The organism is Streptomyces sp. NPDC044704 (genome assembly GCF_056433525.1).
In genome coordinates this window covers 337,051-447,236 of sequence record NZ_JBWKGY010000004.1, presented here as the reverse complement: position 1 = coordinate 447,236, position 110,186 = coordinate 337,051, and the positions used below count along the sequence as shown (strand labels likewise).

Sequence of the window (110,186 nt, the reverse complement as noted above, 5' to 3'; positions counted from 1 at the left end):
CGGTCCGCGAGCTGCTCGTGCACGCCCGCCGGGCGTTCACCGGCCCCTGAGCCGGCCCCTGAGCCGCTCCCCTGAGCCGGTCCTGAGCCGGCCCCCTGAGCCGCTCCCCCGAGCCGGGCCGTCCCGCCCCCCGATTCCGGCGATCCGACACGGGTGGGCAGAACGGCCGTCGGAGCGCTACTAGGCTGACGGCATGACTGTGCTCGTGTATGAAGACTTCGGTACCGGACGCCACCGCGAGGCCTCCCTCATCCGCCATGCCCTGGGGAGCGCCCACCCGGAGGAGCTGGTCGCCGGACTGGCCGGCGGCATCGGCTTCATGTACTTCGTCTTCGAGTACGCGGGCCGGACACCCCTCCCGACCATCGTGGCCCAGGCCCACCCCGAGCCCTGGGTCCAGGTCGCGCTCGGCCGCCTGGGAGTCCCGTACGACGCCACCCGCGCGATGAAGCCCCGCTGGGGCCGTGTCCGGGCCGCCCTCGACGAGGGACAGCCCGCCTTCTGCGTCGTCGACCGCTCCTCCCTGCCCTGGCACGAGGCCGACCCGGACGCCGAGATGACCGGCGCCGACCCCTACACCGTCGTCATCGCCGGGTACGACGGCGACGACCTGCTGATCGAGGACGGCGCCCGGACCCCGCACCGGATCGACCGCGAGGAGTTCGGCGCCGCCTGGACCGCCCACCGCAAGGGCCGCCACCAGCTGATCGTGCCGACCGGGCCGCCCGAGGGGGAGCCGGACGTCGAAGGGGCCCTCGCCTCCACCGTCACCCACCTCACCGGGCCCGTCCTGGGCAACCAGTTCGACGTCAACTTCGGCTTCACCGGCATGGAGAAGTTCGCCGCGCAACTGCGCGACCGGACCACGAAGACGGGCTGGGAGCACCGCTTCGGCAGCTCCCCGGAGGCCTTCCGCGAAGGCACCGCGCGACTGTACGCCTGCCTGGAGGAGGAGTGGACGGCGCCGGGCGCCACCCGCCCGCTCTACGCCGACTTCCTGGACCTCGTCGGCCGCCCGGAGGCCGCGGAACTCTTCCGGGAATCCGCCCGGCACTGGTCGGAGCTGGCCGGCCGCGCCCTCGCCGCCGACCCGCAGGCCGGCGCCGAGGAGCGGCGCGTGCTCTTCGACGCCTGCGCCGAGCACGTGGACCGCTGCCTGGAACTGGAGGGGCGGGCGGTCGAAGCCCTCCGGAAGTAGCGCCCCGGCCGGCCCGCCCCCGCGGGGGCGTCAGCCGCGGCGGGCCCACTCCTCGGCGAGCAGCCGGTAGGAGCGGACGCGGTCCGCGTGGCCGTGCGTGATCGTGGTGATCAGCAGTTCGTCGGCGCCCGTGGCCCCCTGGAGCCGCTCCAGGTGGTCGGCGACGGTCTGCGGCGACCCCACGAACTGCGTGTCCACCCGGTCCGCGACCAGCGCGCGGTCGGCGTCCGTCCACGGCAGCCGCCGGGCCTCGTCGGGCGTCGGATAGGGGATGGCGCCCTCGGCGGTACGGATGCTGCGCACCCAGGGTCCGTAACCGGCGGCCAGCTCCCGCGCCTGCGCGTCGTCCGGAGCGACCACCACGTCGGCGGACACGGTCAGGTACGGCCGGTCCAGCTCGTCCGAGGGCTTGAACGCGGCCCGGTAGCCCTCCGCCGCCTCCAGCACCGAAGCCGGACTGACGTGGTAGTTCGCCGCGAAGCGCAGCCCGTTGCGGCCCGCGGTCTCCGCGCTGACCCCGCCGCTGCTGCCCAGGATCCACACCTGTACGTCGGCCCCCTCACCGGGCACCGCGTGCGCCTCCACGCCCTCGGGGGAGCGGTACGCGCCGCGCAGCAGCGCCAGTACGTCGGCCACCTGCTCGGCGTACTCCTGCGGGCGGGCCCCCGGCAGGTTCAGCAGCCGCTGGTGGAGGGCCACCCGCGGATGCCCGAGGAGGTGCGCGAAGGAGAAGCGGGCCGGTATCAGCAGGCCGTTCGAGGTCAGGCCCTCGAAGGGCGGCGGCGCGTCCGGGGCGGGCTGCGGCGGCCGGCCGGCCGAACGGCCCAGCCCCAGGTCGAGGCGGCCCGGGTGCAGCGCGTCGATCAGGCCGAACTCCTCCACCGTGGACAGCGCGGTGCGGTGCCCCAGCTGGACGGCCCCGGAGCCGATGCGGATCTTCGTGGTCGCCGAGGCGGTCAGGGCGAGGACGACCGCGGGTGAGGTCCCGGCGACGCCCGGGTTGAGGTGGTGCTCGGCGAACCAGTAGCGGGAGTAGCCGAAGCGTTCCGTCTGCCGGGCCAGGTCGATGCTGCGGTGCAGGGCCTCGGCGGCGGTGGAACCGGAGGTGATCGGGACGAGGTCGAGGACCCCGAGGGGGATGCCGGGCATGGCCGTGCTCCTTACAGGTCGGGGGAGGAGGGGACTGCGGGGGAGGCGGGGACCGGGCCGGGGAAGACCGGGTCGGGGATCGAGCGGCGCAGCACCGGCGCGACCTGCGACTGGAACAGTTCGAGGGAGGCCCGGTGCTCACGGTCCGTGAGCCCGCCCGGCTCCGCCTGGAGGTGCAGCACCGTGTGCCCGAACTCCTCGTGGTAGCGGTGCACCTTCTCGATCACCTGCTGCGGGCTGCCGATCAGGGCCGAACTCCGCTCGACGAAGTCCTCCAGGGTCGCGAAGACCGGCTCCACGCCCTGCGCCCGGTGGGCGGCGAGGTACCGCGCGAACGCCGGCCGGTAGGCGGCGACCGCCCCCTGCGAGGTGGGCGCCGTGTGGAAGCCGGCCGTGCCCGCGCCCACGACCGCGTGCGCCGGATCGTGCCCGTAGTGCACCCACCGCTCGCGGTAGTGCCGGATCAGTTCGGCGTACGGACCGATCGGGTGGGTGACGTTCGCCGAGAACAGGGGGTCGCCGTGACGTGCCGCCAGGTCGACGGAGTCCCGGCTCGTGGCGCTGCCGTGCCAGACCCGAAGGTTCCGCTGGTACGGCCGGGGCAGCACCTCGGCGCCGTCCAGCGCGGGCCGGAACCGCGGCCGCGCGCTCACCTTGTCCTCCCGCCAGATCCGCCGGAACAGCTCGTAACCCTCGGAGTTGCGTTCCCACTGGTCCTCGGGGCTCACGTCGAACAGCTCGCGCTGCGCGGTGCCGTTCCCCTTGCCGATCATCAGCTCCAGGCGGCCGTCGCTGAGGTGGTCGAGCGTCGCATAGTCCTCGTAGGCCCGCACCGGGTCCAGCAGGCTGAGCGTGGTCACCGCCGTGTACAGGCGGATGTCGCGGGTCAGCGCGGCGATGTGCGCGAGCACCACGGGCGGCGAAGAGGACAGGAACGGCCGCTCGTGGCGCTCGCCGACCGCGAACCCGTCGAAGCCGAGCCGTTCCGCCAGCAGTGCCGCGGAGACGACCTGGCGGAACCGTTCGCGCGTCGGGATCGGTGCCCCCGTCTCCGGGTCGGCGGAGTCGGTGATGAGGGTGATGGCCAGGAACTTCACGAGGCGGCTGCCGCCCGCCCGGCTTCCCGCTCCGCGGCGGGCACGGCGATGCCCAGGTGGTCGCGCAGGGTGGTGCCCTCGTACTCCGAGCGGAAGACCCCGCGCTCCTGGAGCAGCGGTACGACCGTGTCGGCGAAGACGTCGAGGCCGCCGGGGGTGATGTGCGGGACCAGGATGAAGCCGTCGGCCGCGTCCTGCTGCACCAGCGAGTCGATGGACTCGGCGACCGTGGCGGGTGAGCCGACGAAGGTCTGGCGGGAGGTGGTGGCGATCACCAGCTCGCGGATCGACAGATTCTTCGCCTCGGCCAGCTCGCGCCACTGACGCGCGGTGGCGCGCGGATCGCGGAACTGCCGTACGCTCGCGCGTCCCAGGGCGATGGTGTTCTCGCCCACCTCGGGATCGACGTCGGGCAGCGGGCCGTCGGGGTCGTAGCCGGACAGGTCCCGGTTCCACACGTGTTCCAGGTACTTGATCGCGGTCTGTCCGCTGACCTGGAGGCGGCGCACCTCGTGGGCGTGCTCGTGGGCCTCGGCATCGGTGTCGCCGAGTACGAAGGTGGCCGCGGGCAGGATCTTCAACTGGTCGGGCGTGCGGCCGTACTTGGGGAGGCGCCCCTTGACGTCGGCGTAGAACGCCCGGCCCTCGTCCAGGGTCCCGTACCGGCCGAAGATCGCGTCGGCGCCGGACGCCGCGAACTCCCGGCCCTCGTCGGAGTCACCGGCCTGGAAGATCACCGGACGGCCCTGCGGGCTGCGCGGCACGTTGAACCGGCCCTCGATGTCGAAGTGCCGGCCCCGGTGGGCGAAGGCCCCGGCGCGGGCGTCCCGCAGGAAGGTGCCCGTGGCGGGGTCCGCGGCGATCTCGGAGCCGTCCCAGGAGTCGAACAGCTCGATGGCGGTGGACAGGAACTCCCGGGCCCGCGAGTAGCGTTCCTCGCGCGGCAGGAAGCCGCCGCGGCGGAAGTTCTCCCCGGTGAAGGCGTCCCACGAGGTCACCACGTTCCAGGCGGCGCGGCCCTCGGAGAGGTGGTCGAGGGAGGCGAACTGGCGGGCCACCTCGTAGGGCTCGTTGAAGGTCGAGTTGATGGTTCCGGTCAGGCCCAGCCGCTCGGTGACGGCCGCGAGGGCGGCGAGCACCGTGAAGGTGTCGGGACGGCCCACGACGTCCAAGTCGTATATCTCCCCGCCCTGTTCGCGCAGGCGCAGTCCCTCGGCGAGGAACAGGAAGTCGAACTTGGCGCGCTCGGCGGTGCGGGCGAAGTGGACGAACGAGTCGAAGTCGATGTGGCTGCCCGCCGCCGGGTCGCTCCACACGGTGGTGTTGTTGACGCCCGGGAAGTGGGCCGCGAGGTGGATCTGCTTGAGCGGCTTGGTGCTCATGGTTCGTCCTTCCGGATCGTCCGGGTCAGGCGGCGGGGGTCGCGGAGGGCGGCGTGGCGTAGCGGCCGGCCGGGTGCCGGTCCAGGCCGAGCAGCCCGCGCAGGGTGTCCGCCCCGTAGGCGGTGCGGAAGAGGCCGCGCCGCTGGAGCTCGGGCACCAGCCCCCGGGTCACGGCGGGCAGGTCGTGCGCGATGACCCCCGGGTGCAGCCGGAAGCCGGACAGGCCCGCCGCCCGCCGCTCCTCCAGCAGGTCGGCCAGCCCGGCGGGGGTTCCCGTGAAGACCTCGAAGTCCTCCGCCCGCGGGTGGTCTGCCAGGGCGTCGAGCCGGTCCTTGCGGGCGGCCGCCGCCGGGCCGTCCTCGTCCAGGAACACGGTCAGCTCCCCGAACAGGTGCAGGGCCTCCGTCCCCGTCCCGGCCGCCTCCCGGAGCCGGCGGATGGCCTCGACGGCCGCGCGGGCCTCTCCGGTCCCGCCGGCGCGCACGTATCCGACGTCCGCGGACCGGGCGACGAGGCGGTACGCGTGCTCGCCGTCCCCGGGGGCCGCGACCGCGCTCACCAGGGGCTGTCCCTGCGGGGGCCGTGGGGTGATCGAGGGGCCCCGGACCTTGAAGTGGCGGCCCTCGAAGTCGATGTAGTGCAGCTTGGCGCGGTCCACGAACCGGCCGGTGGCCACGTCGCGGATCTCCGCGTCGTCCTCCCAGCTGTCCCACAGCCGCCGGATCACCTCGACGTGGTCGCCGGCCTCCTCGTACAGCTCCGCCGTGGAGAGCGGCGCCGGGCGGCGGCCGAAGTGCCGTTCCTCGTGGGGCTGTCCGGAAACCTGGACGTGCACGCCGGCCCGGCCCCGGCTGACGTGGTCGAGGGTGGCGACGGCCTTCGAGATGTGGAACGGCTCGGTGTGGGTGGTGGTGACGCCCGGCACCAGCCCGATGTGCCGGGTCAGCGGCGCGACGCGGGCGGCGGTCAGTACGGCGTCCAGCCGGCCGCGGACGCGGTCCGTACGCCCGTCCGGGCCGTCCGGCGAGGAGGACTGGAGCGCGAAACCGTCCTCGAAGGTGACGAAGTCCAGCAGCCCGGCCTCCGCCTCGGCGACGGCCCCGGCCCAGTACCGGGCGGTGAACAGTGCCTCCGGCCGGGCCCCGGGCTCGCGCCACGCGGCGGGATGCCGGCCGGCGCCGTCGAGGGCCACGGCGAGGTGCAGCGGTGCGGAGGAGGGAGGAACAGCAGGTGACGGGGATTCGGACACGTCGGAATGCGCCTTCCTGATCGGCGGACGGAAAAATGGCCGGTGCGGGCTCTCGAATTCATCCCGTCAGCAATTGCTTAGAAAACGCTACGCCCGATGTGTGGGCCATGCAATGACCCGAATATTAAGAGAACTTGGCGGCAGTGTTGCCCGGACCGCCCGGTGGGCGGAGCGCCATGAAGAAGGGCCTGCGGCGCACGGTGAACCCGATCGACTCGTAGAGCCGTACCGCGTCCCGGTTGCTCGCCGCCGTGTGCAGGAACGGCACGTCGCCGCGTTCCCGGATGCCCGCGGCGACCGCGCGCACCAGGCGCGTGGCCAGGCCCCTGCCGCGGTAGCCGGGGCGGGTGCACACCGCGCTGATCTCCGTCCAGCCGGGCGGACGCAGCCGCTCCCCGGCCATCGCGACCAGCCGGCCCCGGTCGCGGATGCCGAGGTACGTGCCCAGTTCGACGGTCCGGGGCAGGAAGGGCCCCGGTTTCGTCAGGGCGATCAGCTCCAGTACTTCGGGAACGTCGTCCGGCCCGAGCCGTACCGCCTCGGGGGCGGGCTCCGCGCGCAGCGAGGTGTCGACCAGCTGGACCCCTTCGACCGACCCGACGGTCTCCCAGCCGTCGGGCGGCGTGAGCACCCCGGCGAGGGCGACGACCCCGTCCGCTCCGGTCAGGGAGCGCAGCCCCGCCCAGGACCGCGGGTCGGCCGGATCGGCGAGCGCGGAGAACGGCGCGACGTCCGGGGCGTATCGGGCGGCGTGCGCGCCGGCCCGCTCGGCGAACACCGCGTGCGCGCCGGACAGCGCGGCCCAGGCCGGGTTGTCGAGGACGTGCGGGGTGACCGGGGCGGGGGTGCCGGTGTTCGTGCCGGTGCTCATGGGAAGCCCTCCTTCCGTGGGGGCGCCCGGGCCGTGGACGGCCCGCGGGCTCAGGAGTTGGTGACCGGCAGGCCGGGCGGGTTGACCTCGGAGGTGGTCACGGCCTCGTCGGACAGGTTCCAGGCGCCGAGGAGCTTCGCGTACTGGCCGTTCTTGATCAGGTGGTTGATCGCCTCCGCCACCGGCGCGGCCAGCCCGCTGTCCTTCTTCGACGTCGCGGCGATCAGCCCCTGGAGGGACTCGCCGGCCCCGGAGAACGAACCGGCGTTGCGCGTGGGGGCGTTGCCGCCCGCGGTCTGGGTGACGTGGTAGGCGATCGAGGGGCTCGGCCCGAAGTTGAGGTCGATCTTCTTGCCGCTCAGCGCCAGGTTGACGCTGTTGGCGTCCGGGAAGTACTTGACCGTCAGGTCCTTGCCCTCGGAGCGCAGCTTGTTCTGCCACTCCAGGAGGATCTTCTCCTGGTTAGTGCCCGAACTGACCGCGACGGTCTTGCCCGCGAGGTTGCGGTGGTCGCCGCCGAAGGTCCAGGTGTCCTCCTTCAGCGCCTCGAAGGCCAGGTTGTCCTGCCGGTAGGAGGCGAAGTCGTACTTCTTCTTGCGTTCCTCGGTGACCGTGACGTTGGTGAAGGCCACGTCGACCTTGCCGCTGTCGATGCCGACGAAGAGGTTCTCCCAAGTGGAGTTCTTGACCACCGGCTTCAGCCCCAGGGTCGAGGCGACCAGACGGCCGAGGTCCGGCTCCGCGCCCGTGAAGGTCTTCTGGTCGGTGCCGACGAAGGCGAGCGGCGGGTAGCCGGCGGGCAGGGCCCCGACGCCGATGACGAGCTCCCCGCGCTCGCGCACGGCCTCCGGGAGCCGGGCGCGCAGGGATTCGACGACCGGGGCGGACAGTTCGGCGGGCTGGGCGGCCCCGTTGGAGACGGCGCCGACGGTGACCTTGCCCGGCGCGCCGCCGGTGGCCTCCGCTTCGCCGCCGCACGCGGTGAGTCCGGAGGCGAGGGCGGTGGTCGCGGCCGCCGCGCCGAGGCCTCGGACGAGTCTGGTGCGCAGGGTGGAATGGCGTCGCATGGTGTTCCTTTTCGAGTGTTCGGTGAGCCGGGTGAGATGAGCGGGGGCGGGCGGGGGCAGGGGCAGGGTCCAGGGGCAGAGGTCAGAGCACCTTGCTGAGGAACTCCCTGGTCCGCGGATGTTCCGGACGGTCCAGGACCCGTGCGGGCGGGCCCTGTTCGACGATGCGCCCCTCGTGCAGGAAGACGACCTCGTCGGCCACCTCGCGGGCGAAGCCGATCTCGTGCGTCACGATCACGAGGGTGGTGCCCCCGGTCGCGAGGTCCTTGATGACGGACAGCACCTCGCCCACGAGCTCGGGATCGAGGGCGGAGGTGGGTTCGTCGAAGAGGATGACCCCCGGCCGCAGCGCCAGGGCCCGCGCGATCGCCACCCGTTGCTGCTGCCCGCCGGACAGCTGCCGGGGGTAGGCGCCGGGGCGGTCCCCCAGCCCGACGCGCTCCAGCAGCTCGCGCGCCAGCGCCTGGGCCTGTGGCCGGCTCAGCCTGCCGGTCGCGACCGGGGCGGCGGCGACGTTGTCCAGGACGGTCAGGTGCGGGAAGAGGTTGAAGTTCTGGAAGACGAAGCCGATCCGGCTGCGCTGGGCCAGGATCGCCCGCTTCTTCAGCTCCCTGAGCCGGCCGCCGTGCCGCTCGACGCCGATCAGCTCGCCGCCGACGCTGACATGCCCGGCCTCGGGCTTCTCCAGGTGGTTCAGGACCCGCAGCAGGGTGGACTTGCCGGAACCCGAACGGCCCAGGACCACGGTGACCGTGCCCGGCGCGACGGTCAGGTCCACTCCGTCCAGGACGGGCCTGCCGCCGAACGACTTGCGCACGCCGCGCACCTCGATGGCCGGGGGCCGTGCGGTCGCGGCGGTGCCGGTCGCGGTCATCGGGCCGTCTCCTTCGCGAAGCGGGTCCGCAGGTCCGCCAGGCCCGCCCGGGCCCGCTGGAGGGGGGTGGGCGGCACGGTGCGCAGCGCGCCGCGGGCGTAGTACCGCTCGACGTAGAACTGCACGACGGAGACCACGCTGGTGAGGATCACGTACCAGACGGTCGCCACGAGCAGCAGCGGCACCACGTCGCCGGGATAGGTGCTGGCCAGGCTCTGCACCGAGCCGAACAGGTCGAGCAGCGAGACGTAGAAGACCAGTGAGGTGGCCTTGAGCAGGCCGATCAGCTGGTTGACGTACGAGGGCACGATCGAGCGCAGCGCCTGCGGGAACACGATCCGGGCGAACTGGTACCGCCCGGGCAGCCCCAGCGCCGCCGCCGCCTCGTGCTGGCCCTGGTCGACCGAGAGCACCCCAGCCCGGACGATTTCGGCCGCGTACGCCGCCTCGCACAGGCTCAGGCCGACCACCGCGACGACCAGGTCGGTGGCGAGCCGGGACTCGTCGAAGGTGAAGAAGGCGGGGCCGAACGGCACCCCGACACTGAGGGTGGGGTAGAGGGCGCTGAGGTTGTAGAGGAAGAGCAGGACGACGATCAGCGGCACGGAGCGGAACAGCCAGATGTACGTCCAGCTCACCGACCGCAGCACCGGGTTGCCCGAGAGCCGGCCGAGGGCGAGCAGGACGCCGCCGGCGAGGCCGAGGACCGCGCTGTACGCGGCCACCTGGAGCGTGATGAGCAGCCCGTCCAGGACGACCGGGCGCAGGAACCAGTAGGCGAAACGGTCCCATTGGTAGAAGGGGTTGGTGATCAGACCGTGCCCGGCCTGGGACAGGAGCACCAGGACGACGGCGGCGGTGATCCACCGCCCGGGGCGGCGGAGCGGGAGGACCCGTTCGGCCGCCGCCGGGGGCCCGGAGGACCCGGCGGGCGGCGCGGAGAGGAGCAGAGATTCGGTCAAGGACACTCCAGCAGCATTCGACGGAAGAAGAATCGAAAAGCAGCCGTCATGCCGGACGGGAGAGGCCGCTGATGTCGTCATCTGCGGCGTAAGCTAGGCAGCACCGAGAAGGGGTGTCAATGGCAATGGATATTGCGACACGAGGAAACGTGTCTCGATTTCATCCGCCGTACACATAACGCCTCTTGGTGAAATAAAGCCGGTCCGGCACGGCCCTCCCGGGCCGGGTCCGCGCGACCGGTCCGGCCGACGGCACGCGCGCATCAGCGGGCCGTCCGCGGGCACACGCGGGTCATGAGGACAAGGAAGCGGATCTCGTTAGAGGAAATCAGCGCACGGCTGGGGCCGCAGCTGCCGGCCTTCCAGGAAGCGGTGCTCGCCTCGGTCCTGCGCCGGCGCGGGCGGGTTCCCGGGACCGGGACCGAGAGGAGGACGAGGTGATTCCGGCATGGGTGCACCTCGCGGTGATGGCCGTGGCCCTGCTCATCCTCGGCTACGACCGGGCCAAGGGCAGGCGCTGAGGTCCTCTCCCACGTCCAAGTGGCCTCGGGCGCGGGCGACTTGGTGACCCCGGAGAGCCTGGTGGGCCGCTCGGCCGGACCGCACGTCCGCCGCGACGACTTCTTCGCCCCGGAACCCGCCGGCCCGGCCCCGCTGAACGGCCCGTCCTGCGGGGCCGTACGGCCCGGCCGCACGCGGAAGCGCGGAGCCCGTCGGTAGGGTCGGCGGTGTCACGTGATCACCACCGGTCGGGAGACGCAGCATGCCGGGCAGCATCCCCGAGGGCAACGGCCAGGGCGGCACCGGGGGCCTCGCGGCCCGGCTGCGGTCCCGGGCGGTGGACGGCTTCGGCGACGGGGTCACCATCCTCAAGACCGTCGTCGCCTCGGCCCTGTCCTGGTGGATCGCCGCCGACCTGCTCGGCCTGCCCGATCCGGTACTGGCCCCGGTGGGGGCGATCCTCGTCGTCCAGGCCACCCCGTACGCCACCGCCCGCAAGGCGTTCCAGCGGGCGGCCGGCGTCGTCGTCGGCGTCCTCCTCGGAGCCGGCGCCGCGGCCGTAACGGGGACCGGACTGCTGACGATCACCCTGGTCACCGCGGTCGGGATGGTCGCGGGACGCCTGCTGCGCCTGGGTCCGCAGATGCACCAGATCGGCCTCACGGCCGTACTCGTCGTCGGGAGCAGCCAGCGGCTGGGCTACGGCACGGCCCGGATCGAGGAGAACATCCTGGGCATCCTCGTGGGCACCGCCGTGGCCCTGCTCGTGCCGTCCGCCGGGTTCGCCCGGCAGGCGCGGTACCGGACGACCCGGCTCACCCGTGACATGGCGGACCTGCTCCGGGCCATGGGGGAGGGCCTGGCCGACGGAACCTGGGGAGCCGCGTCGGGCGGCTGGGTCGTCCGCGCCCGCGCCCTCAGCGGCCGCCTGGACGAGGTGCGGTCCGCGGTGCGGCAGGCGCACGAGGCCGCCCGGTGGCGCACCCGGGCCGGCGCGGAGGAGGTCGCCCAGCTGGCGGAGGCGTCGGCCGCGCTGGAGCACGTCAGCCACCAGCTGCGCGGCATCGCCCGGGGCCTGCACAACCTGTCCTACCGCGGGGGACGGCCCCCGGCGCTCCACTGGGACCAGCGCGACGCGGCCCTGCGTCCCGAGCCGGGGCGGGCACCGGAGGGCCTGGACGGCCTGCTGACCGAGCTCGCGGACCTGGTCACCGAAGTCGCCGACCACCACATGGGCGCCCGGCGGGGCACCGGAGCGCAGTGGGTCCGGCTGCGCCGCCTCCAGGGCGCCGCCGAGACGCGGTTCCTGACGACCGCCCTCGGCCAGTCACCCGCGTACGGCCAGTGGCGGGTCCTGTGCACCGCCGGGATCCTGGAGGACGCCCGCAAGGTCCTGCACGAACTCGATCCCGAACACGGGCCGCACCAGGCGGCCTTCCGGTAGCGCAGTGGCGGCCTTCAGTGGGCGCCGCTGAAGTGCCACGACTCGATGTCGCGGTAGTGGATCGGACCCGGGCCCCGGCCGATGTTGCTGCCGACCAAGTGCAGGCGCTCGGCGGGCCAGCCGCGGCCGGTGAAGCCGGCGAGGCCGTCGGCGGCCCCGACCGCGCAGGACGGCTCGCCGCGGCGGGACCGGGCCAGCGTCAGGTGCGGGCGCAGCGGCCGGTCCTCGAAGGGGATCCCGCACTCCTTGACCACCGCCCGGACCTCGCCCGCGAGCAGGTGCAGCCCTTCGAGGTCCCCGTCGATCCCGCTCCACAGCACCCGGTCGTCGAAGTGGCCGCCGCCGCGCAGGGACAGCCGTACGGGCCGGCGGTTCGCGGCGAGCTCCGCGAGCGGGGGCCGCAGCAGGGGGACGGCCGTGACCGGGAGCTCACCGAGGAACGCGAGGGTGACGTGCCAGTCCTCGATGCGGTTCCACCGCATGCGCGGGTACGCCTCGTAGGCGGGGCGCAGTTCGCGCGCGAGCTCCTCCTTGGCGTCGTCGGGCGGCGCGAGGGCGATGAATATCCGAACGGTGGCGGGCGGGATCTGTTCGTTCACAGGGGACTTCGTACAGTGCGCAGGGCGGTCCCGTCACATCCGGCCCCGCACGGCCGGCGCCGCCGGCGCGGTTCCCCGCTCACCCGGCGTCCTTGCGGGCGCGGAAGGCCGCGGCCTTGGTGCGGTTCTGGCAGGCGGTGGAGCAGAACTGGCGGGCGCCGTTGCGGGAGGTGTCGACGTACACGCGGTCGCAGCGGTCGGCCCGGCACACGCCCAGCCGGCCGGCGAGACCGCCTCCCACGGCCAGCGCGAGCGCGGTGGCGCAGCTGGCACTGGTCCCGGCCGCGAACGAGTCGTCCGGGCCGTGGAAGTGCATCTGCCAGGGCCCGTCCGCGCCCCGGTCCAGCCGGGGCCGGGCACCGGTGTCGTGCAGGAGGCCGTTCACGGCCGCGGCGGCGTCGTCCAGCCTGCCGTCCTGCATGGCCCGGAAGACCTCCCGCATGCGCCGCGCCGTACCGACCAGGTACGCGGCCTGCGCCTCGTCGATGTCGCGCGGCAGGGACGCGGCGGTGTGCGACACCGCGGCGTCGACCGCGCGGGGCAGCTCCGCCCCGCGCGGAGCGGCGTAGGGGCGGCCGCGGGCCTCTCCGTCGGTCAACGCGTTCACGAGCGACACCGCATGGTCCAGCAGCACCACTACGTGACTGTCGAACATCACTTGACCAGTCACTCCCTCGATGGCTAGCGTAGGTGACTGACGATACTCGATTCGCCGGTTACGTGAGGGGTGGCGTGCATGCCGCGGACCGTATGGCTGCTGGTGGCGGCCCGGGCGATCAACCGGCTCGGCGCCTTCTCCCTGCCCTTCCTGACCGTCCTGATCAGCACCGACTTCGGCGCGAGCGGCACGACGGCCGGCATCCTCTCGGCCGCCTTCGGCCTCGCCACGATCCCCTCCCGGCTCGCCGGAGGCCGCCTCGCGGCCCGCATCGGGCGCCGGCGCACGATGGTGCTCGGGCTCACCGGGTGCGCACTCGCGCAGCTGGGCATCGCCGCCGCCGGCTCACTGGCCACGGTTGCCGTCTTCGCGATCCTGCTCGGACTCGCCTTCGAGCTGTACGAACCGCCGAGCCAGGGGATGATCGCCGATGCCGTCGCCCCCGCCGACCGGGTGCGCGCGTACGGCCTGCTCAACACCGCGCTCGCCGTCGGCGGCACCGGAGCCGGCCTGATCGCGGCGGGGCTCGGCCGGTGGGACCTGCGCTGGCTGTTCGTCGTCGACGCGCTGACCTGCCTCGTCTGCGCGCTGGTCCTCCACCTCGTGCTGCCCGCCGACCACGAGCGCCGTCCGCCGGCCCGCCCCGCCGCCCGCCCCGCCGCCCGCCGCGCGGAGGCGGGCCCCTGGCGCGACGGCGCCCTCGTGGCCATGTTCACCGCCGGTACCGTCTTCGCCCTGGTCTCCATGCAGATCCTCATCGCGCTGCCGCTCAGCCTCGACCACCGGGGCCTCGAACCAGCCGATGCCGGGCTGCTGTTCACCACCTCCGCCGTGACCGTCGTGGCCGCGCAGCCCGCCCTGCGCCTGCGCCGCCTCGCCGAGCTCCCCGCCTCCGCGGCCCTCGCCCTGGGCTACGTCCTCATGGCGGCCGGCCTCGCCGGATACGCCGTCGCACACGCCCTGCCCGCCTTCGTCGCCGCCACGGTGGTGTGGAGCCTGGGCGACGTCATCATCCTGGGCCGCGCCCTGAGCGTGGTCGCCGAGCTGGCGCCGCCCGGAGCCACCGACCGCTACCTGGCCGCGTACGGCATCAGCTGGGGCATCGCCACCGTCGTGGCCCCGGTCACGGCCACCCAGACCCTCGAACACGCCGGCGTGACCGCCCTGTGGGCCGGCACCGCCGGCGTCTGCCTCGCCCTCGCGGCCGCGCAGCTCCTCGTGGTCGACGCCCTCCTCGGCCGGCCGAGGCACCCCCGCCCGAAGCACACCCCGACGCCGCGGCCGGACCACCCCGAGGCCATCACTTCCTAGGTCAGTCCGCGAGGAACAGGCCCGCCCGTACGCCGTCCAGGACGAAGCCGTTGTCGAAGCGCACCCGGACCGTGACGAGGGGGCCGCGCTCCTGGTGGGCGATCCACTCGGGCTCCAGCGCGGCCACCTGCTCTTCGAGCCGCTTCTTGCTCTCCGCGGGCATGTCACGGCCGAAGGAGTCCAGGAGCGAGGCGAGGCGCTGGTACTCACGGACCCCCTCGCTCTCGTGCCGGTCCTCGACCACCCGCTCGACGGTGCCCTCTGTCCCCGCCGCGAGGGACAGGGACCCGGCCGGGGCTCCCTGCGGAGCCGGGGAGCCGTCCGGCTCCGCCAGCGAGTCGATCAGCCGCAGGTCCGCCGCCAGCCGTACCCGCCGGCCTTCTGTCAGGGTCATCGCTTCCTCGTCCCTCGGATCGGAGCGGGCCGCCCACCCGGCCCGGCTGCCAGTATCCACGCAGGTCACGGCATCCACACAGGTCACGGCGGACCCGTAACCGCGTCGGCCCCGGTGGCCGGCCCTTTCGGCGGGGCCGGAGCCGCCTGCCGGGGGAGTGCGGCCCCCTCGCGCGGCCGGTTACTCGCGAGGAAACCGGGCCATTGGCTATGGTGAGCGCCCTCCGGTCGAGATCCCTTCGAATCCGCTCATCAAAGACGGATCCGCTGCGCCGATCGAAGGAAGTCCTGCCACTCCAGGACGTGTATGCAAGCAGAGCGACGCACTGCCGGAACACCGCCCGGCGTCGGCCCACTGCGAGCCGGCCTGCCCTCGCCCCGTCACCCGGGGCTGGAGGGCGGCGGTCTTCTCATTCACCTACCTCGCGAAGGCAAGGCAGAGATGGCAACAGCGCCCAGAAACACCTCCCGGAAGTCCGCCCGAAGGTCCGCCACGGGCCCGACGCACCCCGTCGACGAACTGCTCCCGATACCGAAACTGGCCCTCTACGGCTTCCAGCACGTGCTCGCGTTCTACGCCGCGGCCGTCATCGTCCCGGTCCTGCTCGGCAACGCCCTCGGCCTCAGCCGCCAGGAACTCGTCCACCTCATCAACGCCGACCTCCTGACCTGCGGGGTGGCCTCGATCGTCCAGGCCCTCGGCGTCGGCAAGATCGGCGCCCGCCTGCCCCTGGTCCAGGGCGTCACCTTCACCGCCGTGTCACCCATGATCGCCATCGGCGTCGGCGCGGGCGGCGGCACCGCGGGGCTCCTGGTCGTCTACGGGGCCGTGATCACGGCGGGCCTGGCCACGTTCGCGTTCGCGCCGCTGTTCAGCAAGCTGGTGAAGTACTTCCCGCCGGTCGTCATCGGCACCATCCTCACCATCATCGGCATCACCCTCATACCGGTGGCCCTCCAGGACGCGGCCGGCGGCGCCCACCTCATCGGCACCCCCGCCTACGGATCCCCGAAGAACCTCGCCTACGCCGCGGGCACCCTGCTCTTCGTCCTCCTCCTCGCCCGGGTCGGCAAGCCGCTGCTCAGCAGCCTCGCCGTCCTGCTCGGGCTCGTGGCCGGCACGACGGTCGCCTGGATGTGCGGGGACGTCGACCTCGCAGCCGTGGGCCGGGCCGACTGGTTCGGGGTCACCACGCCCTTCCACTACGGCATGCCGCGCTTCGAACTGCTCCCGATCACCGCGATGCTCGTCGTCATGCTGATCACCATGGTGGAGACCACCGGCGACGTCTACGCGATCGGGGAGATCACCCGCAAGAAGGTCGACGCCGACACCGTCGCGCGGGCCCTGCGCGCCGACGGCGCGGCCACCGTGCTCGGCGGCGTCCTCAACTCGTTCCCGTACGTGGCGTTCGCGGAGAACATCGGCCTCGTCCGCATGTCCAGGGTCATGAGCCGCTACGTGGTCGTCGCGGCAGGCCTGTTCATGGTCGTACTCGGACTGCTGCCGAAGGCCGGCAGCCTCGTCGCCTCGGTACCCCACCCGGTGCTGGGCGGGGCGGCGGTGTCCATGTTCGGCATCGTCGCCGCGGTCGGCGTCCAGATCCTGGGGAAGGCCGACCTGCGGGAGGAGCGCAACACCCTGATCCTGGCCGTCAGTCTCGGCGCGGCCCTGCTCCCGAGCACGGTGACGCCGTTCTTCGACCGGATGCCGGAAGACGTACGGGCCGTACTCGACAGCGGCATCACGCTCGGGGCGCTGACGGCCATCTCGCTGAACCTGCTCTTCAACGTCTTCACCAGCCGCAGCACCATGGAGATCGACTGGGACGACATCGAGGACGGCGACAGCGGCCCACCCGCCCCGGGCCTCGGCGCGACCGCCCACTGAACGCCGTGACGCCCCGTCGGTGACGGGCCGGGGAGGGCTGCGGCAGCCCTCCCCGGCCCGCGCGGGCGCCGCGCCCCCCACCCCCGTCAGACCCCCGCCGCGGGGTACGGGGGCGCCTCGCCCTGCTTGCCCACCAACTCCCAGAAGTGGTCGACGAGACGGCGGAGGTAGGCGGCGCGCTCGGCCGCTATCTCCTTGAGGCGCGCGTCGTCGTTGCGGGCGACCAGGTGTCCCATGTACCGCTCGGAGAAACCGGAGAACTCCGCGTGCATCGTGCGCAGCGCGTCCCCCACGCTCGTCGCGTCCACCGCCGCGATGTCCACCACCGCGTCGACGTGCGCCTTCCACCGGCCCGCGATGGCCGTGCGCAGGTGCTCCTCCAGCTCGTCGACGCGCCCCATGATGCCGATCAGCTTCCGGAGGGACAGTCCGAGGGCCTCCACCAGCACCCTGGTCTGCCGGGCATCCCCGTGCCACTCCCGCGCCGACTCCGCCGCACGGTAGTCGTCCGGGTCCATGCCCAGACGGTACGAGAGCCGCTCCACGCCGAGCCGGCGGGCCAGCCGGAACTCGGCGAGGGTGCGCGGCTCGGTGCCCATGAGGGTCACCGGGTCGCACCACAGGACGTCGGCGAGCGCGAACAGGTGCTCGTCGGAGGGCACGTGGGAGCCCTGCTCCCAGGCCATGACCCACTCGGGATGGACCGGGGTCCCGCAGACCGCCATGGCGTCGGCCACCTGAGACACGGTCAGGCCCATGCGGGCGCGGGCGGACCTGGCCTCTGTGGGGGAGAACGGAGTGCTGTACACGTACGAGACACCTCGCAAAACCCTTCGGACGCACCGCGCCGGAAGGTAAACGGAATGATGGATGAACACCAAGCGCGGGCACACTAACAGATGTTCCCCAGGGTGTATCCGGCAAGTGGCCTTGATTTTAAAGGCTCTATCTGGGTTGCAGCCGGGAGTTTGCCATTACCGAAAGCTCGCCTCGTCGGGCGGTGTGAACAAGCGGAATGTCGGCGGCGAGGGTGTGCGGCTCCGGTGCTCCGGCCCCACCGGGTGCGTGCGCAAGCGGGCTGTTCTAGCGTCGTAAGGAGGGAGGGGAGGCCCTGCCGAGCCGGCCCGGAGCGCGAGCCCGGGGCCCGTGGCCACAGTCGGCCGCGTGCGCTCGGCGCCGTTCCTTCGCGGATCCGGCACGACCAGGTTCCGGGCCGCGCGACGATCCCGGAGAGCAGGTGCGTTCCATGCGCACGTCGACCCGTATCGCAAGTGTCCTCAGCGGCCTGACCCTGGCCCTGGGCGGTGTGGCCTTCATCGCCCCGGCCGCCCACGCGGACGTCACGGCCTGCATCAACCAGGTCGAGCGGGAGCTACAGGGCGGAGAGGCCCCGGACTCCATCCGGATGGCGTGTTACGTCGGGCTGACCGGCGACCACGCGCAGTGCGTGTCCGGCCTGACCGCGGGCGGCGTGACCAACGGCACCGCGGTGAGCGCCTGCCGGGTCGCCCCCAACTAGCCGTCCCCGACCGGGAGAGCAGGTGCGTCCCATGCGCACGTCGATCCGTGCCGCCGGTGTCCTCGCCGGTCTCACGCTCACGCTCGGCGGCGCCGCCCTCGTCGCGCCCGCCGCGCACGCCGACATCCCCGCCTGCGTGAACATGGCCCGGCAGGCGGGTGTCGAAGTCACCGAAGCCGTCAGCGCGGCCTGCCAGCGCGGAGTGTCGGCGGACCTCCGGGGCTGTGTGGACGGACTGACCCAGGCCGGCGTGCCGGGCGGCGCCGCGAACGGCGCCTGCCGGGCCGCGGCCCACGAGCCGCGTTAGGCCGTCTCAGCGGCCCATCGCGGTGCGCAGGGTGATCCCGTGCAGGGTGCGCAGGCGGCGCACCTCCCACACCGACAGGGCGGTCACCGACAGCGGGCCGCCCAGGAGGAAGGTGTAGAGCACCTCCGGAGGCGCGGCGATGTCGGGGCCGCTGAACAGCTGGAACGCGAACAGCGACCACACCAGCAGCGGCGAGAGCAGCGCCGGGAGCAGTGGGTGGACGGTCGAGGCGCGGAAGCAGGTGGTGACGCAGACGTACGCCGCGACGAGCGTGTACGGGATCGAGACGATCACCAGGGCGACCGACAGGAGCCAGCCGATCACCAGGAACAGCAGGCTGAGGATGTGGGCAATGATGCCGCGGCCGAAGATCGAGGCGAAGAACGACAACAGGTCGTCACCGGTGATCAGTTCGCCCTTGAGGCTGGTGACGGACAGCCAGACCGCTGTGGGACCGGCGGCGAGGGCGAGGAACGCCAGGGCCGGCTCGCCGAGTCGCCGGGTGTAGGCGCGGCGCCGGTAGGGGGTGCTCGCGATCAGGAACGCGGCGATGCCGATGACGGTCCCGGTCATGAGGACGGCGCAGGAGAGGCCGAGTTCGGCGAGCTTGCCGAGTACGAAATCCTGCCGGCCGCTGCTCAGCGGGTAGGCCACGATCAGCCAGAGCGCCGCGATCGTGCCGATCACCGTACGCCCGACCCGCATCCGGGTGATCACCCGGTCGTCCACGCGGTCGTCGAGGTCGCCGCGGCCCTCTCCCATGGCGGCCTGGAAGGCGCCGTTCACCGAGCCGATGTGCGTGGTGCCGTCGCCGAACGGCGTGCTGAGCCTGCTCACTTGCTTCCCCCGAGTGTGGTGCGCGTGCTTCGTGTGACATGTGTGCGTCACGACGAACGTCGAACACCCTAACGGTTTCGGCCGGGTTCCCAGCCCTCCCTCCGTGCCTCCCACCAGCCCGGATCCGGCCCGCCGGCCTCGCCGTACCCTGATCCCCGGTTCCTCCGGCCGCGGCCACCGACTCTCGAAAGGGCAGCACACATGACCTGGTCCGAACGCGTGGTGGTGCGCGAAGGCGTCCGTCTCTCCTGCCGGGACTGGGGTGGGCCCGGGCCGGCCGTCGTCCTGTTGCACGGTCTTGCCGGGCACGCGGGCGAATGGGACGCCACGGCAAGCCGGTTGAGCCCTGATTTCCGCGTCGTCGCCCTCGACCAGCGTGGTCACGGTGCCAGCGAACGACGCCCGCGCGACCTCTCGCGCGCCGCGTACGTCGCCGACGTCGTCACCGTACTCGAAGAGCTCGGGCTGTCCCGGCCCGTGCTGGTCGGCCAGTCCATGGGCGGCAACACCGCCATGCTCACCGCGGCCGCGCACCCCGGGCTGATCCGCGGCCTCGTCCTCGTCGAGGCCGGACCGGGAGGATCGGGTCCGGACGTCCCCGCGATGATCGGTGGTTGGCTCGATTCCTGGCCCCTGCCGTTCCCCTCGCGCGAGGCGGCCGTCCTGTTCCTCGGCGGCGGCCGGGTCGGCGAGGGCTGGGCGTCCGGACTGGAGGAACGGGACGGCGGGTGGTGGCCCCGTTTCGACCGCGACGTCATGGTCGACTCGCTGGCCGAGAACGCCAGGGGCCCGTTCTGGAACGAGTGGGCGACCGTCGGGTGCCCGACCCTGGCCGTCCTGGGGCAGAGCGGCATCATCCCTCCCCGGGAAGCCGACGACATGCTCCGCCGGCGGCCGGACACGCTGGCCGTGAGCGTCCCCGGGACGGGACACGACGTACACCTGGAACAGCCCGACGTCCTGCACCGCTTGCTGACGGAGTTCCTGGAAGCGCTGACCTGACGCCCCGCCGGTCACCGGCAGCGGCGGGGAACCCGGGCCGGCGGTGTGCCCGTGGGCCCGGACGGGGGAACGGGCGGCGCCGGGCGCGTCCCGTGCGGTGTCGCTGCGGGGAGCCGGGGCGGGGGCGGTGAGGATCGGGGGATGGGCTTCGTACTGCCGGTCCTCTTCGCGTTGTTCGCGGCGCTCAGCAACGCCCTCGCGACGGTGCTCCAGCGGCGGGCGGCGCTCACCGTGCCGCAGAGCGACGGTTTCCGCTTCGGGCTCGTCCTGGACCTGCTGCGGCGGCCGCTGTGGATCGGCGGGATCCTGGCGGTGATCGCGGCCGGCGTCGGTCAGGCCGTGGCGCTGGCAACGGGCGCGCTGGCCCTCGTACAGCCCCTGTTCGTACTGGAACTGCCGCTCGCGCTGCTGATCGCCTCGCTCGTGGCGCGCAGCCGGCTGCCGGGCGCGACGTGGCTCGCCGTGGCGGCGGTGGTGGCCGGCCTCGGGATCGTCCTGGTGGCCGCCTCGCCGGCGGGCAACCGCACGCACGTCCCGACCGACCGCTGGGTACTGGCCCTGGCCGCGTGCGCGGTGGCCGTCACCCTGCTGGCCGTGGCGGGACTGAGGCGGACACCCGGCCGGATGCGGGCCGGCTGCCTCGGCGCGGCCACCGCCGTCTCGTACGCGCTCACCGCCGCCCTGATGAAGTCGGCCATGCACGTACTCGACGAGGGCGGGCTCGGCGCGTTCCTGACGGCCTGGGAGACGTACGCCTTCGCCGCGACCGGGGTCTGCGCCCTGCTGCTCCTCGAACACGCCATGCAGGGCGGCCCGCTCGTCGCCTCGCAGCCCGCGCTGACCCTCGGAGACGCGGGCGTGAGCGTCGCACTGGGCGTGCTGCTGTACGAGGAACACCTGCGGGGGCACTGGTGGCTGGTCCCCCAGGCGCTGGGCCTCGCCCTGATCTGCGCCGGGGTGTTCACCCTGGCCCGGGCCGAAGCGGGGGCCGAGCCGGGGGCGACGTGAGCGGCGCGGGACGGGCTTCATCGGCAACTCCGCCGACGGCGGCCCCTGTTACGTACTGCCCCCGCACTCTGCCCCTCTCGCCGGCCGCCTGTTATCTTGAACGCGTTCAATGACGTGACCGCAGAGCTCCGATGGGAGAGGAACGCGCCCATGACCACAGGCCGTTGGCTGATCGTCAGCCTGCTGCGCCACCTCGCGACCGCCGCGGTGGGCTGGACGGCCGCGGCCTCCGTGCTGCCCGTCCTGGGGGACGGACCGTCAGCGCGGCAGCTGGGGGAGGGGATGCTGGTGGGTCTCTTGGCGGTTCCCCTGCTCACGCTCGCCACCTTCCTCGTCCTCGTACTGCTGTGTGAACGGCGGTTCGAGCCGCCCACGGGCGGCGCGGCACGGATCCGCGGCGGCTGGCTGGTGCTCCTCCCGCTGGCCCCGCTGCTGCCGCTGGGCCTGATGGCCCCGCTCCAGTACCTGATCGTGCTGTGCGCGCAGGTGGTGTTCGTCATGGCGGTCCTGCCCCGAGCGGACTCCCTCGCCACCGCCGAGGCCGTCCGCTCGGTCGGTGACCCGGACGTCCCCCTGGAGGAGAGGATCAGGGTGGTCCACGAGCTGGCCCGCTTCTCCACCCGCCCGGTGACCGTGGCGTTGGTGGACGCCGCGACGGGGGAGGAGCCGCGCCTCGCCGGAGCGGCCCTGGACGCCCTGTGCCGCGTCTGGCGGCGCGACGGCGTCGTGGGCGAAGACCTGCTCGCGCGGCTGCGGCCCGTGGAGCGGCAACGCGTGCGCGGACTCCCGGTCAAGGTCCGCAGCCCCTGGTGACCGGAGCCTCGCCCAGCCGGCGACCCCTCGGGATTCCCCGGCTCCGGGGCCTCTGCCATCCTGGTGGCGTGCAGACACCTGCCTCCGTCACGCCCGACGCCCCGGCCGCCCTGCGCAGGCCCCTGTTCACCCAGCAGTGGCTCGACCTCACCTTCATCCACTGGGCCGTGGAACCGGACGTCGTCGCGGGGCTCCTGCCGCGGGGGACCGCCCCCGACGTCCACGACGGCGTCAGCCACGTGGGGCTGGTCGCCTTCCGGATGCACGACGTGGGGCTGCTCCGGCTGCCCGGGATCCCGTACCTCGGATCCTTCCCGGAAACCAACGTACGGCTGTACTCGGTCGACGAACAGGGACGGCGCGGGGTCGTCTTCCGCTCCATGGACGCGGCCCGGCTCGTCCCGGTGCTGGCGGGACGCCTCGGGTTCCGGCTGCCGTACCTGTGGTCGCGGATGGCCGTGCGGACCGAGGGGAACACCGTCGCCTACGCGAGCCGCCGGCGCTGGCCCGGCCCGCGCGGGGCGCACAGCCGGATCGTCGTGCGCACCGGTGAACGCATCGAGGAGCCGACCGCCCTGGAGCACTTCCTCACCGCCCGGTGGGGCATGCACAACGCGTTCCCGGGCGGAGTCGGATACCTGGCGAACGACCACCCGCGCTGGCCCCTGTACCGGGCCGAGCTGATCACCTGTGAGCAGGACCTGCTCGCCGCGGCGGGCCTCCCCGCCCCCGAGGACGCCCCGGTCAGCGTCCTGTACTCACCCGGCGTCCCGGTCCGCCTCGGCCACCCGTCCCGCGCCCCCCACCACCCGGACCCGCTCCGCGCCGCACCGTGACGCGGACCTGCTCCCCGCGGGGCCCCGGGATGCCCGATCACATGGCGCGTGGTCATGTGAGGGTCACGGAACCGGTTCAAGTGGGCCCGGCCGTGCGGGAGACGGTGATCGGCGGGTGCGGCCCGGGTACCTTGCGGGGTGTCACTGGGGGAAGGGCCGGTCCGGTGCGGACCGGCGAGGGGAGCGGGGTCCGCTGATCTGACCGTGCTTCCCTGGCTCCTCTCCTACGGTCTCACCCGGCTGTGGGCCGCGCGGAAGAAGCGCTGAGCCCCCGGTCTCCGCACCCCGCTACGGGCGCACCTGCTCCCCGCTCCAGATCTTCCGGTACGCCTCGCGGTAGCCCGCCGGGTCCCACGACGTGGCGCCGCCGCTGTTCCCGGCCGTGGCGATGTGGACGGGGGCGACGTAGCCGCTGGTGGGCCGGCCGGCGAAGGCGCGGTTGAAGTCGTCGACGATCTGCCAGCCCTGCTGGGACAGCGGCTCGGGGACGGTGGCGGCCTGGTACTGCCCGCTGTTGATGCGCTGGAACGCGGAGGGGTCGCCGTCGCCCGCACCGATGTTGAGCGGCGGGCCGGAGCCCGGCTTGCCCGCCGCGCGCAGGGCGGGGGCGGCGTCCGCGAAGTAGAGGTCGTTGATGGCGACGGAGTGGGTCCACCTGCCCTGGAAGCGGGACAGGAGGGAAGAGACCTCCTGGGGCGTGCGGCTGCTCGCGTCCGGGATGGGGATGTTCTCGTACGCCAGGAGCGCGACGCCCGGGCAGGTCGCGAGCTCCTTCTTGATCAGGTCGGCCTTGTTCCTGGCGAACGGGATGGAGTCGTCGGTGAAGAGGACCGCTCCGGCGTCCCCGCCCGACTGGGCGATGATCCAGTCCGCGCTGATCCTCGCCACGTCCTCCACCTTCGTGGTGATGTTGGTGAGGAGACCGGCGTCCTCGCTCGGGCCGGGGGTGCCCACCGCGTGCCAGCCGATGAGCGGGATGCCCGCCGCCCGGGCCCGCACCACCTGCTGGGAGGTCAGCTTGGGATCGAAGCCGCCGATGACGATGCCCGAGGGCTTGAGGGTGACGGCCTGGCTGAGCGCGGCCTGGATGCCCGCCGGGGTGCCGTCCCCGTCGATCACCCTCGCCTTCCAGCCGATGGCCTTCGCGGCCTCCTCGAACCCCTTCGCGACGCCCGCGACCCCGGGGTTGGTCATGGTCTGCGCGACGTAGACGAGGGTCTTGTCCGGAACGGCGGCCGGGCCGCTGGTGGGGCCGCTCCAGGCGGCGTCGGTGTTCTCGGCCTGCCGGACGGCCGCCTGCGCCCGCGCGAGGGCGGCGGGGCAGCCGGCTCCCGACGGCTCGCCGCCCGCCGACGGGCCGTCCCCGCCGCAGCCGGCCACGAGGACGGCTGCCGCCGTCAGCAGGGCTGCGGTCGCGACGCTGGTCTTGGGGTTCGGGTACACGGTGCTCCTGACGCGGGTGCGCGTACGAAAGGGGTCAGGGACGGCGGTTCTCCGCCGGTCCGGCGGGTGACGGGCGGGGCGCGGCGGCCGTGGTGCGCAGCCGGCGGCGGGCGGAGTAGCCGGCCAGGCCCACGGCGATGAGCAGGGTCGCGCCGTTGAACAGCGGCGTCGCCCAGAACTGGGCGCCGAGCTGGCCGATCCCGGCGAGGCCGATGGCGAGGACGGCCACGGCGACGAGGGTGCCGAGGGCGTTGGCCCGGCCCGGTTTGATCGTCGTCGACCCGAGCAGGGCGCCGACGAACGCGGGCAGGAGGTAGTCCAGCCCGACACTCGGGTTGCCGGTCTGCTGCTGGGCGGCGAGCAGCACCCCGGCGAAGCCGACGACCAGGCCCGATCCGGCGAAGGCGTACACGCAGTACCGGTGGGTGGGGATGCCGACCATGTCCGCGGCGCGCGGGTTGGAGCCGATGACGTACAGGTACCGGCCGGCCGGCAGCCGGTCCAGCACCAGCCACAGGACGCCCGCGACGGCCAGGACGTAGAACGCGGGGAGCGGCAGCCCGAGGAACCGGGAGTCGTAGAGGGCGGTGAACGGGGCGGGCAGGCCGTCCGGGCCGGGGACGATCCGCGCCCCGTCGGTGATCCAGCCGGTGAAGGCGTACATGATGCTGCCGGTGCCCAGGGTGGCGATGAACGAGTTGATCCGCCCGAATTCGACGATGACCCCGTTGAGGGCGCCGGCCACCGCCCCTCCGCACACCACCACCCCGCAGGCGAGGGGCCAGGGCCAGCCCCCGTTGACGACGAGCTGCATCACCAGGACGTGGGCGAGGCCGAGACCGTAGCCGATGGACAGGTCGAACTTGCCCGTGGCGATGGGGATCGTCGCGCCGAGCGCGAGGAGCGCGGGGATCGACTGGTTCGAGAGGATCGAGGCGACGTTGTCCCGGGTGGGGAAGGTGCCCGGCAGGGCCAGGGAGAACACCGCGAAGAGCAGCACGGCGAGGGCCAGGAGGCCGTATCCGCCGATGAGGTGCCCGCGGAGGCGCGCCCGCACGGATCTGAGCGAGGGGAAGGTGGTCATCGGCTCGTCGCAGCTCCGGTGATGGGGGGCATGGCGGAGGCGGTCCGGGTGAGTTCGGCGACGGTGAGGGCCGTACCCGTCAGCTCGGCGCGCACGGTTCCGCGGACGAAGACCAGGGCGCGGTGGCACACGCCCGCGACCTCTTCGAAATCGGTGGAGATGAGCAGCACCGCGAGGCCGCCGGCCAGTGCGTCGTCGAGCAGGCGGTAGAGGGTGGCCTTGGCGCCGACGTCCACGCTCGCGGTCGGCTCTTCGAGGACGAGCACGCGCAGACCGCCCCGGAGCCACCGGCCGACCATGACCTTCTGCTGGTTGCCGCCGGAGAGCGCGGCGATCGGCACCTCGCTGTCGCGGGGCTGCACCGAGAACCGGTCGATCAGGGCGGTGGCCTCGGCGCGCTCGCGCCGCGGGCCGAGCCAGTGGAGGGCCGGCGCGCCGGCCGCCCGCGGGTTGGCGAGGAAGTTCTCCCGTACGGTCAGTTCGGCGGCGCAGCCCTCTTCCTGACGGTTGCCCGCGACGAAGCCGACGCCGGAGGCGAGCGCGGCCGCGACCGTGGCGGGGTGGTAGGGACGGCCGTCGAGCAGGGCCCGCCCGCCGAGGACCGGGTGGGCGCCGGCCAGGGCGCGGCCCAGGTCCGTGTGGCCGGCGCCGGTCAGGCCCACCATGCCGAGGATCTCGCCGGACCGCAGCTCCAGGTCGACCCCGTCGGCGTACCGGGTCGTCAGCCCGTGGAGGCGCAGGAGCGGCGGGCCGGGGGCGGGCCGGGTGGCGGGCCGGTGCGGGGGCGTGGCCCGGCCCACGATGGCGTGCACCAGCCGGGCGTGGCTGTGGCCGGCCAGTGCGCCCCGGTCGACCAGGCGCCCGTCCCGCAGGACGGCGAACGCGTCGGCGACCTCGTACACCTCGTCGAGCCGGTGGCTGACGTAGAGGATGCCGTGTCCCCGGTCGCGCAGGGCGTGCAGGACGCCGAACAGCCGGGCGCAGTCCGCGGCGGGGAGGGTGGCGGTCGGTTCGTCGAGGACGATCAGCTCGGCCCGGGCCGCCAGCGCGCGGGCGATGGCGACCAGCGACCGCTCGGCGGGGGCGAGGTCGGCGATGCGGGCGTCGGCGTCGAGGTGGCCGGCGACGAGCCCCAGCGCGTACGCGCAGCGCTCGCGGGTGCGCCGCCAGGAGATCAGGCCGTAGCGGCGCGGGTAGCCGGTGCCCAGGGCGATGTTCTCGGCCACCGTCATCCATTCGACGAGGCCGAGGTCCTGGTGGATGAAGGACATGCTCCGGGTCGCGGCGTGCGACCCGAGGGGGTGGCCGGCCACGGTCACCTCGCCCTCGTCGGAGTGATGGACTCCGGCGAGGACCTTGATGAGGGTGGACTTCCCGGCTCCGTTGGGGCCGAGCAGGGCGAGGACGCTGCCCCGGCGGACGTCGAGGTCGACGGAGCCCAGGGCGACCGTGCCGCCGAACCGCTTGCCGAGCCCGCGGATCCGGACGAGGGGCTCGCCGCCGGAGGGGGAGCGCGGGGTGATCGAGGTGTCGGGAGCGTCATGCACAGACTTCTCCGGGGGTCGGCCTCCGAGTTCTTCCCGACTGCATGCGGGATTCTACGGGGAACCCGCAGGGCATTCCCGGCATATCGCCTCGTTTTGGCAGGCGGGTCATGTCGCTCGTGACGGCGGTCATCCCGCGTCCAGGGCGCACTCCGCCCAGATGACCTTGCCGGAGGGGGTGTAGCGGGTCCCCCAGGCCTGGGCGAGCTGGGCGACGAGGAACAGCCCGCGGCCGCCCTCGTCGGTGATGGCCGCGTGGCGCATCCGGGGGGCGCTGCTGCTGCCGTCGTGGACCTCGCAGATCAGGGTGCGGTCGCGGATCAGGCGGACCCGGATGGGGGCGCGGCCGTAGCGGACGGCGTTCGTGACGAGCTCGCTCAGGAGCAGTTCGACGGCGAAGGCGGACTCCTCCATGCCCCATTCGCCCAGCCGGTCCGTGGCGGCGGCGCGGACGCGGGAGACGAGGGCCGGGTCGGCGGACAGGTCCCAGGAGGCGATCCGGTCGCCGGGCAGGGCGTGGGTGCGGGCGACGAGCAGGGCGATGTCGTCGCCGGGGTGTTCGGGAGCCATGGCGTCGATGACGGCCCGGCAGGTTTCCTCGGGGCTGCGGTCCGGGTGGGCCAGTACCCGCATCAGGTCGTCGAGGGCCGCGTCGATGTCGCGGTGCCGGCCGTCCACCAGGCCGTCGGTGTAGAGGACCAGCCGGCTGTCCTCCGGGAGGTGGATCTCGACCGATTCGAACGGCAGACCGCCGAGGCCGAGCGGGGGACCGGCCGGCACGTCGACGAGCGACACCGTGCCGTCGGGGCGGACCAGCGCGGGCGGCGGGTGCCCGGCACGGGCCAGCGTGCACTGCTGCGAGGTCGGATCGTAGACCGCGTACAGGAATGTGGCGCCGACGATGCCGGTGCTGGTCTCGCCGGGATGGTCACCGCCCTCCTCGCGGTCGAGACGCACCATCAGGTTGTCCAGGTGCGTGAGGAGCTCGTCGGGCGCGAGTTCCAGTTCGGCGAAGTTGCGCGCCGCCGTCCGCAGCCGGCCCATGGTGGCCGCGGCGTGCAGTCCGTGGCCGACGACGTCGCCGACGAGGAGGGCCACGCGGGTGCCGGAGAGGGGGATGACGTCGAACCAGTCGCCGCCCACTCCGGACTCGGCGGGCAGGTAGCGGTGGGCGACCTCGACGGCGCTCTGTTCGGGCAGCCCGCGCGGGAGCAGACTGCGTTGCAGCGCGAGCGCCAGGGTGTGTTCGCGGGTGTAGCGGCGGGCGTTGTCGATGCACAGGGCGGCGCGGGCGGCGAGCTCCTGGGCCAGCGAGCGGTCGTCGTCACCGAAGGGCGCCGGGTCCTGCGAACGGTAGAAGCTGGCGATGCCGAGGAGGACGCCACGGGCGAGCAGCGGCACCGTGATGAGGGAGTGGACGTTGTGCGCGAGGAGCCGCTCGGCGTGCTCGGGATCCTGGGCGATCCAGCCGAAGGCCGCCTTCAGGTCCGGCTCCAGCACCGGCTGGCCGGTCGCCAGGCAGCGCATGTGCGGGGTGGTCGGGCGGAGGGCGACCTGCTCGCCCACCGGGTAGAAGGGGCAGTCGGCACGGATGCCGTGGACCACCGTGCGGTGCATCTCGGTGGTGGGGCGGGCGGACTCCTCGCCCCGCAGCACGGCTTCGGGCAGGTCGATGGTGACGAAGTCGGCCAGGCGCGGGACCGCCGTCTCGGCGAGTTCCCAGGCGGTGCGGCTCACGTCCAGGGTGGTACCGATGCGGTTGCTGGCCTCGGCCAGCAGTTCCAGACGGCGGCGTGCGGCGACGGCGTACTTGCCCACTTCCGGCTCGCCGACCAGTACGAGCCCCCTGACGGGGCCCGCGGCGGTGTCCTCGGTGCCGGCCGCCCCGGGGGCCGCCTCGCGCACGACCCGCAGGTGCGGCGCGGGGGGCGGGGCGCCGGGGGCCGGGGCGTGCCGGTCCGTGTCCTCGGGGAGGAGCGCTTCGATGACGAGGCCCTCGACGCCGGAGGCGCTCGTCACCGGACGGCTCACGAGGGTGATCAGCCGGCCGCGGGACAGCGGCACCCCGAGGGCGGCCAGCTGGGCCGAGGACATCAGCTCGGTCGCCTTCTCCTTGAGGACCAGCTGGTCGGCCTGGTCCAGATCGCTCTGGAGCAGCTCGGCCATCGCCAGCGGATGCCCGTCCAGGCCGCCCGCACCGGCTCCGACGTGGTCTCCGGCGTCGAAGTACGCCTGCAACAGGCCGCGCTCGCGCGCCGAGCTCTGCTCCATCAGCCGTCGCTCGACGGCTTCGGCCGCCCTGCGCACCAGCGGGACCAGCGCCGGGTCGGCGTCGGTGTAGGGGTAGCCGAGGCACAGCACGCCCTCGATGCGCCCGCTGAGCTGGTCGCGTACGGGTATCGCGGTGCAGGCGCTCGACTGGGACCGCTCCGCGAAGTGCTCGGCACCGTAGACCTGGACGAGGCGCCGCTCCGCGAGGGTGAGGCCGATGCCGTTCGTCCCCGCGACCCGCTCGGAGAAGACGAACCCGGGAACGGTCTGGATCGGGGCGAGGTGCCGGAGCAAGGACTTGTCGCCGAAACGGCGTTCGAGCACCGTGCCGTGGCCGTCGGCGAGGCAGATGTTCATCTGGCTCCCCGCGAAGATCGACTCCAGCCGGTCGAGGACCGGCCCCGCGGCGCGGACGAGGGGGCCGTCCCGGTCGAAGTCCTCGGTGAAGGGGAGCTCGGACTGGTCCGGCGACAGCCCCAGCAGCCGGCAGCGCTGCCACGAGCTCAGGATCGGACTGCGCACGCCGTCTTCGACCGCCTCGCCCTGAAGGAACCGGTCACGGGAATGAGCGGGGCCGATGCGGTCCCCGGCGACCCCCATCTGCACCACTCCCCTCACCGGAGCACGCTCGATCACCGGATTTGAGTATATTCCTCATGTTCTGGGGTGTGCGGGAGTCGCCTGCTCGGTGGCCATCCGGTGGCCCGTCCGTGGTCAGGGCGTCACAGGACGGCGACCGGAGCGACGGGCGAGCCCGTCCCGCCGGGGACGTTCAGCGGCGACACGACGAGCATGAACGCGTAGCGGCCCGCCCCGGCACAGGCCTCGGACAGCGCTTCGAGGTCGAGGTTGTCCAGCAGCGGCACCCCCATCGCCGCGATCGCGAGCGTGTGGACGGGGGAGTGCACACCCTCGACCGGCGACGGCCGTACGTCGCTGTCCCCGTCCGCGCCGAGCAGGGCCACGGCCCGCTCGGCCAGCAGCGGCACGGCGTCCACGTGCCAGCCCGCGCTCGCGGCGTCGCTGTCCCACGGGCCCGTCTCCCGGCTCCTGCGGAACCGGCCGGAGCGCAACAGCACCGCGTCCCCGTCCCCGATCGTCACCCCCAGCGCCCTCTCCGCGGCGAGGACGTCCCGCCCGTGCACCGCGTGCCCCGGCTCCAGCCAGTCGACCCCGAGGGCGGCGGGCAGATCGAGGAGCACGCCCCTGGTCACGAGGGGCCCGAGGGCCGCCACCGAGCCGAACCGGGCGCCCCCGGCACCGACGGCCTCGCGCGCCACCCGGCCGTCGTACAGTTGCCCCCGGTAGGCGATGTGTGACAGGGCGTCGAGGTGGCTCACGCCCTTGCCGTGGTAGTCCGCGCCCAGGAAGTCCTTGTACGTGGTCGGCTCGGGGGCCTCCACGTCACCGAGATCGGCCATGTAGTGCAGCGGGGGTTTCGGGTTGTCCGGCCCGGGCCGGGTGTCCCAGGGCCGGCCCAGGGGGACGACCGTCCCCGACCGGACCAGGGCGGCCGCCCCGGTCACGTGGGCCGCCGTCACCCCGTTCCAGGCGCCCCGGTCGGCCGCCGCCCAGCGGCCCCACGTACGCACCGAGGCGAAGAGCGCGTCGAACTCCGCGCGGGAGACGCAGGCGCCGGACCCGGGACCGGGACCGGCCGGCGGGGGCGCGGGGACACCATCGGGGTGGCTGCTCATACGTGGTCAGCGCTCCAAGGCTCGTACGGACGTCGCCGGGGCAGGCCGCCGGGTGCCCACGCACCCGCAGCCCCCGCTCCAGCATTCCCGCCCGCGCCCAGCACGCCGACGACGGCGCGCGGAGACCGCCGATTCCGCCCCGCGCAGGGGTGCGGGTACGGCGCACCCACCCCGGCCCCGGATGCCGCCGCGCCCCGGCGAACCCTCCCGGCGACGGCACTAGCCTGACGGGGTGACCAGCAACGATCTCGGGGACTTTCTGCGCGCGCACCGCGCCCGTCTGCGGCCCGACGACGTGGGCCTCGCCTCCTACGGCCGCCGCCGCGTGGCGGGACTGCGGCGGGACGAAGTCGCCGTCCTGGCCGGCATGAACGGCGACTACTACGCCCGCCTCGAACAGGGGCGCGAGCGCGGCCCGTCCCCGCAGGTCCTCGACGCGATCAGCCGCGCCCTGAGGATGGACGACGCGGCCCGGACCCACCTGCACCGGCTGGCGGCCGTACTCCCCGACGGCCGCCGCACGCGGCCGGACGAAACGGCGAGCGCGGAGCTCCGCCACCTGCTCGACGGCTACCCGCACACCCCGGCGTTCGTCCTGAACCCGGCGACCGACCTCCTCGCCTCCAACGCCGTGGCGGACGCGCTGTTCTCCCCGTTCGAAACGGCGGACAACCTGGCCCGCATGACCTTCCTCGACGTGACCGCGCGTACGTTCTTCGCCCGCTGGGACCGCGCCGCCGAGGCGGTGGCGGCCGGCCTGCGCGAGGCCACGGGCCTCGACCCGCACTACCCGCGCCTGCGCGAGGTCGTGTCCTCCCTCACCGCGGCGAGCGGGGAATTCGCGGCGCTCTGGTCCTCGCACACGGTCTACGGGAAGACCCGGGACGCCAAGGAAATCCACCACCCCGACGTCGGACCGCTGGACCTGAGCTACCAGTCCTTCGACGTCCGCGGAGCGCCCGGGCAGCAGCTCGTGATCTACCACGCCGCACCCGGAAGCCCCAGCGCCCGGGCGCTGTCCCTGCTCGCCGCGTGACCGGTGGTGTGCGGCCGGCTCCGCGAGGTGACGTCCGTCCCGTCCGGGTCGATCAGGGGCCCGGCCACCGGCGCCGTCGTGCGGCGACACCCGGGGAGACGTCCGCCGGCCGTCATGCCGGAGCCGTATTCCCTGCGTGTCGATCGCGCGATGGGTAGCCTGCCCCTTGTCGGACCGTGCGACCAGCCACTCACGTACGCGTTCACCAGCGGACGCGGCACAAGTATTGGACGTGGAACCCTTCATGACCACACCGCGGGACTTGTTGATCGTCGCCATGGACACCGTGTCCGATCGCCCGGCGGAGCAGGGGGACCTGTCGCTCGCGCTCGCCGGCGCCGAGGCGATCGACCTCCTCGGAGCCCGAACCGTCACCCTGGACGGCGACCTGATCGTGCCGGGTCACCAACCGGCACCCGCCGACCGGCTTCTGGAGGAGGCCGCCGCCTCGCTCCTGCGGGAGGCGCCCTATGAATCGGTCACCGACTGGCTGTGGAGGCGCGGCCGCGGGCTGTCCCTGGCCTATCAGGCCGAGCTGGAGGCCGAAGGGCTGCTCGTGCGGCAACGCCGCCGCGGGCTCACCCTCCGGGCCGGTCAGACGGTGCTCGTCGACTCGCCCGCCCGCCGCAGGGCCGCCGACCGCTGGGCGTCGGACGACCCCGTACTCGCCGCCCTCACCGAAGCCGTCGGCGTGCGGGGGCAACGGACCGCAGACTCACCGGACGTGACCGATGACGCGGTGGCGACCGTACTGGCCGCCGTCCACCACGCGGTGGTGGAACTCGCGGCCGAACGGCAACGACGCTCCGTCGACGAGGCGGCCTTCGACAACATCTGGCGCGGCGGCGTGTGACCGCCCCGGGGCGGCCGGCCACGATCGGCTCGTGCGGTCACGGCACTGGGCCCCCCGGGACCGGGAACGAGCGTGCCGTTCTACGGTGTTCCCCGTGACAGCCCTGAACACGAGCGTCGACGCGCTCCTCGCCGACGTGCCCGACCTGGTCCCCTACGCCCGCAAGGCCACCCTGCTCCGCCCGAAGGCGGGCCGGCCCGCACCCGCCGACAGCCACGTCGGCGGACCGCTGCTGTGGCCAGCCGACGAGGCCTGGCCCGTGTGCGAGGGACCGCACCAGGTCGAAGTACGCGAGAAGCTCTCCGACGAGGACCGGGAAACCTGGCAGCGCATCGACCGCGCCATGCGGGACCGGCGCGCCGGCAGGCCGAACGCCGCGTACGAACTCACCCACGAGGAAGCCGACGTCCAGGCCCGCATCATGGACGGCGCCGGCGCGCTCGACCTGAAGAGGTGGGAGCGGATCCGCCGGGTACCGGTCGCCGCGGTGCCCGGAGTACCGCTGGTCGCGGTCCTGCAACTGCGCGCGCAGGACGTGCCGACGATCGAATGGCCGGCGGGTACGGACCTGCTCCAGGTCCTGTGGTGCCCGAGGGAGCACTCCGGCCTGCCGGGCCAGTCGTACTACTGGGGGCCCGCCGTCCAACTGCGCCACCGCGCGGCGGACTCCGTCACCACCCGCGCGGAACCCCCGGAGCCGGTCGACGCGGTCGACTCGTACCTGCCCCGGCCCTGCGTCCTCGATCCGGTCGGGGTGACCGACCTCCCCGACGGTGACGAGATCCCGGAGGAACTCCTGGCCCGGGCCGAGGCCTGGGCGGAGAGCCGGGGCACCGAGTACCACCGCGGCGAACTCTCCTGCCGGGAGGGATGGAAGGCGGGAGGCTGGCCGAGCTGGCACCTGACGGACCTCGTCCCCCTCGACTGCCCGGCCTGCGGCGCACGGACCCGGCTGCTCCTCACGATGGACAGCGGCGACGACCCGGACCTGAGGGTCGGCCGCTTCGGCGAACTCCGCGTCTTCACCTGCCCCGCGGACCCCTCCCACCCGATCCGCCTGAACATCCAGTAGCCGGGCAGACAGGACTTCGACGGCACTCCCTAGGATCGTGTCATGGCCAACGACCTCGGTTTCTCCTGTTCACGCTGCGGCGACCACCACGCGGAACTGCCCACGAGCTACTCGACCATGGCCCCCGACGCATGGGAACCGGCCTTCGAGAGCGACCCGGGGAGCATGCTGTCGTCCGACCAGTGCGTCATCAAGGGCCGGCACTTCTTCGTCAGAGGGCTGATCGAGATACCCGTGATCGGCGGCGGCGACGTGTTCACCTGGGGCGTCTGGGTCTCCCTGAGCAAGGACAACTTCAGCCGGGCGCTCGAACTGTGGAACACGCCGGGCCGTGAAGCCGAGCAGCCGTACTTCGGGTGGCTGAGCACCGAGCTCGCGCTCTACACCCGACCGACCACCAACCTGAAGACGACCGCCCACACCCGGCCGGTCGGCCGGCGCCCCTCGATCGAACTGGAACCCACCGATCACCCGCTCGCCGTCGAACAGCGCACCGGCATCACGTGGGAACGCATGCGGGACATCGCCATGGCCGTGCTGCATCCGGCCTGACGACACCCGGCTACATGGCGGCGCGCAGCATGCCCGCCGTCCTGGCCATGGCCGCTTTCGTCGCCTCGTCGGTGGCGGTCCGTGCGGCTTCCTCCAGCAGGAGGGTCGCCGCCTGGAGGAGCCCGACGTGCACGGGTACGGTTTCCAGTCCCGTGAGCGCGGCCATGGCCTGATCGGTGGCGCTCTGCGGGATGAGGGTGCTGACGCCGCGTCCTACGCTGCGCTGGGACTGCGTTGGTGTGCTCACCCGGTGATTCTCGCGCTTCCGGAGCCCGAACCGGGCCCGATCGTGAGTGGTTTCACCGGCTCGGCCCGATCGGTGCCCGAGGTGCCCGGTCACCGGTCCGCCCGGAACGCGTACGACCCGGGCGGGCCGCCTCATGTCAGGCCGGATCGGGCCGGTCAGGCCGGGTCGGGTCGGGTCGGGTCATCGGAGAGGACGTTGCCGTCCTCGTCGAGCGCGAGGTGGATGCGGGTGGGGTCCTGGCTGTTGACGTCGGAAGGACGCGGGCCCTCGGGCCCGTCGGGGCCCCAGCGCAGCAGACGGCGGGTGCGGACGATCTGGTACACGGTGTCCTGGAATTCCAGCTGGTTCACGCGCCCGGCCCGGAGCGCGTCGGCGGCACCGGCGTACGCGGCCAGCTTCGCGGCCCGCACGTCGTCGGCGGCCCCGCTCGCGGCCGCACCGTCCGCCGCACCGCCCGCACCGCCCGTACCGCCGCCCGCCGTCCACGTACGGGCGTCGACGTGCGGATCGGACCCGTGGGAGATGAGGCCGCGCATGCGCGGCCACATCCAGGTCAGGGCGAAGTCCAGTGACTTGCGGGCGTCGTGCGCGGTCGCGTGCGGGCCGCTGACCGGGCTCCAGCCGCTCGCGGTCCGCTCCACGACCGTGAACGTCGCCGGCAGCAGCAGCACGTCGGGATGCGTGTCCAGGGCCCGCCGCGCGTCGGCGCGCACGTCCGCGGGGAACCGTTCCCCGGTGTAGCACAGATCGCGCAGCACCAGCTGCTCCAGCGCCTGGGCGGGGGTGACCGGTGCGTCCGGGTCGACGAGCAGGCCGTCGTCGATCCCCGGACCCCTGGAGGCACGCTCCCAGTCCGGAACGGGCGGCTCGGGATCCGTCGGGCGGGGCTGTTCGATGCCGCCCGGGCCCGCGCCCGCGTACTCCTCGGCACGGACGATCCGGTACCTGCTCCCGGCGACGTCGAGATCGTCCACCCGCTCGGTCTCCAGCCGGGCCACGGCTGCCAGCAACGCCCGCCGCTCCGACCTGTCCCGCGCATGGTCCTTCGCACGGAACCACAGCATCGAGTTCAGCCCGTCACGCGCCTGCTGCGGGCAGCCGGACGTCACCTCGACCACCACCCGCCACCGCGGCCCGTCCTCGGCACGCTGCTCCGCGACACCGAACAGGGGCCCGCGCACCACCAGATCGCCCGCACGGGCCGCGGCGTCGACCGCGTCGGCCTCCATCGCCGCCTCCACCGGTTCCACCGGCACCCGCACCCGCATCGGCCGTGATCCGCCCGGCCCCGCATTCCCATGGTCCATGCATCCCATCCTGTCGGCCACGGACGCGCCCCCGCTCCGGATTCGCCGATTCCGCCGGGCCTCCGCGCCCGCGTGCGACACATTCCGAACACCGGCGCGATCGCTCGAACGCGCTCCCGGGCGGGATGCCGTCAGGAGTCCTCTGCCGGGCGGCCTTCGCCCGCCATGAAGCGCCAGACCAGGGCGTGGCCGAGGACGATCAGGCAGATGAGCATGATGGCCTCGGCCTGGATGGGGCGCAGGCCGGTGTGGCGGCCGAGTTCGGGAAAGGCACCGACGACGGCGATGAGGGCGTAGAGCACGGTGGCGCCCGCCTGCTGCCAGACGAGGAAGCGGTTGCCGCTTCCCCGGGACAGCAGGCGGAGCGTGCACGCGCAGCCGATCAGGGCGAGGACGATGAACGCGCCCCGCCAGATCTGCGGCTGCTCGGTACCGCCGACCTGGGCGAAGAGCCCCATCAGGGCGGGCAGCAGGAACGACAGGTAGATCCCGCCGACGACGCGCCGCAGGGCGGGGTCGCGCATCCACTCGTGGTGGCTCTGGACGACGTTCCACCACAGCCCGACGAGGGTGAAGCAGGTGGCGGAGAACAGGGCGTAGAAGGTGCTGACATCCATGGGTGCCGAGGGTGGCAGCTGAAGGGCTTCCGGTGAGCCGTACACGCCCGGAAGGTGCCGACGCCCCGCCGGTACGGGCTAGGCCGTCTCTTCGTGTCCGAGCCCGCTGATAGCGTGCCGTTCCGGCCGAAACGATCACGAGAGGGCGGCCAGAGTGCGGGAAGTGACGGCACACGAGATCAGCGGACGGCGGATGGAGGAGGCGCTCGACGACATCCGTCGGCGGACCCGGCGGCGTTGGCAGCGGATGCGGTACGACGACCCGTCGCCGGAGAGGCTGGCGGAGATGTGCGACGAGCTCCTCGACCACGTCGCCGCCCGCACCCTGAAGGAACCCGAGCTCGACGAGACGACCCGCTCGGCCCTACGGACCGCGGCCGAATGCGCCCACGGGGTGCTGAGCATCGGCTGCTTCCCCGAAGGCGACCAGGAGGTCTCCTTCCCGCTCATCGGCGAGACGCTCGGCAGCGAGGACACCTCCTTCGCGAAAGCCGTCACGCAGGCCCCCACCGCCCGAACGTGGCTCGACACGTTCGAGACCGCCGTGGTCAGCGGCCTGGTGTGGGACTGGCAGCAGGTCGTCGGCCTGATGCTGCTGAACGACTACGCGCCGGCGGTCCGCGAGGGGATGCCGTACTCGCCGCTGGATTCCACGTCGGACCCGGCCGACCTCGCCGCGATGGACGCGCTGTGCGGCTACCTGACCCCGTCGACCGGGCACCAGCCCCGGCACTGGCCGACCGTGACGCTGCGCAAGCCGGACGCCGACGAACGGGCCGGAGCGGCCGGTCGCCTGGACGCGGCCGGCGCGCTGACCCCGGACCAGCGCCTCCTGCGCGTCCTCCTCGACGACGACCGGCACGCCTTCGAGGACGCCCTCGCGGCCCGGCTCGTCACCCACCGCGAGAGCGTCGGAGACGACCCCGCCCCGAGGACCCTGCTGCCCCTCGGCCCCCTCGCCCTGGCCGCCCTCTCGGTCCAGGCGCACGGTTGGGAGCCGGGCATCCGCTCGGGCTATCTGCCGCACGGCATCCTGGGCTCCCCGGAGGCGCTGCGGCGCACGGCGGATGCGGGCGGGAACGACCTGGGAGCCTGGGGCGCCAAGTAGCCGCGCCTGCGCCGCTGTTCCGCCCAGCTGTTCCGCCCAGCTGTTCCGCCCCGCCGTTACGCCTCGAACGGAACCGCGGGGCCGTGTTCCGGGTCAGTTCGGCGTGCCGGCGCGTTCCGTCTGCAGGGTGCGCAGGAGGTCGAAGGCTGGCCGGTCCACGGGCCGTTGGGTGTTGGCGAGCGCGACGACGGCGCAGCGCGTCTCCGGGTCGAAGGCCACGAAGGAGGAGAAGCCCCCGGTGCCCCCGTTGTGCCAGATCTGGAGGTGGGCGCCCTGCCGGGGGTGCAGCCGGTGGGCCGTCCAGCCCAGGTGCACCTGCGCGAAGGGGCTCGTACGGTGCGGGTCGGCATGGCTCACCCGGATCGCCTCGGTCAACTCGACCGGGCCGCCGTCGAGTTGGGCTCGGACGAAGGCTGCCATGTCGGCGGCGGTCGACCACAGGCCGCCCGCCCCGGCCAGGTCCGCCAGGTGCCACGGCCGCGCCGGGCGCCCACGCCGCCCGTGCCCCCGGGCCGACCGGTCCGCGCGTACGCCGTCCACCGCCACGAGGGTGTCGGCCATGCCCAGGGGGGCGCACACCTCCCGGGTGACCAGGCTCTCGTAGTCCGTGCCCGCCCGGCGGGCGAGGGCCAGCCCGAGCAGGCCGGCACCGAGGTTGGAGTAGCGGAACCGCTGCCCGGGAGCGGCGCCCAGACGGGTGCGGGCCAGCCCGGCCAGGAGTACGTCGGCCGTGCAGTCGGCGTACGGATCCGGCTTCGAGGGGCGGAGCAGCGCCTGGAGCAACATGCCGCGGGGCAGGCGGGGCAGGCCGGAGGTGTGGGTGGCCAGGTGCCGCAGGGAGATCTGCCGGCCGCCCCGCGACGGCACGGCCACCCCGTCGGGCAGGAGATCGCGCAGCGGCTCGTCCAGCTCGACCTCGCCGCGTACGGCCATGCGTGCCAGGGTCAGGGCCGTGAGCGACTTGGTCACCGAACCGATCTCGAACAGGGTGTCCGGACCGGGCGAGCGGCCGTGGTCGCCGCCGGTGCCGCCGGCACCCCTGATCTCCGTACGGTCACCGGCCAGGGCGGCCACGACCGCCCCGACGCGGTGTTCGGCCAGCCGGTCGGCGGTCCGCTGGGCGAGGGTGCCTAGTTCTTGAGCCATGACCGAAATCATGACGGCGCCGACCGGCCAACCCGTGCGCCCAGATGATGATTTCGGGCGGGGCGCGCTGCGACCTGAGCGGTACGGCGGGCCCCACCGGGGACGGTTGCTCGCGCTAGTGTTCGGGGGTGAGCTTCTACGTCGTCATGGGATTCGGGGCCGCCGGAGCGGCCACTGCCCGACTGCTCCTGGAGCAGGGGCATTCGGTGCGCGTCGTCACGAGAACGGGCCGTCCCCCGGAGCCCGGCATCGAGCACGTCGCCTTCGACGCGACGGACAGTGCTCGGCTGACCGAGGCCGCGCGGGGCGCGGCGGCCCTGTTCAACTGTGCGGCTCCGCCGTACCACCGCTGGGTGGCGGAGCTGCCGGCGCTCGCGTCGTCGGCCTGTGCGGCGGCGGAGGCGACCGGGGCGGTCCTGGTGATGCTGGGCAACCTCTACGGCTACGGCCCGGTGGACGTCCCGATGACGGAGGCGCTGCCGCTCGCGGCCAGCGGCCCCAAGGGAGCGGTGCGCGCCGCCGCATGGGAGGAAGCGCGGAAACTCCACGAACAGGGCCGCATCCGCGCCGTCGAGGTACGGGCCTCGGACTTCTTCGGCCCCGGCGTCACCGACGGCGGCCACCTCGCCGCACGCGTCCTGCCGCCCCTGCTGCGCGGCAAGCCCGTCTCCACGCTCGGGGACCCCGACGCCCCGCACAGCTGGACCTACCTCCCCGACGTGGCCCGGGCCCTGGCCGAAGTGGCCGGCCAGGAGCGCGCCTGGGGCCGGGCCTGGCACGTCCCCACCGAACCAGCCCGGTCCGTACGGCAGATGACCGACCGCCTCGCCGCCGAAGCGGGCACCGCACCGGTCGCGGTACGCACGGTCCCCGCTCCCGTACTCGCCCTCGGCTCCCTCTTCTCCCCGCTGCTGCGCGAACTGAAGGAGATCCGCTACCAGTTCACCCGGCTCTTCGTCGTCGACGCGAGCGCCTACGAAGCCGGGTTCACCGTCCGCGCCACCCCGCTCGACCAGCAGGTCAAGGCCACCGTGGACTGGTGGCGGGAGCGACTGAACATCACCGGGTGAACGCCGTGCGTAACGGCAAGGCCCCCACGACCCAAGATGTCTCTTTGGTAACTTTTAATTTATTTTGCGGTTTTACCAATCCCTTGCCCGGATTGCTACGAATCATTGGTACCACTGCCTTGTGGAATACACGCACGAGTAGGTGAGTTCCGTGAGAGCTTCCATCCGGATCCGGCACCTCGCCGCCGGTGTCGCCGCGACGGGTCTGCTCGCCGGAGGCGCCGCCTTCGGCGCCGCGGGCAGCGCGTCGGCCGCTCCCGCCCCGACGTCGGCGACGGTGAGCTCGCCGGTCGCCGACGACCGTGACCGGCAGGACCGCGGGGACGGCCGGCGGGACAGGCATCAGGACAGGCAGCAGGACGGGCAGGACAGGCGCTATCGCTCCGACAGGCAGGACAAGAACGACCGGCGTGATCGGGACGACAAGCGGGACCGCCACGACCGCTGCAACTGGGTGAAGGGCCACTCGGGCAAGACGTGGGTGAAGGGCCACTACGAGAAGAAGTGGCACTCCGGGAAGTGGCACCCCGGCTACTACGACCACCACGGCCGCTGGCACCCCGGCTGGAAGAGCCCGGGCGGCTGGGAGAAACACTGGGTGCCGGGCCACTACAAGACCTACTGGGTGCAGGGGCACTGGAACTGCCACAGCAAGTGGTGAACGGACAAGAGACCTGCTGCGGGGGCCGGAACACGTGGCGAGCCCCCGCCGCCGGCTCCCGGAACGGTGTGGCGGCAACCGCTCACTCGGGTACAAGACCCGACGGTAGCCAGCCCGCGAGTAGACCCGCAGCACCGTTCTGGGCCTCCGGCCGGGGAACCCGGCCGGCCCCCGTTCCCGGCCCTACTCGGTCGCGATGCCCGTGATGACGGGATCGCCCAGCCGGGCCCCGTCCGCGTCCAGCCCGGCGCGCCCCAGCGCCGCCGTGGCCAGGTCGCGCGCCTTCCCCTCGGCCGTACGCGTGTCCGGCGCCTCGACCTCCAGGTGCAGGGCGAAGGCGGGCGAGTCCGGGTAGAGCTTCAGGATGTGCAGGTCCTCCTCCAGGCCGACGTCCGTGGTGCGGGGGTCGGCCGGACGGAGGGCGCGGAGCAGCTCGGAGCGGGCGTCCGGCGTGAGCTCGGTCAACAGGGTCCCGGGAACGGTGACGACGTAGAGGGTCATGCGGGACCGGATGCCCACCGCCGCGCAAAGAATGCCCCCGCAGACCGCCCGGCCCCACGGACGGCGCCCAGAAGTGACCCGACTGGCGGCCCCGGGAGGGTGCCCGGCCCGCCGGCCGAGGCGCGCCGACCGTGGTGATTGTCACGTCCCCGACGGACAAATGGGGACGTTCGGACGATGGGGGAGCGGCGCTCGCCCCCTAGCCTGGACTGGCAACGCGAGTCCAGGGGGGCCGAGCGCAAGGGAAGAACGCATCCATGGGCACCACCACCTCCGGAAGCCGCCGTCGGGCCGGTATCACCGTGACGGCAGCCGTCCTGGGCCTGCTGGCCGCGGCCGGCGCACCGGCCCTCGCCGACGGCAGCGGCACCCCGGGCAAGGCTCCCGCCGCGCCCGGTTCCGGTCCCGTACCGGCGCAGCCGCACGCGCCGCAGGCGGCGCCCGTGAAGATGCCGGCCGGGATATCCCGGGTCGCCCAGGGCGCGGGCCACGACATCGCGATCACCATCGACGACGGCCCCGACCCCCGCTGGACCCCGCAGGTGCTGGAGGTGCTCAAGGAGAACGACGTCAAGGCCACCTTCTGCATGATCGGCACCAAGGCCCAGGCGCACCCGGACCTGGTCCGTCAGGTCGCCGCCGCCGGGCACCGGCTGTGCGACCACTCCGTCGACCACGACGTCACGATGGACCACAAGCCCGTCGCCTACCAGAGCGCGCAGATCCTCGACGGCAAGAAGATGATCGAGAAGGCGGCCCCGGGGGTCTCCGTCGACTACTACCGGGCGCCGGGCGGCGCCTTCACCCCGGAGAGCCGGGCGATCGCGGCCGCGAACGGCATGCGGCCCCTGGGCTGGAGCGTCGACCCCCAGGACTGGAGCCGTCCCGGCCTGGACGCCATCGTCTCGGCCGTGGAGAAGGCCCTGCCCAACCAGCCCACCGTGCTCTTCCACGACGGGGGCGGAGACCGCAGCGAGACCGTCGCCGCCCTGAAGCAGTACCTCCCCTGGCTCTCCGCCCGGGGATACAGCTTCACCTTCCCGGTCAGTACCGCGCCCTGACCGTCCGCCGGGTCAGGACGGCCGGCACGCGTGGAACCGGTTGGAGCGGACGCCGTCGAACGATGCCGGGAGCCGGGAAACGCCCTGGTCGGGACGGACGGTCAAGCTCTTCCCCCGGTAGCCGGCGCCGCTGTACACGGTGACGCACCTCTTGGTGCTGTTCCACACCGACGCGCCACCGTTGAACCCGACGTACGCGGTCGTCTCCGGGTACCGGGCCATGTCCTGCGACACGAGGCTCACCACCCCCGTGTAGCCGGGATCCGTCCAGCCGCACACCCAGCCGGCGCTGCAGCGCTCGGACGGGGCGGAGACGCTGCCGGTACCGGCCCCGGCCGTGGGTGAGACGAGGAGGCTCAGCGCGAGCCACGCCGCCGCGAGGGCGCCGGTCGCACCCGTCCGCGCACCGGAGCGCCGACGGCGGCCGGGACGGCCGGCGACGGCTTCGTCGGGCAGTGTCACGGGGATCACCGTCGCTCTCCGGCGTACGCCGGACCCGTGGGGATCGCGGCCGGGCGGGGCTTCCATCGCACCTCGCACCGGCCTTGATCGCACCCCGAGCACGTTCCGGTCCCCGCGCGGAGCACGATCGCTGAGGGGGGACGGGGACAGGGCCCGCCCGGCGCCGTGAGCGCCGGGCGGGCCCTGTCGGGGTGCGTCGTGCGTCCGGTCAGTCCGTGCCGGACTCCATCGCGGCGCGGTCCAGCACTTCCTCGTCGGCCGAGACTTCGCCGCGCGAGGCGATCGCCTCGGCGCCGCCCTCCTGGAGGCTGCCGATCAGCCCGGTCGCGGCGGCCTGGGCGGCGCCGATCGCGGGGTTCTCGGAGCCGATCAGGCCGAGCACGGCGTACTGCTCCAGCTTGGCCCGCGAATCGGCGATGTCGAGGTTGCGCATGGTGAGCTGGCCGATCCGGTCCACCGGGCCGAACGCCGAGTCCTCGGTGCGCTCCATGGACAGCTTGTCCGGGTGGTAGCTGAACGCGGGGCCCGTGGTGTCGAGGATCGAGTAGTCCTCACCGCGCCGCAGCCGCAGCGTGACCTCGCCGGTCACGGCCGCGCCGACCCAGCGCTGCAGCGACTCGCGCACCATGAGCGCCTGCGGGTCCAGCCAGCGGCCCTCGTACATCAGGCGGCCGAGGCGCCGGCCCTCGTTGTAGTACTGGGCGAGGGTGTCCTCGTTGTGGATCGCGTTGACGAGACGCTCGTACGCGGCGTGCAGGAGGGCCATGCCGGGCGCCTCGTAGATGCCGCGGCTCTTGGCCTCGATGATCCGGTTCTCGATCTGGTCCGACATGCCCATGCCGTGCCGGCCGCCGATGGCGTTCGCTTCCATCACCAGGTCGACGGGGGAGCCGAACGACTTGCCGTTGATCGTCACGGGGCGGCCCTGGCTGAAGCCGATCGTCACGTCCTCGGTGTCGATGTCGACCGACGGGTCCCAGAACCGCACGCCCATGATCGGCTCGACGGTCTCCACGCCGGTGTCCAGGTGCTCGAGGGTCTTGGCCTCGTGCGTGGCGCCCCAGATGTTCGCGTCCGTGGAGTACGCCTTCTCCGCGCTGTCACGGTACGGCAGGTCGTGGGCGAGCAGCCACTCCGACATCTCCTTGCGGCCGCCGAGCTCGGTCACGAAGTCCGCGTCGAGCCAGGGCTTGTAGATGCGCAGGTGCGGGTTGGCGAGGAGGCCGTAGCGGTAGAACCGCTCGATGTCGTTGCCCTTGAAGGTCGAGCCGTCGCCCCAGATCTGCACGTCGTCCTCGAGCATCGCCCGGACGAGGAGCGTGCCCGTGACGGCGCGGCCGAGCGGCGTGGTGTTGAAGTACGAACGCCCGCCCGAGCGGATGTGGAACGCCCCGCACGTCAGCGCGGCCAGGCCTTCTTCCACCAGGGCCGCCCGGCAGTCGACCAGGCGCGCGACCTCGGCGCCGTAGGTCTTCGCACGGCCGGGCACCGAGGCGATGTCGGGCTCGTCGTACTGGCCGATGTCGGCGGTGTAGGTGCACGGGATGGCGCCCTTGTCGCGCATCCAAGCGACCGCGACGGAGGTGTCGAGGCCGCCGGAGAAGGCGATGCCGACGCGCTCGCCGGCGGGAAGGGAGGTGAGAACCTTAGACATGGGAAGAGTATGCGCCCTCATGCATGGTCATGCAAAACCAAATCTCGGAAAACCTGTGCCGACCGTTGTCGGAGGCTCTGTCGGAAGGGTCGGCGGACGGGCCCGGGCGGGCCCGGGCGCCGGCCGTCAGCTCCCTCAGAACCCCGGGATCAGGGGTCGGCCCGTACCGGCACCCGACGGCCGACACCGGCAGGGGACGGTTTCCGCCATGTTCGTCATTCTCCGCACGCCGCCGGGTGCGCTCAGTAGCGTGATCTCCCGGAATCGAAACCGCATGTGAGGGAGCTGGAGCCCATGGCGAATGTGGAAGTGTCCTTGAAGGAGACGATGACCTCGATCGAGGGCGCGTTGGGGGCGGCTCTGGTGGACTACACCAGCGGCATGGCGCTAGGCACCCTGGGCGGTGGCAAGGACCTCGACCTGATGGTCGCCGCCGCGGGCAACACGGACGTGATCCGGGCGAAGGTGCGCACGCTGGAGATGCTGGGCCTGCAGGACGAGATCGAGGACCTGCTGATCACGCTGGGCAGCCAGTACCACCTGCTGCGGCTGCTCAAGGGGCGCGGCAGCAACGGACTGTTCCTCTACGTCGTGCTGGACAAGGGGAACTCCAACCTGGCCATGGCCCGGCACCAGCTGAAGCGCATCGAATCCGCCCTGGAGCTCTAGCGGCAGCCTTCCCGGGCCCACGCATGCCGTCGAGTTGAAGGGTTCTTCAACTCGACACATCTGAAACCGGTCAACCTCAGACATGCGTGGGCCCGTGGAACGGGAAGATGGGTTCCGACAGGTGTCCGATCGGAACCCCGGAACGGCGAGCACCGTTCCCCGCACACGACAGGAGCATGCGTGGGAATGCAGGTACCCCTGTACCAGGCGAAGGCCGAGTTCTTCCGCATGCTCGGACACCCCGTCCGCATCCGCGTGCTGGAGCTGCTGCAGAACGGCCCCGTCCCCGTGCGGGAACTCCTCGCGGAGATCGACGTCGAGGCCTCGAACCTCTCCCAGCAGCTGGCCGTCCTGCGCCGTTCGGGCATCGTCATCTCCATACGGGACGGCGCCACCGTCAGCTACGCCCTGGCGGGCGGTGACGTGGCCGACCTGTTGCGCGCGGCCCGCCGCATCCTGACCGAGCTCCTCGCCGGCCAGAGCGAACTCCTGGAAGAACTCCGGCAAGTGGAGCCCAGCCCCAGCCCCAGCCCCGGCCGCACGGGCAGGACCTGAGCGGGCAGGACCTGACCGGGGAGGTGCGGACCGCGCGCCGGTGCGCTTGACGGTGGTGTCACGCTCGGGTGAAGCGACCGCTCGGTTCGCCCCGGAGCCGGCCCGCGGGCAGCAGGCGGCCGAAGGCGACCAACAGGAGGTCCTGGGCAGCGCCGTACACGGGGGAGCCGTCGCCGTACGTCCAGTCCAGGTCGTCGGCGCACAGTCGCACTCCCGCGAGGTCGACCCCGAAGAACTTCAGGCCGCGGGGACGGATCTCGCCGAGCAGGATCCGCAGCCGGTCCTCGGGGACGCGTCGGTCGAGGCCGAGGGCGACCGAGACGTCCAGTCCGTGCACCACGTCGTGCCCGAGTGCGGCGGCGAGCCCGCCGACGGGCGGTTTCCACGGGTGGTGCGCGTTCTCCCGGAGGAACGCCGAGAGCCGGGCGGTGGAGTGGGCGGCCGCGTCCCGGCGGGCGACCCGGTCGGTCATGCGGTGCAGACTGCCCTTCGCCCTGAGCAGTTCGCCGATCGTCGCCGGAAGGGACAGCCGGAAGCCCATCGACATGTGCGCCGCGACCTCACGCACGCGCCACCCTGTGCAGAGGCTCGGCTCGTTCCACTGCTCGGCCCGCAAGCCGTCGAACAGGTCGGCCAGCTCCTCGCGTTCCGCCGCGATCGCGGCGCTGATGCCGGCCCCACTCCTCTTGCGGTTCGTCGTGTTCTCCATGTCCGCAAGCGTGCGGGGTCCCCCTCCACAACTCCAATAGCAGCCGGTGCTGCGACCTAGCATTGCCGGTTATGGAACTTCGGCAGCTCCACTACTTCGTCACCGTCGTCGAAGACGGTGGCTTCACGCGCGCCGCGGCGCGACTGCACCTGTCCCAGCCGGGACTGAGCGCGCAGATCCGCCGGCTGGAAAGGGAGTTGGGCCAGCCCCTGCTGGACCGGTCCGGCCGGGCGGTCACACCGACCGAGGTGGGCCGGGCCGTGCTGCCGTACGCGCGAGCCGCACTGGCAGCCGTGGACGCGGTGCGGCAGACGGTGGACGAGTACACCGGACTGCTGCGCGGCCGGGTCACGCTCGGGCTGGTCTCCGGTGCCACCGGCCACGCCTTCGACGTGGCCTCGTTCCTGGCGGACTTCCACGACGCCCACCCCGCGGTGGAGATATCGCTCGTCGAGGACACCTCGGAGCGGATGCAGGCCGCCCTCATGGCGGGCGAGCTCGACCTCGCCCTCCTCGGGCCGACCGAGGAGACACCGCCCCCCGGAGTCTCCTACCGGACGGTGATCGACGAGCCGCTGGCCGTCGCCGTCGCCCCCGCCAGCCGGCTCCTCGCCCGGGCCGGCCGCACCGGCGTCCCGCTGGCCGAGCTGCGGGACCAGCCCCTGATCAGCCTGCCGCGCGGCACGGGAGTCCGCGCGGTGCTCGAACGGGCCTGTGCGCAGGCCGGATTCCGGCCGCAGGTGGCCTTCGAGGCGGCGGCGCCCCACGTACTCGCCCAGCTCGCCGCGCGGGGCCTGGGCGTCGCGGTGCTGCCGGCCGGCGACGGGCTGCCGGCCCCCGGAGGAGGCCTGCGGACGCTGCCGATCGTGGAACCCGAACTGCGCTGCCGGGTCGTCCTCGCCTGCCGGGCCGCCGGCCCGGCGAGCCCCGCGGCCCGCGCCCTCCTCGGCCTCCTGCGCGAGGCCCTGCCGAAGGCCCCCGGGAGGCCGTGACCGCCTGGCCGCGCCGCCTGCCCGGCCCCCCTTGCACGGGGGAGCGGTCCGGTGCGTTACCGGGGGCATCGAGGGGCCGCCCGGCCGCCTGGCGCCCGCACCGGGGCCGCGTTTCACTGGAAGGTGCCGCACACGCGCGCCCGCGCGGGCACGTCTTCGCCGGGAGGGGGACCGGTCCGCCCCGGGCGCATGCCGGGAGGTCCCGTGAACACGCACACACCGCCCCGCTTCGACCCCACCCGCGTACCCCACCTGCTGGGTTCGTTCGCGCCGGTGACCGAAGAGGTCGACGCCGCCGACCTGGAGGTCACGGGCGAGCTGCCGACCGCCTTGGACGGCCTGTACCTGCGCAACGGGCCGAATCCGCGCTTCACGCCGATCGGCTCGTACCTCTACCCCATCGACGGCGACGGCATGCTGCACGGCGTCTGGCTCTCGGAGGGCCGCGCCCGCTACCGCAACCGGTTCGTACGCACGCCCGCGCTGGAGGCCGAGGAACGGGCCGGCCGCGCCCTGTGGGGCGGCCTCCAATCGCTGATCATGCCCGAGGCGGACCAGGTCGGACCGGAGCTCGCCGGAACCTTCAGGGACCTCCCCGACATCAACGTCGTACGGCACGCCGGCCGCATGCTGGCCCTCGCCGAATCGGCCTGCCCCTTCCGGGTGGACGCCGGCCTCGGCACCGTCGGCCGCGAGACCTTCGGCGGGGCCCTGCCCGCCGGCATCACGGCCCACCCCAAGATCGACCCGGCCACCGGCGAGATGATCGTCTTCTGCTACGGCCTGACGCCGCCCTATCTGACCTGGTCCGTCATCGGCCGTGACGGCTCGGTCACCCGCGGGCCCACCCTGGTCGACGGGGTGGACGAACCGATGATGATCCACGACATGGCCCTCACCGACCGCTACGCCGTCCTCGTCCTCGCCCCCGCCTTCTTCGACCTGGACGCGGCCATGGCGGGCGGCTCCTTCCTGGCCTGGCGGCCCGAGCGGGGCACCCGCGTGGCGCTGATCCCGCGGGACGGCGGCCCGGTGCGCTGGGCCACCGACGAGGCCTTCTGGCTGTGGCACACCGTCAACGCCCACGACGACGGCCCGGGCGCGGACGCCGCGGTGACCCTCGACTACGTGCAGTGGAGCCGGCTGACCGTAGGCGGCAGCCCCGAGGACACGGGAGGGCCGGTACGCGGCGGTCTCGTCCGGGCGCGCATCGATCCGGTCGCCGGCAGCATGACCCGCACGATGCTGGACGACTCCCGCGTGGAGTTCCCCCGGATCGACGACCGCCGCATCGGGCGCCCCCACCGGTACGCCGCGCTGGCGACGGGCACGGGCCGGACCGACCTGCTGACCGGCGAGTACGACGCGGTGCGCTGGTACGACACCCGGACCGGCACCTCCTGCGTCTGGCCGGCCGGGAACCTCTCCGTCGGAGAACCCGTCTTCGCGCCCGAGCCGGGCCACGACTCCGACGAACGCGGCTACTGGCTGACCTTCGCCACCGACCGCACCGACGGGTCGAGCTGGTTCCTGGTCATCCCCGCCGAGGACCCCGCCTCCGGGCCGGTCGCCCGCGCCCGCATCCCCGTCCGCGTCCCCCTCGGACTGCACGGCTGCTGGCTCCCGACGGAGGAGTGACCCCCACCGCGCCCGGTACCCCTGCTCGGCGTGCGCCGGACCGCCGCCCTGCGCCCGTGCGGCGAGGCCGATCGTCCGTCAGCCGACCCGGGGTCGCCGCGGCGGGGCTATGCGTATCCGTGCAGCCGCCGGCGCACTGTCGATGTCGTCGAGTTGCGCGACGACCGTGCGGCGCAGCTCTTCGTAGTCCTCGAAGCGGTGGTCCTGGAACAACGTGTAGCCCGTCCACATCAGGTTCGCGCACACCCGCGCCGGAACCCGCCCGGTCTGGGCGCCCATGCCGACCAGGGCCACCGACCGGATGCTGCCGGGTGTCCGCTGGTTCTGCTGGTGGACCGCCTGGAACGCCGCGGCGCAGGCCAGGGCCACGTTGAGGGTCTCGCTGACGTTCTGCGAGGACGATTCCATGGTCGGCGTCGATATCAGGAACCTCGGACTGGTCGCTCCGGACGCGACCGCCACCGCGCTGCCCACCGGGAGGCTTCCCGCGAACCGGTCGCGGATCGCCCGCTGTACGCGCAACTGGATGCCCGCGCCGAGGTGCCGCTTGATCGCCGCGTCGACCCCACCGTCCATCCGGCCCCGGGAGTTGGTCGGGCTGACCCAGGCGTCGACGTCCTCGTCGAGGATCGAGCCCCGCCGGATCTCGATCCCGGGGGTGTCCGCGAACGCCGCCCGCCAGGCCTCCACCACCGCGGTGTTGATGTCCGTCAGCACCACCCTCAGCGACGACTGCACAGGTTCCACCGTCATGATCCACTCCGCTCGGATAGGGTTCTTGCACTGCTCACGACGTTAGCGCGGCCCACTGACAACGCCGCGGCCAAGAGCCGTCCGTGACGGTCCGTCACGATGGCTGGTGTCAGAGGCCGGTGTTAGCCTGCGGCCAGATTCCACCGAACGTGGCGCGGCGCCCCGTCCTGCCGGCACGGGGCCGGCGGCGGTCGGCTCCCGTGGCGCGCTCCACGTGGTGTGCCGTCAGCTGCCAGAACCTCCGCGCGAAATCACCTGCTTCGCGGCCCGGGCGGCCGCCTCCCCGAACACCCACGTCTGCATCAGCACCCTCTGACGATTCGGAGTCCCTTCCCGATGCGTGAAGAAAACGTCCCGGCCGAACCCGGCGCGAACGATCCGCTGGCCCTCGCCGAACTGTTCAAGGGCGGCGGTGAACCGTGGCTGCCGCTGCTGAAGCCGGTCATCGAGGCGCAGCCGGACGCGGCGGGTTTCATCGGCCAGGGCCGCGGCCCCGAGGTCGTTCCCGTCCGCGAACTGACCTTCCAGGCACTCAAGCCCCACCCCCCGCACCAGTGGAAGGTGGTGGTCTTCGGCCAGAACCCGTACCCGAGGCCGGAGAGCGCCACCGGCATAGCCATGTTCGACAACACCTTCCACGACTGGAAGGACAGCCAGTTCGGCCGGGTCGTCAGCATCCGCTGCATCATCAAGGCGGCGGCGATGTGGAAGTACGGCATCCCGAAGAAGACTCCGATCGCCGACGTCCGGGCGCTCCTGGCGGAGCGGGACACCGTCCAGCCGCCCGAGTGGTTCCAGGCGATGCTGACGCAGGGCGTGCTGCTGCTGAACGCGGCGCTCACCGCCAGCGGCGACGGGTCGATGGCGCCCGGCCGGCACACCGCGTTCTGGCGCCCGGTCGCCGAGCGGATCGTCGAGGAGATCCTCAAGGCCAAGCAGGACGCCGAGGACGAGGAGGACCGCGGCGTCGTCTTCGCGTGGTGGGGGGCTCACGCGCGCAGTCTGAAGAACGTCGTCCTGCGGCTCCAGAAGAAGTACCCGGACGTCGAGGTCCGTCACATCGACCACGCCAACCCGGCCGCGCAGGGCGACGTCTTCTGCGAGGGCGACCACTTCCGCATGGTGAACGCGGCCCTCGCGTCGCTGGGCGCCGACGAGATCGACTGGCTGCCGAGCAAGGGCTGGAACCAGGAGGCGGCGGAGGCGGGCGGGACGAACGCCGGCGGCACCGCCGATCGCATGGGCGCGTTCATCGCGTCCACCATGGAGCTGCACCAGCTGTACCTGGAGCGTCTCTCCAGCGTCAAGGACGAAGGCCTCGTCCTCCCGGCGATCACCGGCGTGTTCGACACCCCGCTCATGGAGTTCAAGGAGGCCGTCGCCCCGGTCGCCGAGCTGCTGTCCACGCTCGACCGCCACGTCAAGCTGTCGCACGAGTTCGGTCTTCAGCGGGCGGACGAAACGGCGGCCGCCGGGGCCGCGGGCGCCGGCGGCCTGTCCGCCGACGCGATCTCCGCCCTCTACCTCTACACCTGCGAGTCCGCGTTCTACCGGGAGATCAACGCGGTCCTGCGCGCCCCGGACCGGGCCAGGGTCGTCCCGTACCTGCCCTACCTGAGGCTGCTGTTCTCGGCGGTGTCGCAGCTGCCCGCCCGCACGGAACCCCTGTGGCGCGGCGTGTCGCTGGACCTGCGCGCGCAGTATCCGCTGGGCAGGACCGTGACGTGGTGGGGCGTGTCCTCGTGCACGTCGAAGGTGGGCGTGGCCCGGGCGTTCCTCGGCAGCCGCGGCAAACGGACCCTCTTCGAGGTGACGCCCGTCCGGGCCGTGGGGATCCGCCGCTTCTCCGCGTTCACGGACGAGGAGGAGTTCATCCTGTCGCCGGGCACGCAGCTCAAGGTGACGGAGGTGAAGGCCGAACGCGGCGGCCTGTGCACCGTGAAGCTGACCGAACTGGAGGAACAGACCCTCGTGTCCTGAGCGGGGATCCAGCGAGCCCGAGGGCCTCCGGCGCGCGCGTGTCCTAGCCTCGGTTCCCCAGGGCTCACACCATCACCCGGAAGGCAGGCTCGATGGCCTCGACGACGCAGAAGATCACCCCGTTCCTGATGTTCGAGGGCAGGGCGGAGGAAGCGATGACCTTCTACGCCTCCCTGTTCGAGGACGCCGAGATCGTCGAGGTCACGCGCTACGGCGCCGACGGCCCCGGCGAGGAGGGCACGGTGGTGAAGGCCACGTTCTCGCTCGCCGGGCAGCAGTTCATCTGCATCGACAGCCACGTCAAGCACGCCTTCGGCTTCACCCCGGCGCTGTCGCTCTTCGTGCAGTGCGACACCGAGGCCGAACTCGAACGCCTCTACGGGGCCCTGGCCGAGGAGGGTGAGGAACTGATGCCGCTGGATTCGTACGGCTTCAGCACCCGGTTCGGCTGGGTGAACGACCGCTTCGGAGTCTCCTGGCAGCTGAACCTGCCCTGACCGGAGCTGCGCCGACCGGAGCTGCGCCGACCGAACCCGCCGCGGCCGCCCCGCCCGATCTCTTCGGCCGGGTGGGGCGGTCCGCCGCCGTCGCCGGTCCGCTCCTCCCACCCGCGCCGGTTGAGGCGGGTGCGGCGGGGCAGGCGCGAGGAGCACGGACGAGCCACAGGCACGCGCTCCTACCGCGTGCACGCGACCGAAAGAGGTGAACCCCGGTGCGCATCGCCATCCTGACCGCGCCCGAAGGCGTCGAGGAGATCGAACTCACCGAACCGTGGAAGGCCGTCGAACGGGCCGGCTGGAATCCCCGGCTGGTGTCCACGGAACCCGGCCGGGTCCGCGCGTTCCACCACCTCGACAAGGCGGGCACCTTCGCCGTCGACCACGTCCTGGCCGGTGCGAGTTCGGAGGCCTTCGACGCCCTGGTGCTGCCCGGGGGCGTCGCCAACCCCGACGCGCTGCGCATGGACGCACGGGCCGTCGGGTTCATCCGCAGCTTCTTCGAGGCGGGCAAGCCCGTCGCGGCGATCTGCCACGCCCCGTGGACGCTGGTGGAAGCCGACGTCGTCCGCGGCCGCACCCTCACCTCGTGGCCGAGCCTGGCCACGGACATCCGCAACGCCGGAGGCACGTGGGTGGACGAGTCCGTGCGGGTCTGCCACGCCGCGCCCGCGACGCTGATCACCAGCCGCAAGCCCGACGACCTCCCGGACTTCTGTACCGCGTTCGTCAAGGAATTCGGGGCAGCCGGACAAGCGGCGGCATGAGCGGCCGCCGCCGGCGCGCCGCGAACGGCGCCCCCTCCAGGAAGGAATGACACGACGTCATGGGTACTCCTCCCAACGACCCCGTCCCGCCCAGCCCGACCCCCGCCCCGGGGCCCGGCCCCGGTCCGCAGCCAGGACCGCTCCCCGGCCCGGTGCCCGCCCCGGGCGGCCCGGACCCGGTACCGCCGGCCCCGCCGCAGCCCGAACCCGATCCGCGGCCCTCACCGGCTCCGCGCCCCGACCCGCAGCCCCACCCGGGCCCGCTCCCCGGACCCGTACCGGCCCCGGAGCCCGTCACCTGAGACCGCCGGCCGTGGCGGTGCACGCGCCCCCGGCCCACCGAACGGAGTGATCTGGACATGCGTACCGCAGCGGCAAGGGCCATGGGCGTGGCCACCCTCGGATACGGAGTGGCGGTGGCCTGCCGTCCCCGGTTGCTGGCCCGCCCGTGCGGGCTCTCGGAGGTGGGCTCCTCGGCGTTGCTGATCCGGGCCCTGGGAGTCCGGGACGCGGTCATCGGCGCCGCGATGGTGACGGTCCCCGGGGGTGCGGCGCTGCGTACGGCCGTTCTGTGCCGGGTCGCCGCCGACGCGGGGGACGCGCTGCTGTTCGGCACGTTCCTCGCCCGCCGGACCGAGCGCGCCGTGGCCGCCTCGGCGGCGCTGACCTGGGCGGCCCTGTGCGGGTGGACGCTCACCGACGCCGGCCGGGCGACAGCGCCGCTCGTGCGGGACGCGGCCAACGTCGCGGTACGGGGCGCCCAGGCCGCCTCGCGGGCGGAACTCTGACGACCCCGAGAAGCCCTCAGGCGGCGTGACGGCCGTGCTGGTCGTCGTGGCCGCGCAGCACGTGGAAGGACCCGGCGCGGGGCGCCGGGTCCTCTTCGTGCGGCGTGAACATGTACTCCTCGTAGCGGCCGAGGGCGAGCACGGCGCACAGGAGGAACGGGGGCACGAGGAGCAGGGCAAAGATCACGGCGGTCCCTTCTCGGGGAGTCGGGTCGGACGGCGCGGATCCGCGAGCTGGCGCTGCTCGTGACGAGCCGGCTCCCTTCCTGAGGGCCTGACGGTCTGATGGTCCGAGGGGTACTGATGTTCACCATGCGACCACAGCGGGCAGCCTGCAATTTGTGCCCGTTTGTCAGGGGTGCCGGGATCGTTGATCCGGTCGGTGCCTGCCCCGCCGCGTATGCCCGCTCGGCCCCGCCCCAAGCGGCCCCGGTTGCCCGCCGTGGCACGGGGTAGCCGCCCGGCAGGCCCACAGGACCACACGCATCACACGGACCGCGCTGGACCACACGGGCCACACCGATCACACGGACCACGAGGAACCGAGGAGGCGCCGTGACGGATCTGGACCCCTTCACCGACGTGCACGACGGCCCGATGTACGTGGTCACGGTCGCGTCCGGCGGCGAGCGGGCGGGCTGCCTGGTGGGCTTCGCCTCGCAGTGCTCGATCGACCCGCCGCGGTTCGTCGTCTGGCTGTCGGTCGCCAACCGCACCTACCGCGTCGCGTGCGGCGCCGAACACCTCACCGTGCACCTGCTGCGCCGCGGCCAGCGGGCACTGGCGGCGCTGTTCGGCGAGGAGCGGGGCGACGTGGTGGACAAGTTCGCCCGGGTCGGGTGGCACGCGGGGGAAGCGGGCAGTCCCGTACTGGACGAGGTGCGCACCTGGTTCACCGGACGGATCGAAGGGCGGATCGAGGGCGGGGACCACGTCGGGTTCCTCCTGGCACCCGAAGCCGTCTGCCCGCCGCACGAGGGCCCGCCACCCGCCCTGCTGCGCTTCCGGGAGCTGCAGGACCTGGACGCGGGCCACCCGGCCTGACCGAAGCGGCCCCGGACCGCCGTCGCGGTCCCGTTCGGTAACGCCCGGAAAGCGGGCGTTTCAACCGGTCCGGAACGGCAAGGCGCCCGGCATGGTGCGAATCGGATACACGATGATGACCGAGCAGGCCGGCCCCCGGGAACTGGTGGGCCACGTCGTGGGAGCGGAGCGGGCGGGGTTCGACTTCTCCGTCATCTCGGACCACTCCTTCCCCTGGCTGACCTCCCAAGGGCACGCCCCCTACGCGTGGAGCGTCCTGGGCGCCGCCGCGCAGGCCACCACCCGGATCCCGCTCATGACGTACGTGACCTGCCCGACGTTCCGCTACCACCCCGCGGTGATCGCCCAGAAGGCGGCCACCATGCAGCTCCTGTCCGAGGGGCGGTTCCGGCTGGGTCTGGGCTCCGGCGAGAACCTCAACGAGCACATCGTCGGCGCGGGTTGGCCCGCCGCCCACGTCCGTCTGGAAATGCTCGAAGAAGCCGTCGGAATCATCCGCTCCCTGCTGGCCGGCGGGAACGTCAGCCACCACGGCGCCCACTTCGACGTCGAGAACGCCAGACTGTGGGACCTCCCCGGCACCCCGCCCCCCATCGGGATCGCCGTCTCCGGGGACCGCTCCTGCGAGATCGCCGGCCGGTACGCAGACCTGCTCATCGCCACCGAGCCGAAGCAGGAACTGCTGACCGCGTTCGGCGCCTACGGGGGCTCCGGCAAACCCCGCGTCGGCCAGCTCCCCGTCTGCTACGACCCCGACCGCGACGCGGCGGTGGCACGCGCCCACGACCAGTTCCGCTGGGCGCTCGGCGGCTGGAAGGTCAACGCGGAACTCCCCGGCCCCGAGAGCTTCGCCCAGGCCTCGCAGCACACCAGGCCCGAGGACGTCGCGGACGCCATCCCCTGCGGAGACGACGTGGACGCCTTCGTCGACGCCGTACGCCCCTACGCCGACGCCGGATTCACCGAGATCGCCCTGGTCCAGATCGGCGGCGACCAGCAGGAACCCTTCCTCGAATGGTCCGAGACCAAGCTGCTCCCCGCCCTGCGGGAGCTCTGAGGGCGTCCGCGGGACCGTTCGGCCCTTCCGGGATGCCGGACGGCTCGCGAGGGCCCAGGCTGTCCCCGAGACGGCCCGACGGGACCGGCACGGGCACGGACGGAGAACGCGGTGGCGAGTGACGCGGACCCCCGGCACGAGGACCCCGGACACGAGGACCCCGGACACGAGGACCCCTGGCACGAGGCCCCCCGACACGAGGGCGCAGCCGGCGCGGGGCCCGGCAGCGGGCAGGACGCCCCCGGCGACTGGAGTTCCCCCGTCACCCTGCGCGTCAACGGCGTGCCCCACGCCCTCCGGCTGGACCACCGCGTCACCCTTCTCGACGCGCTGCGCGGTCACCTGGAGCTCACCGGAGCGAAGAAGGGCTGCGACCACGGCCAGTGCGGAGCCTGCACCGTGCTGGTCGACGGGCGGCGGGCCAACAGCTGCCTGCTGCTCGCCGTCGCCCAGGACGGCGCGGAGATCACCACCGTCGAAGGTCTCGCGGACCGCGCCGGACACGGCCCGCACCCGCTCCAGCAGGCGTTCCTGAAGCGGGACGCCTACCAGTGCGGCTTCTGCACACCCGGCCAGCTCTGCTCCGCCGTCGGAGCCGTCGAGGAGGCCGCCGCCGGCCACCCCTCGCACGCCACCCCCGCCTCCGCCCTGTCCCGGCCCGGCCCCGTCGCGCTGACCGCGCAGGAGATCAGGGAACGGCTCAGCGGCAACCTCTGCCGCTGCGGGGCCTACCCCCGCATCGTCGACGCCGTGACGGACGTGACCGCGTGAAGCCCTTCGCCTACGTACGCGCCACCAGCCTCCGCGAAGCCGCCGCCGCCCACGCCCGCCACCCGGGCGCCCGCTACCTCGCCGGCGGCACCAACCTCGTCGACCTCATGAAACTGGGAGTCGAGGAGCCCCGGGCCCTCATCGACCTCAGCAGGCTCCCGCTGCACGAGGTGCGGGAGCTGCCCGACGGGACCCTGAGCATCGGCGCCACGGCCCGCAACAGCGACGTCGCCGCACATCCGGCCGTACGCGCCCGCTACCCCGCCCTCGCCCAGGCCCTGCTGGCCGGCGCCTCGGGACAGCTGCGCAACATCGCCACCACCGGCGGCAACCTGCTCCAGCACACCCGGTGCCCGTACTTCCAGGACGTCTCCACGCCCTGCAACAAGCGCGAGCCCGGCACCGGATGCGCCGCCCGCGACGGGATCCACCGCGATCACGCCGTCCTCGGCCACTCCGCCCACTGCATCGCGACCCACCCGTCCGACATGGCGGTGGCCCTGGCGGTGTTCGACGCCGCCGTGGAGCTGTACGGCGATCAGGGCACCCGTACCGTGCCGGTCACGGAATTCCACCGGCTCCCCGGAGACCGGCCCGAGCAGGACACCGTCCTGCGCGGCGGGGAGATCGTCACCGCCGTCCTCCTGCCGGCCGCCGCACCCGGCGCGGTCTCCCTCTACCGCAAGGCCCGCGACCGGGCCTCGTACGCCTTCGCACTGGCCTCGGTCGCGGCCGTCCTCCAACTCGAAGACGGCCGCGTCCGGCGCGTCGCGCTGGCCTTCGGAGGTCTCGCCCACCGGCCCTGGCGGGCCGCCACCGCCGAGGCCCTCCTCACCGGAGCCGAGCCGACGGAGGCCGCCCTCCGGGAGGCCGTCGACGCGGAACTCGCCCACGCCCTGCCCCTGCGCGACAACGCCTTCAAGGTGGGCCTCGCCGCGAACCTCGCCCGCGACGCGCTCGCCACCCTCACCCGCCGGGCGGCCGGGCACGCCCCCTGACGGACGCCGCCGAACACCACGAGGAGCACACCCATGCGGCACGCGGCACTCGGTACCCCCGCCGACCGGACGGAGGGGCCGCAGAAGGTCACCGGCGCGGCGCGCTACGCCGCCGACCACGCCCCGCCCGGACGCGTCCACGCCCGGCCCGTCCCCGCCACCGTCGCCCGCGGCCGGGTCACCGCCGTGGACACCGCCGCCGCCCTGCGGCTGCCCGGCGTGCTCGACGTCCTCACCCCCTACGACGCGCCCCGGCTCGGCCCCTCCGACGACCCCACGCTCCAGGTGCTCCAGGACACCCGGGTCCCGCACCGCGGCTGGTACGTGGCCCTGGTCGTCGCGGAGTCCCCCGAGGCCGCCCGGGCCGCCGCGGCGGCCCTCCGGATCAGCTACGCGACCGAGGAACACGACGTCGGCCTGCACACCGGCCACCCCGGCGCCTACACCCCGGAGCAGGCCAACGGCGGCCACCCCGCCCACCGGGAGCACGGCGATCCGGACGCCGCCCTCGCCGCCGCCCCCGTCCGGGTCGACTGCTCCTACACGGTGCCGCCGCTGCACAACCACCCCATGGAGCCGCACGCGGCCACCGCCGACTGGGACGCCGGGCGCGGCCACCTCACCGTGCACGACTCCAGCCAGGGAGCCGGCCCGGTCCGCTCCGCGCTCGCCTCCCTCTTCGCCCTCCCCGAGGACCGGATCACGGTGGTCTCCGAGCACGTGGGCGGCGGTTTCGGCTGCAAGGGAACACCCCGCCCGCACGTGGTCCTCGCCGTCATGGCGGCCCGCCGCACGGGCCGCCCCGTCACCCTCGCCCTGCCCCGGCGCCAGCTGCCCGCCACCGTCGGGCACCGCGCGCCCACCCTGCACCGGGTCCGTCTCGGCGCCCGCCCGGACGGGGTCCTCACCGCACTCACCCACGAGGTCACCACCCACACCTCCCGGGTCAGGGAATTCGTCGAGCAGGCCGCCGTCCCCGCCCGCGTCATGTACGCCGTCCCCGACAGCCGCACCACGCACCGGGCCGTCGCCCTCGACGTGGCGACCCCCTCCTGGATGCGCGCCCCCGGCGAGGCCCCCGGCATGTACGCACTGGAATCGGCGATGGACGAACTCGCCGAAGCCCTCGGCCTCGACCCCGTCGAGCTGCGCGTCCGCAACGAGCCCGCGACCGAACCCGACAGCGGCCGCCCCTTCAGCAGCCGCCACCTCGTGGAATGCCTGCGCGAGGGCGCGGACCGCTTCGGCTGGGCCGCGCGGCGCACCCCGCGCCGGGACGGACCGCTGTGGTACGGCACGGGAGTGGCCGCCGCCACCTACCCGTACCTCCTGGCCCCCTCCACCGCCCGCGCCCACGCCCGGCCCGACGGCGGCTACCTGGTCGAGATCAACGCCACCGACATCGGGACCGGCGCACGTACCGTCCTCGCCCAAGTGGCCGCCGACGCGCTCCGGGTGCCGCTGGAGGCGGTGACCCTCGCCATCGGGCACACCGGGCTGCCGAAGGCCTCCCTCGCCGGAGGGTCCTGCGGGACCGCCTCCTGGGGCTCGGCGGTGCACGACGCCTGCGCCGCCCTCGTGGCCCGCCTGGCCCGCCACCACGGCCCGGTCCCCGCCGCCGGCCTGTCCGCGTCCGCAGACACCGCCCAGTCGGCCGCGCAGCAGTCCCCGTACGCCCGTCACGCGTTCGGCGCGCACTTCGCCGAGGTCCAGGTGGACACGGTCACCGGCGAGGTACGCGTCCAGCGGCTGCTCGGCGTCTTCGCCGCGGGCCGCATCCTCAACCCGGTCACCGCACGCTCCCAGTTCGTCGGCGCCATGGTCATGGGCATCGGCATGGCACTGACCGAGCACAGCACCGTCGACCCTGTCCACGGGGGTTTCCTGGAGAGCGACCTGGCCGCCTACCACGTGCCCGTGAACGCCGACGTGCCCGACATCGAAGCCCACTGGATCGAAGAGCACGACAAACACCTCAACCCCATGGGCAGCAAGGGAATCGGGGAGATCGGCATCGTCGGCACGGCGGCCGCGATCGGCAACGCCGTCTGCCACGCCACGGGCCGGCGCCTGCGGAGCCTGCCCCTCACCCCCGACCGCGTCCTGCCCGCGCTCGGCTGACACCCGGCCCGCCCGCGAGGAGTGCCCGGGGAGGCGACGGGTAGGCGCCCCCTATGAACCGCGCCGCTCTGTTCGACGTCGACGGCACCCTCGCCGACACCAACCACCTGCACGTCGTCTGCTGGTGGGAGGCCCTCCGGCAGGCCGGCCACGACGTCGCCACGCACGACATCCACCGCGCGATCGGCCTGCCCGGCGAGGACCTCCTCGCCCACCTGGGCGACGACCGGGACACCGGCGAGGACGAGGCGCTCAGCGCCGCCCACACCACCCTCTACGCCACGTACTTCGACCGGCTGCCCGCGCTGGACTCCGCGGCCGGACTGCTGCGCGAGCTGGCCCGCCGGGACTGGCGGGTCGTCCTCGTCACCTCCGCGAAGGACGCGGAACTCGACGCCCTCAGACGGGCCGTCGACGCCGACGACGCCATCACGGCGACGGCCACCTCCGACGACGTGGACGAGGGCAAGCCCGCACCCGATCCGGTGCGCCACGCCCTCGGCCTCGTGGACGCACCCGCGCACGGCGCCGTGTTCGTCGGAGACACCGTCTGGGACATGCGGGCGGGCTCGCGGGCCGGCGTCGCGTGCGTGGGACTGCTCTGCGGCGGCATCCCGCGGCACGACCTCGAAGAGGCCGGCGCCCGCGCCGTGTACCGCCACCCCGCCGACCTGCTCGCCCACCTCGACAGCAGCCCGTTCGCGGACGGATGAGCCCGTGCGCGGGTTTGCCCGGCGAAAGGGCGGGCAGCCGCGCGTCAACAAATGCGAGGCCCCAGGACGGAGGCCGGAGATGTCAACAACCATGCTGATCGTCGTCATCGTCATCGCGGTGATCGTGGTGATCGCGATCGCCGCGCTCGTGGGAATGCAGACGCGACGGCGACACCTGAGAGAACGGTTCGGACCCGAGTACGAGCGCGCGGTCCAGGAAGAGGGCGGCCAGCGGGCCGCCGAACGCGACCTGCGCGCCCGCGAGGAACGGCACGACAAGCTCGACATCAAGGAACTGCCGCCCGAGCGGCGACAGCAGTACGCCGAGGAATGGAGCGGAGTCCAGGAACACTTCGTGGACCGCCCCGAAGGCTCGGTGTCCGAAGCCGACGCGCTCGTGTCGCGGCTGATGGGCGAACGCGGTTACCCCACCGAGGACTACCACGGCGCCGTCCGCGACCTGTCCGTCGAACACGGACGCACCCTGGAGCACTACCGGGCGGCGCACGACATCAAGGAACGCAGCGGGAACGGGCAGGCGACGACCGAGGAGCTCCGCGGGGCGATGGTGCACTACCGCGCCCTGTTCGAGGAACTGCTCACGGACCAGAGGAGCCGGTGACATGCAGATACACGGCGACAACGACAGGGAGGCGCGGGCCACCCAGCCCGGCCTGACCACGGAGGACCTCGCGCACCCGGGAACCGGAGCGGGAACGGGAGCGGGGGACGGACGGGAGGCACCGGTCTACCCGGGCGAGGCGACCGCCGGCCGCGCCGACGAGCCCTCCCGGCTCGACGAGGAATCCCGGCTGGACGAGCCCTCGCGGCTGGACGAGCCCGACCCGAACGGCGTGAACGACCCGAGGACCGGCCGTCTCGACACCGGCACCGGCACTGGCGCCCGCACCGACGCCGGTACCGACGTCGGCGCCGACCACGGCGCCGACGAGGCCGGTCCGCTCCTCGGCAGCACGGAGTCGGAGGGCTACCGCAAGGCGTGGAGCGACATCCAGAGCCGCTTCGTCGACGACCCGCAGGAGGCGGTCAGGTCGGCCGACACCTTGGTGGCCGAGGTCATGCAGACCCTGGCCAGTACCTTCTCCGCGCACAAGCAGGGCCTGGAAGGCCGGTGGGACCGCGGCGAGCAGGTGGCGACCGAGGACCTGCGCCTGGCCCTGCAGCACTACCGCTCCTTCTTCAACCGCCTGCTCAACACCTGAGCGGCTCAACACCTGAGCCGTCCTGAGACGAACGCGGGCCCGCGCCCCGCCCCTTGCCGGGGCCGGGCGCGGGCCCGCGTTCGCGCCGCTCACGCCGTGACGAGCTCACGCCGTGACGAGCCGGTCGGCGAGACCGTCCAGGCGCTGTCGCAGCGTCCGGTCCGCGGCGAGCGGGGCGGTGTCCGCGCCCGCTCCGGCCCGCAGCCCGGCGAGGAACTCCCCGACGGCCTCCACCGATGTGTACAGGGGCTCCCAGGAGAGTTCCTCCCGGGCCCGGGTCGCGTCCATGAGCGGGAGCCGCAGCACGGCGTCGAACAGGTCCGGGGACGCCGGGACCAGGTGCAGCCGCCACGCCGCCGCGAGGGCGGCCCGCACCGGCCCGGCGGGCATCGACAGGCTCCGCGCGTCGAAGAGGCGCGCCAGGACGTCGGAATCCACGGGAGGCTCGGCGGCCAGGTTGAAGGCGCCCCGCACGGGGAGGGCGACGGCCGCCCGGTAGGCGCTCGCCGCGTCGTCGGTGTGCAGGGCCTGGAACCGCAGCCCGGGCAGGTCGGGCACGGCCGGGACCAGCCCGGGGCGCACCAGCCGGCCCGGAAGGAGCCGTCCCGCGAAGATCCGGCGCTGCTCGGAGGCGGACTCCCGCTTGAAGAGGAAACCCGGGCGCATGCGCACCACGCGGATCTCCGCGTGCTTGAGCTCGTAGGTGTCGAGGACCCGTTCGAGGTACGCCTTCTCCCGGGTGTACGCGGCCTGCGGCCACCCGTGGGTGGGCCAGGTCTCGTCCACCGCACGGTCCTTGGGTCCGGGGGAGTAGGCGCCGACCGACGAAGCGTGGACGAGGGCCGGTACCCCCGCGGCCGCCACGGCGTCGAAGACGCGCAGGCTCCCGAGGACGTTGGTGCGCCACGTGTCGGCCGGGTGGTGGGTGGGCTGGAACTTCCAGGCGAGGTGGACGACGGCGTCCGCTCCGGTGAACAGCGGTACGAGGTCCTCGCCGCCCGGCTCGACGTCCACGGCCCGCCACCGCGTCTTCGCCGGGCGCCAGCCCGGTACGCGCCGGGCCAGGCCCAGCACGGAGGCCACCGCCGGATCCTCGGACAGCGCGCTGACGACGCTGGTCCCGACGTTCCCGGTGGCCCCGACGACCACGACGTGCAGGCCCGCTCCTCCGGCTTCCGGTCGCTCTGGGCTGTCCGCAGGTGTCCGACGCATGGGCCCGGTCCTCTCCAGGGGTACGGTCGGCGTCCGCGGCCCGGGGGCGGGGCACCCGTACCGGCCGGGGCACGGCGCGGACGCACGTGGGGCGCCTACCCTTGCTCCGGTACGGCACTCCAGGGCCGCCGAGGGGTTTCGGCCGGGCGGGCCGGGTACGCGCTCCCTATGACGCCACTGAAGCCGTCGACCCCGTCGACCACGGCCAAGGGACCGGCCATGGGACAGGCGCCGCCCGAACGCCTGGATCCCCCCGTTCCCGCCGAAGGCCCCCTGCCCAGGGACCACACCCAGGCGATCCTGGAGACCACCAAGCTGGTCGCAGCGCTCCTGAAGCGGTCCGGACCGCCGTTCGCCCTGGCCGGCAGCGTGGCCGCGTTCGCCCACGGACTGCCCGCCCGCTTCCAGCACGACACCGACTTCTGCGTCCGCCCCGAGGACGCGGACGCCGCCATCAAGGCCTTGGAGGACGGCGGGATCGAGATGCGCCGGGCCCCGGAGGACTGGCTCGTCAAGGGCCGGTCCGGCGGGGAGGAGATCGACCTGATCTTCGAGCTGGCGCGGCGGCCGGTGAGCACGGAACTCCTGGAGCGGGCCGACGTCAAGGCGGTGGACTCGGTGTGGATGCCCGTCCTCGCGCCGACGGACCTGATGGACAGCCGTCTCTCCGCGCTCTGCGAGCACTACTGCGACTTCGGCGACCTGCTGCCCATGGCGCGCATGCTGCGGGAGCGGATCGACTGGGACCGGCTGGACCGGGACCACCGGTCGGAGCCGCTGGCCGACGCGTTCCTCCACCTGCTGGAGCGGCTCCGCGTCATCGACGGCCGGACCGCCGCCGGCTCCGTACGGAAGGAGACGCCATGACGGCCCACGAGAGGGTGGAGTACCGCATCGAGCACCTGCGTGACCGGATGGCGCGCGAGGACCTCGCGGAACTGGGCGTGCGCGTGGAAGCCCGCGGGTCGGGCGCGGTGATCTCGGGCAGCGTCTCCAGCCCGGAGTGCCGGGCGGAGGTCCTGCGGCTCGCCGCCGAGGAACTCGCCGGACTGGAGTGGCGGGAGGACATCACGATCAGCCGCTCCGCACCGCCCGGCCGGGCCGAGGAGCTGTCGTGATCCGGGTCGCGGCCGTCGGGGACGTCCACCTCGGCCCCGGCAGCGCGGGATTCCTGCGGCCCGCCTTCGACACCCTGGGCGACTGCGCGGACCTGCTGCTCCTGGCCGGTGACCTGACGCGCCACGGCACCCGGGAGGAAGCGCGGGTCGTCGCGGGGGAGGTGGCCGGGCTCGCCGTCCCCGTGGTGGCCGTGCTCGGCAACCACGACTACCAGAGCGACCAGGAGGAGGCCGTGGCCGCGGAGCTGACGGCCGCGGGCGTCCACGTACTGGAGGGCACCTCAGTCGTGCTCGACATCGACGGCACGAGGGTCGGCGTGGCGGGGACCAAGGGCTTCTGCGGCGGCTTCGCCGGTCGCAGTGGCAGCGAGTTCGGCGAACCGGAGATGAAGGCGTTCATCCGGTACACCCGCACCTGCGCCGACGGACTCGCGCGGGCCCTGAGCGACCTCCGGGAGGACGGCAGCGAACTCCGCATCGCCCTCACCCACTTCGCTCCGGTTCCGGACACGCTCGCGGGGGAGCCGCTGGAGATCTACCCCTTCCTCGGCAGCTACCTCCTCGCGGAGGCGATGGACGAGGCGGGAGCGGACCTCGCCGTCCACGGACACGCCCACTCGGGCACCGAGCACGGCATGACGGCGGGAGGGGTGCGGGTCCGCAACGTGGCGATGCCCGTCATCGACCGCGCCTTCGCCGTCTACCACCTCCCGGGCCGTTCCGAGGCCGCCCACGTGTGAGACGGACCGCGCAGACCGAGGGGGCTCCTGGAATCCAGGAGCCCCCTCGGTCTGCGCGGTCCGTCGGCCTACGCCTCGTCTCCCGGCGGCTCCGCGGCCCCGCCCGGCTGCTCCGCCCGCTCCGCGTCGAGGACGGGGTCACCGGTCGGCTCTTCCCCGTCGTCGTCGGGCAGTGCGCGGAGGTGGCCGATCACCGTGTTGGCCACGGCCACCAGCGGGACGGCGACGACCGCTCCGCCGATCCCCGCGACCAGCCCGCCCGTGGCCACGGCCAGGATCACCGCGAGGGGGTGGACCCGGACGGCCCGCCCCAGGATGAACGGCTGCAGCACGTGGCCTTCGATCTGCTGCACGAGGAGCACCACCAGCAGGGCCAGGAACGCGGTGAACACGCCCTGGGTGACCAGCGCGACGATCACGGCGAGCGCGCCGGAGGCGACGGCGCCGACCAGCGGCACGAACGAGGCCAGGAAGATCACGACACCGATGGGGACGGCGAGGGGCACACCGAGGAGGTAGATGCCCACACCGATGAACAGGGCGTCGATCAGGGCGACGAGCATCGTCCCGCGTACGTACGCGGTGAGCGTCCGCCAGGCCGGCGGGCCCGCGCCGGCCACTCCGGGCCGGGCGGCGGCCGGGACCAGCTTGAGCGTCCACTCCCAGATCCGGCGGCCGTCGTAGAGCAGGAACAGCGTGCAGAACATCGCCAGGAGCATCCCGGTGATGACCTCCAGCAGGACCGTCACCCCTTGGAGCCCCGTCGAGGTGATCTCGCTGGTACTGGTGCCGATCGCCTCGCTGATCTTCTCGGCGATGTCGTTGATCTGCTGCTCGGTGACGTGGAACGGGCTGTCGAGGAGCCACCGTTTCAGCTCGTCGACGCCCTCCTGGAGGCGTCCGGACAAGGTGTCGAGATTGTCGAGAACCTGCCATACGACGAACCAGCCGACCAGGCCGAGCACGAGGAAGCCGCAGATCGCCGTCACCGCGGTGGACAGCCCCTGCGAGAGCCCCCGGCGGTGCAGACGGGCGACCGTCGGCTGGAGCAGGGCGGTGACCAGCAGTGCCACGACGAAGGCGAGGGCCACCAGCCGGACGGCCCCGATCACCCGCATCACGACCCAGAGGGCGCCGGCCAGGACCAGGAACCGCCAGGCCGTCTCGGCGGCCACCCGCACCCCCCAGGGCACCGCCTGGGCCGGGTCCGGGATGCGGGGGCGTGCCCTGCGGGCCCGTGCGGCCCGTTCCCGTTCGGCTTCCGCTTCCTCCTCGGCCTCGCGCCGTGCCTGGGCCTGCGCACGGCGTTCACCGAGCGCGGCCGCGCCGTCTCTCACGCGGTCGAGCCACGTGTGGATTCCGGGCATCCGGATCCCCCTTTCGCGTCGTTGCCCTTCTGCCCCCGTTTCGGGCGATCAGCCCAGTCGATCCGACGTCGCTGGCGCGCCGGCCGGGCCGCCCCCGAACGCCCCCGGCCGTCGTGGGATGCCGACGCGATGCGGGGTAGGCGCCGTACATGAACAGACACGCCCCCGACGCCTCGCCGCGGGCCCGGGAGACATCGGTCCTGGACGCCTTGTCGGCACGGTGGCTGCGGACCCTGGACCGCCTCGAACGGAACACCGCGGCGGACCCCGCGATCCGGGCCCTCCAGCGGCGGATCCGCTCGCTCCCGCTGGGCGACGTACGCGAACTGCTGCGCGGCCGGCCGCTGGGCCATCCCGTCCATCCCCTTCTGGTGCAGGTGCCGATCGGCTGCTGGCTGTCGGCCGGCGTACTGGACCTCGTACCCGGAGCACAGCGCGCGGCGACGACCCTGACGGCCGTCGGACTGGCCGGAGTGGCGCCGGCCGCCATCACGGGCTGGGCCGACTGGGCGGACCTGCCGCCCGAACAGGCCCGGGTCGGACTGGCCCACGCGGCCTCGAACGCCGTCGCGGTCGGCTGCTACGCGATGTCCCTTGCGGCCCGCCTGGGCGGCCGGCCGGTGCAGGGCAGGCTGTGGTCGACGGGCGGGCTGGCGGCGCTCGCGCTGACCGGCGCGCTCGGCGGGCACGTGGCGTACCGGCAGGCGGTCGGAGCCGACCCGGCACCGTGAGTCATGGGCTCAGATGCCGGGCTCAGGCGCGCTCAGGTGACGGACGCCCCGACGACCAGGTCGCACAGGGCGGGCATGCCCCCCTCGGCCAGGGCCCGGCGCTGCCGGTCGGCGGGCGTCCCCTCCTGGAGGAGCCGGTGGACCAGCGAGCCCACCTCGCGGTGGTCGCCGCTCTCCTCCAGCGCCGGAGCGATGTACCGCAGGAGCAGGGACAGCACGTCACCACTGCTGCGCAGCCGGCCCAGGGGATCGACCAGGGCGCCGCTCAGCCCGTGCCGGGCCGCGTGCCAGGTGGCGGCCTGCAAGAGTTCCGGCGCGCACGCGGCGGGCTCGGCTCCGGCCCGCTCGTCGGCGATGGCGACCGTGACCAGCGCGCGGACGATCCCGGCGAGCATGACCGCGTCGTCGGCCCTGAGCTGTACGTCGGCGCACCGGAACTCCACCGTGGGGTACCGGTCGGAGAGCCGGGCCATCCAGTAGATCTGCCCCCGGTCGGCGATCACCCCCGACGCGACCAGCGCGTCGAGCCGTCGCTCGTAGTCGGCGAAGCCCTCGAAGTACGGCGGCGGTCCGCTCACGGGCCACCGGCTGAACACGATGGTGCGCCAGCTGGCGAAGCCGGTGTCCCGTCCGTCCCACAGGGGCGAGTTCGCCGACATCGCCAGCAGCGTCGGAAGCCAGACGCGGATGCGGTTCAGCACCGCCACACCGGTCTCGGGGTCGGGCACGGCGACGTGCACGTGCATGCCGTTGATCAGCTGCTCGTCGACCAGTTGCCGGGCCGCCCCCTCCATGGCGCGGTACCGCGGCTTCTGCGTGACGGGGACCGGCGCCGCGTTCCTGAGCGGCGCGGCCGCCGTCGCCGCGAGCCGGCAGCCGTGCTCCTCGGCGGCGGACGCGAGCGCGTGGCGCAGCCGCAGCAGGTGGCCCCCGACCTCCTCCAGCTTGGAACAGATCGGCGTGGCGACCTCCACCTGCGCCTGGAGCAGCTCGTCCTGCACCTCGCCGTCCTCCGTGATGGACCCGAGACCGGCGGTCGCGCGCACCTCCTCGGCCCGGGACACGGGACGGAAGGTCGCGGGGTCCACCAGCAAGTACTCTTCCTCGACTCCGAGAGTGATCACACGGTGCGGCTACCCCGATTACGGCAGAACACTTACGCGCCCCTGGCCGGAGGTACAGAATTGGTGCCTTCCGGGGCGGGGGAGGACACGGATGGGCCGCAGGCTGATACGCATCGTGATACCGGGGGCGCTGCTGCTCTTCGCGCTGTGGTACGGCTCGTACTACACGACCATCCTGGTGTGGGAGCTGCGCAAGCTCTTCTCGTGGATCTGGCTGCCGGTGCTCCTCGGGCTCCCCTGGGTGATCCGTCCGCTCGTCCTGCGGGGGCGTGCCTCCGCCGGCGGCACGGCCGTGCACGTCCTCGGCGGGGTGAGCGTCGTCGCGGGCCTGGTCCTGGGAGTCTGCTGGCTGGTCTACGGCGCCTACCTCCAGGACCGCGCGTACATGGAACGCACGACGACGGTGACCGAGCCGGTGCCGGACCTGGCCGCCCGCTCGCCCTACGTCGTCGGCCGGGCGCAGGCCGCCCCCCACCTGGGCGACGTGACCGGTGAGATCGCGGACATCACCTACCTTCCGGACTCCGACCGGTTCGCCACCCTCGTCGAGCGGCGCGGCTGGCTCGCGGGGTACGAGGTCGGACTCGTGCAGGAGGTCCCGCTGGGCAGCGGCGGGCGTTCCCAGCAGCGCTGCGAGTTCGAGGTGGACACCGCCGACGCCCGGATCGGGGGCTGGTTCGGCCACAACCTCGGCCGGAAGATCTCCGACCGGCAGCGCGGGGTCCGCTTCGATGCCGACGACGTCTACGTGACCTGCCGGGCGGACGGCACGCCCGTTGTGGTGGTCCCCCTCAAGCGCCAGACCGGGATCCTCGTGGTCACCGAGCGGCCCGCGGGCACCGCCCTCTACGACGGCCGCACGGGCCGGCTCACGATCACCACCGACACGGCCGCCGTTCCGGGCGCGTCGTACCCGCTCAGCCTCGCGGCCCGCCAGCGCGAGGCCACGGCCGCCGTCGGCAGCTTCAGCGACTGGTGGTTCGAGCGCAGCGGCTGGGACGCCTCGGAGGACGGCGCCAACGAAGGGAACGAATCCGATTTCACCCTCCGTTACCGCGACGGCACCGGCAGCGCCTACGTCACCCCCCTCACGCCGCAGGGCGAGGCCAGCTCGGTCGTAGCCGTCTCCACGGTCCCCACCCGCCACCAGGGGAGTTCGCTGGCCCCCCTGACCGTCCACCGCCTCGACCCGACCTGGGCGTCCCCGAAGGCGATCGTCGCCCTGATCAAGGCCGAGTACCGGGACGTCTGCTGCTACAACGACGACAGGGTGTTCGAGGTCGCCCCGACCGGCGGCAGCAGCTGGACGGCCACCATCGGCAGCGAACAGAACATCCGCTACCGGGTGGAGGGCCGGGGCCAGATCGGGGGCCGGGAGGTGACCTGCCTGAAGGCGGCCGACGGCGCACTCATCCGGTGCGCCTACGCGGCGCCCGGTTCACCCGAGGAACAGGAACTCAAACGCCGCGAGGAGGACAAACGCAAGACGGAGACACCGGCCGCTCCTCCGGGTACCGGCGACCTCTCCGCCTACACCCCCGAACAGCTCGCGGAACTCAACCGCCGCCTCAGCGAGGAGATCAACCGGCGCCTGAAGAAGACGTGAACCGGATCTGAGCCGGACGTGAGCTAGTGGACCTGGATGCCCGCGCCGTACGGTTTGCCGCCGCTGTGGCAGATGGCCGTGCTCGTGGTTCCCACGCGCCGCCACGTCGGGTCGTACACCGTGTAGTCCCGTGCGAGGGGCCGGTCGCAGCGGGTGTAGACGCGGAACTCGCCGGTTCCGTTGGTGCAGGTCCCCGCGGCGGTGGTGCTGGACTGGTACCAGGTCCGGCAGTCGTACGGATCGGCGGCCGCCGGGGTGGCGCCCGCGACCGCCAGACCGAGGCCCAGGGCCGTGCAACTGACCAGTGACAGAAGGCGTTTCATCGCTGTTCGTCCCTCCCCGATGACGGTGGCTCCCAGAGCCCTGTCCGCTCTCCACTATCGGGGCGCGTGCGGCGGCCCTCAACCCCGGCGGGGGAGTTCACCCGTACGGGGGCGGGGACCGCAACGGCCTCCCGTTTGGCCCCGGGTGGCCGGGGCAGACGGTCGGCATGTCCGAGGCCACAGAGTCGTTGAACACGGGAACCGGCACCGTCACCACCAAGGTGCCCGCACGGCTGGACAGGCTGCCGTGGTCACGGTGGCACTGGATGATCGTGATCGGGCTGGGCACCGTATGGATCCTGGACGGCCTGGAAGTCACCGTCGTCGGAAGCATCGCCAGCCGCCTCTCCGAGGACGACAGCGGCCTGTCGGTCACCGACGCGCAGGTCACGGGCCTCGCCGCCGCCCTTTACGTGGCGGGCGCGTGCGCCGGCGCGCTGTTCTTCGGGCGCCTCACCGACCTCTTCGGGCGCAAGAAGCTCTTCCTGATCACGCTCGCCGTCTACCTCGGCGCGACCGCCCTGACCGCGCTGTCCTTCTCCTCCTGGTGGTTCTTCCTCTTCCGCTTCCTGACCGGCTTCGGCATCGGCGGTGAGTACGCGGCCATCAACTCCGCGATCGACGAGCTGATCCCCAGCAAGTACCGCGGCCGCGTCGACCTGATCATCAACGGCAGCTTCTGGCTCGGCGCGGTCGCCGGAGCCCTGCTGTCGGTCGTCGCCCTGAACACCGACATCTTCGCGCCGTCGGTGGGCTGGCGGCTCACGTTCGCCCTCGGCGTCGTCCTCGGCCTGGTCATCCTGCTCGTACGGCGCCACGTGCCCGAGAGCCCGCGCTGGATGTTCATGCACGGCCGGGCGGAGGAGGCCGAGGAACTCGTCGCGGACGTCGAACGGCAGGTGGAGGCGCAGACGGGGAAGAAGCTGCCCGAGCCGGGCCGGTCCATCACCGTCACCGTGCGCCGCAGCATCGGCTTCGGCGAGATCGCGAGGACCGTGTTCCGCACCTACCCCCGCCGGGCCGTGCTCGGTCTGTCCCTCTTCGTCGGACAGGCGTTCCTCTACAACGCGATCACCTTCGGCTTCGGGTCGATCCTGGTCACGTTCTTCGACGTCTCCAGCGCGGTCACCGGCTACTACTTCGCCGTGATCGCCTTCGGGAACCTCCTCGGCCCGCTGCTGCTGGGCCGCCTGTTCGACACCCTCGGCCGACGGCCGATGATCTCCGGCACCTACATCCTGTCCGGTCTCCTGCTGTTCGCGACGGCCTGGCTCTTCGGCGCCGGGCGGCTCACCGCCGTGACCATGACGGCCTGCTGGTGCGTGGTCCTCTTCTTCGCTTCCGCCGGGGCGAGTTCGGCGTACCTGACCGTCAGCGAGATCTTCCCGATGGAGACGCGCGCGATGTCGATCGCCTTCTTCTACGCCGTCGGCACGGCGGCCGGCGGCATCTCCGGCCCGCTGATCTTCGCCGGCCTCACCTCCAGCGGCGTGGTCTCCGACGCGGTCCTCGCCTTCTCCATCGGTGCCGGGCTCATGGTCGCGGCCGGGGTGGTAGCCGTGTTCTACGCGGTCGCGGCCGAGGGCCGCTCCCTGGAGGACATCGCCACGCCCCTGTCCGCCACGACCGGGACCGGCCGCGCGTGACGCCCAGGGCGTGACCCACACGGACCGCGCAACGGATCAGGCCAGGGTGCTGTCCCCCCGAACCAGTTCGGGGGGACAACACCCTGGCCCGGAGTGCCGTGCCCTCACGCCGGTCTGCCCCGCAGGTGCCGGCGCGCCGTTGTGGGGGCGGCCGCGCGGGGCCCGGCCGGCGCGAACCGGCTGTCCGCGGCGGCCGTGCGCATGCTCTGCAACGTGCCGGCCTGCCGCTCGGCCCGTTCCAGCAGCCGGTCGACGCAGGCGCGGTCGACGCGTGCGTCGGAGGTGGCGACCCCCTGGAGGGAGCGCCAGCAGTCGGCCTTCCCCTCCACTCCCATCCGCATCGCCTCCAGCTCGATGACGTCGCTGAGCGGCGAGCGCTTGACGACGGTCCCGTTGAACTTGAGCCGGCCCGCCTTCTCCGCCGCCCAGCCGAGGGCCGCCCGGCCGTACATGAGGGGGACGTCGAGCGCCGTCATGATCTCGCGCAGGCTCTCGCGGTCCTCCGCGATCTCGCGGGCGAGCCGCTCCAGTTCCGGCGAGACGCGCGTGCCGCGGTGCTGCCGGGCGATCCGCCGGATCAGCTCGACCCCGGCGTTGGAGCCCGTGAGGTGGTCGTTGAGGTAGATGGCGAGCAGCCGCTCCGGGGTGGGGTCGGCACGTTCCTTGCTTCCGGGCATGACGGGTCTCCTTTCCCGGTGTGGTGGGGTGGCTCAGCCGTCGCCGCTCTCCCGTGACGCGCCCGTGCCGCGCCCCTGGTGCGGCCGGGTCTGCTCCTCGCGTCCGGTACCGGTCCGCTGCCGCTTCGCGGCATGACCGCCCGCGTCCTCGGTGTCCCCGGCGTCGGAGCGGCGTACGACGGCCTCCTCCGCCTCCTGGCGCGCTTCCCGGTCACCGCTCTCGCCGACGGCCTCCGACGGAGTGGTCCGGGGGTGCCCGTGCTTGTGCTCGCGTTCCGTCATCGTTCCTCCTGGCGTGGGACGTACGTATCGGGTACGCCCGGCGCCTACCCGGCGGGGAACGCCCCACTCGCCGTACGCCAGGAACCGCCCCTCACCGCACCGGCACGATGTCGGGGGCGCCGAGCCGTACCGCGTCGGCGGTCCGGTCGTCCGGCTGTCTCTGGGCCTCGCGCTCGGCGGCCACCCGTTTCACGTAGTGGTCGATCTCGCGGTCCCGGTGCGCCCGGTCCCACCCGAGGTGCGGTGCCACGAGTTCCGCCACGGTCCGCGCCGCGTCCACGCCGCGGTCCCAGGACTCGATGGAGATCCGGGTGCGCCGCGCGAGGACGTCCTCCAGGTGGCGGGCCCCCTCGTGGGTCACCGCGTACACGGCTTCGACGCGGAGGTAGTCGTCCGAGCTCGGCAGCGGTGCGCCGAGCGAGGGGTCGGCCACCACCATGTCGAGCAGTTCCGGGACCAGGGAGCCGTAGCGGTTCAGCAGGTGTTCGATGCGGGCGACGTGCAGCCCGGAGCGCCCGGCGAGGGTGTGCCGGGAGTTCCACAGGGCCGGATAGCCGTCCGCGCCGAGCAGCGGAACGCGCCGCGTGGCGCATCCGGGTACCTTCCCGTCGAGGCCGCGGGCCGCCTCGTCGACGGCGTCCTCGGCCATCACGCGGTACGTCGTGTACTTGCCGCCCGCCACGACGACGAGCCCGGGTACGGGGTGGGCGACCAGGTGCTCCCGGGAGAGTTTGCTGGTGTCCGCGGCCTCGCCAGACAGCAGGGGGCGCAGCCCGGCGTACACGCCCTCGACGTCCTCGGGCACCAGGGGCGTGGCCAGGACGCTGTTGACGTGCTCCAGCAGGTACGTGACGTCCTTGGAGCTGAGGGCCGGATGCGCCTTGTCGAGGGTCCAGTCCGTGTCGGTGGTCCCGATGATCCAGTGCCGTCCCCACGGGATGACGAACAGCACGCTCTTCTCGGTGCGCAGGATGAGCCCGGTGCGCGAGTTGATCCGGTCGCGCGGCACCAGCAGGTGCACGCCCTTGGAGGCGCGGACGTGGAACTGGCCGCGGGTGCCCGCCATGGCCTGCGTGTCGTCGGTCCACACCCCGGTGGCGTTGATGACCTGTCGGGCCCGTACCGAGGTCTCCTCTCCGGTCTCCAGGTCCGTCACGACGGCCCCCACCACGCGCTCGCCCTGCCGCAGGAAGCGGTCGACGCGGGTGCGGTTGGCGACGGTGGCCCCGTAGGCGGCGGCCGTGCGCACGAGGAACAGGGTGTGCCGGGCGTCGTCGACCTGCGCGTCCCAGTACTGGACGGCGCCGACCAGGGCGTCGGAGCGCAGTGCGGGCGCCTCGCGCAGGGCCCGGCGCTGTGACAGGTGGCGGTGGTGGGGCAGGCCCCCGGTGCCGGAGGCCGCGGCCATCGCGTCGTAGAGCAGCACGCCGGCGCCCACGTACGGGCGTTCCCAGATCCGGTGCCGCAGCGGGTAGAGGAACGGCACGGGACGCACCAGGTGCGGGGCCAGGTACCGGAGCATGAGCCCGCGTTCCCCGAGGGCTTCGGCGACGAGCCGGAAGTCCAGCATCTCCAGGTAGCGGAGCCCGCCGTGGATGAGCTTGCTGGAACGGCTGGACGTGCCCGAGGCCCAGTCGCGGGCCTCGACGAGGCCGACGCTCAGCCCCCGGGTCGCGGCGTCCAGGGCCGCCCCGGCGCCGACGACCCCGCCGCCGACGACGAGGACGTCGAGCTCGTCCTCGCCGAGGCGGACGAGGGCCTCCGCGCGCGCTCCGGGCGACAGGGCCACCGGGTTCACCATGGTCTCCTCCTCACGGTGAGGGGTGAGGGATGAGGGCGGGACGACGGGCGCTATTCGACCGTGGCCCAGTCGAGGGTGCGCTCCACCGCCTTCTTCCAGCCGGCGTACCCCTCGGCGCGCTGTTCCTCGGACCACTGGGGCTCCCAGCGCTTGGACTCCTGCCAGTGGGTGCGCAGTTCGTCGGTGTCCCGCCAGAATCCGGTGGCCAGACCGGCGGCGTACGCCGCGCCGAGCGCGGTCGTCTCCGCCACGACCGGCCGGCTGACCGGTACGCCGAGGACGTCGGCCTGGATCTGCATGCACAGGTCGTTGGCCGTCACGCCGCCGTCGACCTTCAGCACGTCGAGGTGCACGCCGGAGTCCTGTTCCATGGCTTCGACCACGTCGCGGCTCTGGTAGCAGATGGCTTCCAGCGCGGCCCGCGCCAGGTGGCCGTTGTCGTTGTACCGGGCGAGGCCGACGATCGCGCCGCGGGCGTCGGAGCGCCAGTACGGGGCGAAGAGGCCGGAGAAGGCGGGGACGAAGTAGATGCCGCCGCTGTCCTCGACGGTACGGGCGAGGCGCTCGCTCTCCGCGGCGTCGCCGATGATCTTCAGCTGGTCGCGCAGCCACTGGATGGCGGAGCCGGTGACGGCGATGGATCCCTCCAGCGCGTAGATGGCCGGGCTGTCGCCGAACTGGTAGGCCACCGTGGTCAGCAGGCCGTGCCGGGAGCGGACCAGCTCGGTGCCGGTGTTGAGCACCAGGAAGTTGCCGGTGCCGTAGGTGTTCTTGGCCTCGCCCGGCGCGTAGCAGACCTGTCCGACGGTGGCGGCCTGCTGGTCGCCGAGCACGCCGGTGATGGGGACGGCCTCGCGCAGTGGCCGTGAGGTGCGGGTCCGCCCGTAGGCCTCCGCGTGGGAGGACGGGTTGATGGTGGGCAGCATCGACCGGGGAACGCCGAAGAAGCCCAGCAGCTCGTCGTCCCAGTCGAGGGTCTCCAGGTCCATCAGCATCGTGCGGCTGGCGTTGGTCACGTCGGTGGCGTGGATGCCGCCGTCGGGACCGCCGGTCAGGTTCCACAGCACCCAGCAGTCGGTGTTGCCGAAGAGGGCGTGGCCCTGCTCGGCGGCCTCCCGGACGCCGTCGACGTTCTCCAGGATCCATTGGATCTTGCCGCCGGAGAAGTAGGTGGCGGGCGGCAGCCCGGCCTTCCGGCGGATGACGTCGCCCTGGCCCGAACGCTCCAGGGCCGCGGCGATGGAGTCGGTACGGGTGTCCTGCCAGACGATGGCGTTGTAGTAGGGGCGGCCGGTGCGGGGGTCCCACACGACGGTCGTCTCCCGTTGGTTGGTGATGCCGATGGCCGCCAGGTCGGAGGCCGAAAGGTTGCCGTGCCGGAGGGCGTTCTGCATCACCGAGTTGGTGCGTTCCCAGATCTCGACGGGGTCGTGTTCCACCCATCCCGATTTAGGGAGGATCTGTGAGTGCTCCAGCTGGTGCTTCGCCACCTCGTTGCCCGCGTGATCGAAGATCATGAACCGGGTGCTGGTGGTTCCCTGGTCCACTGCGCCGACGAAGTCAGCCATGGGGTGCCGCCTTTCCTGGGGCCGCTCCGGGGAGCCGGCCGTTTCGGGCCCGCTCCCCGGAACCGGTCAGCTCTCGTCCGGTGCCGGCACCCGCCCGGGGGGCTCGGGCTCGGCGGTCGGCAGGAACCGGCCGATGAAGAACTTGTACAGACCCGCTCCCAGCAGACCGCCGATGAACGGGCCGATGATCGGCACCCAGAAGTAGAACTGCCCGTACTGGTCGCGCCATGCTCCGCCGTACCCGGTGAGGAAGCTGGCCAGCCGGGGACCGAAGTCGCGTGCCGGGTTGATCGCGTAACCCGCGTTGGTGCCCCACGCCATGCCGATCGCGACGACGATCAGGCCGACGATGAACGGGGCGAGGTTGGCTCCGGGCGGCGTGCCCAGCAGGTCCGTGACCGCCAGGATCAGCAGGAGCAGGATCGCGGTGCCGATGATCTGGTCGCGCAGCGCGCCCCACTCGGTGACCGGCAGGTTCGTGTTGCCGTTGGCCGGCAGGGTGGAGAAGACGCCCTGCGTCTTGATGGTGTGCCCGGGGTCGGCCTTCGCCAGTGCCTCCGTGTAGTTCCAGCGGACGATCATGGCCGCCACGAAGGCGCCGGCCGTCTGGGCGAGCGCGTAGGGGGCCACCTTGCTCCACGGGAAGCCCTTGAACGCCGCCAGCGCCACGGTCACCGCGGGATTGAGGTGAGCACCGCTCAGCCTCGCCGCGACGTAGACGCCCAGGGTGACGCCGAGGCCCCAGGCCCAGGCGATGCTGTCGTGGTTTCCGAGGCCGCCCGCCGGGTCCGTCAGGGCCCCGCCGGCGACGACCTGGGCGACCACGCCACACCCGAAGAGGATGAGGATCATGGTGCCGGCGAATTCGGCCGAGAGTTCGCCGACCAGCCCCGATCTTTTGAGACGCTCAGTCATTGGTTGCCCGCTTCCCGCCGGCCAGGGGGACCGGCCGTCAACTACGTCGGGTGCTCCGCCAAGCAGTTCAAACGGGGCATACCCGGAGAATGCAGCCATATGCCTACGGTGAAATCCTGTCACGGTTGCTCGCCTCCCGCGCCCCCGTGGCACCCGCCCGCGGCTGCGCGGCACACTGTACGTAACGCCCAGCACACGTCGGCGGGACCGCTCCGCTCGGGAGGTATCCGATGAACATGCTGATCAACAGTGCCGAGACCGTGGTCGCCGACGCCCTGCGGGGCATGGCCGCCGCGCACCCGGACCTCGACGTGGACGTGGAGCGGCGGGTCGTCGTACGCCGGGACGCCCGGGAGGGCGGCAGGGTCGGCCTGGTCTCCGGCGGTGGCTCCGGGCACGAACCGCTGCACGCCGGGTTCGTGGGGTACGGGATGCTCTCCGCGGCCTGTCCCGGGGAGGTGTTCACCTCGCCGGTGCCCGACCAGATGGTCCGGGCGGCCAAGGCGGTGGACTCCGGTGAGGGAGTGCTCTTCGTCGTCAAGAACTACACCGGGGACGTGCTGAACTTCGACATGGCGGCCGAGCTCGCCGACGAGGACGGCATCCGCGTCGAGCGGGTGCTCGTCAACGACGACGTCGCCGTGACCGACAGCCTGTACACGGCCGGACGGCGGGGCACCGGTGCCACGCTCTTCGTGGAGAAGATCGCGGGCGCCGCCGCCGAGGCGGGCGCGCCCCTGGACCGGGTCGCGGAGCTCGCGCGGCGCGTCAACGGGGCCTCGCGCAGCTTCGGCGTGGCACTGAGCGCCTGCGCGACCCCCGCGAAGGGCAGCCCGACCTTCGACCTGCCGGACGGCGAACTGGAACTCGGAGTCGGGATCCACGGCGAGCCGGGCCGCGAGCGCCGCGCGATGATGCCGGCCCGGGAGATCGCGGACTTCGCCGTGGGCGCCGTACTGGAGGACCTGGCGCAGGTGGCTCCGGCCGACGGGCCGGTCCTGGCCCTGGTCAACGGGATGGGCGCGACGCCGCTGCTGGAGCTGTACGGGTTCCACGCCGAGGTGGCGCGGATCCTGGCGGCCCGGGGCGTGCCGGTGGCCCGGACCCTCGTCGGGAACTACGTCACGTCGCTGGACATGGCCGGCTGCTCCGTGACGCTGTGCCGGGCCGACGACGAACTGCTGCGCCTGTGGGACGCCCCGGTGCAGACCGCCGCGCTGCGCTGGGGCCGCTGACCACCGTCACGCCGGCGGTCCGGACGGGACCGGCGGCTCCGGTCTCCGAGGGGCGGCCTCGTCAGCCACCCGCGCCTCGGAGGCGGTCCGCACCCGACCCGTCCCGGCCGCCCCTCGTCAGTGCGTGCGCCAGTGGAACTTTCCGCCGCCGACCCACCGGACCTCGCCGGGATCGTCCAGGTCGTGGATCGTGATGCCGACGGCCGCGGCGGTCAGGAGGACGTCCGTCATCGACCTCGCGGTACTGACGAACTCGCCGTCGACCTCCACGATGCGGAACGGCGGATCCCCGGGCTGGACGCCGAGTACGGTGATCCGCGCCGAGGAGATGTAGGGACTCGAACTTTCGGTCATGCCGAGATCGCTTCCACGTTCCGGCCGGCCGTAATCGAAGTCGGCCGCCGTCCACCTCGCCCGCCCGGCCCCTTCCCCCGGCCTGCGGGTCCTGCCGGGGGAGGGGCCGGGCGGCGGGGGTCACTCCGTACGGTCGGGCCCGCTCGGTCCCCCGGGCCGGGGCGCCGGCATCAGCAGCAGCCACAGCGGGATCGCGGCCAGGGCCATGACCCCGAGCCAGAACATGACGGACGCGAATCCGTGTGCCAGGCCCGCGGCCGTGGCCCGGTGGAACGCCTCGCGCACCGCCGCCCCGCCCGCCCGCTCGGCGGGGAGCACCGCGCCCGACAGCAGCCGGTCCGAGACCGTCGTGCCCGGCCCCGCCACGTCCGCCTCCGCCAGTACCTCGACCAGCCGGGCGGCGCCCCGCGCGAGGAAGACGAGCGTGCCCGCGGAGACGACCAGGGCGGCCGTCACGTACCGGACGACGTTGATGATGCCCGAGGCTTCCCCGGAACGGGCGCCGTCCAGCGCCCGGAGCCCCGCCGCGGACGGCGCCGACAGGGTGATCCCCACCCCGGCGCCCAGCACCAGCGAACCCGGCAGCACCGCACCGTAGCCGCTGTCCGCACCCACCCCCGCCAGCCACAGTGCGCCCGCACCGCACAGGGCCGTCCCCGCCGCCACGGGCCACCGGTAGCCGACGCGGTCGCACAGCGGGCCGACACCCATCGACACCGCGAACACGCACGCCCCGTACGGCAGCAGGGCCAGGCTCGCCGTCACCGCCGAGTAGCCCAGGGTGTCGGGGGACAGGGCGTACAGGTTGAAGAAGTACAGGAAACCGATCAGGAACAGGGTGTTCACGGCCGTCCCGATGCAGGCGGCCACCAGCGGCGGCTTCCGCAGCAGGTCCAGGTGCAGCAAGGGCGCGGCCCGCCGGGCCTCGACCCGTACGAGCGCCACCAGCGCGACCGCCGCCACCACGAAGCAGACCACCGTGGCGGGCGACCCCGCACCCCACGACGGGATCTGCTGCAACGCCACGAGCAGCGAGGTCAGCCCCACCGACAGCAGCAGCACCCCGGTCACGTCCACACCGCGTTCGCCGGAACCGTGCGGCAGCGACCGCAACGCGAACACGGCCACGAGGGCCACCAGCAGCGCCCAGCCCGCGCTGGTCCACCACAGCCACCGCCACGACGGACCGTCGGTGAACGCGCCGCCGATGAGCGGACCGACCGCGAAGGCCAGCCCGGCGACCGCACCCCACAGCCCCAACGCCACGCCCTGCCGCTCCCGGGGCCAGCTCAGGCGCAGCACCGCCATCGTCGACGGCATCAGCGCGGCCGCACCGACGCCCTGGACGACCCGGCCGGCGATCAGCACCGCCTCGGTGCCGCTCGCGGCGACGACAGCGGCCCCGGCGGCGAAGACCAGACAGCCCGCCACGACGGTGACCCGCTGGCCCAGCACGTCACCGAGCCGCCCGCCCGGAACGACCACGGCGGCGACGGCCAGCATGTAGGCACCGACGGCCCAACTGAGGGCCGTGGTACCCACGCCGAGGTCGGCGGCGATGGCACGCAGCGCCGTGTTGATGCCGGTGGTGTTCACGCCGAGCAGGAACAGGGCCGCACCCGAAACCGCGGTCACCGCGCCGAGGTGCCCGCCCGGTGACGCGCCGCCGTCCGCCCCGGCTCCCCGTTCCGGCGCCGGATGCGGTACGTGGAACAGGGCGCCGCCCAGGACCCGCCTGATCGTGCTCACCCCGGGGACCGTACGCCACCGCCCCCGCCCGGAACCGCAGCCGGCGGCGCGGCCCCCGCCGCACCACCCGTCCGGCACGCCACCTGGCCGTGTCAGGTGCGGACGATGCGGGCGAGCCAGGGGGTGAGGCCGATGCCCGCCGGTTCCCGGTACGTCTCGTCGCCGGGCAGCGGGACGACGAGCCACTGGCCCGGAGGGAAGAACCGGCCCTTCACCCACGCCAGCCCGCCGTACACCGAGCGCAGGAACGCCGGGACGGAGTCGCGGGGCACGTCGAGGAACTCGATGCCGTCGACGGTGATGTGCGCGTCGTCCTCGGGGAAGAACCGGATGCTCACCGACGGGACGCCGGCCAGCTCCACGTACGCCTCGTGCGGCAACGAGCCGTCGGGGTCGGCCACCGTGAACAGACCGGCCGACGAACGGCGCGACGTCAGGTCCGCGCCGATGTCCTCGGTGACCGTCATCGCCAGACCGTACTCGGCCGCGATCTCGCGGACGGCGGTGACGGCGGCCTCGGTGGTGGGGAGGGAGGGGTGGCTCATGGTTCCTTGCCTGCGGGAGACGCTACTGCGGCCAGTCTGGCACACCGGTACCGGGCAACTCGGCGTCGCCGGGGGCCCGTCGGCAGGCTCACGGACCCCCGCGGGCCGTCACGCGGGCAGGGCGGCCAGCCAGTCGGTGAGCAGCCGGTTGACCTCCGCCGGACGTTCCTGCTGGACCCAGTGGCCACAGCCGTCGAGGACGTGGGAGGAGCTCAGGCCCGGCAGGGTCGCGGGGTGGGCGTCGATCGCGGCGGCCAGCCAGCCCGTCGAGGCGTCTAGGGCGCCGCCGATGAACAAGGACGGCTGGGTGATCGGGGAGCCGTCGAAGCCGGCCAGGTCCTCCCAGTCGCGGTCCATGTTCCGGTACCGGTTGAGGGCTCCGCTCATGCCGGTCCGCTCGAACTCCCCGGCGTAGAAGTCGAGATCGTCCTCGCCGAGCCAGGCGGGCCTGCGGCCGTCCGCCGGGAACCGGTCGCGCAGCGTGCCGTTCCGGCCGACGAAGTGGGGGAGGGGCGCCCCCGGGGCCGGCATGGTGTCGGCGGACAGGGCCGCGTAGAAACCCGCGAGCCAGCCGCGCACGTCGGGCTCGATCTCGGCCTCGGCGCGCCCGGGTTCCTGGAAGTACGAGACGTAGAACTCCTCCTCCCCGCCGCTCATCCCCGCGAAGACCTCGCTGGGCCGGGGGCCGCCGCGCGGGACGTAGGGAAGGCCGAGCAGCCCCGCCGCGCGGAAGACGTCCGGCCTGACCAGGGCGGAGTTGGCGGCGATGGCCGCCCCCCAGTCGTGGCCGACGACCACCGCGGACTCCTCGCCCAGGGCGTGCACGACGGCGGCGTTGTCCTCCACCAGCGCGAGCATCCGGTACGCGTCCGCGCGGTCCGGCGCGGAGGAGCGGCCGTAGCCGCGGACGTCCACGGCCACCGCGCGGTACCCGGCCGCGGCCAGTGCCGGGAGCTGGTGACGCCAGGAGTACCAGGACTCGGGGAACCCGTGCACGAGCAACACCAGCGGCCCGGAACCCTGTTCCACGAGGTGGATCCGGCCCGCGGGCGACGGGACGAGCCGGTGGGTGACGTCCGGGGCCTGCTGTGACATGAGGATCCTCCACGGTTCTCGCCCCCGCCGTGCGACGGGCGCGTGACCCGATCGTGCGCGGCACGGCACGCCCCGCGCGAGTCGTGTTGCCGTTCCGGCAACGCAGGCCTCAGGGCGCGCTCCAACCGTCCGGCCGCGTACCGTCGATGTCGGTGAAGCCGTACTCCCTCGCGAGTTCCGCGGAGGTGACCGACCGCTGGTTCCACCGCGCGCGGTCCGGGTCCGCGGCCAGGGCCGCGACGGCCCGGCCCACGTACCGGGGGGACTCGGACCGCGCGAAGCCCTCCGGCGCGGTGGGGCGGCCGTCGCTCCGGTCAGCGGCCAGGGCGTCGCGCCAGTTGTCCTCCGTGACACCGAAGTTGTCGAGCATCATCTCCGAGCGGAGCCACCCCGGGGTGATGGCGACCGCGGTGGCACCGTACGGCCGCAGTTCGTGTCCCTGCGAGAACGCCAGCCGGTTCACGGCGGCCTTGGCGAGGTCGTAGAACACCGAGATCCGGTACCAGGCCGCGTTGGTCTCGGCGGTCCCGTCCGTCACCTCGACCAGCAGTCCTCCGGGTTCCCCGATGAGCAGGGGCAGGAGGTGGTGGGAGGTGATCAGGTGCGTGTCGACGGCGAGCCGCAGGATCCGCAGCCCGTCGTCGAGGTCGTGCTCCCACACCGGGGTGTTCCACTGCGCGGGGCCCCCTTTGAGGAGCTCGCCTCCCCAGATGTCGTTGACCAGCACGTCGATCCGGCCGTGTTCGGCCCGTACGCGTTCGGCCAGACGGCGGACCTGAGCGGAATCGAGGTGGTCGACCTGAACGGCGATGCCCGTTCCGCCCAGCCGCGTGACGAGGTCCGCCGTCTCCTCGACCGTCTCCGGCCGGTCGTAGTCGGATGCCTCTCGTCCGCTCACGCTGCTGCGGCCCGTGCAGATCACCGTCGCACCCGCCTCGCCCAGCGCGGCCGCGAAACCGCGCCCCGCGCCCCGCGTCGCTCCCGCCACGACGGCGACGCGCCCGCGCAACGCCTCGGGATCCGGCGACCACACCGTGCGCGCCGACGAGGACGTCAGCAGGGACGGACCGGCTGGAGGTTGTGGACGTAGCGGGCCGAGACCCAGCCCTTGGACCCGTGCAGCCGGTACCACACCGGGTTGCCGTCGACCCAGCCCCCGCGCTTCTGGCAGGAGAGGGCCACCCGCTGGTTCGGGCGCAGCTTCTTCACCACCTTGGAGTACACCGTCGGCTTCTCGCGGACGTTCAGCGCCGCACGGGAGTCCACCACACCCACCGGGTGGGCCGCGGCCTGCGCGCGTCCCCCGGCCGCGAGGCCGTCGGCGGCCCATCCGGCCGTGCCCAGCGGACCGATGAGCACACCGGCCGCCAGCGCGTACGTCAGCAACGCCTTCTTCACCATGGAACCCACACTCCTCGTATCGCTCGGCCCTGACCGGCGGGCAGCCGAGCCGTCGGCCACCGGACGACTATCCACCGTCCGGGCGGCGGACCCGGGAGAACACGCCCCCGGTTACTCCGGACGGCCCTGGGGCGGGGGCGCCGCAACCCCGCGGCGGCAGCGCGACGGACCGTGATCATGACGGCGTGAACGGCGAACCGAGACGGACGACGGTGGCGCCCGCCGTGCCGGGCGCACCGGACACGGGACCGCGCGAGCTCCTCGACCCCGGCCGTCCCCGGGTGGCGCCTCGCGACGGCCGCGCGCCGACCGGTCCCGGCCTTCTTCGCGGGGGCGCAGGTCTCACCCGGCAACGCCCGCGGCATGCGGACCTTCCAGGCCGCGGGTTTCCGGCCGGTGGGTGCGGAGGCCCTGTTCTCCGCCACCTGGAACCCGCCCACGACGTCACGCGTCACCGGCGCGGCGTACGGGTGGCGTGAGCGCACGTACACTCGGCCCATGAACCGCACGCGAATCACGGGGGAGCGCCTGCCGCAGGCCGCCCCTGCCGCGCCTGCGGTCCCCGCGGCCCGGAGCGGCGTCAGCCCCCGGACCGCCGCCGACGGCCAGGCCCCCACGGTCGGCCGCGGCGCCCCGCACGGTCACGGCTAGCGCTTCCCGCCGCGCCCGGGCCCGGCCCCTCCCGCACCACGTTCCGCGACGGGCCCCGCCCGCCGGCCCGGCCGGACCACCGCGCCCGGGCCGGGTCCGGCCCCGGCCCCGTCGCCCCGGGGGCGCACCGCCCCCCACACCACCACCAGCAGTCCCGACCTCCGTCGGCGCTGCCGCCAGGCGAGGGCCGCACGCCGGGCCGTAGCCGCCTCCGAAGGGACCACCGTGAAGTTGAGCGGGTTGCTGACCGGCCACGAGCACCACGTCATCCAGGGCGACACCGAATCGACGCGGATCACCGCGGGCACCACCTTCGACGTCGACCGGGTGGTGCCGGGCTCGCTCTTCATCGCCGTACCCGGACACCACGGGGGCGGCCCCGCCGCCATCGGCGCGGCGCTCGCGCGCGGGGCGGTGGCGGTGCTCGTCGACGCGGCCGGAGCCGCCGCGGCGCCACCCGGCCGGGAACTGCTGCCCGAGGTGTGCCTCGTACGGGTGTCCGACACCCGGAAGGCGGCCGCGGTCGCCTCCTCCCGCTACTTCGGCGAGCCGGGCCGGCAGATGGACGTGGTGGCGGTCACCGGCACCAACGGGAAGACCTCGATCTCCTACATGGTCGAGTCGCTGCTCAGGATCTCCGAGGGCGCCTCGGTCGGAGTCATCGGCACGGCCGGCAGCCGGATCGGCGACGAGATGATCCCGATGCCGCCCTCGGTACTGACCACCCCGGAGTCGCCCGACCTGCAGTACCTCCTGGGCCGCATGCGGGACCGGGGCACCGGCAGCGTGGTGCTGGAGGCGACCTCGATGGCCCTGCAGACGTACCGCGTCGACCGGACGTTCGTCGACGTCGGCGTCTTCACCAACCTGACCCAGGACCACCTGGACGACCACGGCACCATGGCCCGCTACACCGACGCCAAACTGCGCCTCTTCCAGGGCCTGTGCCGGCACGCGGTGGTCAACGTGGACGACGCCGTCGGAGCCGGGATCCGGGCGATGATGCCGGGCGCCGTGACCACGTACGGCCTCGACGCGGAAGCCGACTTCCGGGCCACCGGCCTCATCGCGGACGCCTCGGGCACGCGGTTCACGCTGCACCACGAGGGCCGTACGTACGAGGCGGCCATTCCGGTTCCGGGCCGCTTCTCCGTGTCCAACGCGCTGGCGGCCGTGGCGGCCTGCCGGGTCCTGGGGCACGACCTGGACGGACTGGTCGCCGCGCTCGCGCAGATGCCGCCGGTACCGGGCCGGTTCGAGCGCTTCGTGACCCCCGGCGGCACCTCCGTGATCGTGGACTACGCCCACTCGCCCGACTCCCTGGACAAGGTCCTCACGGCCATCCGCGGCTTCGCCCGCGGCCGGGTCATCACCGTCTTCGGCTGCGGCGGGGACCGGGACACCACCAAGCGGGCCGAAATGGGCCGGATCGCCGGAACCCACTCCGACCTGTGCGTCCTGACCTCGGACAATCCCCGCACCGAGGACCCGGAGACGATCCTGGACCAGATCGCCCCGGGCATCGAGGGCACCGGCACGCCGTACGAGCGGTCCGCCGACCGGCGCCGAGCCATCGGGTTCGCGCTGGCCGCCGCGCGGCCCGACGACGTCGTCCTGATCGCCGGCAAGGGCAGCGAGCCGCACCAGATCGTGGGCGAGGAACTGCTGCCCTTCAGCGACATGGCGACCGTGCGCGACCTCGTCCGGACCACCGCGGCGCAACACGACTGACGCACCCCGCCCGGGCGCCCCCGGCGGGCACGGACCGGGACGCCGACCGACGGGCCGGTGCACGACGCGAGGAACGAGGGCCAGGGGCCTTAGCCGGCCTCCGGGTTGAGGTGTGACCAGGGCACACCCCCGGGTTCCCCGTACAGGTCGTCGGGGCGACGAGGAGGACCCGCTCGACGGGAATCCGGCCCTCGGCTCCAGCACCCTCTCCAACGAGGGATGGATCTGAGTCAGCAGGCCGTGCAGCCGGTTGGCTACCCGGGTGGCCTCGCCGGCCAGGTCGTCGTCGAATCCGACGATCATCTCCAGCTCGGCGTTGGTCTCGTCCTCGCCGTCGATCGCCCGCAGCGTGTGGGGCATCGCCGGGGAGGCGTCCGCGATGATGAACGCGTCCCGCGCGTCGGTCTTGGCCTCACTTGGGTAAAGGGTCGGCGATCCGCCGCATCGTCAGCCCCGGAAGGTAGGCGACCGGGCAGCCCACTTCCCTCGCGACCACAGCGGCAGGTCCCCGATGGAGGCGGGCTGGTTGACCGCGACCAGCACTGTTCCGTGCTTGGCCTTCAGCTTGGTGAAGAGCTCGCGGGCTTGGGCTCGGTGTTGGGTAACCGCTTGTCGAAGGCTTTCTTGCCGGCCGGGGTGACGGCGGTGGCGTGGTGTTCGCCCTTGCCGACGTCCAGGCCGAGGAAGACGTCTATGGCGCCGGTGTCGATCACGTGCAGGCCCCTCCGCTCACGCTTTCTTCCGACCTTGCCTCGGCACCGAGCTGCCATATCCACGTTACGGAGAGCTCTTCCGGTTCGGGTGAAGCCGGTGCTCAAGCCCCTAATCAGCGGTCCGTCGATGCCTCCGGGCCCGGTGACACCCCCCGGATCATCAACAACAAGGGGGAGGTCATGCCGGACCCGGAGACCCCATTTGCGGAGCCAAGAAGAAGGTAACGGGGGGCGGGGGCTCGGCTGAGGTGATCGTGGTGGGTTGGGGCGGCGCAGCTCGCCCGCCAGTAGGTTGCCCATGAAGGGGGCTCGCACTCATCGGGAAGGAGCTCACCGATATCGAACGGCAGGTTCCATTCCGGACGCCCGCAGACTCCTGCACGCGCCCCGGGAGATTGCCACCCCACCCCACCCCACCCCACCCCACCCCACCCCACCCCACCCCCGCTTCGCCTGCCCTTCGTGCGGGACCGTCGGCCAGCCGAACTGCGTCGACTACGTGCTCAGCCCTACCGCCACACGTGCCGCCGGGGCTAGGGTGCTGCCACCGAACCATACGGCCGGCGCCCCTCCCGGACCTCCCCACAGGAGGGTCGCGGCGCCCTGCGGCAACCGACGTTGGGGGGGGCGATGGCACACACTGGCGAGGCAGCGCCACAAGGCGGCCGCAGGCGCGTCCGGACTGCACACATCGCCGCAGTCTGTCTGCTTGTCGGTGGCCTTGTTGCCGCCGTGGTCTTGCAGCAGCTTGAAATCAACGACCTGCGGCGTGGACAGCCCGCCCCGTCCGCCCATTGCGACGAGGCCAAAGGCCTAGTGGAAGCAGGGTTGAATGCCAACCAAGGCGGCATGACTCCAGGCGAGATGCAACAACGCAAAGAAGCGGCTCTCCACAAGGCGGCGAACGTCATTCAGCAGAACCCGGAGTGCTTCTCAGCGGACGAACGCGCCACCAGCAGGACCTGGCTCGACTCACGGAACGCTGGCTACTGAATACGTCGTCTACGTCGAACCCAACGTCTGGGTCCGCACGACCTCTGACGGGTCAGCAGGCTCGGTCGTAGATCGCCCGCAGCCACGGTTCCCTGACGGCGGGCATCCGCGCGAGCGTGTACCGGAATGCCTGTCTGGACGGCTGGAACGGATAACACGGGTGCGGCGGCAGCGGGTCGTCCCGCTCCACGCCTGCCGGCAGCCCGCCGACCACCGGTAGCCGGGTCCGGTGTGGCGGGAAGGCGAGCTCGGCCCAGAGCGCGGCATCCACAGGTACCGGCACCGGCCCGGCGGGCGGCTGCCACATGTCTCCGGTCTGCGGATGGACCGGCACCAGCACCAGGTCAGTGGCCGGCTCGGCGAACCCCGGCCCCGCCAGGTCCAGCCGCTTCGCACCCTCCCCGGCAGGCAGCAGCGCGCCGAGCGCCCGGCCGAGGAGCTCAGCTACCGGCCCGGGCACCACCTCTACCGGCGCGCCCCCGGCGGCCACCACCACCTGGGCGAGAGCCACGCCCGCCGGGATGTCCCGATACTCGCTCAGCCGGTGCCACAGCGCGCCTGTGGCGAGCAGCTCGGCCCATTCCATGACCGGCCGCTCCGGCGGGCCGGGCAGCCGCACTACCGCCTGAGGGTCGAGCCGGACGACCTGCCAGCACCCGCAGTCGTCCATCCTCGTTGCGACCGGCAGATCGCACCGCAGACAGGCAAGGTTCGGCCCGTCCCTCCCGTCGATCCCCATGCAGTAGCCCCCGGCCCGCTCGAGGACCAGCCCTGTGCCGCGCATGTCACCGGGCGCGAGGAGGATGGTGTCCGAGGGTCCGTCGGACAGCGCGCCCAGCGGCGCGAAGCGCCCCCGCTCCGCTGCCTCGAGTGCCCCGACTTCGTCCCACTGCTGCCACGGCGGCCCGTAAGGCGCGGGGTCGACGGCGTAGGACCCGGCCGCAAGCAGTGGCGGGTGCAGCGTCTCCCAGTGGGTGTCGGCCAGGTGGACCGGCAACGCCACCTCGGACACCGCCGCCGTCAGGACCGCACCGCAGCCCGCACACCCGAACACCGCCAAGCTGTCCCTTCCCGCCGTCGCAACCCCCGCATCCCACCAAGCGCCGTTCGTCGAGAGGCATGAGACCGGCGATCTTCGTTCACCATCGCCCCGGGAGATCAGGCGGCACTCGGCCGCGGCGCCGGCGCGCATTCACATCCGCCCTCGTCAGGACGCGTGCCCACAGCTTGCCGTGCGCAGCCGCTCGAGCACCAAATCATTTGCTGGGGACGGAACTCAGCTGCCTTCAGGCAGGAGCAGCGGCTTCCCAAGCAGGGGTGACACAGCCTTCCTCCCAGTGCCACCACTCCTTCGCTTCACCGTCTTCCAAGAGTGCGCGGATCCGAGGCAGGTCCGCCTGAGGCGGGACATCCAGGGCCACCATCCGGAACTGCTCGATCCCCTCGCCGGTCGTGCCGAGGCGGTGGAAGACCTCCAGCACGCTTTGCCGGGCGGCGGCTGAGCCGTCGTCCTTCAGTACGATCAGCCGGATCGTGCAGTTCTGAGACGGTCGGACCGTCTCCCCGGCCCAGAGAACACCGTCGCCATCGGACTCCACCTTGATGATGTCGCCGCTGGCGACTCCGCGTACGAACCAGGGCGTGTTGTCCAACCGCACCGTGCCGTCGCCGAGGTCCACCGCCCACAGGCTCTCGACGCTTGCCGGCGGCCAGCCATCCTCATCTATGTCCATCCGGAAGTGGACCTTCACGTGGGCGTCTCTGATGTTCGTCACCGCGCCAGTATCCACACCGCATTCACGGGGCAGGCCAGGAGAGGGCGGTCGCGCGATGTCATCGGACCTGGACAGTGGCGCAGATGAAGTTCGTGTCCTGGAGCAGCTCCGGAGTGATGGCCACGCTGGTCAGGTGCTCTGCCAGAGCGAACGCTGCTGGTGAGGACAGATCGGTGTCCGGAGACTCGTCCTTGAATTGGAAGCCGATCCGCTCCATGACGTCGAGGAGTTCGTCGGGCGCGGCCCCCCATCGGTCTTCCGGGAACATGGGGTCGAAGCAGAGTCGCAGCACCCGGTCCTCTGCCCAGAGGAACGTGCCGACAGCGTTGACGTTGACGAAGTGAGAGACCCAGCTCGCCCCGGCCGAGGCCGGCAGGACGCGATCTTCGGTGACTCCGAGGTAGCCGTTGGGCTCGATCAGGAGCGTCCAGGCACCCACGGTCGTCATGGCGACCAGCTGACGGTCACCCTCCTCCAGGTCGTACTGGGCAAAAGCGGCGTCGACCACGGCAGCTATGCCCTGCAGAGGAGCCTCCGGTCGTCCTTCGAACCGGGCCATCAGCTCAGCAGGCGACAGACCTCGTACCAGGTTGAAGCAGTACGCCTCGGCGATGTCTGGAAAGTCGTTCTCGAACCACGCGTAGTCCGATCCGGTCTTCGTCATGCCGCCCATCCTTGCCCCTGCGTCTGGCAGCGGCTGGCCCGGCCGTCGGCAGGGTGGGAGACGATCTCCGCCGATTCGGGAAGCGATCTTCGTATGCCTCTGGAGTGCGTCTGACGCCGTCAGCGGTGTCGCGGCAAGTTGCCCGGCTGTAGCGGGAGTTGGGTGCGCCACTGATCGGATGCCAGGCCGCGGTCGACCAGAGTGATTCCGCCACACCGCCGGCGGGGAACGCGCCCGTCCTTCCACAGCGTTCCGGCGCGTTGTCAGTGGGTCCGCCTAGCGTCCCGGGCATGACGCGAACCGCACACACCTTCGCCTATGCCCGCCCGTCCTCGCTGACCGCCGCCGGCACCGGCCGGGCCCTCGGCCTGGAGACGGCGGGCGGTCTGACCCCGGCCGGGGCCGAGGCCCACCCCCAGTTCTTCGCCGGGTTCCTGAGCGCACCTCAGGCCGCCGCCCGGGCCCTGCTCGCCGTCGCGGACGTGGCCGCGGCCCGCTACTACCGGCGCACCCTGCGCGCCTCCCTCGACCCCGTGGTCACGGGCAACGGCGACCGGCTGCGCTTCGAATCCTTCTCCGGATGCTGCGGGGTGTACGCCCGCCTCGACGTCCTGCCCGACGGCCTGCGCGGCGCCGACACCGGCCACGGCACCACCAACGTCGACGTCAACAACCCGCTGCGCGAGGCACTGTCCCGGCTCACCGGCGACGACCCGCTGCACCTGCGGGTCGGCCCCGACGAAATGGCGGTGACCACCCTCGAAGGACCGGTCGTCGAGAAGAAGGTCCCCCTGCCCGACCGCTGGCTGCGCGGCTTCGCCGAGTCCCAGGCCGTCACCACCGGGTTCGACCTGCGGGCAGAACTGACCGCCGCCGAAGCCGCCCGCTTCCTCCGTTCCCTCCCGCGCACCCCGGCGGGCGGCGGCGCCGCGGGCGGAGCCCTGTGGGTGGTCCCCGCGGGCCGTACGCTGCGCCCCACCACCCGCCCCGTCGCCGGCGCGGTCTGCCTCCCCGGCCCCGAACGCCTCGCCGCCCTCCAGCGGGTGCTGCGCCACGCCACCGGCCTGCGCGTGTACGGCCCCGTCCCGGCCGGCGCCAACCCCACCGCCTCCGCCTGGGAGATCGGCCTGCCCGGCATGCGGCTCACGCTCACCCTCTCCCCGGAGGCCGACCGCGGGTTCTCCGGCGAAGGCGGCGTCCTGGAGGCCCTCGCCACCGACACCGCGGCCGAGGACGCCGAACTGATCTCCGTCCTGGCCTGGGAACCCCGCATCGACCCCGCCGACCTCGCCGAACAGTCGGGCCTCCCCGTGGACCGGGTGCGCGCCGCCCTCACCCGCCTCGGCACGGCCGGCCGCGTCGGCTACGACATCGCCGAAGCCGCCTACTTCCACCGCGAACTCCCCTACGACGCCCGGCGCGCCGAGCGCCACAACCCGCGACTGGTTGCCGCCCGCGCCCTGCTGGAGGCGGGCGCCGTCACCCTGGACCGCCCCGGCACCGCCGTCGTGGCCTCCGGCGAACGCCGCTACCAGGTACGCGAGTCCGGTGGCGCCCTCAGCTGCACCTGCCAGTGGTGGGCCGACTACCGGGGCCGCCGCGGCCCCTGCAAACACGCCCTCGCCACCCGCATGGCCCTACGGGCCGCCACCACCACGGCCATCACCTCCGCCGGAGCCGCACGATGAACACCTCCCACGCCGTCCTCGAAGCCGTCCGCGCCGGCCGCACCGCCGAAGTGCCCGGACTGCTCAAGCCGCTGGACCGCGCACAGCTGCGGCCCCTGCTCGCCGAGCTGAAGCAACTGCGCGGTGAACTGCGTGCCGCCGGCTGGGACCGCTGGCAGGAACGGGACCTCATGAGCCCGGCCCTGCTCGTCGCCGGAGCCGGCTGCCACACCGGCGCGGCGGCCGCCGCCGCCTGGATCGGCGGCCGCGACCTGCGGCGCTGGCGGCAGGTCCCGACCGGCGTCCTGCTCGACGTACTGGCCGGACGGGATCCGCAGTGGCTCGGCGACCTCGCCCACCGGCTCGCCGCCCGCGCCGCCACCGCCGCAGAGGACCATCCGCTGATCAGCGAACTCGTCCGGCTCGCCGGCTGCCCGATGCCGACCACCGACGACTGCGTCGAGGGCTGGGCCAGGGCCGTGGGGGCGTCCCGCACCCCGCTCGCACTCGCCCTGCGCCGCGACCCCCACACCACCGCACTCGTCCCGCGCCTCTTCGAGACCGCCGAACCGGTCAGCGTCCTCACCTGGCGCTGCGACCCGGACGACCCCCACCACTGGCCCCGCGCACTGGCCGGACTCGCCGACGACGGGCACGTGGACCGGGCCGTCCTCCTGGACGGATCCACCGCCCGCCTGCTGCGCGGCGGCAAGCCCGCCCAGCTGAAGCCCTACCGGGCCATCCTCCAGGCGCTCCGCCCGAGCGAGGAAGAGGAGCGGGAGCGTGCCGCCGACTGGATCGCGCTGGCCGCCGACGCCCCGTCGGCCGTGGCCGGGTACGCCCAGCAGATCCTGGCCCGGCTCGCCGCGTCGGGCCACCTCACCCCCCGCCTGCTCGCGGAGATGTCGGGCGCCGTCCTCTTCCGCCCCGAGAAGAAGCTGGTCCGCGCCCAACTGGTGCTGCTCGGCAAGGAGCTGAACCGCGACCCGGCCGCCGCCCCCGAGCTGCTGCCCGTGCTCGGCGAGGCCTTCGGGCACTCCGACACCGACATCCAGGAGCGGGCGCTGAAGCTGGCCGCCGCCCACCTCACCGACGACCCCGGCCTGCGCGCCGAACTCGCCGACCAGGCCCAGCTGCTGAGCCCGGCCCACCGCGCCCGGGCGGTGGAACTCCTCGGACCGGCCGCGGCCCCCGCCGAGGACACCGGTCCGTACGAGGAGATCCTGCCGCCCCCGCCGGTCCCGGTCCCGGTCGCCCCGGCTCCGGAGACGGTCGCGGAGACCGTCGAACTCGTCGCCGCGGTGATCAACTCCCGCACCGCGACCGTCGAGGAGTTCGAACGCGCCCTGGACGGCCTGGTCCGCCACGCCCACCGGGACCGCGCGGCCCTCGCCGAGGCACTGCGTCCCGCACTGGCCGGCCAGTGGTGGCTCGATCCCGCCCGGCTCCACCACTACACCGGTGGCCTGCCCGGTCTGGCACACCTCGCCGCCGCCGTCCTGGACGTCAGGCCGTCACGCGAACCGCACGCCGCGCTCCCGGCCTGGGGCGGCGACTGCCACCACGCCGGGCTCCGCACGGTCGGCCAGGCCCGCCTGAGAGAGGCCGCCCAGCGCCTCACGACCCGGCCGCTGCCCTTCCTGCTCGCCACCCCCACCCAGCAGACCGGCTCACTGGACCCCCGGATCCTCATCGCGCGCCTCGCCGCATACCACCGCCTCGGCCAGGAGCCCGCCCCGGTCGACTTCGCGCAGGCCCTGCTCCGGGTCCACCGCGACGCCACCGCCATCCCCGGGGCCACCGCCCTGGGCACGCCCGAAGGGGACCGGCTGGCGGCCTGGCTCGGTGAGGCGGGCCTGCCCGCACCCCTCACCCGCCGCACCGCGGCGGCCGTGCCGCACGCCTACACCGGAACCCCCGCGCACCTCGTACTGGACATCGGCGAACGCCCCACCGTGCTGCGGGAGTTCCCGGCCGAGTTCCACACGACGGGACGGGCGCGCAAGGGATCCCACCGCTGCTGGGACGGAGCCGACGGCACCGTCTCAGTGATCGCGGCCCTGCCCGAGGACCGGGAGACGTTGGCCGCCTCGTGGCTCCAGGCCGTCACGGCCTGCGCCCTCCACGACATACGCGGCGGCGCCACCGCCCTGCCGTGGCTCGCCGCGGCCGGCGGACCCGCCGGCCCGGCCCTGCACCTCGTGGTCGCCATCGGGCTCGGCGCCCGCCACCCCGAAGACCGGCTGAGGGCCGTCGACGCGCTGCTCACCCTCGCCGCCCGGGACGAGCTGGACGCCGTACGCCTCGGCGGCGATCTGGCCGAACTGCTGGGCCTGGGCACGGTCAAGACCAACCGGCTCGCCGACTCCCTGCGCGCCGCCGCCGCGACCGGCGCCTACGCGACCACCTGGGGCGTACTGGCAGCCGCACTGCCCGCGCTGCTGACCGGCACCGGCGGGGGCACCTCCGACTCGCGCGGCACGGGCGAACTCCTCGCGCTCGCCGCCGACTGCGTGGAACAGTGCGGCGCGGCCTCACCCGAACCCGCCGGACTCGCCGACGCCGCGGCCCGCGGCGGCCGGTCCCGCCTGGTCACCCAGGCCGGCCGCCTGCGCGACGCCCTCCACCGCGCCGGCGGCTGACCAGCCGGCCGGGCCGCGGCCCGGCCGCCGGTCAGGGCGACGCCGCCGGGCGGCCCGCCACCAGGTGGAGGCGGTCGCCGGGGAAGGCCTCCCGCAGTACCCGGTCGTGGGTCACGAGGACGATCGCGCCGGGGTAGCGGGTCAGCGCCTCCTGGAACTCGTCCGTCAGCGCCGGGGCGATGTGGTTCGTCGGCTCGTCCAGTACGAGGAGGCCGGTGGGACGGGACACCAGCCGGGCCAGTTCGATCCGGCGGAGCTGGCCGGCGGACAGGCCGACGGCCGGGAGCAGCAGGTCCTCCGACCGGAACAGGCCCATGGCGAGGAGTTCCTCCGCGTGCTCCTCGGCCGGACCGGGCCGCCCGGCCGCGTAGGCGGCCAGCAGGGTGACGCGGGGCCCCGTGGGCAGCGGCGCCGGTTCCTGGGGGAGGTACCCGACCCGTGCCCGGACCCGGACGTGCCCGGCGTCGGGCCGCCCCACCCCGGCGAGCAGCCGCAACAGGGTCGTCTTGCCCGCCCCGTTCGGCCCGGAGACCAGCAGGCGGCCACCGGCCGGCACCCGCAGCGCCGCCACCCGGAGCCGGTTCCCGACCACCGCCCCGTCGACCTCCACCACCGCCGGACCCGGCACGTGCGGACCCGGCACGTGCGGACCCGGTACGTCCGGGCCTGGCGCCCCCGTCCGGTCGGTCCGCAGCGAGGCGGTGAACCGGAGCGGTTCCGGAGGCGGCGGCACCGGATGGCTCCGCAGGAGTTCCAGGCGGGCCCGCGCGGCCCGCACCCGGCCGGAGAGCTTCGCCTCGGAGGACCGCCGGTGCTTGCCGAAGCCCTGGCGGGGATCCTTGCCGGTGCCCGCCAGCCGGGTGCCGGCCGCGTCGACGAGGGCTTCCGCGCGGGCCGTCTCCTCCTGCCACTCGCGGTGCGCCTGGTCCAGCCGGCGCCGCTCGGCCTCCCGGGCGGCCCGGTAGCCGTCCCAGCCGTCGCCGTAGCGGCGCACGGTCCGCGTGTCCGCGTCGACCTCCAGGACCGTCGTGGCGTACTCCCGCAGGAAGCCGCGGTCGTGGGTGACGACCACGACCGTGCCCCGGTGGTCCGTGAGCCGTCGCCGCAGCCAGGTGACGGCGTCGGCGTCGAGGTGGTTCGTCGGCTCGTCGAGCAGGAGCAGTTCGGCGCCCGCGCACAGTGTGCCGGCGAGTGCCAGCCGGGAGCGTTCGCCGCCGGACAGGGTGCCGAGCTGCCGGTCGCGGTCGATCCCGCCGATCCCGAGCCCGTCGAGGGCGGCGGCGACCCGGGCGTCCGCCTCGTACCCGCCCCGTTCGGCGAAGGCCTCCAACAGCTCGCCGTAGTGCGTGAGTTCGTCGGCCGAGGCGTCGGCGAGGGTCTCCTCGGCACGACGCAGCCCGCGCTCCAGGGCGCGCAGTTCGGCCAGGTCCGCGTCGATGGCGTCGGCGACGCTCGCCGTGGGCGGAAGCGCGGTGGTCTGGGCGAGGTGCGCGACCCCGCCGGGGGCGCGGAGGGTGATCTCCCCCTCGTCGGGGACGTCGAGGCCGACGAGGAGGCGGATCAGCGTGGACTTGCCGGATCCGTTCTCACCGACGACGGCGACCCGCTCGCCGGGGCGGACGGTGAACGAGACCCGGTCGAGGACGCGGCGGGGCCCGAAGTCCTTGGAGAGGTCACGGACCGCGAGCTGGAACCGGTCGGCGCGGGCGTCGGCCGGCGAGGGGTCCGCGAGGGCGGGCGACAGATGGTGGGCGCGTTCGCGCATGATGCGTACTTCCCTGACATGGGAGCGGCCGGCCCCGACGGAGGGGCCCTCGGCCGCGAGGGCACGGGACACGTCGTGGGAACGCGGGGAGCTCCGGTGCACGCACGTCACGGGACGTGCGTGCACCGCCGGTCAGCCGAGAGGCGAGAGCGCGCGGTGCGGGGCCGCCCGATCAGGCGGGCCGGCACGTCGGCGCGCGGCCGGGGAGCGGCGTGTTCCCGGTCCCGGGAATCAGAGGAAGTAGTGGAAGTGACCCATGGATCCACCCTAACCGCCCCCCACCGCCCCCTGCATTCCGTTTTCCCCGCGCACGAGCCTCCGGCGGTCTCAGATGTCGAGGAACCGGACGTCCTTGGCGTTGCGCTGGATGAAGGAGCGCCGGGCCTCGACGTCCTCTCCCATCAGGACGGAGAAGAGGGCGTCGGCGAGGGCGGCGTCGTCCAGGGTGACCTGGCCGAGCACGCGGTGGTCGACGTCCATGGTGGTGACGCGCAGCTCCTCGGCGTTCATCTCGCCCAAGCCCTTGAACCGCTGGATCGAGTCGTCGCGCAGGCGCTTCCCGTTCCCGGCGCTGCGGGCGACGAGCGCGTCGCGCTCGCGGTCCGAGTACGCGTACTCGAAGTCGTCGCGGCCCCACTTGATCTTGTACAGCGGCGGGCGGGACAGGTAGACGTGTCCGGCCTCGACCAGGGGCCGCATGAAGCGGAACAGGAAGGTCAGCAGCAGGGTGTTGATGTGCTGGCCGTCGACGTCGGCGTCCGCCATCAGGATGATCTTGTGATAGCGGAGCTTCTCGATGTCGAAGTCCTCGTGCACGCCGGTGCCGAAGGCGCTGATCAGTGCCTGGACCTCGGTGTTCTGGAGGATCTTGTCGATCCGGGCCTTCTCGACGTTCAGGATCTTGCCGCGGATCGGCAGGATGGCCTGGTACATCGGGTTGCGGCCGGACTTCGCGGAGCCGCCGGCCGAGTCGCCCTCGACGATGAAGATCTCGCACTTCGTCGGGTCGTTCGACTGGCAGTCGGACAGCTTGCCCGGCAGCGAGGCGCTCTCCAGCAGACCCTTGCGGCGGGTGAGGTCACGGGCCTTGCGGGCCGCGACGCGCGCCGTCGCCGCGGCCGTCGCCTTGCGGACGATCTCCGCGGCCTCGTGGGGGCTCCGGTCGAACCAGTCGGACAGGTGCTCGTAGGTCACGCGCTGGACGAAGGACTTGGCCTCCGTGTTGCCCAGCTTGGTCTTGGTCTGGCCCTCGAACTGGGGCTCGCCCAGCTTGATCGAGATGACCGCCGTCAGCCCCTCGCGGATGTCCTCGCCCGCGAGGTTGTCGTCCTTCTCGCGCAGCAGCTTCTTGTCACGCGCGTACTTGTTGACCAGAGCGGTCAGGGCGGTGCGGAACCCCTCCTCGTGCGTGCCGCCGTCGTGGGTGCGGATGGCGTTGGCGAAGGAGTAGACGCCTTCGCTGTAACCGGTGTTCCACTGCATCGCGATGTCCGCGGACAGCGTCCGCTCCGGGTCGGACGCGCCGATGGAGATCACGGTGGGGTGGACGGACTCGCCCTTGCGGGCGCTGAGGTAGGTGACGAAGTCGGCGATGCCCCCCTCGTAGCGGTAGGTCACCGTCCGGGCCGGGTGGTCCGTGTCGTCGTCCGCGGATCCGGCGGTGGCGGGTCCTGCGGCGGCCCGCTCGTCGGTCAGCGAGACGGTCAGGCCCTTGTTGAGGAAGGCGACTTCCCGAAGCGCCGGGAGAGGGTCTCGAAGGAGTAGCGGGTGGTCTCGAAGACGCTGTCGTCGACCCAGAAGGTGATGGTGGTGCCCGTCGCGGTGGTCGCCTCGTGCCGGGCGAGCGCGGCGGTGGGTACGCCGGCCTTGAAGTCCTGGCTCCACCGGTAACCGTCCTTGCGCACCTCGGCGGACACCCTCGTGGACAGGGCGTTGACGACCGAGAGGCCGACGCCGTGCAGTCCGCCGGAGACGGCGTACCCGCCGCCGCCGAACTTGCCGCCCGCGTGCAGCACGGTCAGCACGACCTCCAGCGCCGGCTTTCCCTCGGAGGCGACGATGTCGACGGGGATGCCCCGGCCGTTGTCGGCGACCCTGACCCCGCCGTCGGCGAGCAGTGTCACGGCGATCGTGTCGGCGACGCCGGCCAGCGCCTCGTCCACGGAGTTGTCCACCACCTCCTGCACCAGGTGGTGCAGGCCGCGTTCGCCCGTCGATCCGATGTACATGCCCGGCCTGGTGCGGACGGCGTCGAGCCCGTCGAGCACGCTGATGGAACGGCCGTCGTAGGACGGTTGCGGCGCCGGGCCGCCGCCGGCGCGGGGGAGGGGAACGGGGACGGCGGTGGGCTCGGTCGGGTTGCCGGGATCGGCCACGGAGGACTCCTTCAGGGCAGCACAAGCCGCGCTCCCGCAGGGAGCGTCTTGTGGACAGGGGGTGCCGGCGCGACGTGCGGAACGGGGCCGGACGCGGTCATGGACGGACACCCCGGCGCCGGGGTGCCCGTCCGCTCCATTCTATTTGCGGCCGGGGTTTCCTCCATGGGTCACCGCCCCTCCAAGGCGGCTGTGCGGCCGACTGGTGGATTGTGACGCTGTCGGCCTATCCCCCCTGCGCGAGGCGCGAGTTCGCCCTCCAGGCGGCCGGACGTGCCTTTCGGGAGGCATCGGACGGGAGGGCTCGCGGGGGGAATTGAAAGAGCTGCTCGACGGCGCCGCGGCAGCACGCGCGAGCTGCGGCGGGACCCCGGCCAGGGCGGATCGGGGCGGCGCCGTAGGGTGGGCGGGTGACCTTGCGCAGCCTTCACGACCGAACCGCCCTCGCCGACCGCTTCGGGCGGGACCCGGCGATGCACCTGATGGAGCTCGGCGACCTCGACGACCTGTTGTGGCCGCACACCAGTTGGTACACGGCGACCGACGACGGCCCGGTCGCGCTGCTGTACGCGGTCGGAGACATCCCGACCGTGCTCGCCTTCTCCCGCCCCGGCGACGCCGCCGCCCTGGAGGAACTGGCCGAGGAACTGCTGCCCGTCCTGCCCCGGCGGTTCTTCGGCCACCTGACCGGGGCGGTCGACAAGGTGCTGGAGTCCGCGTACGCGGTCCAGCGGCACGGCACCCTGCTGCGCATGGCCCTCACCGACCCCGGCCTCGCCGCGGCCCACCCGGGCGGCCCGTGGCGGCCCGCCCCCTTGGACCGGACCGACCTGCCGGAGCTGCTGGAGCTGTTCGAGCGGGCGTACCCGGGGAACTGGTTCGACCACCGGATGCTCGACACCGGCCAGTACGTGGGCGCCCGGCGCGACGGGCGGCTCGTCGCCGTCGCGGGCGTGCACGTCTACTCGCCCGCCTACCGGGTCGCCGCGATCGGGAACGTCGCCACGGACCCCGAGGTGCGCGGGCAGGGCGCGGGCGGGGCGTGCGTCGCAGCCCTGTGCAGGCAGCTGAGCCGGACCACGGACCACATCGGACTGAACGTGCGCGCCGACAACGCGACCGCCATCGGCCTCTACCGCAGGCTCGGTTTCACCGAGGTCACGGAGTTCACCGAGGCCACGTACACCGCGCTCGCGTAGCCGCCGGACAGCCGGCCGGGGCCCCGGCGGGCTGGTCTGAGTAGCAAGCGCACGGGGGCTGAGTACGGACACCGTGGTACCGCGCGCGGGCGGGCTGTTCACTGGGGCCATGACCGAGACGAACCCCGTGGGGGCGCCGGGCTCGCCCGCCCGGCGCACGAAGCCGTGCCAGTGGTGCGGGCGCCCCGTACCGCAGCGCTTCCCGGTGGTGCGCAAGCTCCACTGCGACACCGGCCACTGGATCAGCGACGTACGCGCCAACTTCTGGCGCAGGCTGTGGGACAACCTCTGAGCCGGCCGCGCCCCAAGCGCTCTGGCCGGCCCGTCGTCCGGGCCGGCCAGGGTTTCACGCGGAGGGGGTGTGGTCGGTTCAGCGGGTGGCGAGCAGCGTGAGGGTGTCGATCACCCGGTTCGAGAAGCCCCACTCGTTGTCGTACCAGGCGACCACCTTGACGTGACGGCCTTCGACGCGGGTGAGCTCCGAGTCGAAGATCGACGAGGCGGGGTTGCCGGTGATGTCCGAGGACACCAGCGGGTCGTCCGAGTACTCGAGGACTCCGGCCAGCGGACCCTCCGCCGCGGTGCGGTAGGCCTCCAGGACCTGCTCGCGGGTCACGTCGCGGGCGACGGTCGTGTTCAGTTCGACGATCGAACCCACCGGGACCGGTACGCGGATCGAGTCGCCCGACAGCTTGCCCGCGAGGTTGGGCAGCACGAGGCCGATCGCCTTGGCCGCACCCGTCGAGGTCGGCACGATGTTGACGGCGGCCGCGCGGGCGCGACGGGCGTCGCGGTGCGGGCCGTCCTGCAGGTTCTGCTCCTGCGTGTAGGCGTGCACCGTCGTCATGAAGCCGTGCTCGATGCCGGCGAGGTCGTCGAGTACGGCGGCCAGCGGCGCGAGCGCGTTGGTCGTGCACGAGGCGTTCGAGACGATCGTGTGCAGGGCCGGGTCGTAGGAGTCGGAGTTGACCCCGAACGCGAGCGTGACGTCGGCGCCGTCGGACGGCGCACTGACGAGTACCTTCCGCGCACCGGCCTTGACGTGGGCGCGGGCGGCCTCGGCCGAGGTGAACCGGCCGGTCGCCTCCAGGACGATGTCGACGCCGAGCTCGGCCCAGGGCAGCTGCGCCGGCTCCCGCTCGGCGAGCACCTTGATGCGGTGCCCGTCGACGACGAGGACGTCCCCGTCGACGGTCACCGGACGGCCGAGCCGGCCGGAGGTGGTGTCGTAGGCGAGCAGCCGAGCGAGGGTGGCGGGCTCCGTGAGGTCGTTGACGGCGACGACCTCGAGGTCGCTGTCACGCTCGAGGAGGGCGCGGAGCACGTTGCGTCCGATGCGGCCGAAACCGTTGATGGCGATGCGAGTCATGAGCGATGTCCCTTTCGTTCGCCACCAGGTTCGCGCCCGGCGCCCGCCCGCGACAGCGGCGTGATCGCCACGGTTCAAAAGGATCTCGCCAAACGGGCTACTCGCCCTGCGTGAAGGTGCGCCGGTACTCGGTCGGGGTGGTGCCGAGGATGTGCTGGAAGTGCGTCCGCAGGTTCGCGCCGGTGCCGAGGCCGACGTCGGCGGCGATCTGCTCCACGCCGCGCTGCGAGCGTTCGAGCAGTTCGCGGGCCATGTCGATCCGGGCCCGCATGACCCACTGCATCGGGGTGTACCCGGTGTCCTCGGCGAAGCGCCGCGAGAACGTGCGGGCCGAGACCCCGGCGTGCCGGGCGAGCGCTTCGAGGGTGAGGGGTTCGCCGAGCCGGTGCAGCGCCCACTCGCGGGTGGCGGCGAACCGTTCGCCGAGCGGCTCGGGCACGCTGCGCGGCACGTACTGCGCCTGGCCGCCGCTGCGGTAGGGCGCCGCGACCAGCCGCCGGGCGGCGTGGTTGGAGGCGGACACGCCGAGGTCGCCGCGCAGGATGTGCAGGCACAGGTCGATGCCGGAGGCGGCGCCGGCCGACGTGAGGACGCTGCCCTCGTCGACGAACAGGACGTTCTCGTCGAGCCGGACCAGCGGATGCCTCGCCGCGAGGGCCCGGGCGTAGTGCCAGTGGGTCGTGGCGCGTTTGCCGTCGAGCAGGCCCGTCGCGGCGAGCGCGAACGCGCCCGTCGAGATGGCGGCGAGTCGCGCGCCCCGGTCGTGGGCGGCGATCAGCGCGTCGAGGACGGCCCGGGGCGGGTCGTCGCGGTCGGGGAAGCGGTAGCCGGGGACGAAGACGATGTCGGCCCACGCGAGCGCCTCCAGCCCGTGGGTCACGTGGTACGACAGGCCGTCGCCGCCGGCCACGAGCCCGGGCGCCGCACCGCAGACCCGCACCTCGTACGGCATGCTCGCCCGGGTCGTGAACACCTGCGCGGGGATGCCCACGTCGAGAGGCTTCGCGCCTTCGAGGACGAGGACGGCGACGCGGTGGAGGCGGGAGGCTGGCACCTGACGAGGGTACGCGGGAGGGGCCTCAGGAAGAGGACGGCGAGGTGCGCGCGGGCGGCCGGTGCGGGCCGCTCACCGTTCGCCGAGCAGCACGGGCAGCTTGCGCATGTCGTGGAAGACGACGGTGCCCGGTCCTTCGAGCCGTTCCGCGGGGGTCAGCCCGCCGGCGTAGCCGAAGGCGCGCATGCCCGCGGCGCGGGCGGCCTCCACGCCGGGCCGGCTGTCCTCGACCACCGCGCACGCCGCGGGGTCGACTCCCATCTTCCTGGCGGCGTGGAGGAACAGGTCGGGGGCGGGCTTGCCGCGGGCGACCTCGGTGGCGCTGTGGATGCGGCCCGCGAAGCGTTCGTAGAGGCCGGTGCGGCCCAGGGTGTGCCGCATCTTGTCGTGTGAGCCGCTGGAGGCCACGCACGTCGGCAGGGTGATCGCGTCGAGTGCCTCGGGCAGCCCCTCGACGGGGGCGAGCCCGGTGTCCACGGCCTCGCGGTGGAGCCGGTCGAACCGTTCCTGCCAGGTCGCGGCCGTCTCCTCGCCGAGCCGGACGGCGACCTGCTCGTGCACGGAGGCGTTCGACCGCCCGATGAACCGGTCGATGACCTCGTCCTCGGTGAGCGGCCAGCCCAACTCCGCGCCGAGGGCGACCTGGACGCGGACGGCGATGCGTTCGCTGTCGACCAGCACGCCGTCGCAGTCGAATATGACGAGTTCAATCGGCTTGATCATCCCCGCAGCATAGGGTCCGCGGCCCCGGCGGGCCTGACCGCGTGGAGCACCCGCATGCCCCGGGGGCCCACGGCGGCGTGCCGGACCTCCAGACCGGCGCGCCGGGTCTCCTCGGCCAGCCAGTCCGCGGCCAGCCGAAGCTTGGGGTAGCTGCCGGCCCGGAAGTGCCATTCCCCCTCCGAGCGGGTGTGGAGCAGGTCGTGGACCAGGACCGTGTCCTCGTCGACGTACTCCAGGAAGCAGGTCAGCAGTCGGTCCTCGGCGGAGCGTACGGGGAGGAACCGGTCGGCGCCGCGCAGCTCCCCGGTGAGGTCGCGGTAGGTCACGACGAGGTGTCCGCCGGGGCGCAGGGCGCGCGCCGCCCCGTTCAGCAGGGCGCGGACGTCCGCCGTGCCCGGCAGGTGGGTGAGGGTGTCGCCCATGCACACGATCGCGGCGGCCGTGGCGGGTCCGGTCACGCGGGGGAGCGCTTCGACGAGGTCCGCGTGCACGGTGTGCACGGCGTCCGCGACGCCGGCGGTCGCGGCGTGTCCGGCGAGTTCGTCGAGCAGGGCCCGGCTGGTGTCCACGGCGGTCACGGAGGAGAAGCCGAGGTGCGCCAGGGCCAGGGTCTGCGGGCCGGGCCCGGAGCCGAGGTCGAGGGCGCTGTCGCCGTGGGCGTCGGGCAGTACGCCCAGTCCGCGGAGGAGTTCGGCCTGGTCCCGGGCGGTCGCGTGGATGTCGCTGCCGAGCATCCAGGTGTAGTGCTCGGCGAGCAGCCGGTCGTAGTGCTCGGGGGGTGTGGTCACGGGTGCGGTGTCCTTTCGACCGGTGGATCGGTGGATCGGAGGGGTGGTGGGTCGGAGGGCCGGGCGGGGTCGGTCGGCGGCCCGGCGGTCGGTGGGCGCGTGGCGTACGGGAGGGGACGGCTACAGGGAGTCCAGGTCCACGGCGTCCGCCATCGCCCGGTACCCGGCGTCGTTGGGGTGGAGGCCGTCCCCGCTGTCGTACGCCGGGAGCAGCCGTCCGGGGTTCAGCGGGTCGGCGAGGACGCGGTCGAAGTCCACGACGGTGTCGTACGCGCCACCGGTGCGGATCCACTCGTTCAGCGCGGCGCGCGTCCGGGCGGGGATCCCGCTCTCCAGGCCCTTGCCGGGCGGGAGCGTCGCCCCGACGACCGTGATCCCCCGGGCTCGGGCCGCACGGATCAGCGCACGGTGGCCCTCGATCAACTCGGCGGCCGTCACCCCCCGGTTCGTGGTGGTGCAGGCGTTCGCGGCGGTCTCGCCCATGAGGATGTCGTTGGTGCCCTCCAGCACGATCACGGTGCCCACCCGGATCTGTCCGAGGACGTCGTGCCGGAACCGGGTCGTGGCCTTCTCACCGAAGCACGCGGAGTCGCTCAGCACCCGGTTGCCGCCGATGCCCGCGTTGAGGACCGGGCGCGGCCGGCCCTCGGCGGCCAGCCGCCGGGAGAGCTGGTCCGGGTAGCGGTTGTCGGCCCCGGTGGTCGAAGCGGCGCCGTCGGTGAGCGAGTCGCCGAAGGTGACGACCGCGTCCCGCCGCGCGCCCGCCGGCGCGCCGGCCACGTCGACGCCTTCGAGGAAGTACCAGGACGCGCTCTTCTGCGCGAACGCGTCCGCGCCCAGGTCCGCGCGGTGGTCGCCGTCGGCCCGGTACGTGTCCTCCATGGCCACGTTGTGGAAGGTGGCCGGTCCCGAGGGGCCGTCGAAGTACAGGGTGACGGCGAGGCGGTCGCCCGCCTTCACCGGCAGCCGGACCGGGTCACTGGCCGGCCGGTCCCCGGGCCGGACCGAAGGGGAGGCGGATCCGCCGAAGGTCAGCGTACGGACGGTCCCGGGCCGGACGGCGGCGCCCCCGGCCGATATGCCGACGGTGGCGCCGGTCAGCCGCAGAGGGGTCGTGCCGAAGGCGTTGGACAGGCGTACCCGCAGCTCGGAGCCGTCGGCGCCGACCCGGACGGTCTGCCGTACGGTCTGGTGGTCGAAGCCGGCCTCCGCCCAGGTCGGGTACCAGCTCTGGGAGGGGCGCTGGACGGCCGTGGCCCAGCCGGCGGTCCACCGGTGCGCTCCCGCGGAGGCGGATGCGGAGGCCGTGTGCGCGGGGGCGGCGGCGGTGATCAGGAGTGCCGCCAAGGCGGCGGCGGTCAGCGGGAGTCGGACGAAGGCGCGCATCGTGAGCTCTTTCGGACGGTGAAGATCGGCAGGACGAGGTACGGCACGGCAGCACAGGGCACGGCAGGGCACGTCAGCACAAGGCACGTCAGCCCAGGGCACGTCAGCCCAGGGCACGGCACGGCAGCGGCCGGGCGGGCGGGCCGCGGTGCCGGGCAGGGGGCCTCTGGTGCCTCTGGTGCCTCCGGTGACGGGAATCGACCCGGTCATGGTTTCCCCCTCGTGCGGGCGCTTCAGTGCTGTTCCACTGCTCTGACCCGCCGCGACGCAAGAATGTGACGGCCGGGGCGACATTCGCCCCGGCCGTTCTCGAACGTGCGGTTCAGACGCCCTTCGTGGGGCGTCGCGGGCCGGGAACCAGCCTCCACCGAGCCCTTCGAGCGATCAACGGCGAGTCCCGCACCGACCGATAACCCGCCGGTTATCGAAGCCCCTTCACGGGAGGATCGAGTCGACGTAGCCGCCGTCGACCCGCACCGCCCCGCCCGTCGTCGCGGACGCGAGCGGCGAGCTGAGGTACACCACCATGTTCGCGATCTCCTCCGGCTCGATCAGCCGCTGGAGCAGGGACTGGGGCCGGTGCTCGCGCATGAACGCGCGCTGCGCCTCGTCCCAGGGCAGGTCCCGGTCCACGAGTTCGTACACGAAGTCCTCCACGCCTCCGGTGTGCGTGGGTCCGGCGATGACGGAGTTCACGGTCACCCCCGTCCCGGCGGCCTCCTTGGCGAAGCCCCGGGACACGGCCAGGAGCGCGGTCTTCGACATGCCGTAGTGGATCATCTCGGCCGGGATCGCGACGGCGGAGTCGCTGGCGATGTTCTGGACGCGGCCCCACGAGCGCTCGACCATGCCCGGCAGGTAGTGCCGGATCATCCGGACGGCCGTGAGCACGTTCGTGTCGAAGTAGCGGCGCCACTCGGCGTCGTCGATCTCCAGGGCCGGCCGCGCGCCGAAGACGCCGAGGCTGTTGACCAGGATGTCGACGTCCGGGGCGGCGGCGAAGACGGCCTCGGCGCCCTCCTGCGTCGCGATGTCGCCGGGCGCGCCGAGGAAGGTGCCGCCCTCCGCGCCCAGCCGTGCCACGGCCGCGTCGACGGAACCCCGGCTCCGGCCGTTGACGGCGACCCGCGCGCCGGCCGCCGCCAGTCCGGCCGCGATCGCGGCGCCGATGCCCTGGGTGGAACCGGTGACCAGAGCGGTCTTCCCGGAAAGGTCGATGAGCACGCCGCCCGCCTCTCTGCCGCCCCGGAAGGTCACTTTTCCTTGCCGCGTCCCTCGCCCCGGTCGTCGACGTACGTTCCGGTGGCGATGCCCGGGACGTCGACGGAGGTGCGGTGCACCTTGCCGACGCCGCTGCCCCGGTCGGCGCTCAGCCCGTAGTGCCGGTAGAGCCGCCCTTCCTCACCGGCGTCCAGGTGCTGGCCGGCGTCCACCCGCGGGGCGTCCTTCACGACGTCCTTGGTGTGCGGGACGTGGAGGGCCTGCCCGTCACTGCGGGCACCGGAGAGGGGGACGAACGACTCCTTCATCCCGAACCAGCCCGTCTTGACGGTGACCCACTCGGGCCGGTCCGTCGTGTCGTCGAGGTACACCCGGCCGATGGTTCCGATCTTCTCCCCCTCGCTGTCGTACACGGTCAGGTCCATCAGCTGCTCGGCGGTCGGGAAGCCGTTGCCAGTGCTCATCGGTGCGTCCTCCAGTGGGGTACGGGCACGCGGCGGTCTCCAGGGCCGCGCCCACCTCTACACCGCACCCGGACCGGCGCCGCGGCAAGCGGTCGGACGCCTGCGCGCAGGCGTCCGGACGGCCCGCGAGCCCCCGCTACCGCCCCGGCGGGCCGATGTCACCGCCCGTCGCAGGGTTGCTCCGAAAGAGCGGCTCGGGCCGGTGCGGTGCGGGGCGGGGCCGATTCCGGCTGGCCGCGCCAAGATCGGGTAGGCGCGCGGCGAGAGACGTCGTACGGGAACGGTGGTCGGATTGGGTCTGACGGGGATCGACATGGTGTACGCCTGCGCGGGACTGGGCGCCCTGTGCGCGGCGGTCCTGCCGACGGCTCTGGCGAAACGGCCGCTGTCCCTGCCCATGGTGTTCCTGGCGGCGGGCTTCCTGGTGTTCCTGCTGCCGCTCGACGCCCTCCCGGAACTCGACCCCGTGCGGCACCGGGGAGTGGTGGAGCACCTCACGGAGGTCTGCGTCGTGGTGGCCCTGATGGGCGCGGGCCTGGCCATCAACAGACCGCCCGGCCTGCGCGCCTGGGCGACGACGTGGCGGCTGCTGGGCCTGGCCATGCCGCTGACCATCCTGCTGACGGCGGCCGCCGCCGGATGGCTGCTCGGGTGGCCGCCGGCCGTCGCCCTCCTCGTGGCCGCCGCCCTCGCCCCCACGGACCCGGTCCTCGCCGCCGAGGTACGCGTGGGCGAGCCGACCGACGAGGCCGACGACGAGGACGAAGTGCGCTTCGGGCTGACCAGCGAAGCCGGACTCAACGACGGCCTCGCCTTCCCCTTCGTTCTGGCCGCCGTCGCCCTCACCGCGGCCTCCGCGACCGGCTGGTCCGCGCAAGGGCTGTGGCACTGGGCCTGGAGCGACGTACTGGTGCGCAGCACGGTCGGGCTGCTGGTGGGCGTCGCCGTGGGCAGGCTGCTCGGCTGGATGTTCTTCCAGGCGGCCTGGAAGGCCCTGCGGCTCTCCGAACACCGCGAGGGCTTCGTGGCCCTCGCCGCGACCTTCACCGCCTACGGCCTGACGGAACTGCTGCACGGCTACGGGTTCCTCGCCGTGTTCGTCACCGCCTGCACGATCCGCGGCGCCGAACGCGCGCACCGCTACCACCGCGTCATGCACGCGTTCACCGACCAGATCGAGAGGCTGCTCACGGCGGTCGTGCTCTTCCTCCTGGGCGGCTACATCGCGACCGGCGGCCTCGGAGCACTGACCTGGCGCGGGGCCGCTCTGGGCGTACTGCTCGTCCTGCTGATCCGCCCGGCCGTGGGCTGGGCGGTCCTGGCCCGGGGCCGGGCCGTCGGCAAGGAGCGGGCGGCGATCGCCGTCTTCGGCATCCGGGGGATCGGATCCTTCTTCTACCTGGCGTACGCCCTGGGCGAGGCGGACTTCGCCGCTCCCGCACGGGAACTCTGGGCCGTGGTGACGTTCACCGTCCTGCTCTCGGTCCTCCTGCACGGCATCGCCGCCACCCCGGTCACGGCGCGACTCGACTCCGCCGAGGATCCGGGTCACTAGTGTCGCGACCCGGTGGACCTTTCCGGTCACGGCACCAGCGGATGTCCTGCCGAAACCTGGGTACACGCGGCTTCGAACGGAACGCCGTCGGCCGCGGCCGTCGTGGAGCGGCCGGCCCCGCCGAGACCAGGGAGAAGACACAGCGATGAGCGACCAACCCCGAACCGCGCGGGCCGACCGCAGCCGCCTGCTCGCCGCAGGTGCGGCTCCGGCGGTCTTCCCCCTGGTCCGTCTCAGCCTGGTGCGCGTCGGCCCGGGACGCCGCCGGTGAACCCGTCCAGTACCCCGTACATGCCGACGGGCGTGCGCCTGGTCGGCTTCGTCAAGGCCGGGCCGGGCGGTGCGATGACCGACGAGGTCGGCGTCGTCACCGGCGACCTGACCCTCGCCACGGAGGACGACGGCACCGGCCGGGCCACCCTGACCGTCCAGTACACGGGGGCGGCGGAGTGGTACACCCTCACCGGCAGCCCCGTCCCCCTCCCGGAGGCCGGTATGGCAGCGCTCCACGAGGAGGTCCTGGCGGCGATCCGGACCGGTGGTGGCGCGCAAGCCCCCGACCCGACGCCGCGGACGCCCCCGAACGCCGAGGCGATCCCGGCCGCTCGGCACCCCGGGCCCTCCGGGACCCGTCCATAACCAGGAGACCCGTGCGGCGGGCGGAGGGCAGGATGCCGCCATGGACCGTCAACGCATCAGCTCCCTCGCCCATGCCGACCACCCCGTGGCCGCCCCCTTGAGCGACGACTCCGTCCGGGCCCTCCTGGAGCGGGCCCTCGCGCCGGGCGCCGGCCGGCTCCTCGACCTCGGATGCGGATCGGGAAGCTGGCTGGTGCGCGCCCACGCCGCGAACCCCGGTTTGCGCGCCGACGGGGTCGACCACGACGCCGAGACCATAGCCACCGCCACGCGCGCCGCCGCCGGAGCGGGGCTGGCCGACCGGATCGTGTTCCACGCCCAGGACGCCACCGGGTTCACCTCCCCGCACCGCTACGACCTGGTGCTCAGCATCGGGGCCGACCACGCCTTCGGCGGTCTGGCCCCCACCCTCGAAGCCGCCCGCGGACACCTGGCCCCGGGCGGCCACGTCCTCCTCGGCACGTGCTTCTGGGAACGCGAACCCGGCCCGGAGACCCTCGGCTTCGGCTTCCGCGCCGAGGACCACGACGACCTGGCCACGACCGTCGACCGCGTCGTGGACCAGGGCTGGACCCCGCTCCACGGATACGTCAGCACCCTTAGGGAATGGGACGACTACGAGTGGTCCTGGACCGGATCCCTGTCCCGATGGGCCCTGGAACACCCCGGCCACCCCGACAGCGGCCAAGCCCTCCGGGCCGCGAACGACCACCGCGACGCCTGGCTCCACGGCTACCGCGGGACGCTCGGCTTCGTCACCCTGCTCCTCTGCCGGACGCCGCCCCGGTGACGCGTACGCCCCGACCCGTATGCCCCGACCGGTAGGACCCGTACGCCCCGACCCGTCCGCCCGGGAAGGACCGGCCACCCGTTCGGGTGAATCGGCTCGCCCTGCCCGTGGCCGACACCCCTTCCGGGTGATCGTTTTTCCGGGGCGTGACGGGCCGGCCGTCCGCACCCCGTGAGCGGAGGGTGTGACGGTGGCGGTTGATGTGGTGCGCGAGTCGGCGCGGGCCGGGCGGTTCGTGTTGTGGGAGGAGTCGCCACGTGACGGGGCCCAGGCCAAGACGCTGATGACGGCTGACTTCCGGGTGCGTCTGGCCCGCGCCCAGGGCCGGATCTTCGGCGGGAACGGGCACCGCCACGTGGTGTTCGCCGCCGGGTTCCCCGCCGTGTGCCCGCAGGAGTTCGAAGCGGTCCGCCGCGTGGCGGTGGAGGCCGAGGGGGCGGTGAGCGTGTCCGCGGTGTGCCGGGGCACCGCCGGTGACGTGCGCCAGGCCCTGGCCTCGGTCCGCGGCAGCGCCCACGCGCGGATCATGGTGATCGTGCCCGCCTCGGAGGCCATGGCGGGGGTGATGACCCACGGCACCGCCGAACAGGCGCTGGCCAAGGGCGCCGCGCTGGTCGCACTGGCCAGGGAGACGGACGACACCGTGGCGGTCGACGTGTGCCTGGCCGACGCGTCCCGCGCCGACCACGCGCTGACGGGCGAGCACGCGGCGCACCTGACGGAGGCCGGCGCCGGGGTGGTGGTGCTGGCGGACACGGTCGGCGACCAGCTGCCCGAGGACGCCGCGTCCCTGTTCACCACCGTGCGCCGCCGCGCGGGCGACGACGTCGTCCTGGCCTCGCACCTGCACAACGACCTCGGCCTCGCGCTGGCCAACACCCTCCAGGCGCTGCGCGCGGGCATC

At 73.2% G+C, this 110,186-nt stretch carries 108 protein-coding genes and 3 pseudogenes (2 of these 111 only partly in view); 55 read left to right on the top strand and 56 right to left on the bottom strand.

The features are described from left to right. Positions 1-50: the final stretch of a LysR family transcriptional regulator gene (locus AC07B0_RS12910; RefSeq protein ID WP_478897999.1), read on the top strand. Its footprint begins 832 nt before the window's first position; 50 of the gene's 882 nt are visible here — the last part of the coding sequence; its start codon lies off the left edge, out of view; it ends in the stop codon at positions 48-50. A 143-nt stretch (positions 51-193) separates the two neighbouring features. Next, a complete protein-coding gene (locus AC07B0_RS12905) occupies positions 194-1,198 on the top strand; it encodes a BtrH N-terminal domain-containing protein (protein WP_478897997.1) in 1,005 nt (334 codons plus the stop codon). Between the two features lie 30 nt (positions 1,199-1,228). On the opposite strand, the gene AC07B0_RS12900 is transcribed toward AC07B0_RS12905, so the two are convergent. The 8 genes from AC07B0_RS12900 to AC07B0_RS12865 all read right to left on the bottom strand — a co-directional run bounded on the left by AC07B0_RS12900 (position 1,229) and on the right by AC07B0_RS12865 (position 9,849). Continuing rightward, positions 1,229-2,347, bottom strand: a complete 1,119-nt coding sequence (locus AC07B0_RS12900) for an LLM class flavin-dependent oxidoreductase (RefSeq protein WP_478897996.1) — start codon at positions 2,345-2,347, stop codon at positions 1,229-1,231. A gap of 11 nt (positions 2,348-2,358) precedes the next feature. After that, positions 2,359-3,444 carry an LLM class flavin-dependent oxidoreductase gene (locus tag AC07B0_RS12895; protein WP_469379708.1) on the bottom strand — a complete coding sequence of 362 codons (1,086 nt, stop codon included), beginning with the start codon at positions 3,442-3,444 and terminating at the stop codon, positions 2,359-2,361. Then, a complete protein-coding gene (locus AC07B0_RS12890) occupies positions 3,441-4,826 on the bottom strand; it encodes an NtaA/DmoA family FMN-dependent monooxygenase (protein ID WP_478897993.1) in 1,386 nt (461 codons plus the stop codon). The genes AC07B0_RS12895 and AC07B0_RS12890 overlap by 4 nt, the downstream gene beginning before the upstream one ends. 25 nt (positions 4,827-4,851) lie before the next feature. Next, entirely contained in the window at positions 4,852-6,075 is a 1,224-nt protein-coding gene (locus AC07B0_RS12885) for an LLM class flavin-dependent oxidoreductase (protein ID WP_478897991.1), read from the bottom strand. Positions 6,076-6,199: 124 nt separating this feature from the next. After that, entirely contained in the window at positions 6,200-6,946 is a 747-nt protein-coding gene (locus tag AC07B0_RS12880; protein ID WP_478864287.1) for a GNAT family N-acetyltransferase, read from the bottom strand. 50 nt (positions 6,947-6,996) lie between these two features. Then, complete coding sequence (locus AC07B0_RS12875; RefSeq protein ID WP_356873031.1) at positions 6,997-8,013, bottom strand: transporter substrate-binding domain-containing protein; 1,017 nt, start codon at positions 8,011-8,013, stop codon at positions 6,997-6,999. An 82-nt stretch (positions 8,014-8,095) separates the two neighbouring features. Continuing rightward, positions 8,096-8,887: an amino acid ABC transporter ATP-binding protein gene (locus tag AC07B0_RS12870; protein WP_478897989.1), complete on the bottom strand. Its 792-nt coding sequence runs from the start codon at positions 8,885-8,887 to the stop codon at positions 8,096-8,098. Next, positions 8,884-9,849, bottom strand: a complete 966-nt coding sequence (locus AC07B0_RS12865; protein ID WP_356873255.1) for an amino acid ABC transporter permease — start codon at positions 9,847-9,849, stop codon at positions 8,884-8,886. Before AC07B0_RS12865 ends, AC07B0_RS12870 begins: the two co-directional genes overlap by 4 nt. 763 nt (positions 9,850-10,612) lie before the next feature. On the opposite strand from AC07B0_RS12865, the gene AC07B0_RS12860 reads away from it, so the two are divergent. Then, positions 10,613-11,794 carry an FUSC family protein gene (locus AC07B0_RS12860; RefSeq protein ID WP_478897987.1) on the top strand — a complete coding sequence of 394 codons (1,182 nt, stop codon included), beginning with the start codon at positions 10,613-10,615 and terminating at the stop codon, positions 11,792-11,794. 14 nt (positions 11,795-11,808) lie between these two features. Here AC07B0_RS12860 and thpR read toward each other — a convergent pair whose 3' ends face one another. Next, entirely contained in the window at positions 11,809-12,393 is a 585-nt protein-coding gene (gene thpR / locus AC07B0_RS12855; protein ID WP_356873025.1) for an RNA 2',3'-cyclic phosphodiesterase, read from the bottom strand. 79 nt (positions 12,394-12,472) lie between these two features. After that, complete coding sequence (locus AC07B0_RS12850; protein WP_478864289.1) at positions 12,473-13,063, bottom strand: CGNR zinc finger domain-containing protein; 591 nt, start codon at positions 13,061-13,063, stop codon at positions 12,473-12,475. 66 nt (positions 13,064-13,129) lie between these two features. Between AC07B0_RS12850 and AC07B0_RS12845 the strand changes: the two genes are divergently transcribed. Then, entirely contained in the window at positions 13,130-14,362 is a 1,233-nt protein-coding gene (locus AC07B0_RS12845; protein WP_478897985.1) for an MFS transporter, read from the top strand. 1 nt (position 14,363) lies between these two features. Here the strand turns inward: AC07B0_RS12845 and AC07B0_RS12840 are convergent, their stop codons facing one another. Beyond that, positions 14,364-14,756 (bottom strand): hypothetical protein, encoded by a 393-nt coding sequence (locus AC07B0_RS12840; protein ID WP_467299062.1) that lies wholly within the window; start codon positions 14,754-14,756, stop codon positions 14,364-14,366. A 441-nt stretch (positions 14,757-15,197) separates the two neighbouring features. Between AC07B0_RS12840 and AC07B0_RS12835 the strand changes: the two genes are divergently transcribed. Further along, positions 15,198-16,646 carry a nucleobase:cation symporter-2 family protein gene (locus tag AC07B0_RS12835; RefSeq protein ID WP_469379726.1) on the top strand — a complete coding sequence of 483 codons (1,449 nt, stop codon included), beginning with the start codon at positions 15,198-15,200 and terminating at the stop codon, positions 16,644-16,646. Between the two features lie 86 nt (positions 16,647-16,732). On the opposite strand, the gene AC07B0_RS12830 is transcribed toward AC07B0_RS12835, so the two are convergent. Then, positions 16,733-17,455, bottom strand: a complete 723-nt coding sequence (locus AC07B0_RS12830; RefSeq protein WP_478897983.1) for a helix-turn-helix domain-containing protein — start codon at positions 17,453-17,455, stop codon at positions 16,733-16,735. 437 nt (positions 17,456-17,892) lie between these two features. Here AC07B0_RS12830 and AC07B0_RS12825 point away from each other — a divergent pair, with 437 nt between their 5' ends. Both AC07B0_RS12825 and AC07B0_RS12820 read left to right on the top strand, forming a co-directional pair. Further along, on the top strand, positions 17,893-18,165 hold the full coding sequence (locus tag AC07B0_RS12825; RefSeq protein WP_467299056.1) for a hypothetical protein: 273 nt from the start codon (positions 17,893-17,895) through the stop codon (positions 18,163-18,165). Between the two features lie 31 nt (positions 18,166-18,196). Next, a complete protein-coding gene (locus AC07B0_RS12820) occupies positions 18,197-18,472 on the top strand; it encodes a hypothetical protein (RefSeq protein ID WP_356873011.1) in 276 nt (91 codons plus the stop codon). Between the two features lie 6 nt (positions 18,473-18,478). Here AC07B0_RS12820 and AC07B0_RS12815 read toward each other — a convergent pair whose 3' ends face one another. Beyond that, entirely contained in the window at positions 18,479-19,309 is an 831-nt protein-coding gene (locus AC07B0_RS12815; protein WP_469379729.1) for a hypothetical protein, read from the bottom strand. A gap of 201 nt (positions 19,310-19,510) precedes the next feature. On the opposite strand from AC07B0_RS12815, the gene AC07B0_RS12810 reads away from it, so the two are divergent. From AC07B0_RS12810 to AC07B0_RS12795, 4 genes are all read left to right on the top strand, one after another. Then, positions 19,511-20,311: an alpha/beta fold hydrolase gene (locus AC07B0_RS12810; protein WP_469379731.1), complete on the top strand. Its 801-nt coding sequence runs from the start codon at positions 19,511-19,513 to the stop codon at positions 20,309-20,311. Between the two features lie 141 nt (positions 20,312-20,452). Then, positions 20,453-21,319, top strand: a complete 867-nt coding sequence (locus AC07B0_RS12805) for a DMT family transporter (protein ID WP_356873005.1) — start codon at positions 20,453-20,455, stop codon at positions 21,317-21,319. A 150-nt stretch (positions 21,320-21,469) separates the two neighbouring features. Then, on the top strand, positions 21,470-22,132 hold the full coding sequence (locus AC07B0_RS12800) for a hypothetical protein (protein ID WP_478897981.1): 663 nt from the start codon (positions 21,470-21,472) through the stop codon (positions 22,130-22,132). 68 nt (positions 22,133-22,200) lie between these two features. After that, positions 22,201-22,968, top strand: coding sequence for a YqjF family protein (locus tag AC07B0_RS12795; RefSeq protein WP_478897979.1), 768 nt, complete (start codon positions 22,201-22,203; stop codon positions 22,966-22,968). 288 nt (positions 22,969-23,256) lie between these two features. Here AC07B0_RS12795 and AC07B0_RS12790 read toward each other — a convergent pair whose 3' ends face one another. From AC07B0_RS12790 to AC07B0_RS12770, 5 genes are all read right to left on the bottom strand, one after another. Beyond that, entirely contained in the window at positions 23,257-24,411 is a 1,155-nt protein-coding gene (locus tag AC07B0_RS12790) for a substrate-binding domain-containing protein (protein ID WP_478897977.1), read from the bottom strand. Positions 24,412-24,445: 34 nt separating this feature from the next. Further along, positions 24,446-25,495, bottom strand: a complete 1,050-nt coding sequence (locus AC07B0_RS12785) for an ABC transporter permease (RefSeq protein ID WP_467299040.1) — start codon at positions 25,493-25,495, stop codon at positions 24,446-24,448. After that, positions 25,492-27,042 carry a sugar ABC transporter ATP-binding protein gene (locus AC07B0_RS12780; protein WP_478897975.1) on the bottom strand — a complete coding sequence of 517 codons (1,551 nt, stop codon included), beginning with the start codon at positions 27,040-27,042 and terminating at the stop codon, positions 25,492-25,494. Before AC07B0_RS12780 ends, AC07B0_RS12785 begins: the two co-directional genes overlap by 4 nt. Before the next feature lie 126 nt (positions 27,043-27,168). Beyond that, on the bottom strand, positions 27,169-29,910 hold the full coding sequence (locus tag AC07B0_RS12775; RefSeq protein WP_469379804.1) for a SpoIIE family protein phosphatase: 2,742 nt from the start codon (positions 29,908-29,910) through the stop codon (positions 27,169-27,171). 122 nt (positions 29,911-30,032) lie between these two features. Continuing rightward, a complete protein-coding gene (locus AC07B0_RS12770; RefSeq protein WP_356872993.1) occupies positions 30,033-31,007 on the bottom strand; it encodes a cyclase family protein in 975 nt (324 codons plus the stop codon). Between the two features lie 232 nt (positions 31,008-31,239). Between AC07B0_RS12770 and AC07B0_RS12765 the strand changes: the two genes are divergently transcribed. From AC07B0_RS12765 to AC07B0_RS12750, 4 genes are all read left to right on the top strand, one after another. Then, on the top strand, positions 31,240-32,043 hold the full coding sequence (locus AC07B0_RS12765; protein WP_469379744.1) for a helix-turn-helix transcriptional regulator: 804 nt from the start codon (positions 31,240-31,242) through the stop codon (positions 32,041-32,043). Positions 32,044-32,287: 244 nt separating this feature from the next. Next, positions 32,288-32,896, top strand: coding sequence for a GOLPH3/VPS74 family protein (locus AC07B0_RS12760; protein WP_356872989.1), 609 nt, complete (start codon positions 32,288-32,290; stop codon positions 32,894-32,896). A 94-nt stretch (positions 32,897-32,990) separates the two neighbouring features. Next, on the top strand, positions 32,991-33,968 hold the full coding sequence (locus AC07B0_RS12755) for a hypothetical protein (protein ID WP_469379746.1): 978 nt from the start codon (positions 32,991-32,993) through the stop codon (positions 33,966-33,968). A 42-nt stretch (positions 33,969-34,010) separates the two neighbouring features. Further along, positions 34,011-34,520, top strand: coding sequence for a DUF2199 domain-containing protein (locus tag AC07B0_RS12750; protein WP_356872985.1), 510 nt, complete (start codon positions 34,011-34,013; stop codon positions 34,518-34,520). Positions 34,521-34,530: 10 nt separating this feature from the next. On the opposite strand, the gene AC07B0_RS12745 is transcribed toward AC07B0_RS12750, so the two are convergent. The 3 genes from AC07B0_RS12745 to AC07B0_RS12735 form a co-directional block, all read right to left on the bottom strand. Further along, entirely contained in the window at positions 34,531-34,767 is a 237-nt protein-coding gene (locus tag AC07B0_RS12745; RefSeq protein WP_469379748.1) for a hypothetical protein, read from the bottom strand. Positions 34,768-34,922: 155 nt separating this feature from the next. After that, complete coding sequence (locus AC07B0_RS12740; protein ID WP_469379750.1) at positions 34,923-36,074, bottom strand: DUF5954 family protein; 1,152 nt, start codon at positions 36,072-36,074, stop codon at positions 34,923-34,925. A 131-nt stretch (positions 36,075-36,205) separates the two neighbouring features. Next, positions 36,206-36,691: a hypothetical protein gene (locus AC07B0_RS12735; protein ID WP_469379752.1), complete on the bottom strand. Its 486-nt coding sequence runs from the start codon at positions 36,689-36,691 to the stop codon at positions 36,206-36,208. Between the two features lie 154 nt (positions 36,692-36,845). Here AC07B0_RS12735 and AC07B0_RS12730 point away from each other — a divergent pair, with 154 nt between their 5' ends. Then, positions 36,846-37,799 (top strand): immunity 49 family protein, encoded by a 954-nt coding sequence (locus tag AC07B0_RS12730; RefSeq protein ID WP_478897972.1) that lies wholly within the window; start codon positions 36,846-36,848, stop codon positions 37,797-37,799. A 93-nt stretch (positions 37,800-37,892) separates the two neighbouring features. Here the strand turns inward: AC07B0_RS12730 and AC07B0_RS12725 are convergent, their stop codons facing one another. Then, entirely contained in the window at positions 37,893-38,945 is a 1,053-nt protein-coding gene (locus tag AC07B0_RS12725) for a serine hydrolase domain-containing protein (protein WP_478897970.1), read from the bottom strand. Positions 38,946-39,073: 128 nt separating this feature from the next. On the opposite strand from AC07B0_RS12725, the gene AC07B0_RS12720 reads away from it, so the two are divergent. Further along, positions 39,074-40,015 carry an NAD-dependent epimerase/dehydratase family protein gene (locus AC07B0_RS12720; protein ID WP_478897968.1) on the top strand — a complete coding sequence of 314 codons (942 nt, stop codon included), beginning with the start codon at positions 39,074-39,076 and terminating at the stop codon, positions 40,013-40,015. 151 nt (positions 40,016-40,166) lie between these two features. After that, positions 40,167-40,676, top strand: coding sequence for a hypothetical protein (locus tag AC07B0_RS12715; protein WP_478897966.1), 510 nt, complete (start codon positions 40,167-40,169; stop codon positions 40,674-40,676). A 183-nt stretch (positions 40,677-40,859) separates the two neighbouring features. On the opposite strand, the gene AC07B0_RS12710 is transcribed toward AC07B0_RS12715, so the two are convergent. Beyond that, a complete protein-coding gene (locus AC07B0_RS12710; RefSeq protein WP_469379762.1) occupies positions 40,860-41,177 on the bottom strand; it encodes a hypothetical protein in 318 nt (105 codons plus the stop codon). A gap of 257 nt (positions 41,178-41,434) precedes the next feature. Between AC07B0_RS12710 and AC07B0_RS12705 the strand changes: the two genes are divergently transcribed. Further along, on the top strand, positions 41,435-42,238 hold the full coding sequence (locus AC07B0_RS12705) for a polysaccharide deacetylase family protein (RefSeq protein WP_478897964.1): 804 nt from the start codon (positions 41,435-41,437) through the stop codon (positions 42,236-42,238). 12 nt (positions 42,239-42,250) lie between these two features. Here AC07B0_RS12705 and AC07B0_RS12700 read toward each other — a convergent pair whose 3' ends face one another. Further along, positions 42,251-42,700 (bottom strand): peptidase inhibitor family I36 protein, encoded by a 450-nt coding sequence (locus tag AC07B0_RS12700; protein ID WP_478897962.1) that lies wholly within the window; start codon positions 42,698-42,700, stop codon positions 42,251-42,253. Positions 42,701-42,908: 208 nt separating this feature from the next. Further along, complete coding sequence (argG, locus tag AC07B0_RS12695) at positions 42,909-44,354, bottom strand: argininosuccinate synthase (protein WP_356872963.1); 1,446 nt, start codon at positions 44,352-44,354, stop codon at positions 42,909-42,911. A gap of 294 nt (positions 44,355-44,648) precedes the next feature. On the opposite strand from argG, the gene AC07B0_RS12690 reads away from it, so the two are divergent. Continuing rightward, on the top strand, positions 44,649-45,023 hold the full coding sequence (locus AC07B0_RS12690; protein ID WP_356872961.1) for a hypothetical protein: 375 nt from the start codon (positions 44,649-44,651) through the stop codon (positions 45,021-45,023). 186 nt (positions 45,024-45,209) lie between these two features. Next, complete coding sequence (locus AC07B0_RS12685; RefSeq protein WP_478897960.1) at positions 45,210-45,578, top strand: ArsR/SmtB family transcription factor; 369 nt, start codon at positions 45,210-45,212, stop codon at positions 45,576-45,578. Positions 45,579-45,636: 58 nt separating this feature from the next. On the opposite strand, the gene AC07B0_RS12680 is transcribed toward AC07B0_RS12685, so the two are convergent. Beyond that, entirely contained in the window at positions 45,637-46,287 is a 651-nt protein-coding gene (locus AC07B0_RS12680; protein WP_478897958.1) for a maleylpyruvate isomerase family mycothiol-dependent enzyme, read from the bottom strand. A gap of 71 nt (positions 46,288-46,358) precedes the next feature. On the opposite strand from AC07B0_RS12680, the gene AC07B0_RS12675 reads away from it, so the two are divergent. Further along, positions 46,359-47,279 carry a LysR family transcriptional regulator gene (locus AC07B0_RS12675; protein ID WP_478897955.1) on the top strand — a complete coding sequence of 307 codons (921 nt, stop codon included), beginning with the start codon at positions 46,359-46,361 and terminating at the stop codon, positions 47,277-47,279. 189 nt (positions 47,280-47,468) lie between these two features. Then, positions 47,469-48,917 carry a carotenoid oxygenase family protein gene (locus tag AC07B0_RS12670; protein ID WP_478897953.1) on the top strand — a complete coding sequence of 483 codons (1,449 nt, stop codon included), beginning with the start codon at positions 47,469-47,471 and terminating at the stop codon, positions 48,915-48,917. A 78-nt stretch (positions 48,918-48,995) separates the two neighbouring features. On the opposite strand, the gene AC07B0_RS12665 is transcribed toward AC07B0_RS12670, so the two are convergent. After that, on the bottom strand, positions 48,996-49,670 hold the full coding sequence (locus AC07B0_RS12665; protein ID WP_478897951.1) for a macro domain-containing protein: 675 nt from the start codon (positions 49,668-49,670) through the stop codon (positions 48,996-48,998). Between the two features lie 336 nt (positions 49,671-50,006). On the opposite strand from AC07B0_RS12665, the gene AC07B0_RS12660 reads away from it, so the two are divergent. The 4 genes from AC07B0_RS12660 to AC07B0_RS12645 all read left to right on the top strand — a co-directional run bounded on the left by AC07B0_RS12660 (position 50,007) and on the right by AC07B0_RS12645 (position 53,702). After that, complete coding sequence (locus AC07B0_RS12660) at positions 50,007-51,650, top strand: ADP-ribosyltransferase domain-containing protein (protein WP_478897949.1); 1,644 nt, start codon at positions 50,007-50,009, stop codon at positions 51,648-51,650. A 92-nt stretch (positions 51,651-51,742) separates the two neighbouring features. Beyond that, positions 51,743-52,147 (top strand): VOC family protein, encoded by a 405-nt coding sequence (locus tag AC07B0_RS12655; protein WP_467299007.1) that lies wholly within the window; start codon positions 51,743-51,745, stop codon positions 52,145-52,147. Positions 52,148-52,362: 215 nt separating this feature from the next. Then, positions 52,363-52,914 carry a type 1 glutamine amidotransferase domain-containing protein gene (locus tag AC07B0_RS12650; protein WP_478864313.1) on the top strand — a complete coding sequence of 184 codons (552 nt, stop codon included), beginning with the start codon at positions 52,363-52,365 and terminating at the stop codon, positions 52,912-52,914. 359 nt (positions 52,915-53,273) lie between these two features. Next, on the top strand, positions 53,274-53,702 hold the full coding sequence (locus tag AC07B0_RS12645; protein ID WP_356872943.1) for a hypothetical protein: 429 nt from the start codon (positions 53,274-53,276) through the stop codon (positions 53,700-53,702). A 16-nt stretch (positions 53,703-53,718) separates the two neighbouring features. Here AC07B0_RS12645 and AC07B0_RS12640 read toward each other — a convergent pair whose 3' ends face one another. Further along, on the bottom strand, positions 53,719-53,889 hold the full coding sequence (locus AC07B0_RS12640) for a hypothetical protein (RefSeq protein WP_356872941.1): 171 nt from the start codon (positions 53,887-53,889) through the stop codon (positions 53,719-53,721). Between the two features lie 368 nt (positions 53,890-54,257). On the opposite strand from AC07B0_RS12640, the gene AC07B0_RS12635 reads away from it, so the two are divergent. From AC07B0_RS12635 to AC07B0_RS12600, 8 genes are all read left to right on the top strand, one after another. Beyond that, complete coding sequence (locus AC07B0_RS12635; protein WP_478897947.1) at positions 54,258-54,746, top strand: flavin reductase family protein; 489 nt, start codon at positions 54,258-54,260, stop codon at positions 54,744-54,746. Positions 54,747-54,837: 91 nt separating this feature from the next. Further along, complete coding sequence (locus tag AC07B0_RS12630) at positions 54,838-55,803, top strand: LLM class F420-dependent oxidoreductase (protein ID WP_478897945.1); 966 nt, start codon at positions 54,838-54,840, stop codon at positions 55,801-55,803. A 267-nt stretch (positions 55,804-56,070) separates the two neighbouring features. Next, complete coding sequence (locus tag AC07B0_RS12625) at positions 56,071-56,574, top strand: 2Fe-2S iron-sulfur cluster-binding protein (RefSeq protein ID WP_478864379.1); 504 nt, start codon at positions 56,071-56,073, stop codon at positions 56,572-56,574. Then, entirely contained in the window at positions 56,571-57,572 is a 1,002-nt protein-coding gene (locus tag AC07B0_RS12620; RefSeq protein WP_478897943.1) for an FAD binding domain-containing protein, read from the top strand. Before AC07B0_RS12625 ends, AC07B0_RS12620 begins: the two co-directional genes overlap by 4 nt. A 33-nt stretch (positions 57,573-57,605) precedes the next feature. Further along, a complete protein-coding gene (locus AC07B0_RS12615) occupies positions 57,606-59,693 on the top strand; it encodes a xanthine dehydrogenase family protein molybdopterin-binding subunit (RefSeq protein WP_478897941.1) in 2,088 nt (695 codons plus the stop codon). A gap of 53 nt (positions 59,694-59,746) precedes the next feature. Next, the gene (locus AC07B0_RS12610) at positions 59,747-60,406 is read left to right on the top strand and encodes an HAD family hydrolase (protein ID WP_478897939.1); all 660 of its coding nucleotides are present in this window, start codon (positions 59,747-59,749) and stop codon (positions 60,404-60,406) included. Positions 60,407-60,485: 79 nt separating this feature from the next. Next, positions 60,486-61,028, top strand: a complete 543-nt coding sequence (locus AC07B0_RS12605) for a hypothetical protein (RefSeq protein ID WP_356872929.1) — start codon at positions 60,486-60,488, stop codon at positions 61,026-61,028. Position 61,029: 1 nt separating this feature from the next. Beyond that, the gene (locus tag AC07B0_RS12600) at positions 61,030-61,629 is read left to right on the top strand and encodes a hypothetical protein (protein WP_478897937.1); all 600 of its coding nucleotides are present in this window, start codon (positions 61,030-61,032) and stop codon (positions 61,627-61,629) included. Positions 61,630-61,734: 105 nt separating this feature from the next. Here AC07B0_RS12600 and AC07B0_RS12595 read toward each other — a convergent pair whose 3' ends face one another. Further along, entirely contained in the window at positions 61,735-62,841 is a 1,107-nt protein-coding gene (locus tag AC07B0_RS12595; protein WP_356872925.1) for an NAD-dependent epimerase/dehydratase family protein, read from the bottom strand. Positions 62,842-63,009: 168 nt separating this feature from the next. Here AC07B0_RS12595 and AC07B0_RS12590 point away from each other — a divergent pair, with 168 nt between their 5' ends. Genes AC07B0_RS12590 through AC07B0_RS12580 form a run of 3 tightly spaced genes read left to right on the top strand, consistent with a single transcriptional unit; the run spans position 63,010 to position 64,699 of the window. Next, the gene (locus AC07B0_RS12590; RefSeq protein WP_478897934.1) at positions 63,010-63,708 is read left to right on the top strand and encodes a nucleotidyltransferase family protein; all 699 of its coding nucleotides are present in this window, start codon (positions 63,010-63,012) and stop codon (positions 63,706-63,708) included. Beyond that, positions 63,705-63,959: a hypothetical protein gene (locus tag AC07B0_RS12585; RefSeq protein ID WP_356872921.1), complete on the top strand. Its 255-nt coding sequence runs from the start codon at positions 63,705-63,707 to the stop codon at positions 63,957-63,959. The genes AC07B0_RS12590 and AC07B0_RS12585 overlap by 4 nt, the downstream gene beginning before the upstream one ends. Continuing rightward, positions 63,956-64,699 (top strand): metallophosphoesterase family protein, encoded by a 744-nt coding sequence (locus tag AC07B0_RS12580; protein ID WP_356872919.1) that lies wholly within the window; start codon positions 63,956-63,958, stop codon positions 64,697-64,699. The genes AC07B0_RS12585 and AC07B0_RS12580 overlap by 4 nt, the downstream gene beginning before the upstream one ends. Before the next feature lie 68 nt (positions 64,700-64,767). On the opposite strand, the gene AC07B0_RS12575 is transcribed toward AC07B0_RS12580, so the two are convergent. Beyond that, positions 64,768-66,066: an AI-2E family transporter gene (locus AC07B0_RS12575; protein WP_478864320.1), complete on the bottom strand. Its 1,299-nt coding sequence runs from the start codon at positions 66,064-66,066 to the stop codon at positions 64,768-64,770. 149 nt (positions 66,067-66,215) lie between these two features. Between AC07B0_RS12575 and AC07B0_RS12570 the strand changes: the two genes are divergently transcribed. Further along, positions 66,216-66,797 carry a DUF2231 domain-containing protein gene (locus AC07B0_RS12570; RefSeq protein ID WP_478897932.1) on the top strand — a complete coding sequence of 194 codons (582 nt, stop codon included), beginning with the start codon at positions 66,216-66,218 and terminating at the stop codon, positions 66,795-66,797. A gap of 32 nt (positions 66,798-66,829) precedes the next feature. Here AC07B0_RS12570 and AC07B0_RS12565 read toward each other — a convergent pair whose 3' ends face one another. Next, positions 66,830-67,921 (bottom strand): carboxylate-amine ligase, encoded by a 1,092-nt coding sequence (locus tag AC07B0_RS12565; protein WP_478897930.1) that lies wholly within the window; start codon positions 67,919-67,921, stop codon positions 66,830-66,832. Positions 67,922-68,012: 91 nt separating this feature from the next. Between AC07B0_RS12565 and AC07B0_RS12560 the strand changes: the two genes are divergently transcribed. Further along, positions 68,013-69,527: a hypothetical protein gene (locus AC07B0_RS12560; RefSeq protein WP_478864323.1), complete on the top strand. Its 1,515-nt coding sequence runs from the start codon at positions 68,013-68,015 to the stop codon at positions 69,525-69,527. Positions 69,528-69,550: 23 nt separating this feature from the next. Here the strand turns inward: AC07B0_RS12560 and AC07B0_RS12555 are convergent, their stop codons facing one another. Continuing rightward, positions 69,551-69,850: a hypothetical protein gene (locus tag AC07B0_RS12555; RefSeq protein WP_467298981.1), complete on the bottom strand. Its 300-nt coding sequence runs from the start codon at positions 69,848-69,850 to the stop codon at positions 69,551-69,553. 167 nt (positions 69,851-70,017) lie between these two features. On the opposite strand from AC07B0_RS12555, the gene AC07B0_RS12550 reads away from it, so the two are divergent. Beyond that, the gene (locus tag AC07B0_RS12550) at positions 70,018-71,496 is read left to right on the top strand and encodes an MFS transporter (RefSeq protein ID WP_356872906.1); all 1,479 of its coding nucleotides are present in this window, start codon (positions 70,018-70,020) and stop codon (positions 71,494-71,496) included. Between the two features lie 104 nt (positions 71,497-71,600). Here AC07B0_RS12550 and AC07B0_RS12545 read toward each other — a convergent pair whose 3' ends face one another. The 5 genes from AC07B0_RS12545 to AC07B0_RS12525 form a co-directional block, all read right to left on the bottom strand. Beyond that, entirely contained in the window at positions 71,601-72,173 is a 573-nt protein-coding gene (locus tag AC07B0_RS12545) for a hypothetical protein (RefSeq protein WP_478897928.1), read from the bottom strand. Positions 72,174-72,206: 33 nt separating this feature from the next. Continuing rightward, on the bottom strand, positions 72,207-72,455 hold the full coding sequence (locus tag AC07B0_RS12540) for a hypothetical protein (RefSeq protein WP_478897926.1): 249 nt from the start codon (positions 72,453-72,455) through the stop codon (positions 72,207-72,209). A gap of 91 nt (positions 72,456-72,546) precedes the next feature. Further along, entirely contained in the window at positions 72,547-74,256 is a 1,710-nt protein-coding gene (locus AC07B0_RS12535; RefSeq protein ID WP_478897924.1) for a glycerol-3-phosphate dehydrogenase/oxidase, read from the bottom strand. A gap of 50 nt (positions 74,257-74,306) precedes the next feature. Then, positions 74,307-75,824, bottom strand: a complete 1,518-nt coding sequence (gene glpK, locus AC07B0_RS12530; protein ID WP_356872898.1) for a glycerol kinase GlpK — start codon at positions 75,822-75,824, stop codon at positions 74,307-74,309. 66 nt (positions 75,825-75,890) lie between these two features. After that, positions 75,891-76,739 carry an MIP/aquaporin family protein gene (locus tag AC07B0_RS12525; protein WP_356872896.1) on the bottom strand — a complete coding sequence of 283 codons (849 nt, stop codon included), beginning with the start codon at positions 76,737-76,739 and terminating at the stop codon, positions 75,891-75,893. Between the two features lie 230 nt (positions 76,740-76,969). Here AC07B0_RS12525 and dhaK point away from each other — a divergent pair, with 230 nt between their 5' ends. After that, positions 76,970-77,974, top strand: a complete 1,005-nt coding sequence (gene dhaK / locus AC07B0_RS12520; protein ID WP_356872894.1) for a dihydroxyacetone kinase subunit DhaK — start codon at positions 76,970-76,972, stop codon at positions 77,972-77,974. A gap of 117 nt (positions 77,975-78,091) precedes the next feature. On the opposite strand, the gene AC07B0_RS12515 is transcribed toward dhaK, so the two are convergent. From AC07B0_RS12515 to AC07B0_RS12490, 6 genes are all read right to left on the bottom strand, one after another. Next, the gene (locus AC07B0_RS12515) at positions 78,092-78,328 is read right to left on the bottom strand and encodes a hypothetical protein (RefSeq protein WP_356872892.1); all 237 of its coding nucleotides are present in this window, start codon (positions 78,326-78,328) and stop codon (positions 78,092-78,094) included. Between the two features lie 120 nt (positions 78,329-78,448). Next, the gene (locus AC07B0_RS12510; RefSeq protein WP_478897922.1) at positions 78,449-80,077 is read right to left on the bottom strand and encodes an MFS transporter; all 1,629 of its coding nucleotides are present in this window, start codon (positions 80,075-80,077) and stop codon (positions 78,449-78,451) included. A gap of 92 nt (positions 80,078-80,169) precedes the next feature. Further along, a complete protein-coding gene (locus tag AC07B0_RS12505) occupies positions 80,170-80,622 on the bottom strand; it encodes a hypothetical protein (RefSeq protein ID WP_478897920.1) in 453 nt (150 codons plus the stop codon). A 108-nt stretch (positions 80,623-80,730) separates the two neighbouring features. Continuing rightward, positions 80,731-81,717: an alpha/beta fold hydrolase gene (locus AC07B0_RS12500; RefSeq protein WP_478897918.1), complete on the bottom strand. Its 987-nt coding sequence runs from the start codon at positions 81,715-81,717 to the stop codon at positions 80,731-80,733. Positions 81,718-81,826: 109 nt separating this feature from the next. Then, positions 81,827-82,774: an SDR family oxidoreductase gene (locus AC07B0_RS12495; RefSeq protein ID WP_478898181.1), complete on the bottom strand. Its 948-nt coding sequence runs from the start codon at positions 82,772-82,774 to the stop codon at positions 81,827-81,829. Beyond that, positions 82,771-83,118, bottom strand: a complete 348-nt coding sequence (locus AC07B0_RS12490; RefSeq protein WP_356872884.1) for an SH3 domain-containing protein — start codon at positions 83,116-83,118, stop codon at positions 82,771-82,773. Before AC07B0_RS12490 ends, AC07B0_RS12495 begins: the two co-directional genes overlap by 4 nt. 279 nt (positions 83,119-83,397) lie before the next feature. Between AC07B0_RS12490 and AC07B0_RS12485 the strand changes: the two are divergent. From AC07B0_RS12485 to AC07B0_RS12475, 3 genes and pseudogenes are all read left to right on the top strand, one after another. Next, positions 83,398-83,541: pseudogene (locus AC07B0_RS12485) on the top strand (GNAT family N-acetyltransferase); the annotation flags it as partial. Between the two features lie 75 nt (positions 83,542-83,616). After that, positions 83,617-83,769, top strand: coding sequence for a hypothetical protein (locus AC07B0_RS12480; protein ID WP_478897916.1), 153 nt, complete (start codon positions 83,617-83,619; stop codon positions 83,767-83,769). Between the two features lie 225 nt (positions 83,770-83,994). After that, positions 83,995-85,500: a UDP-N-acetylmuramoyl-L-alanyl-D-glutamate--2,6-diaminopimelate ligase gene (locus AC07B0_RS12475; RefSeq protein ID WP_478897914.1), complete on the top strand. Its 1,506-nt coding sequence runs from the start codon at positions 83,995-83,997 to the stop codon at positions 85,498-85,500. A gap of 174 nt (positions 85,501-85,674) precedes the next feature. Here the strand turns inward: AC07B0_RS12475 and AC07B0_RS12470 are convergent. Next, a pseudogene (locus AC07B0_RS12470) lies at positions 85,675-86,210 on the bottom strand (IS110 family transposase); the annotation flags it as partial. A gap of 735 nt (positions 86,211-86,945) precedes the next feature. Here AC07B0_RS12470 and AC07B0_RS12465 point away from each other — a divergent pair. Further along, a complete protein-coding gene (locus AC07B0_RS12465; RefSeq protein WP_478897912.1) occupies positions 86,946-87,206 on the top strand; it encodes a hypothetical protein in 261 nt (86 codons plus the stop codon). A 52-nt stretch (positions 87,207-87,258) separates the two neighbouring features. On the opposite strand, the gene AC07B0_RS12460 is transcribed toward AC07B0_RS12465, so the two are convergent. The 3 genes from AC07B0_RS12460 to AC07B0_RS12450 all read right to left on the bottom strand — a co-directional run bounded on the left by AC07B0_RS12460 (position 87,259) and on the right by AC07B0_RS12450 (position 89,645). Further along, complete coding sequence (locus AC07B0_RS12460) at positions 87,259-88,260, bottom strand: hypothetical protein (protein WP_478898179.1); 1,002 nt, start codon at positions 88,258-88,260, stop codon at positions 87,259-87,261. Positions 88,261-88,492: 232 nt separating this feature from the next. Next, positions 88,493-88,981 (bottom strand): DUF4265 domain-containing protein, encoded by a 489-nt coding sequence (locus tag AC07B0_RS12455; RefSeq protein WP_478897911.1) that lies wholly within the window; start codon positions 88,979-88,981, stop codon positions 88,493-88,495. 58 nt (positions 88,982-89,039) lie between these two features. Further along, positions 89,040-89,645 (bottom strand): DUF6461 domain-containing protein, encoded by a 606-nt coding sequence (locus tag AC07B0_RS12450; RefSeq protein WP_478897909.1) that lies wholly within the window; start codon positions 89,643-89,645, stop codon positions 89,040-89,042. 290 nt (positions 89,646-89,935) lie between these two features. Here AC07B0_RS12450 and AC07B0_RS12445 point away from each other — a divergent pair, with 290 nt between their 5' ends. Further along, positions 89,936-91,333, top strand: a complete 1,398-nt coding sequence (locus AC07B0_RS12445; RefSeq protein ID WP_478897907.1) for an SWIM zinc finger family protein — start codon at positions 89,936-89,938, stop codon at positions 91,331-91,333. After that, positions 91,330-93,954 carry a DUF7824 domain-containing protein gene (locus AC07B0_RS12440; RefSeq protein WP_478897905.1) on the top strand — a complete coding sequence of 875 codons (2,625 nt, stop codon included), beginning with the start codon at positions 91,330-91,332 and terminating at the stop codon, positions 93,952-93,954. Before AC07B0_RS12445 ends, AC07B0_RS12440 begins: the two co-directional genes overlap by 4 nt. A gap of 31 nt (positions 93,955-93,985) precedes the next feature. On the opposite strand, the gene AC07B0_RS12435 is transcribed toward AC07B0_RS12440, so the two are convergent. Both AC07B0_RS12435 and gyrB read right to left on the bottom strand, forming a co-directional pair. Continuing rightward, entirely contained in the window at positions 93,986-95,719 is a 1,734-nt protein-coding gene (locus AC07B0_RS12435) for an ABC-F family ATP-binding cassette domain-containing protein (RefSeq protein WP_469382634.1), read from the bottom strand. A gap of 327 nt (positions 95,720-96,046) precedes the next feature. Beyond that, positions 96,047-98,094, bottom strand: a pseudogene (gene gyrB / locus AC07B0_RS12430) (DNA topoisomerase (ATP-hydrolyzing) subunit B). 410 nt (positions 98,095-98,504) lie between these two features. Here gyrB and AC07B0_RS12425 point away from each other — a divergent pair. Together AC07B0_RS12425 and AC07B0_RS12420 are read left to right on the top strand one after the other, a co-directional pair. After that, positions 98,505-99,293, top strand: a complete 789-nt coding sequence (locus AC07B0_RS12425) for a GNAT family N-acetyltransferase (protein ID WP_478897903.1) — start codon at positions 98,505-98,507, stop codon at positions 99,291-99,293. Between the two features lie 109 nt (positions 99,294-99,402). Then, positions 99,403-99,585 carry a hypothetical protein gene (locus tag AC07B0_RS12420; protein ID WP_478897901.1) on the top strand — a complete coding sequence of 61 codons (183 nt, stop codon included), beginning with the start codon at positions 99,403-99,405 and terminating at the stop codon, positions 99,583-99,585. A gap of 78 nt (positions 99,586-99,663) precedes the next feature. Here AC07B0_RS12420 and gap read toward each other — a convergent pair whose 3' ends face one another. The 7 genes from gap to AC07B0_RS12385 form a co-directional block, all read right to left on the bottom strand. Continuing rightward, positions 99,664-100,662 (bottom strand): type I glyceraldehyde-3-phosphate dehydrogenase, encoded by a 999-nt coding sequence (gap, locus tag AC07B0_RS12415; protein ID WP_356882382.1) that lies wholly within the window; start codon positions 100,660-100,662, stop codon positions 99,664-99,666. 97 nt (positions 100,663-100,759) lie between these two features. Beyond that, positions 100,760-101,716 (bottom strand): GlxA family transcriptional regulator, encoded by a 957-nt coding sequence (locus AC07B0_RS12410; protein WP_356882380.1) that lies wholly within the window; start codon positions 101,714-101,716, stop codon positions 100,760-100,762. Between the two features lie 72 nt (positions 101,717-101,788). Then, a complete protein-coding gene (locus tag AC07B0_RS12405; RefSeq protein ID WP_469382638.1) occupies positions 101,789-102,439 on the bottom strand; it encodes an HAD family hydrolase in 651 nt (216 codons plus the stop codon). Beyond that, complete coding sequence (locus AC07B0_RS12400) at positions 102,436-103,227, bottom strand: class I SAM-dependent methyltransferase (RefSeq protein WP_356882376.1); 792 nt, start codon at positions 103,225-103,227, stop codon at positions 102,436-102,438. The genes AC07B0_RS12405 and AC07B0_RS12400 overlap by 4 nt, the downstream gene beginning before the upstream one ends. A gap of 120 nt (positions 103,228-103,347) precedes the next feature. Continuing rightward, complete coding sequence (locus AC07B0_RS12395; protein ID WP_478897898.1) at positions 103,348-104,613, bottom strand: SGNH/GDSL hydrolase family protein; 1,266 nt, start codon at positions 104,611-104,613, stop codon at positions 103,348-103,350. A 435-nt stretch (positions 104,614-105,048) separates the two neighbouring features. Next, positions 105,049-105,837 (bottom strand): SDR family NAD(P)-dependent oxidoreductase, encoded by a 789-nt coding sequence (locus AC07B0_RS12390; protein ID WP_356882372.1) that lies wholly within the window; start codon positions 105,835-105,837, stop codon positions 105,049-105,051. A 29-nt stretch (positions 105,838-105,866) separates the two neighbouring features. Next, positions 105,867-106,298, bottom strand: coding sequence for a PRC-barrel domain-containing protein (locus AC07B0_RS12385; protein ID WP_478897896.1), 432 nt, complete (start codon positions 106,296-106,298; stop codon positions 105,867-105,869). A 313-nt stretch (positions 106,299-106,611) separates the two neighbouring features. Between AC07B0_RS12385 and AC07B0_RS12380 the strand changes: the two genes are divergently transcribed. The 5 genes from AC07B0_RS12380 to AC07B0_RS12360 all read left to right on the top strand — a co-directional run. Then, the gene (locus AC07B0_RS12380; RefSeq protein WP_469382680.1) at positions 106,612-107,853 is read left to right on the top strand and encodes a cation:proton antiporter; all 1,242 of its coding nucleotides are present in this window, start codon (positions 106,612-106,614) and stop codon (positions 107,851-107,853) included. A gap of 145 nt (positions 107,854-107,998) precedes the next feature. Beyond that, a complete protein-coding gene (locus AC07B0_RS12375) occupies positions 107,999-108,124 on the top strand; it encodes a hypothetical protein (protein WP_356882370.1) in 126 nt (41 codons plus the stop codon). After that, positions 108,121-108,492 (top strand): hypothetical protein, encoded by a 372-nt coding sequence (locus AC07B0_RS12370; protein ID WP_469382641.1) that lies wholly within the window; start codon positions 108,121-108,123, stop codon positions 108,490-108,492. The genes AC07B0_RS12375 and AC07B0_RS12370 overlap by 4 nt, the downstream gene beginning before the upstream one ends. Positions 108,493-108,532: 40 nt before the next feature. Then, positions 108,533-109,282: an SAM-dependent methyltransferase gene (locus AC07B0_RS12365; RefSeq protein WP_469382642.1), complete on the top strand. Its 750-nt coding sequence runs from the start codon at positions 108,533-108,535 to the stop codon at positions 109,280-109,282. Positions 109,283-109,472: 190 nt separating this feature from the next. After that, a protein-coding gene (locus AC07B0_RS12360) for a 2-isopropylmalate synthase (protein ID WP_469382643.1) crosses the window boundary here: on the top strand, positions 109,473-110,186 show its 5' portion. It continues 531 nt past the right edge of the window; the window shows 714 of its 1,245 coding nt (coding positions 1-714); it begins with the start codon at positions 109,473-109,475; its stop codon lies off the right edge, out of view.

Excerpts from the sequence above, each read along its gene's own strand:
- AC07B0_RS12905 (WP_478897997.1), top strand. The coding sequence starts at position 194 with ATGACTGTGCTCGTGTATGAAGACTTCGGTACCGGACGCCACCGCGAG.
- AC07B0_RS12900 (WP_478897996.1), bottom strand. The coding sequence starts at position 2,347 with ATGCCCGGCATCCCCCTCGGGGTCCTCGACCTCGTCCCGATCACCTCC.
- AC07B0_RS12890 (WP_478897993.1), bottom strand. The coding sequence starts at position 4,826 with ATGAGCACCAAGCCGCTCAAGCAGATCCACCTCGCGGCCCACTTCCCG.
- AC07B0_RS12880 (WP_478864287.1), bottom strand. The coding sequence starts at position 6,946 with ATGAGCACCGGCACGAACACCGGCACCCCCGCCCCGGTCACCCCGCAC.
- AC07B0_RS12875 (WP_356873031.1), bottom strand. The coding sequence starts at position 8,013 with ATGCGACGCCATTCCACCCTGCGCACCAGACTCGTCCGAGGCCTCGGC.
- AC07B0_RS12870 (WP_478897989.1), bottom strand. The coding sequence starts at position 8,887 with ATGACCGCGACCGGCACCGCCGCGACCGCACGGCCCCCGGCCATCGAG.
- AC07B0_RS12860 (WP_478897987.1), top strand. The coding sequence starts at position 10,613 with ATGCCGGGCAGCATCCCCGAGGGCAACGGCCAGGGCGGCACCGGGGGC.
- AC07B0_RS12845 (WP_478897985.1), top strand. The coding sequence starts at position 13,130 with ATGCCGCGGACCGTATGGCTGCTGGTGGCGGCCCGGGCGATCAACCGG.
- AC07B0_RS12840 (WP_467299062.1), bottom strand. The coding sequence starts at position 14,756 with ATGACCCTGACAGAAGGCCGGCGGGTACGGCTGGCGGCGGACCTGCGG.
- AC07B0_RS12835 (WP_469379726.1), top strand. The coding sequence starts at position 15,198 with ATGGCAACAGCGCCCAGAAACACCTCCCGGAAGTCCGCCCGAAGGTCC.
- AC07B0_RS12825 (WP_467299056.1), top strand. The coding sequence starts at position 17,893 with ATGCGCACGTCGACCCGTATCGCAAGTGTCCTCAGCGGCCTGACCCTG.
- AC07B0_RS12820 (WP_356873011.1), top strand. The coding sequence starts at position 18,197 with ATGCGCACGTCGATCCGTGCCGCCGGTGTCCTCGCCGGTCTCACGCTC.
- AC07B0_RS12810 (WP_469379731.1), top strand. The coding sequence starts at position 19,511 with ATGACCTGGTCCGAACGCGTGGTGGTGCGCGAAGGCGTCCGTCTCTCC.
- AC07B0_RS12805 (WP_356873005.1), top strand. The coding sequence starts at position 20,453 with ATGGGCTTCGTACTGCCGGTCCTCTTCGCGTTGTTCGCGGCGCTCAGC.
- AC07B0_RS12800 (WP_478897981.1), top strand. The coding sequence starts at position 21,470 with ATGACCACAGGCCGTTGGCTGATCGTCAGCCTGCTGCGCCACCTCGCG.
- AC07B0_RS12785 (WP_467299040.1), bottom strand. The coding sequence starts at position 25,495 with ATGACCACCTTCCCCTCGCTCAGATCCGTGCGGGCGCGCCTCCGCGGG.
- AC07B0_RS12775 (WP_469379804.1), bottom strand. The coding sequence starts at position 29,910 with ATGGGGGTCGCCGGGGACCGCATCGGCCCCGCTCATTCCCGTGACCGG.
- AC07B0_RS12770 (WP_356872993.1), bottom strand. The coding sequence starts at position 31,007 with ATGAGCAGCCACCCCGATGGTGTCCCCGCGCCCCCGCCGGCCGGTCCC.
- AC07B0_RS12760 (WP_356872989.1), top strand. The coding sequence starts at position 32,288 with ATGACCACACCGCGGGACTTGTTGATCGTCGCCATGGACACCGTGTCC.
- AC07B0_RS12750 (WP_356872985.1), top strand. The coding sequence starts at position 34,011 with ATGGCCAACGACCTCGGTTTCTCCTGTTCACGCTGCGGCGACCACCAC.
- AC07B0_RS12740 (WP_469379750.1), bottom strand. The coding sequence starts at position 36,074 with ATGGACCATGGGAATGCGGGGCCGGGCGGATCACGGCCGATGCGGGTG.
- AC07B0_RS12735 (WP_469379752.1), bottom strand. The coding sequence starts at position 36,691 with ATGGATGTCAGCACCTTCTACGCCCTGTTCTCCGCCACCTGCTTCACC.
- AC07B0_RS12725 (WP_478897970.1), bottom strand. The coding sequence starts at position 38,945 with ATGGCTCAAGAACTAGGCACCCTCGCCCAGCGGACCGCCGACCGGCTG.
- AC07B0_RS12710 (WP_469379762.1), bottom strand. The coding sequence starts at position 41,177 with ATGACCCTCTACGTCGTCACCGTTCCCGGGACCCTGTTGACCGAGCTC.
- AC07B0_RS12705 (WP_478897964.1), top strand. The coding sequence starts at position 41,435 with ATGGGCACCACCACCTCCGGAAGCCGCCGTCGGGCCGGTATCACCGTG.
- argG (WP_356872963.1), bottom strand. The coding sequence starts at position 44,354 with ATGTCTAAGGTTCTCACCTCCCTTCCCGCCGGCGAGCGCGTCGGCATC.
- AC07B0_RS12690 (WP_356872961.1), top strand. The coding sequence starts at position 44,649 with ATGGCGAATGTGGAAGTGTCCTTGAAGGAGACGATGACCTCGATCGAG.
- AC07B0_RS12685 (WP_478897960.1), top strand. The coding sequence starts at position 45,210 with ATGCAGGTACCCCTGTACCAGGCGAAGGCCGAGTTCTTCCGCATGCTC.
- AC07B0_RS12680 (WP_478897958.1), bottom strand. The coding sequence starts at position 46,287 with ATGGAGAACACGACGAACCGCAAGAGGAGTGGGGCCGGCATCAGCGCC.
- AC07B0_RS12675 (WP_478897955.1), top strand. The coding sequence starts at position 46,359 with ATGGAACTTCGGCAGCTCCACTACTTCGTCACCGTCGTCGAAGACGGT.
- AC07B0_RS12670 (WP_478897953.1), top strand. The coding sequence starts at position 47,469 with ATGCCGGGAGGTCCCGTGAACACGCACACACCGCCCCGCTTCGACCCC.
- AC07B0_RS12665 (WP_478897951.1), bottom strand. The coding sequence starts at position 49,670 with ATGACGGTGGAACCTGTGCAGTCGTCGCTGAGGGTGGTGCTGACGGAC.
- AC07B0_RS12660 (WP_478897949.1), top strand. The coding sequence starts at position 50,007 with ATGCGTGAAGAAAACGTCCCGGCCGAACCCGGCGCGAACGATCCGCTG.
- AC07B0_RS12655 (WP_467299007.1), top strand. The coding sequence starts at position 51,743 with ATGGCCTCGACGACGCAGAAGATCACCCCGTTCCTGATGTTCGAGGGC.
- AC07B0_RS12645 (WP_356872943.1), top strand. The coding sequence starts at position 53,274 with ATGCGTACCGCAGCGGCAAGGGCCATGGGCGTGGCCACCCTCGGATAC.
- AC07B0_RS12630 (WP_478897945.1), top strand. The coding sequence starts at position 54,838 with ATGGTGCGAATCGGATACACGATGATGACCGAGCAGGCCGGCCCCCGG.
- AC07B0_RS12615 (WP_478897941.1), top strand. The coding sequence starts at position 57,606 with ATGCGGCACGCGGCACTCGGTACCCCCGCCGACCGGACGGAGGGGCCG.
- AC07B0_RS12610 (WP_478897939.1), top strand. The coding sequence starts at position 59,747 with ATGAACCGCGCCGCTCTGTTCGACGTCGACGGCACCCTCGCCGACACC.
- AC07B0_RS12605 (WP_356872929.1), top strand. The coding sequence starts at position 60,486 with ATGTCAACAACCATGCTGATCGTCGTCATCGTCATCGCGGTGATCGTG.
- AC07B0_RS12600 (WP_478897937.1), top strand. The coding sequence starts at position 61,030 with ATGCAGATACACGGCGACAACGACAGGGAGGCGCGGGCCACCCAGCCC.
- AC07B0_RS12595 (WP_356872925.1), bottom strand. The coding sequence starts at position 62,841 with ATGCGTCGGACACCTGCGGACAGCCCAGAGCGACCGGAAGCCGGAGGA.
- AC07B0_RS12590 (WP_478897934.1), top strand. The coding sequence starts at position 63,010 with ATGACGCCACTGAAGCCGTCGACCCCGTCGACCACGGCCAAGGGACCG.
- AC07B0_RS12585 (WP_356872921.1), top strand. The coding sequence starts at position 63,705 with ATGACGGCCCACGAGAGGGTGGAGTACCGCATCGAGCACCTGCGTGAC.
- AC07B0_RS12575 (WP_478864320.1), bottom strand. The coding sequence starts at position 66,066 with ATGCCCGGAATCCACACGTGGCTCGACCGCGTGAGAGACGGCGCGGCC.
- AC07B0_RS12570 (WP_478897932.1), top strand. The coding sequence starts at position 66,216 with ATGAACAGACACGCCCCCGACGCCTCGCCGCGGGCCCGGGAGACATCG.
- AC07B0_RS12560 (WP_478864323.1), top strand. The coding sequence starts at position 68,013 with ATGGGCCGCAGGCTGATACGCATCGTGATACCGGGGGCGCTGCTGCTC.
- AC07B0_RS12555 (WP_467298981.1), bottom strand. The coding sequence starts at position 69,850 with ATGAAACGCCTTCTGTCACTGGTCAGTTGCACGGCCCTGGGCCTCGGT.
- AC07B0_RS12550 (WP_356872906.1), top strand. The coding sequence starts at position 70,018 with ATGTCCGAGGCCACAGAGTCGTTGAACACGGGAACCGGCACCGTCACC.
- AC07B0_RS12545 (WP_478897928.1), bottom strand. The coding sequence starts at position 72,173 with ATGCCCGGAAGCAAGGAACGTGCCGACCCCACCCCGGAGCGGCTGCTC.
- AC07B0_RS12540 (WP_478897926.1), bottom strand. The coding sequence starts at position 72,455 with ATGACGGAACGCGAGCACAAGCACGGGCACCCCCGGACCACTCCGTCG.
- AC07B0_RS12535 (WP_478897924.1), bottom strand. The coding sequence starts at position 74,256 with ATGGTGAACCCGGTGGCCCTGTCGCCCGGAGCGCGCGCGGAGGCCCTC.
- glpK (WP_356872898.1), bottom strand. The coding sequence starts at position 75,824 with ATGGCTGACTTCGTCGGCGCAGTGGACCAGGGAACCACCAGCACCCGG.
- AC07B0_RS12525 (WP_356872896.1), bottom strand. The coding sequence starts at position 76,739 with ATGACTGAGCGTCTCAAAAGATCGGGGCTGGTCGGCGAACTCTCGGCC.
- dhaK (WP_356872894.1), top strand. The coding sequence starts at position 76,970 with ATGAACATGCTGATCAACAGTGCCGAGACCGTGGTCGCCGACGCCCTG.
- AC07B0_RS12515 (WP_356872892.1), bottom strand. The coding sequence starts at position 78,328 with ATGACCGAAAGTTCGAGTCCCTACATCTCCTCGGCGCGGATCACCGTA.
- AC07B0_RS12505 (WP_478897920.1), bottom strand. The coding sequence starts at position 80,622 with ATGAGCCACCCCTCCCTCCCCACCACCGAGGCCGCCGTCACCGCCGTC.
- AC07B0_RS12500 (WP_478897918.1), bottom strand. The coding sequence starts at position 81,717 with ATGTCACAGCAGGCCCCGGACGTCACCCACCGGCTCGTCCCGTCGCCC.
- AC07B0_RS12490 (WP_356872884.1), bottom strand. The coding sequence starts at position 83,118 with ATGGTGAAGAAGGCGTTGCTGACGTACGCGCTGGCGGCCGGTGTGCTC.
- AC07B0_RS12480 (WP_478897916.1), top strand. The coding sequence starts at position 83,617 with ATGAACCGCACGCGAATCACGGGGGAGCGCCTGCCGCAGGCCGCCCCT.
- AC07B0_RS12450 (WP_478897909.1), bottom strand. The coding sequence starts at position 89,645 with ATGACGAAGACCGGATCGGACTACGCGTGGTTCGAGAACGACTTTCCA.
- AC07B0_RS12445 (WP_478897907.1), top strand. The coding sequence starts at position 89,936 with ATGACGCGAACCGCACACACCTTCGCCTATGCCCGCCCGTCCTCGCTG.
- AC07B0_RS12440 (WP_478897905.1), top strand. The coding sequence starts at position 91,330 with ATGAACACCTCCCACGCCGTCCTCGAAGCCGTCCGCGCCGGCCGCACC.
- AC07B0_RS12435 (WP_469382634.1), bottom strand. The coding sequence starts at position 95,719 with ATGCGCGAACGCGCCCACCATCTGTCGCCCGCCCTCGCGGACCCCTCG.
- AC07B0_RS12420 (WP_478897901.1), top strand. The coding sequence starts at position 99,403 with ATGACCGAGACGAACCCCGTGGGGGCGCCGGGCTCGCCCGCCCGGCGC.
- gap (WP_356882382.1), bottom strand. The coding sequence starts at position 100,662 with ATGACTCGCATCGCCATCAACGGTTTCGGCCGCATCGGACGCAACGTG.
- AC07B0_RS12405 (WP_469382638.1), bottom strand. The coding sequence starts at position 102,439 with ATGATCAAGCCGATTGAACTCGTCATATTCGACTGCGACGGCGTGCTG.
- AC07B0_RS12395 (WP_478897898.1), bottom strand. The coding sequence starts at position 104,613 with ATGCGCGCCTTCGTCCGACTCCCGCTGACCGCCGCCGCCTTGGCGGCA.
- AC07B0_RS12385 (WP_478897896.1), bottom strand. The coding sequence starts at position 106,298 with ATGAGCACTGGCAACGGCTTCCCGACCGCCGAGCAGCTGATGGACCTG.
- AC07B0_RS12380 (WP_469382680.1), top strand. The coding sequence starts at position 106,612 with ATGGTGTACGCCTGCGCGGGACTGGGCGCCCTGTGCGCGGCGGTCCTG.
- AC07B0_RS12375 (WP_356882370.1), top strand. The coding sequence starts at position 107,999 with ATGAGCGACCAACCCCGAACCGCGCGGGCCGACCGCAGCCGCCTGCTC.
- AC07B0_RS12365 (WP_469382642.1), top strand. The coding sequence starts at position 108,533 with ATGGACCGTCAACGCATCAGCTCCCTCGCCCATGCCGACCACCCCGTG.